Below are 115,343 nucleotides of genomic sequence, written 5' to 3'. Positions count from 1 at the left end.
AGGATTGGCTGTCACTTGGCGATTCCACGACAGTGTACCTAAAAAAGTCTGGGGGAAAAAATAGCGCAGTGAAGGTGCATTTTAATCATTTACCGCCGGCTTTATTTGGTGCAGAGTGGTTAGGGCATAAAACGACTGGCAAACAGCCTTCAGTTAAGAAGGCGCATCTCTTAGACAGTCCTAGTGATAATCATACGCCTATTTATTGGGAAGCCAAAGAGCCGCTACAGCTCTATATAGCAACGCCCTGGCAGGATACGGTGCTTCTTAGACAATTAAAGGCAGCGGGATATATAGACACCGACTCTAAAATCTTCCTTATTAAGAAGGTGGGGATTGCTGAAAAGCTGGATAGCCTGCTTGTTTTAAAAAAGGAGCTAAAAGCAATGCAAAAGATACAACAAACTGCTTGGTGGAATAGCTGTCTGATGGCTTTTAAGCCAGTCAGTCTGATGCAACCGCCCTATGACCAGAAGCCGGATCTGACCTTTGGCATAAATGCAACTCGTTATAATACCGGCACTCAAAAAACAAAAAGGGCGGATAAGGATTGTCTGGTTTACAAAGTGCAGCAAACAAAGCCCGCTGAGATGAAAAGAGCCTTTTGTAGCTGGGATATCCTAACTGGAGTCGCTGATTTTCATTCCTTTCAGTTGAAATATGCCTATGAAGGACTGGATAGTCTGCCTGCTAAATTAACGCTTTTAGCCGCTGACGGAAAGGTCATGGCCTCCGCAAATATATGGCTCACCCATACCAGGGAAAATAAATGGAATAGCAGTTATCTGCTAACCCCGACAATGATTAATGCGGGCCGTTACACACTTAGAATCAGTTGGCAACGGCCAATTAAACAAGCGCTTTTTATTTATTCCTTGAAGATGCGCTAATGCACTGCATATGCTGCTAGTTGAATTTTGCCTGTTTTTCAAAATCTTGATTGGCTTATTGTGTCTTTGAGGCTTTTTTAGTTAATTGGCTGATTGCTAAGAGACTAAAATGAGGTCTCCAAGGTTTGTATTTAGTTGTTTCATGACCAATAAAAGCAAATAGACACATTTTTCCTGTTTTATGATAATTTAATACAATTAAATGAAAATATTGTGGAAAGATGTATTTATATATAAAATTAACTTTGACATATAAATATAAGGCATTCGTTTAAAAGCTTTATAAATAACAGGCATTCTACAAAAAAAATCGCTACGATACTGAACATTCAAAAACTTGAATGTGTGGGATTTAAAAATAACAAATGTGCGTTAAGTCGTTAAGAGGGGGCTCCGGGCAACTTGTCCACATTTGTTATCCCATCATTAAACATAAAAAAATGGAAATGAGAAAAGGCTTTTCGAGATTAATATTGCTGGTTGTAGCACTCGGCGCTACCTTACAGTTCGCAAGTGCGCAATTTAAAAGCACAAAGGCTGAGCAGGATCCTGCCTATGTAAAAGTAATTGAGCAGCGAGTAGCTAAAATTGTGGCGCCGCTCCATTTGACAAATGCGGCAAAACAACAAAAAGTGCAAAATGTTATTGAACAGCAATATTTTGATCTAAACAAAATTGATGCAGATGAGCAAAAGGCCATTGATGCCATTAACCAGGGACAATTATCAAAAGGTGCGCAAAAGGATGCTATAGCAGCTACCAAGAGCCGCACGGACGCTAAGGTGGCCGCTTTACATCCAGTGTTTGTAGCAAGGTTAAATCAATTGCTTAATAAGGATCAGGTAGCTGAAGTAAAAGATGGTATGACTTATCATACCCTTGAAGTTACTTATAAGGCGTATACGGATATGCTACCAGATCTCACTGGTAAGCAGAAAAAGCAAATTATGGCCTGGTTGGTTGAGGCACGTGAACATGCGATTGACGGCGGAAGCTCCAAAGAGAAACACGCCTGGTTTGGGAAATACAAAGGTCGTATCAATAATTACCTGTCCAAGGCCGGTATTGATATGAAGGAGGCGGAGATTGCCTGGAAAAAAGAAGGGAGTCCGCCAAATTATAAAATAGGTTAATCAATTCAAACATAGATTGCGAGCCATATGATTCCTTGTTGAACTACTTTAGTATATAAAAACTAAAGTCACAGGTCAACAGGCAGTATTAGAAAATAAACGCTTATTCTAGTAAGCACTGCCTAAAAATGTGCAATAGTTAAGATGTGACATGTTTAGTGACTATTGCTATAATACTGGATCGAATAAGAGAACTTTATCCTGCTGCAATTGGAAAAGTTCCGGGTAAGAGATACCCTGGTATTCGATTGGAACCAGTTGAGAATCGTAATAAATTTAAAAACAAAATTAGTTAAAATTAATTAATGAAAAAGTATTCTTTGCCTTTAATCTTTTGCACGCTTTTGATTGGCGGTACAAAAATGCTACAGGCACAGTATCCGACAATCACTTCCGCAATGCGGGATTCTATTAAAGTGTTTACAGATGGATTTAAGGCACATTCGGATTCTATGTGGAAAATAGCTTATCCGATCGTTGAAAAAGAAGCCAGAGAAGGCAAGCCTTATATTCCCTGGGCGGCCAGGCCAACAGACCTTCCACAGTCCCAGCTTTTAGCCTTTCCGGGGGCTGAAGGCGGTGGGGCACATACAGAAGGAGGTAGAGGTGGAAAAGTTTATGTGGTTACCAGCCTGGCCGATCATGGTCCGGGAACTTTCAGAGAAGCCTGTGAAAAGGGCGGCCATAGAACCATTGTTTTTAATGTCGCCGGTATTATCCATCTTCAGACGCCAATTATTTTAAGAGCACCCTATGTAACGATTGAAGGGCAGACAGCGCCAGGAGACGGTGTTTGTATTGCCGGAGAATCTTTTTGGATCAATACCCATGATGTGATTATGCGTTATATGCGCTTTAGAAGGGGTAAAACCTGGGTGGGACGCAGAGATGATGCGTTGGGTGGTAACCCAGTAGGTAATATTATCATAGATCACGTTTCTGCAAGCTGGGGACTCGATGAGAATATGTCCATTTACAGGCATATGTTTGATCCCGGGGATGGTTCCAAAGAAGAAAAACATGGAACCGTTAATATGACCGTTCAAAACAGTATTTCTGCCGAATCCCTGGATTATTGGAACCATGCCTTTGGGTCCACCATGGGTGGAGAAAATTGTATGCTTGCCAGAAATCTCTGGGCAGATAATACCGGTCGCAATCCGTCCATTGGGTGGAACGGTATTTTTAATTTTGTCAATAATGTGGTCTTTAACTGGCATCACCGTTCAGTGGATGGTGGCGATTATACCACTTTGTATAATATTATTAATAATTACTATAAACCTGGGCCGGTTACAGAAAAAAGTGACCCAGTCGGCCACCGCATATTAAAGCCAGAATCAGGCCGAAGCAAGCTGCCTTATAAGGTTTTTGGAAGGGCCTACGTACATGGGAATATAATGGACGGTTATGATAAAATAACCAAAGATAACTGGGATGGTGGTGTCCAGATGGAAGGCACAGACGGTAATCTCATGTCGCTGGACAGTGCCAAAAGATATTTCCCTTATATGAAATGGGACAAGCCTTTTCCACACCCGGCAGTTACTATTTTGCCGGCAGCCGAAGCCTTCCAGTATGTGCTGAAAAATGTCGGGGCAACGCTGCCCGTCAGAGACGCAGTGGATAAAAGAGTGGTTGAACAGGTAAGGACAGGTAAGATTACTTATAAAGAGATCAATGTAGATAATGATTATCAGTTTAAAGTACGTAAACTACCTAAAGATTCTTATAAACTTGGGATTATTACGGAAATTAAACAAGTAGGTGGTTATCCTGATTATAAGGGTACGCCTTACCAGGATAGTGATAAAGATGGTATGCCTGACAGCTATGAAAGCAAAAATGGGCTGAATCCCCATGACTCGTCTGATGCATCTAAAGAAGCAAAAAATGGCCATGGCTATACCAATATTGAAGTATTTTTGAATAGTGTGGTGCCTGTTAATACCGTGCGTCCCACCTATCAGAAATCATAAGAAGGTTTTGTTTTGTTTGATTAGTTGAAAGATCCTCGAAAAGGGATCAATTGGTTTGGTGAAGTGGGTGTCCGTGCTGTTTTCAGGAACTGAAAGCAGCACACACTCTAAAACCGCTTCAGGTATTTGAAAGCAGTACACACAGCCTAAATTCAATTTCAGGTAATTAAGATCAGCACATATTGCAATAAAACAATATTTAGATATAAGATTATCAGCAGCCACAAATTTGATTTTTTAAATAGTAAATTAGTAAAAAAATAGCGACGTTAAGGAGCCGATTTGAGTCGCAATCCATATTATGAATCATTCATTGAATACATCCCTTAGGGTTAGAAATAGTATAGTAAACATGCGCAAAGGAGCCGGTATACTCTCCTGCTTCTTATTACTGGGTACCACTGTCTGGGCACAGTATCCCAAAATACCGCCGGCAGTACAGGCCAAAGCGGATAGCGCACTAGCTGTTGAACAAAACATTCAGATGCGGCTTGGGCAAAGGCGCTGCCTATTGTAGAGCAACAGGCTAAAGAGGGGCGCCCATATGTGCCCTGGGCATCTAAGCCCGAAGATTTAAAACAGGCTACCATTCCGGCATTTCCGGGCGCTCAGGGTGGCGGGGCCTTTACGCCAGGCGGCAGAGGTGGTAAAGTGTTTGTTGTTACCAGCCTTGCGGACCGCGGTCCGGGAACTTTCAGAGAAGCTTGTGAACAAGGAGGCGCCAGAACCATTGTGTTTAATGTAGCTGGTATTATCCATTTAAAAAGCCCGGTCATCATAAGAGCTCCTTATTTAACTATTGAAGGACAGTCTGCGCCGGGTGATGGAATCTGTATAGCGGGTGAGTCTGTCTGGATTAATACGCATGACGTGCTGATACGCTTTATGCGCTTTAGAAGAGGTGCTACGGATGTTGGAAGAAGGGATGATGCGTTAGGCGGTAATCCTGTAGGTAATATTATGATAGATCATGTCTCAGCCAGCTGGGGATTAGATGAAAATATGTCTATTTATCGCCATGTCTATGATAGAGGTGGCAATAAACAGGAAAAAATGCCTACAGTAAATGTCACCATTCAAAATTCAATTTTCTCTGAGGGCTTAGATACTTATAACCATGCATTTGGCAGTACATTGGGTGGACTCAACAGTACATTTATGCGCAACCTCTGGGCCAATAATGTCGCCCGTAATCCTTCCGTAGGTATGTATGGCAGTTTTGGATTCGTCAATAATGTCGTGTTTAACTGGTGGAACCGAAGTGTGGACGGTGGAGATGATCGCTCTTTTTACAACTTCATCAATAATTATTACAAACCAGGTCCGGTTACACCCAAGGATAAACCTATTACACATAGAATCTTAAAGCCTGAGGCTGGTCGTGACAAACAAAGGGTCAAGCATTATGGCAAGGCTTATGTTCATGGCAATTATGTAGAAGGAGACAAGGCAGTCACCAAAGACAATTGGAATGGAGGCGTACAAATTGAAGATATGCCAGACGCAGGCAAATTTACACAGGGTATTAAGGTGGATAAACCTTTTCCGCTCAAAGGAAATGTTAGTATAATGAGCGCCAAAAAAGCGTATGGTTATGTTTTGAAAAATGTTGGAGCCTTCTTACCTGTGCGTGATCCTGTGGATACCCGCGTGCTTAAAGAAGTCAAAACCGGTAAAATTGTCTATACGGAAGGTGGTAAATCAGGCGTGACTCCTTATATCAAACGCCGTATGCCAGCAGATTCCTATAAGAAAGGTATTATCAGTGATATCAGCCAGGTGGGTGGATATCCTGAATACAAAGGCACCCCCTATATGGATCAGGATCAGGATGGTATGCCTGATAATTATGAACAAAAACATGGTTTAAATCCCCAAGACAGCGCTGATGCCAGCCAGCTGGCAAAAGACGGTCATGGATATACCAATATTGAGGTTTATCTCAATAGCCTGGTGCCTATTGGTCGTGTTCGCCCCTGATAAAGTTTCAATATTTTGCTGCAAACTTTTGTAGGAATAGGATACATTCCAGGATAAATTGACTTCACTATACGTAATTTAATAGCATGCATCATGATGGCACAAGTCAGGTAAAGATGGAATATAGGCTAAAGCAGCAAACCCGGTTTGCTGCTTTAGCTGTTTTCCACCCTTTCCGGCTTACAAAAAATAGTCTGTCACTGTCTCTTTTATTTTTGCTCAGTACAGCGCTCGGGTATGGACAGAATAAAAAAAGGCAAAAATAACAAAGCCGATACCGCCTATTGAGTGGCAAAAACGGGGATTTGTATATCACCCGGACTCGCTGGGCAATAAAATTGTGGATTTCTCCTATTGCGGGTATGAATCCTCTGAAAAGCAAATTCCCGATGATCTGCCGGTAAAAGTAACTGTGCCAGTTAAACCAGGAGACGCGACAAATGCCATACAGTCTGCCATAGACTATGTCGGCCGGTTGCCAATGCAGCCTTCAGGGTTTAGGGGCGTTGTTTTATTGGCACCGGGTACTTTCCATGTTGGCGGAACCATACGGATGACCATGTCAGGCGTGGTGCTGAGGGGTAGTGGTGCAGGTAAGGGTGGCACGACGCTATTGGGTGAAGGCACGCAAAGGGCACCTTTGATCAAAGTGACTGGTCTTAAAGACAGTGTTAACAGTACGCCTGTTGATATATTAGATCCATACGTGCCAGTTGGCGCTTTTAATTTAAAAGTCAGTCATCCTGAAGCCTTCAAAGTGGGCGATCAGGTTGTTATTCACCGGCCCTGTACGGCGGCTTGGATTGAAAAGTTGGGCACCGAAACCTTTGGAGGTGGCGTTTCCGCCCTTGGATGGAAGCCGGGCGTGGAAGATATTTTTTGGAGCAGAACTGTAAAACAGGTTACGGCCAGTGGAATCCAGTTGGATGCGCCGCTGACTACTGCGCTGGATAAACAATATGGCGGTGGCACCTTGGCTAAGTTTTCCTGGCCCGGCAGAATTGACCATGTTGGTGTGGAAAATTTGCATCTCGCTTCTACTTATGACCATAGTCGGCAAAAAGATGAGGATCATCGCTGGATGGGCGTTGTTGTAAATAATGCGATAGATGGTTGGGTTAGAAGAATTAATTTTCAATATTTTGCCGGCTCCGCGGTCAGTCTTTTAGAAGGTGTACAACGTTTTACTGTGCAGGACTGTCAGGCTATAGATCCGGTTTCAGAAATCGGTGGTCAGCGCCGCTATGTCTTTAGTACTACCGGACAACAGAATTTGTTTCAACGCCTGTATAGCCAGCAGGGGTATCATGATTTTTCGGTAGGATTTTGTGCTGCCGGACCAAATGCTTTTGTACAGTGTCAGGGAGAAGGCGCGCTAAGTTATAGCGGTTCTGTCAATAGCTGGGCCTCCGGGGTGTTATTTGATTTGGTTCGCCTGGATGGGCAGACCATAAAATTTGCTAATCTGGGTCAGGATGAGCAAGGAGCGGGTTGGAACGGCGCTAACTGCGTACTTTGGAACTGCTATGCATCCATGGTAAATGTTGCCAGACCGCCCACAGCCCAAAACTATGCTTTTGGAACCTGGTCCCAGTTTGGTGGAGATGGTTACTGGGCAGAGTCCAATAATTGGATCACCCCCAGAAGTTTTTATTATGCACAGCTGTCCCAGCGCCTGGGTAAAAATGTAGATGATCAGGCCCTATTAAAACCTTTTGTGGGCGAGGCCAGCAGCAGCCCGACACCTGAAGCGGCAGCGGCACTTACAAAAGAGGCTTATGCACCCGATAAAACCATGAAAGACTGGATTGACAGCTTAGAAGCAAACCATCCATTACCTACAAAAAGTGATGGTGCTAAAAGTATTTATGCCATTGGGCTAAGGCCTCTTCCTGTAGTGCCTAAGATAATCCCTATGGTGCTAAAAAATGGGTGGCTTCAAAGAGGGGGTAAGGTGTTGACAGGTGGAAGGCAACAAACGCCCTGGTGGTTTGGCAGCGTTGAACGTGATTTTATTGCTAAGGCTAAACCCGCTATAACACGGTTTGTGCCAGGTAGAACCGGTACAGGGCTTACCGATAATCTGGATACGGTCACCCAGCAGATGAAAAGAGCACATACGCTGGTTATGGAACAAAATTATGGACTTTGGTATGACCGGCGTCGCGATGATCATGAACGCGTTCGTCGCCAAAACGGGGATGTCTGGCCTCCTTTTTATGAACTACCATTTGCCAGAAGCGGCCAGGGGATCGCCTGGGATGGACTTAGTAAATATGACCTGACCAAATACAATAACTTTTACTGGTCCAGACTGAAACGTTTTGCGGATCTGGCTGATCAAAATGGATTGGTCTTGATTCATCACAACTATTTTCAGCATAATATTATTGAGGCAGGGGCACACTATGCAGATTTTCCCTGGAGACCAGTGAATAATATTAACCATACAGGATTCCCTGAACCGATTAACTACGCAGCAGATAAGCGCCTTTTTATGGCCGATCAGTTTTACGATGAAAATAACCCGGTTAGAAGAGGATTGCATCAGGCATTTATTGATCAGTGTCTTAGTAACTTTAAGGACGATCACAATGTAATACAGTTTATCTGTGAAGAATTTACAGGCCCTACTCATTTTGTCAGGTTTTGGTTAGAAACCATTAGAGATTGGGAAAAGAAAAACAACCGGACTGGCAAGGATGCACCTTTTATTGGACTGAGTACGACAAAGGATGTGCAGGACAGTATTTTGGCTGATCCGCTGCTAAGTAAACTGATCAAAATTATTGATATCCGGTATTGGTATTATCAACAAGATGGATCGCTCTATGCACCAAAAGGTGGTAAAAGTCTGGCGCCCAGACAATGGGCTCGTTTGTTAAAGCCTAAAAATTCCAATTTTGCGCAGGTTTATAAGGCTGTTAGAACCTACAAGGATAAATACCCAGATAAGGCCGTGATGTATTCTGCCAAAAATGCACCTGAACTGGCCTGGGCAAGTTTTATGGCAGGCGGTTCGCTTCCAGATTTACCAGCCGCTTTGCCGGGTGACTTTTTGGCCGCTGCCGCAACGATGCATCCCATAGACCTAGGCGACAATGCCTACGTACTTGGCAGTGCCAGTGGTAAATCCAGTGACGACAATTATATAATTTACTTAACCAAAGGGCAGCATTTTACATTGCCCCCAAAGGTGACCAGTAAGCATTATCAGGTAAAAGTGATTGATCCTAAAACCGGGCAGGTAGTAGCTACCAATACACAAGATGAGGGTGCTTTATCTGCAAATGCAGACAGCGTTTATTGGCTTCAGGTTAAATAAATTAATTATGAAGTTAGATTAAATAAATGGCTGGAACGCCAGCAACAACTAAAATTGCTGATAAACGGTTTAGATGTTTACAATTTTAATTTTATCATATTCATTAAAATTATATGCTATTAAATAGGTTGAATCGTAAAAAGAACGCAGCTACTGATTTTGATTTTAAGGCTAAAAAGCAACATCATTTATCGATGGCGCTATGCAGCGGGTTATTTACGTTAATGATATTGACAATCCTTGCAACGAGCTGCCACTCGGGGCAGACAAACAAAAATCAGGCGCAGCAAGTCTGGAAGAGAACAAGTCAGCGCATCTCGCCTTTCCAATTCGTATTTCGGATAATCACCGCTATTTTGTAGATCAAAATGGGCATCCATTTTTCTGGTTGGGGATACGGGGTGGTTGCTACTCAGCAAACTAAAGCAGGACCAAGTAACGACTTATCTGCATGACCGACACCGCAAAGGATTTAATGTTGTGCAGGTAATGGTTATTCATGATTTGGATGAAAAAAATGCATATGGTATAAATGCACTAAGAAATAAGGATTTAAGCCAACCCGATACGGCTGTCCTATTTAATCAGGGAACAGATACGCTTAATTATTGGCAAGGGCTCGACTCACTGATTGTAAAGGCTGATAGGGACAATATGCTGGTGGCACTTGTGCCCGTTTGGGGCTCCGTGGTTAAATCCGGGAAAGTCAGTATAGCTCAGGCTACGCAGTTTGCACAGTTTCTGGCAAAAAGATACCATGGCGCAAAAAACGTTGTCTGGTTAAATGGCGGGGATATTCCTGGTAGTGACTCCACCGCTATCTGGCAGGCCATCGGTAAAACGATTAAGGCAGAAAATCCTACTCAGCTAATGAGCTTTCATCCAAGAGGCAGAACACAGTCTTCTACCTGGTTCCAAACAGCCAGCTGGCTGGATTTTAATTGTTTCCAGTCGGGCCATCGCAGGTATGATCAGGACAGGGGGCCAGGCAGCCTGCAATACGGCGAGGATAATTATAAATACGTCCTGGCCGATTATAACAAACAACCTATAAAACCTACACTGGACGCTGAGCCTTCTTATGAGGGGATTCCTGAGGGGCTTCATGATTCCTTGCAGCCCAGATGGGATGCGGCTGCTATCAGAAGATATGCCTATTGGTCCGTATTTTCTGGTGCTGCTGGGTTTACTTATGGGCCAATGCGGTGATGCAGTTTTTTGATCCCTCTAAAGGAGTTGGAGGCGCATATGGTGTTACCAAAAGCTGGCAGGAAGGACTTAAGGATACTGCTGCCGGCCAATTGGTCTATCTTAAAAAGCTGTTACTTGGGAAAGATTACCTAAACAGAGTACCTGATACTGTTTGTGTTACGGATCAGGGGAAGAAATATGATTATGTAGCAGTGACAAAAGCGCCTGGATATGCCCTTTTTTATACGCCCAATGGGCGTGATTTTAAAATAGATCTGCATCCATTAAATTTAGACAAAACGCCGGTTGTTACTAGCTGGTTTAATCCTAGAACAGGAATCGTTTCAGATAAAAAGCAAATAGCGGCCGCATCATTTTATGCAGCGCAGCCGCCATTAGAAAAGGGCCATGGGAATGATTGGGTGCTGGTTATTGAAAAAGCCGATTAGCAACCTGATTCTAAACATCTCAGTAACGAAAAATAAAAAGGGCTATCCAATGTATTGATTACGACCGGATAGCCCTTTTTATGTCAATTTTTGACTATTTAATGATAATAATTAGGAAGAAAATATTTATATATAAATGTACTTTTGATATATAAAGTCACGAACGTTGATTTGTTTTTTAATCCTGCTGTAAATTAAATAAATCATCATGATCTCTTTTGCATTTTATCATGATTTACTTTCAATCAGAGCGCTTAAGAAGCGGTAAATACATGGACAGAGAAGCGTAATTTATAAAAGAGCGTAAATCTGCCACCACAATAAAAAACGGGTCTAATAAATTTTATAGTAGAATATTAAATCAAAATGCAGCAAATTCACAGTTTTTATCGCTTTTTGACCACGGCTAAAACTGGGAGTAAGGCCGGGAGCTTTTCCCATCTTACCCGGCCGCAAAGCCGGGTTATCCTGTTTTCGTTATGTCTGGTCTTACTTTGTGGTACGGGTTGTCAGCGCAGCGCATTTTTGTATACCTCATTTCATGAACCGGCCAGTCAGGGATTGAGACTACTATATAGCATGGATGGCTACCACTGGGACAGTCTTCCGGGCATCTTTTTACGCCCTGAAGCAGGTAGTGACAAGATTATGCGAGATCCTTCCATGGTTCAGGGGCCGGACGGTGTGTTTCATTTGGTCTGGACCCTGGCCTGGAAGGGTAATAAAGGTTTTGGTTATGCCAGTTCCAAAGATTTGATACATTGGTCAAAACAAAAAGTGGTGGATGTGATGCGGGATCAAAAGGGGACGGTGAATGTCTGGGCACCGGAGCTATTCTACAGAAAGGATAAAAATGATTTTTTGATTGTCTGGGCCTCTACCATTCCTTTTAAGTTTCCTAAAGGTATTGAAGATGAGGATAATAACCACAGGCTATATTATACCATTACCAAAGATTTTGAACATTTTAGTTCCCCGAAACTATATTATGATCCAGGGTTTAGTAGCATAGATGCAACTTTGGTTCAACTGGGTAAATCTGATTTTGTCTTAGTTTTCAAAGATAATACCAGACATGAAAGAGATATCAAAGTATCTTTTGGTAGCAGTGCACTTGGTCCTTTTACTACAAGCTCTGCAGCTGTTACCCCCGCATTTAGTGAAGGGCCTTCTACCTTGAAAATTCATGGAAAGTGCCTTATTTATTACGATTGGTATAGAAAAGGAAGGTTTGGTGCTGTCAGTACCAAAGATTTTAAACACTTTGAAAATATTACTAACAAGATTTATATACCTCAAGGGCATAAGCACGGTACGATCGTACCAGTCTCCCGGAAATTTTTAAAATCATTGCAGGTCGCAACAAAAAGTAAACGAGATTAAATAGATCAGAAAAGTATAGATCAGAAAAGTAAAGGAAAGAAAAATATAGAAAAGTAAATAAAGAATTAGTGATTTTTAAGCAAGCAGATGCATCATGAAGCAAACAAGAATATATATAACCAGCCTGGTATTATCCATAGGACTTATGACGCAGTCCAGCGTTCAGGCACAAGATACCGTGCATTACACTGGCACAAGGCAGGTAAATGTAGATTATCATGATGGTCGGTTGCCTATGGCCGTCGGTGTACATAATCAGCAGATATTTCGGGCCAACCGCCAGCATCCTGAGCTAGCGGAAGGCTATGGCTGGACTTATAATCACCAGCCGATGCTGGCCTATTGGAATAATCTGTTCTATGTTGAATATCTCAGTGATAAGGTGGGAGAGAGTGTCCCGCCAGGGCAGACATTGCTGTTACACTCTAAAGATGGTAAAGACTGGAGCCAACCCAAGGTGGTTTTCCCCATCTATAAAATCCCTGACGGGACGACAAAGCCTGGTGTAGAAGGTGTTGCAAATCATTTGGACGCCGTAATGCATCAGCGGATGGGTTTTTATGTAACCAAATCAGGGCGACTATTTGTACTGGGCTTTTATGGTATTGTCCTGCATGCGCATGATGATCCTAATGATGGCAAAGGTATCGGCAGGGTTGTCAGAGAAATCTATAAGGATGGTTCCTGGGGACCCATTTATTTTATTCATTATAATCCGGGCTGGACACCTGAAAATACCGCCTATCCATTTTATAAACAAAGCAAGGATAAAGGATTTGTAAAAGGCTGTGATGAGTTGATGGCAGATCCGTTAATGATGATGCAATGGGAGGAGGAATCGTATCGGAAGGATCCACTCATCCCATTGCAGAAAAACTATAAGGCGTTTAATTTTTACCACCTGCCTGATGGCCGGGTGGTCGGTCTTTGGAAATATGCACTCACCGCTATTAGTAGCGATGGTGGACGCAGCTGGCCTGAAAATGCGGTCAGGGCCCCTGGTTTTGTCAATGCTAACGCTAAAATTTGGGGACAACGCACCAGTGATGGAAAATATGCAACTGTGTACAATCCTTCGGAATTTAGGTGGCCACTGGCCATCTCTACCAGTAAGGATGGACTCAATTATACGAATTTATTATTGGTAAACGGGGAAATCACTTCCATGCGTTATGGTGGTGCTTATAAATCCTATGGTCCTCAGTATACCAGAGGAATTGTAGAAGGCAATGGCAAGGTGCCGGATAATAATCTATGGGTAACTTATAGTATGAATAAAGAGGATATCTGGGTGGCAGATATTCCCGTGCCGGTCACAGATCAGGTGACCACCCCGGCAAATGATGTCTTTAATGATATGCCAGATGGCAAAGAATTAAAAGACTGGAATTACTTCAGTCCACTGATGGCTCCTGTTCGTATTACAAAAATGAAATCAGGTGTGAAGGCACTTACTTTAAAAGATAAAGACCCTTTTGATTATGCAAAAGCAACCAGACTAATTCCTTCTGGTTCTGTGCTTACGGCTGCTTTTACTTTGACGCCCGCACAAAATGACCACGGGCATCTGGATATTGAATTTCAAAATAAAGTCGGGGCTGCAGCCATAAGGTTAAGCTTTGATAGTTTGGGGATGTTTTATGCCAAGGCTGGATATCGTAATAAGGATATTTTTCACTATGAGGCTGGCAAAACCTATCATATTAAAGTATCGCTAAATACAACTACCCGTTTTTATACGGTAAGCATTAATGGGGAAGAAAAAATGCGAAATTTATTTTTTCAGCCTGTGCACGAGATCAGCCGGATTGTTTTTAGGACAGGTGGGGTCAGACGTTTTCCCAACGCCGATACCCCCACGGACCCCATGGATGATTTACCTGATGCAGAGAAAATAGATTCAGAGGCTACCTATTATATCACCTCACTTAAAACCAGCCAGAAACAGTAAGCAGCATGGAAAATAATTGTAAAAATATAGAGGTACATGTGATGCACGACTTAACCAAACGGTATTTTAAATTGGGCATGCCCTGCTTTAAGCCAACTGGGCTGCTTTTTGTACTTTTTCTTTCTGTCCTCACTGGTCTTGCAAAAAATGCCCGGGCAACCGTGACTTTGCCGCAGGTTATAGGCCATAATATGGTATTGCAAAGAGATAAACCGGTGCATATTTGGGGTAGCGCTGCGCCCATGGAAGAGGTGACAGTTCGTTTCAGAGGTCACTCGGTAAAAACGATAACAGACGCGGACGGGCATTGGTTAGTTAGTCTTCCACCCATGCATGCCAGCAGCAAGGACGCCGATATGGTGATCGCTGGATCGAATACGATTGTGCTGCATCATATTCTTACAGGAGAGGTTTGGTTATGCTCCGGTCAATCCAATATGGAATATACCATGCGTAAAAACAGTAAGGTAGCATCCGTCGCGATACCTAAGGGATTTAATCACTCACCGGTGGATGAACTGCAATATGCCAATAACGATCAGATCAGAATCTTTTTGGGTTTACGAAAGCCGATGGCTAAAGTGCATCCCGACCACGAAGGTTGGTCCGTTGCAAAGGATAGTGCTTTGCGCCAGTTTTCAGCGGCCGCTTATTTTTTTGCAAGAAAACTCTATAAAACACTTCATGTGCCGATTGGCATGATTGCCAATGCCATTCCCGGAAGTGCCATTGAGCCTTGGCTGGCTGGAAAGATAACAGCCATTGACCCGGCAAGTGATGCCTTGTATTTTGATTATAGTAAACCAGGCAAGTTCTATCCGACCCTGGTCAGGCCGCTGGCACCTTTTACCATCAGAGGGTTTTTGTGGTATCAGGGAGAAACCAATTGTTTTATGAATGATTCCCTGCAATATGCCTATAAAATGCAGGCCCTGATTGACCAGTGGCGCACGCAGTGGGGAGATAGCACGCTACCTTTTTACTATGTCCAGATTGCCCCATTCTATTACGCAAAAAACAAAGGAGATTATCCGCTAGATATTTATACCTTACCTAAATTCTGGGAAGCGCAGGCGCTCTGTCTGCAAATCCCTCATACAGGTATGACGGTATCCACCGATCTGCCAGATAACTTAAACAATATTCATCCTCCCGGTAAATGGGTCGTGGGCGAAAGGCTGGCTGCAATTGCGCTGGCCAAAACATATGGCAGGTCCATTGCTTATAGCGGACCAACCTATGTCAGAAGTGTGACTGCGGCGGGTAAAATGGAACTGTATTTTACAAATAGAGATGGCGGACTCGTTTCCAAGGATGGCAAGCCGCTGACTTATTTTGAATTATCGGGACCGGATGGAAAATATTATCCAGCCAAAGCGATCATACAAGGAGATCATATTGAACTTACGAGCAAAGACGTTGCTCGACCCGTAGCGGCGAGGTTTGCGTGGACAGAATCGGCCCAACCTAATTTTTATAATAAGGCCGGGTTTCCGGCCATGGCTTTTAGAACGGATAATCCCTATAAGCATCGGCATATTCTATTACAATAAACCGGATTGTATTTAAGGAAATAAACAAATAATGTACAAAAGATTAATTGATAGGTTCATTATCGCCATAGCACTACTCGTACAGATATTGTGCGTTGCAAATGCGCAGCCCGAGACGTCAAAAAGGCCAAAGGCTTTAAATGAGGCTGAAACAGCCATACAACTGCTTTCTGGTACGGGCAGTGATCATACGGTGCCCTGGGATTTTTACTGTACGGCAGGCAAAAACAGCGGTAAGTGGACAACGATTGCCGTTCCATCCAATTGGGAACTTCAAGGCTTTGGAGGCTATAACTATGGCCTGGATAAGGACAGCCTGCGGATCAATGAAAAAGGTATTTACCGCCATAATTTTCAAGTGCCTGCTGATTGGAAAGGTAAGGTGGTGCATATTGTGTTTGACGGTGTAATGACAGATGCTGCCGTGAAAGTTAATGGCAAGGTGGCTGGTCCGGTTCATCAGGGTGCTTTCTATACTTTTCGCTATGATATTTCAAAATTATTACGGTATGGCAAACAAAATCAATTGGAAGTAACCGTGTCGAAAAATTCAGCCAACGCTTCCGTGAACAGTGCGGAGCGGAAAGGCGATTTTTGGATATTTGGCGGTATTTTCAGACCTGTTTATCTGGAGGCAATGCCCCCGGCATTTATAAACCGCGTCAGTGTGGACGCAAAAGGAGATGGCCATTTAAATGCGCTTTTACATATTAATCTACCTGCGAAAATAGAAGGTGCGGATAATAGCCGCTACCAGGTGCGGGCGCAGCTAACGGATAGTAAAGGTACTAAGATAGGGCCGCTCATTACGGGTAAATTAAGTCAAATGGATAACCGTCCACAGGCAGTTATCCAGGCCGACGCAGCAAGCCAGGGTCAACTGACTTTTGAACTGCAAGGACAATATAATAAAGAACAGGTCAAACCCTGGACGCCTGAAACACCTCACATGTATAAAATGCGTTTTCAGTTGTGGGAAAATGGAAAACTGATACATGCGCTGGAAAAGAAAATTGGTTTTAGGACGGTGGAAGTCAGACCCAGAGATGGTATTTATGTCAATGGGGTAAAAATAAAATTCAAGGGTGTGAATCACCACAGCTTTTGGCCAAGTACAGGTAGAACCACTAGTAAAAGGCTAAGCATTCAGGATGTACTTATGTTAAAGGATATGAATATGAACGCCGTACGTATGTCTCATTACCCGCCAGATGAGCATTTTCTGGACGCCTGTGATTCACTGGGCCTTTTTGTGTTGGATGAATTAACCGGTTGGCACCATCATTATGATACGCAGGTGGGGTCTAAATTGGTAGCAGAGATGATTATCCGTGATGAAAACCATCCCAGTATCGTGATGTGGGATAACGGCAATGAAGGCGGCTTTAATTTTGATCTGGATTCGCTTTTTGATATTTATGATCTGCAAAAACGACCACTCATTCATCCATGGGCCATATTTGGCCATATGGATACGCAGCATTATATTAATTATGATTATGGAATGGTACGCATCTCCACGGCCATGAAATTACCTTCCCTACAGAGTTTTTACATGGACTCTATGATGGCGGACTTGGTGCAGGTCTGGGCGATTATTGGCGCGAAATGTGGCAAAATCCACTTTCTGCCGGTGGCTTTCTGTGGGTCTTTGCCGATGAGGCTGTTGTTCGCACGGACAAAGACGGTAAGTTGGACGCTGACGGTGATCACGGGCCAGACGGCATCGTCGGCCCCTATCATGAAAAAGAAGGTAGTTATTATGCGATTAAAGACATCTGGTCACCGGTATTTATTGAACATAGAGAGATTACACCGGCTTTTGATGGTAAATTTAGGGTTGAAAACCGTTATAACTTCACCAATTTAAATTCGTTGCGTTACCAGTGGGCATTAATGGAAGGAGGAGCTCCCTCCATTAGTCCTTCAGGCGCAGCCTATAATCATTTGTCAACCGCCTATAATGCACTCAGCTCCACGGCCACCGTGCTGGACAGCGGTCTTGTGACTGGTTCGGGTGTGCCAGATGTTGCGCCCCATAAATGGGGAACGTTACAACTCACGTTGCCTGCAAATTTTGAAAAGGCGGATTATCTTAGATTGACCATCCAGGATCAAACAGGCCATGTTGTTGACATAAAAACCTATCCCATCAAAGATCCTGCAGTAAAGACAAAAAGTCTGTTGAAAGCGCTGCAACTCCCGCAAAAAGTAGTGAATACTGATCGTAAGTGGCATATTGCGCAAACGCCGGATCATTATGAAGTAACGGGTGGCTTACATTCATTTAGCTACCGGTTTAATGCAAAGACAGGGGTGCTGGAGCAAGTTCAAAAAAATGGCCGGGAAATACCTTTTAATAACGGCCCGGTTCTTTGCGATGGTCAGGCGATGGTAAAAAGTTTCACCTTACAAAATAAGCAGGATTCTATTGTTCTGGAGGCCGTTTTTGAAAAGAAAAGCGATCTGCAAAAACTAATATGGACCATTTATCCGGATGGTGTACTAAAAATGGAGGCTGGTTATTTTCCACATCAATACGACTATGATTTTATGGGGCTTAGTTTTAATTTTCCAGAGAATTTGGTAACAGGTGTCAGACGTATGGGAGCCGGTCCTTACCGCGTCTGGAAAAACAGAATGGAAGGCGTAAAACTAGGTAATTGGGAAAATGCATATAACAATACCATCACAGGAGAGAATGTGCCCAGCATGGTCTATCCTGAATTTAAAGGATATTTTGCAAATCTGTATTGGATGCAATTGCAAACTAAAGTAATGCCTATAACCGTGCTGTGTGGTTCTGAAGATGTGTTTTTAAGGTTATATACCCCGAGTCTCCTAAAAAGCCCTACAATACGGCCCCCAAATTTCCAACAGGAGAGATCTCTTTTATGCATGCGATAGACCCGATAGGCACTAAATCGCAGGTGGCAGAAAATATGGGCCCATCTGGCAGAAAAAATATGTATTATGATTATGGCAAGTCCATGGATTATGCCAAACCTTTAACCCTGTATTTTATTTTTGGCTCCGCGCGAGGTACTAAAACTGGAGCTGAAGCTGGCGCTGGTGTTCAATAAAATAGTTGTAAAAATATTTATGAAAAGAATGTTAGTGATCCTTTGAAAAAATGTCGAACATATTACCGGGCTATTAAGCATATAGATGTGGCATCTTTTACGCAGCTTTGCCGTGGCTCTTTTTGCTGTGGTATTAACAAGGCGCTATTGAATTGTTTGGGGCAATTTATTGCCCTGATGAGTCTTACCACCTTATTTGCTCAGGGAGTAAAAGCTTCTACTCATGTTTGGGTTGACTTTTCGAAATCTGTATTTGAGATGCAAAAGCCTATTCAAAACAACTTTCAAAATAAGTCCGATCGCTATCAAAAGAGTGGAACTATCTGGGTGGATGGGCTAAGTTGTGCGCAAAAGAAAGCGCCTATAAATCTGGATATGACTAAGCCAGAACTGGGGTGGCAGATTAAAGCTGGTGAACAGCTGAAAAATGTATGGCAGACCGCCTATCAGATTCAGGTGGCTAGTAACAAAAACAATCTATTGGCAGGCAATGCAGATCTATGGGATAGTAAAAGGGTGTTATCAGATCAGCAATTGCATATCAATTATGAGGGCAAAGCATTACGTAGTTTTCAAAAAGTTTATTGGCGGGTACGCGTTTGGACAACTGAGGGGCGCTCGGACTGGAGCTCCGTGGCCAGTTGGCGCATGGGAATGCTACAGCTTTCAGACAGGAAAGGGAGGTGGATTGGATGGGATCAGCCTTTTTTGTGGGATAGTGTGCGCAAATTTCCGGTGCTCTCTGCCAGGTACCTGAGAAAAGAATTTACTGAGACCAAAGGGGTCAAATCAGCAGTTGCCTATATCAGCGGTCTGGGGCTTTATGAACTACATATTAATGGCAAAAAGGCCGGAGACGCAGTGCTTGCACCCGCACCCACGGATTATACCAAAACGGTGCTGTATAACGCGATAGATGTGACATCACTTTTAAAGCAGGGGCAAAATGCGATTGGTGTGGTTTTGGGCAGTGGCCGTTTTTTTGCTATGCGACAGGACTACAAGCCCTGGAAATGGCGCAACTTTGGATTTCCAAAATTATATTTTCAGCTGCGTATTGAATATACAGATGGTACGGTAAGCTCCGTTGTCTCTGATGACAGCTGGCATCTATCGGCCATGGGGCCTATTAGAAATAATAATGAGTATGATGGAGAGCGCTATGACGCGCGGATGGAATTAACGGGTTGGGACGAGCCAGGTTATATAATGCAAAAAGATGTTTGGCGACCAGTCCAATTGGTAACAGCGCCTACTGGCAAGTGGACCGCTCAGTTAAATCCACTTATGAAAGTCATGCAGCAGATTAAACCTGTAGCTGTCCTGGCGGCTGCAGATGGTGGTTTCATTTTGGATATGGGTCAAAATATGGCTGGTTGGATTCATATGGATCTAAATGGACTGGGACATAGAGGAGATACAGTAACGCTGCGTTTTGCAGAAAGCCTGACTAAAACAGCTGGCGGAATAGCTCAGTTGTATACTGCCAACCTGCGAGATGCCCGGGCAACTGATAGGTATATTATTAAAGGGGCTGAAAAGGAAGACTGGAGGCCTCATTTTACTTATCATGGGTTTAGATATGTGGAAGTACAAGGTTTTCCGAATACAAAAGGAGCCAGCCCCGAAAATAACATACAAAAGCTATTAGGAAGTTTTACCGGAGAAGTGGTATATGATAACTTGGATAATACCGGCTGGTTTAGCTGCTCTGACGCCACAATTAATCAGATCTATAAAAATGCTGTCTGGGGAATTAAATCCAATTATAAAGGTATGCCAGTTGATTGCCCGCAACGCAATGAACGCCAGCCTTGGTTGGGTGACCGAACAACGGGGGCATATGGAGAAAGTTTTGCCTTCAATAACCAGTTGCTTTATGATAAATGGATGAGCGATATCCAGGATGCCCAATTAGTGACTGGCAGCATACCAGACGTGGCACCTAATTTCTGGCTCTATTATAAGGATGACGTTACCTGGCCCTCCACTTTTCTAAGCGTAACCGATATGCTCTACAGGCAATATGGAGATCTGGCTGCCATTAGAAAGCATTATAGCTCCATGAAGTTCTGGATAGAATATATGCACCATAAATATGTAAAGGGGGGATTAATTGATAAAGATAGTTATGGTGACTGGTGTGTCCCACCCGACAGCTTGCATGTTATTCATAGTAGCAATCCGGCAAAAATTACGGCTGGAGGCTTGATTGCAACAGCTACTTTTTACCATGATCTTGAGCTTATGAGCAAGTTTGCCCTACTTATAGGTGCTGATAAAGACACTGGATTTTTTCGGCCTATCACCAGGGAAATGAAGACCGCATTTCAACAGCGTTATTTTAAGGCAGATAGTGGATATTATGGCAATAATACGGTAACGGCTAATTTACTGCCATTAGCTTTTGGGTTGACCAGTAAAGCCGATATACCCAGGGTTTTTAGCCGTATTGTTAATAAGACGCACCTGGTCTATGATGATCATATCAGTACGGGCGTTATCGGTATTCAATGGTTGCTTAGAATCCTTAGCCGCTATGGACGAAATGACTTGGCTGTGAAAATTGCCAGTCAAAGAACCTATCCGAGCTGGGGTTATATGGCTGCTAATGGCGCCACGACTATTTGGGAACTCTGGAACGGCAATACAGCTGATCCTGCTATGAATTCTCAAAATCACGTGATGCTGTTGGGCGATTTACTGATATGGTTGTTTGAAAATCAGGCAGGCATCAAAAGCGATCCGTTGCAGACTGGCTTTAAAAAAATAGTATTGGCACCCCAAATTAAAGGCGGTTTACAGTACGTGAAGGCGTCTTACCTGTCTGACTATGGTGCTATTAAAAGTGAATGGCATAAGAACAAGAACAGGGATCAGTGGACATGGCAGGTGTCCATACCCGCAGGCACCAAGGCGGTATTAAAATTTCCAAAAGGCGTCGAAAAGGTAAGCCAGGATGGCCGCCCTCTTGAAGGAACTGGACAAAATGGGGAAGATCTTCAACTAAAAATCGGATCGGGTACGTATTATTTTCAGGGGAGATTAATGGCTGGAATGGCAAATTCGGCAGATACAAAATAAACATGGGCGCATTAAAAATTATAAACGGGACGTATAATAATAACGAGCTAATAATAACGAGATAAAAATCAAAGTGATGAAAAAAATGAAGATGATAAATAAATACTTAAATCCGAAAATTCACGGCAATCATTTTTCTGTAGTATTAATGGCGTCGGGGTTGCTTATTATGGGGCTTTGCGGCTTGCTATCCGGCGGTCTGAGGGCGCAGTCTGTACTTACGACGCAAGAAGTTCAGAAAATACAGCAAAAAGCGAATAAATGGGTAAGTGCGCTTAATCTGACTGATGTGTCAAAAGCTGCAAAAGTAAAGGGGTTTGTCCGGCAGCATTTAACGGCAGTATATAATTGGAATAAAACCCATCCCGCTACAGATGTGCCTGCAGGCATAAATCCAAGAACCGGAGAGAAGCTAACAGCGCTGGATAGAAGAATGATTGCGCAGTCTGCTATGCCTGGCAGTGTACATCAAACATTAATGGATAGCTTAAATGCCTACCTGACCCCAGATCAGGTAGGAGAGGTCTTAGACGGCTATACGGTTGGCAAAGTGGCTTTTACCCTAAAAGGCTATCAGGCGATTGTTCCTGATCTGACAGACCAGGAGACTGCTGAGATTCTCAAAAATTTAAGACAGGCCAGAGAAGAGGCCATCGATTATAAAAATATGAAATCCATTTCTGGGATTTTTGAGATTTATAAGACCAAGAATGAAAAATATTTGAATGAGCATGGACGAAACTGGCACCAGCTTTTTAAAAACTATGTCAATATAGTAAAGGCACAGAAAGCAGCTAAAGCTGCAGAGAAGAAAAAATAAAATAGGAACAGAACGTTTATTTTGTAACGATTACATATAAAACACTTTAAAAATATAATATATGTTCAGCAAATGGGTAAAAAAAACAGGTATGATAAAAGCCATTACACAGCTATCGTTTGTGTTGATAGTGGTTATGATGGTTACTGCCTGCGGATTGGGGAACAGCTCAGGCAAAGAAGATGCGAATCAAGCAGATTTGGCAAAGGCGTATTGGAAAGATGGCATCGTAACCGATGAATTTATCTATGACAGCGCACCTTTTCCTTCCTGTCATGCTGCCACTATAGCAGAGACCCCGGCCGGTATGGTGGTTTCTTTTTTGGTGGAACCAAAGAAAGAAACCCGGATGTAGAAATTTATGTTTCCAGGCAAGTGGACGGTAAATGGACAGCGCCCGTGTCGGTGGCTAATGGCATTCAAAATGATACCCTGCGTTATCCTACCTGGAATCCGGTACTATATCAGGTCCCAGGCGGTGATTTATTGCTTTTTTATAAAATTGGCCCTAAACCATCTGCCTGGAAAGGTTGGATGATTCGCTCTAAAGACAACGGGCTGACCTGGTCTGCACCTAAAGCGCTTCCAGAAGGATTTTTAGGACCCATTAAAAATCAGCCTGTTTTACTCCCAGATGGAAAAACTTTGCTCTGTCCATCCAGTACGGAGGATCACGGCTGGCATGTGCATATAGAGAAAACAACTGATTTTGGCAAAACCTGGACCATGACAGGCCCCATTGATAACGGCAAGTTTCAAGGAGCGATACAACCGACCATTTTAGTGCATCCTGATCATCGTATTCAACTACTTTGCAGAAGCAAGGATCGGGCAATTTTGGAGTCCTGGTCAAGCGATAATGGGCAGACCTGGACACCACTGGCCAGAACCAAACTTCCCAATAATAATTCGGGAATAGATGCAGTTACGCTAAAAGATGGCAGTTTTGCCTTGGCTTATAATCACGTGATTCCACCTGCCGGGAAGGCTAAAGGTGCCAGAACACCGCTCAATCTAGCCGTATCCAAAGACGGGGTAAACTGGGATGCGGCGGCTATTTTGGAGGATTCTCCCATCAGTCAGTATTCTTATCCGACTATTATTCAGTCCAGCGATGGCAAGCTTCACGTGGTATATACCTGGCGCAGGAAGAAAATTAAACATGCTGTAATTGACCCCGGCCAGCTAAAAACCTTGCCCATTAAGGATAGTATCTGGCCGCCTGTAAAAGGGTATATTCCCCCGTGCCAGAAAAATAAACGGCTAATAATCATCTGGATAATACACGGTAGTCTTAAAGCCCGTAATTACCGTACTTATAATATTAAAATGTCAATTATGGCAGGTTCTGATAAACATACATTGAAAAGTGGTTGGCTGGTAACAGTCGTGATGTTGCTGTTTTTTATAAGCAGTCGGGCGCATAGGCTGCAGGCGCAGTCGGCCAAATCTTTGTATGAGCATGTGAACCAGAACACGGATAGTTTGTATAAACTTCCTTTAACAACAGTTTTATCCCAAATCGAATCCAGGTTTAAGGTAAAAATTCGCTATGCGCCTGAGTTGGTTGAAAATAAATGGGTGACTTATGCATTTTGGCGTTTCAGGCCGACCCTGCAGGCGACTTTTGAAAAGGTACTGGGGCCGCTGGATTTAAAGGTAAATCCGGATGGGGATCATAAATATGAACTCAAGGCTTTTGAGTATTACAGGTGGCCTGTTAAGGAAGGCTGGGCAGCACTTGATGCCATTGCCAGTCAGTATCACGACAAGGAAAGCTGGGAGAAAAGAAAGGATTCGATTAGGCCGGAGCTTTATCAGGCGGTGGGGTTATTTCCCATGCCAGCCCGGCCGAAGCGGCGGGTTTTGCTAACACCACTTAGAAAATATCCGGATTATACTGTGCAGAATTTTGCCCTGGAAATCCTGCCAGGATTATATCTGAATGGATCCATTTATGCGCCGCTGCACTTTAAAGGCAAAATACCGGTCATGTTAAGCCCTGATGGTCACTGGACGGATCAAAGGTATAGAAAGGATTGCCAGATCAGATGTGCTACTTTGGCCAAGTTGGGCGCCATGGCCATCAGTTATGATCTTTTTGCCTGGGGGAATCTCTGTTACAGTTTCACTCGCAGGATCACCGAAAAAGTCTCTCCATCACCGTACAGACGCTCGGCGCAATCCGGTTACTGGATTATGTATGCGCTTTAAAACAGGTGGATACTAGTCGCATTGGCATCAGTGGCGGCTCAGGCGGCGGTAGTCATACAGTACTGATGGCGGCCATGGATCCACGCATTAAATTAAGCGCGCCCGTCGTAGCAGTCTCTTCTTTTTTCTATGGTGGTTGCCCTTGCGAGAGCGGCCGGGGTATTCACGAGTGTGGCGGCGGAACGGATAACGTTGAACTGGCGGCCATGGCCGCCCCTCATCCACAACTACTCATCTCCGATGGGCACGACTGGACCAGGTATATGCCTGAACACGACTTTCCTTATCTGCAAAAGGTGTATGGCTATTTTGGCGCAAAGCAACTTGTTTCCAATGTGCACCTGCCAAAAGAGTCTCATGATTATGGCCCATCAAAAAGGCAGGCTCTTTACCGTTTTGTCAGTAAATATTTTCACCTGCCGTTGACGCGCATTGAATCTAAGCGTGGTCTAATAGATGAATCCTTTGTGCATATTGAGCCCAAAGAAGCGATGTATGCATTTGGGCCACATGGCGAGGATTTGCCCTCAGATGCCATAAAAGGGTATGATAACCTGGTTCGGGTCTATAACCAGGAGATGGCTATTGCGAAAAAGAAGGCGCAAATGACTAATAAGTAAATTGTTGAATAAAAATGAACAGACAGGCATAACCATGAATAATCATGAATAGACGTACTTTCCATATTATTTTTAAATATACCGGCCTTATTAAACGTAAAAAAAATAAGCCACAATTACGGACAGTTACTGCGATCTGCCTTATGGGCTGTCTGTGTAGTTTTGCCGGTACATCAGTAAGTTATGCAAAGCCGTTGCAGCAAGCAAATATAGCTTCACTAAAAAATGCTGTCAAGGGTAACTGGTATACTTTGTACGTATCTCCTAAGGGAGATGATGCAAACTCAGGAACAGCTGTGTCGCCTTTGAGAACCGTCGCCTTTGCGATCAGAAAGGCAAGAAATGCGCGTAGGTTAAAACTAAACAGGTTGCCTGATGGCCAGTTGCAAGGGATTCAGATATTACTGGAAGATGGGGTGTATCAACCTGAAACCACCCTTCGGATTCGTCCGGAGGATGGCGGGAGTGATAATGCGCCGACCAGAATCGCTGCTGTTCATAAGGGTAAAGCGGTGATCAGTGGCGGTAGATCCGTTACTGGCTGGCAAAAAATAAACCCTCATGACCCTATGTATGCAGCTTTCCCTAAAGGAGCAGCGCCTAATATCTATGTGGCAGAGGTGCCGGGTCAGTTAGGGACAGCAATTGATTTCAGGCAACTTTGGGTAAACGGTCACAAAGCCATCCGTGCGGAATCTATTAATGGGGGCAGTTATGGACGGCCCATGCAGCGCATCTTTTCATGGGACCATAAGCAGCAGTCTTGTTGGATACCCAAACCTGCAGGCTTTAATCCCGCACAGGCCGTCGGCATGGAAATGCTGATTCACCAGTGGTGGGCAATCGCTAATCTGCGCATTCGCCTGACTAAAGTTAGGGGAGACAGTGTGCAGTTATATTTTATGCAACCGGAGTCAAAGATTGAGTCGGAGCACCCCTGGCCTGCGCCCTGGCTTTCTACCAAAACCGGAAACTCTGCTTTTTATCTATCTAATGCGCCTTGTTTTTTAGATGCGCCCGGTGAATGGTACTTTGACCGGGGCAGACAAAGACTGTATTATTTGCCCAGAAAAGGGGAAGACTTATCACTGGCTAAGGTCATATTTCCATTTTTGACCGCTGTATTAAATGTGGAAGGCACCCCGGAGGCAACGGTTAATAATATCCAGTTATCAGGGATTGATTTTCGCTACTGCACCTGGCTCAGACCTTCAAATAAAGGCCATGTAGCGCTGCAGGCCGGCATGTTTCTTAAGGAGGCTTATAAGCTACAGCGACCAGGGACGCCTGAGAAGCGTTCTTTGGAAAATCAGGCCTGGATCGGCCGGCCACCTGGCGGAGTTCAGTTGTATTATACCCAAAATGCAATAATTGAAGATTGCAGTTTTCAGCATATGGCCTCCACAGGACTGGATCTGGTCATCGGTACTAAAGGAAGTGTGGTCCTGGGAAATTTATTTAAAGATATTGGCGGAACAGGGGTTCAGGTGGGGACTTATTCTCCAGAAAATCAGGAAACGCATCTGCCGTATAACCCAGTCAATCCGGCTGATATTTGCCAATTTGATACCATTGAAAATAATTTGGTAACGGACGCTGCTAATGAAGATTGGGGATGTGTGGGCATCAGTGCAGGCTATGTACATAATCTCTATATTGCACACAATGAAGTGTCTGATGTATCGTATTCAGGCATTTGTGTTGGCTGGGGGTGGACCAGGAAAATCAGTGCACTTTCAGAAAATCAGATTCTGGACAATAAAGTCACGCATTATGGCAAAAGAATGTACGATGTAGGTGGTTTATATACCTTATCGGCCCAGCCAGGAACCGTGATTGAAGGTAATTATATTGATTCAATTTATAAGGCGCCCTACCCGCATGATCCAGACCACTGGTTCTATTTTTATTTGGACGAGGGCTCTTCCTATATTACCATTAAAAACAACTGGTGTCCTGCCTTAAAAGTGATGAAAAATGCCAATGGACCAGGTAATAGCCTGGAAAATAACGGGCCTCAGGTGGCGGATTCCATTAAACAAAATGCGGGGCTTACGGCAAACTATCAATATTTACTAAATGAAAAGATAGCGGATGGCAATTGGCCGGTGCAACCAGTGCCTGTCATCAGTATAAAGGATAAAAATTAATTTAAATATCATGCAACATAAAAAACTAGGCATTGGCATATTAGGTCTTGGTGAGGGGAGAAGTGCAATGTCTGCAGCGTTAAATAGTCCACTACTAAACCTGGTTATGGTTTGCGATCTAAATGAACAGGTGTGCCGGCATCGGGCGGAAGAATTTGGATTTCATAGCTATACGACCAGCTATGCCGATTTGTTAGCGAATTCTGCGGTAGATATCGTCGCTATCTATACGCCGGATCATTTACATGCAGCCCATGTAACCCAAGCGCTACAGGCAGGCAAACATGTTATCTGTACCAAACCTTTTATTGATAATCTAACAGATGCGAAGCCGTTATTAGCGCTGGGGCGTAAAACCGGTTTGCGTTGTTTCGTTGGACAGAGCTCGCGGTTTTTTGAACCCATGCGTCAGCAAAGAAAAGATTTTGAGGCGGGAGAGATTGGTGAATTAATAACAATTGAGGCTTATTATCATGCGGATCACCGGTGGTTTTTGGAAAAGCCATGGGCATTGCAGGATGCATTTAAATGGCTCTATGGTGGGCTTAGTCATCCGGTGGATTTTATTCGTTGGTATTTACCTCATCTGGACTCCGTTATGGGCTATGGCATGCTGAGTCAAAATGGCAAAGCCGGTGGATTGCATCATGAAGATACCATGCATTTTATTTTTAAGGCCAAAGATGGCCGTGTCGCCAGGGTCAGTGGCTGTTATACAGGGCCTGTACAACCAGTTACCAGAGACAGCGAAATGAGTTGTATTCTTAGAGGGACCCATGGATGTAGTCAGGGGGATTATATGGATTTGCGCTATGCAATTACCAATAAGGAGGGCAAGGAGCTGATCCAGACCTGGGAGCACCGCTTAAAGCATTATTTTAGGTTTGAAGGTAAGAGTCATCATGCAGGAGAGTACCAAAATTATATGGAATATGTAGCCCAGGCTATTTTGGAAGATAAGCCTGCTTATCCTGATATGGAAGAGGCTATCGGTACGGTGGCCGTTTTGCAGGCGATGGATGCGTCCCTTAGAACAGGAAGGCCTGTTGTGATTGATCATCTTTTGCAACAACATGGGCTATCACCGCTATAAACCTTTTATTTTAATCTTGCATTTAGCTAATTATGAATTCTATTTATAATGCACTTCAGCCAGTCGATTTTGTGATCGTCATTTTGTATCTCCTGATACTATTTGGCCTGGGCTATTATGTGAGTTTTGTAAAAAAAAGAAAAAAGGGCGAGAATCTTTTTTTGGCGCAGCATACGCTGGGTTGGTCCAGTATTGGTCTAAATATGTGGGGCACCAATGTAGGCCCCTCGATGTTGATTGCATCGGCCAGTATTGGTTATTCCACAGGTATTGTGGCCGGGAATTTTGCCTGGTACGCTTTTGTTTTTATTGGCCTGCTGGCACTTTATTTTGCACCTCGGTACCTGGGCGCTAAAATTTCCACTTTGCCAGAGTATATGGGATTACATTTTGGACTGCGCACAAGAACCATACTGGCTTGGTATACCTTGATTACGATACTGATTTCCTGGCTTTCACTGGGGCTCTTTGCAGGAGGTATCCTGGTGCAGCAATTGCTGAATATCCCGATGTGGCAGTCCGTACTCGCAATGATTGTGCTGGCAACTTTTTTTGCAGCCAGTGGCGGACTAAGGGCCATTGCACTGACCAATATGTTTCAAATGATTCTTTTAATTGCTGTATCGCTTTTGCTGGTGATATTAGGGATAGAGAAAATTGGTGGATTAAGTCAGCTTTTTCAAAAAACGCCCGACCATTACTGGAATTTATTTTTACCGGCAAATGACAAGGCGTATCCCTGGACAGCCATTATTTTGGGTTACCCTATTATGGGGATCTGGTTTTGGTGTACAGAGCAATCCATGGTGCAGTCCGTGCTGGGGGCCAAAAGCCTGGAACAAGGGCAGCTGGGTGCTAATTTTATCGGATGGCTGAAGATTTTGGATGTGCCGCTTTTTATTCTGCCCGGTATCATCTGTTTTATTTTGTATCCACATATGAAAAATCCGGATGAAGCTTATCTGGTCATGGTTACGCAGTTATTCCCGGCAGGCATGAAAGGATTAATTATTGTGGTACTGATTGCGGCACTGGTGTCCAATATTGGCTCTTCACTTAATTCGGTCAGTACGGTGTTTACGATGGATATTTTTGTAAAAAAATACCAGCCTGATGCGACAAATAAAGAGATTATTCGAATCGGACGCTATGTTACCGTAGGCAGCGCTGTTATTTCTGTAATTATCGCCCTGGCTATTAATTCAATCAAAGGCCTGAATCTTTTTGATGTATTTCAATCTGTATTAGGCTTTTTGGCACCGCCCATGTCTGTGGTATTTCTGTTTGGTATACTATGGAAGAAAACCAGTGCAAAGGCGGTAAATATGGTTTTGACCTATGGAACCGGGTTTAGTGTTTTGGTCGGGGTTTTATATCTCTGGGTCTGGCCATCCAGCAAGTATCCTGCCTGGCCCCATTTTTTGCTATTGTCTTTTTATATTTTTCTGATACTCTCCCTGTTTTTATTTGCCGTGTCCAGCCTGGCAGGCCGGCGTACGGAAATACAAAATAAGGGTAAGCTGGTTGTGGACTTTGTGCCTAAAAAACCGTCCCGGCTGGTTATATTTAGTTGGGTGCTGCTAACTATTGTAATGGTAGCCTTGTATATTTATTTTAATGGACATTAATCTCAGCATATGAAACCGAAATTTTTAAATAGAATATTTACTTGTATAAATTGGAGAAGCCCTGTTAAAGGGGTAAAGACGCTGTTGCTGTTTTTGATGTGCGCTGTGACCATACAAGTGGGGGACTTGTATGCGCAGCCAAGGGGTAGTAACTTAACAGCAGATGCGCCAGCTGGCCAGGCTACCTGGATCTGGTATCCTGGTGATTACGCCGTATGGCTGGCTAATAAAATGCAAAACAGAAGAACAGAACGAGGTGCTTTTTTGCCGGTATTCTGGAAAATGGACAGTCATTATGTACTCGTTGAATTTCATAAGGATATAAATCTATCCCATCCTGACACCATTCAGATTGCCGTAGAAGGTCGCTATAATGTCAAAATTGACGGCAAAGCCATTACGGGTAATTTAAAAACGATCCAACTGCCCAAAGGCCAACATAGGCTTAGCCTGAAAGTTTATAACCAGGCGGCTGTACCGGCGATTTATGTAAAAGGAAATCAGGTTATTTCTGATGGAAGCTGGCAGGTGACTTTTGAAGATAAGGAGTGGATAGACGCCTCCGGCAAGGCTTCAGATAAGTCCGGAACTACTTATGAACATGCAGGTTATTGGAATTTTAATACAGCGGCTAATAAACCCTCGGCGTTTCAACTGCAAACGGTGCCTGCAAGCCCTGTAAAGAGAACTGTGTTGCCAAGTGGCAGCGTTTTGCTGGATTTTGGTAAAGAAACCTTTGGTTTTATCAGGCTTAAAGAAGTTAGCGGAAAAGGCGTTGTAAATATTTATTACGGGGAATCTAAGGCAGAGGCGTTATCCAGGGATAGTTGTGAGACCTTAGATCGAATTGAATTTACTACCCCTGTTAATAATTTTGATACCACCACAGCTTCCACTAAAGCGTTTCGGTATGTCCAGATCGATGCGCCCAAAGCCGTGAAAATTGGTCAGGTGGATATGCTCTATGAATATGCACCAGTTACTTCCAGGGGGGCTTTTAGCTGTTCAGACTCATTGATTAATAAAATCTGGCAGGTAGCTGCTTATACATTGCACCTTAATACCCGTGAATTTTTTATAGACGGTATCAAAAGAGACCGGTGGATCTGGTCAGGGGATGCCAATCAGAGTTTTCTAATGAACTATTATTTGTATTTTGATCAGCCGACAGTCAAAAGAACGCTGTATGCTTTAAGAGGGAAAGATCCGGTGACCAGCCATATTAATACCATCATGGATTATAGTTTTTACTGGTTTATGGCAGTAAAAGACTATTATGAATATAGCGGTGATGCTGAACTGGTGAAAACTATTTATCCCAAAATGCAAACGCTCATGCGTTATTGTCTCTCAAGAACGGATAAAGATGGATTTATGGAAGGATTATCAGGTGACTGGGTGTTTATCGACTGGGCGGACCATCTGACAAAAAAAGGCGCATTGAGTTTTGAACAGCTGCTTTTTTGTCAAAGTCTGGAGACGATGGCCATCTGTGCCAATGTATGTGGAGATAAAGCGGGTGCTAAAAAGTACCAAAATCTGGCCTCACAACTAAAGGCAAAGCTGTTTTCTGTTTTTTGGGACTCAGAAAGGCATGCTTTTATTCACCGGATTTTTAAGGGAAAAAAGGACGAGGCCGTCTTTAGATACACCAATATGTTTGCTCTTTTGCTGGGGTATCTGAGTCCGGTTCAAAGAAAGGAAGTTATTACTCATGTATTGCTAAACAACCAGGTTCAGGCCATACATACACCCTATATGCGGTTTTACGAATTGGCTGCACTCTGCGTCGCTGATAGTCAAAAGGTCGTTACCCGGGAAATAAAATCCTATTGGGGCGGCATGTTGCAAAAGGGTGCAACCAGTTTTTGGGAAGAGTATGATCCGGCGGCAAAAGGAGATGCGCAGTATGCCATGTATGGCAGGCCATTTGGAAAGAGTCTATGTCACGCTTGGGGAGCGAGCCCGATTTATTTACTCGGAAAATATTATTTAGGGGTCCAGCCTACCAGTCCGGGCTATAAAACCTATGAAGTTAAGCCCGCTCTGGGTGGCCTTAAGTGGATCAAAGGTTCTGTGCCTTTTGCTAAAGGCGATATTCAAATTTATTGTGATCAAAAGCAAATAAAGGTAAAAACAACAGGGCAGACAGAAAAAGGAACATTAATCTTCCATAGTCGTACGCAGCCACGGACCAATTTGGGCACCATAAAACAAACCAGCGAGCAGGCGTATACGCTGGAATTGCACACTGGTCAGCAATATGTTGTAAATTACGAAGCGATATAGGCGGTCTTTTGATTCCGGTCGTGAGTAATGAAAAAAATATTATAAAAAAGCGTGATAACAGCATTCAGAGCATATCAGGATAAAAATAGCATTTATAAACAAAAGGCAGGCCATGCGCAGTGGTTGCTATCTGGTATTTTACAACTGATCCTAGCCTTAGTACCTGTGATAATATGGGCGCAATCAAGCGGTAAAAGTGAACCCGCTGCGCTTATGACGGTCAATTTAAAGGTAAATGAGCGCTCCAGTTTAGCAGGTATGGCGGTAGGAGCGAGGCTACCTAGGTTTAGCTGGGAGGTTAAAACAAATCAGCCTGCAGGCACTGTAAACCATGGAAGTGCGCGGGTTAGCGCTTACCAGATTTTAGTTGGTCAACTGAGCGACCTAAAATCAGTTATGGGCCAGACGAATAAGAAAAAGGTTGGTAAGTGGCTCAATTCCAATGAAGACTTATATTGGAACAGCTTTAAGCAAACAAAAGGAGATTTATTCCATACGATCTATAATGGCAAAAAGCAATTGCAGTCAGATCGAATATATTACTGGATGGTCAGGGTATGGGATGAAAAGGGGAGGCCTGGCAAGTGGAGCCAGGTGGATTCATTTCAGACGGCACTTTTTGAGAGAAAGGATTTTGCCGGAGCCCGTTGGATTGGCAGAAATCAAATGCTGCCTGAAGAGCGGATATTACCCGGTGATACCGCCGTTATAGTGACTAGCTCAGATGGAAAGAAAAAGAAATTGCCTTTTGGGAGCGTTGGTGATACCTTGCCCTTATTTAGAAAATCCTTTGATCTTTTTGGCAAGGCAAGTCAGATCCAGAGAGCAACGCTGTATGTTTCAGGTTTGGGTCAGTTGGAAGCGAGACTTAACGGGCAGAAAATAGGGGATCATTTTTTAGATCCGGGCTGGACCAATTATCAGAAAGTCGCTTTATATGTTGCCCTTGATGTGACAAAGCTAATTAAGGATAGTGAAAATGTACTCGGTGTAGAACTTGGCAATGGGTTTTATTATATCCCAGGATCCAAGGATTGGTATAAGAAACTATTGGTTCAATACGGCTTTCCTAAAATGATCTGTCGGCTCTCGATTCATTACAAGGATGGCCGTAGTCAAAATGTCGTCTCGAACACGAGCTGGCAATCAGGGGTTTCTGCTACCTGGTTTTCCAGCATTTATGGCGGGGAACTGGAAAATGGGACCAAACAGGCTACTGGCTGGGATAAACCAGGATTTGATCCTGCAAAAAAGGGCTGGAAGGCCGCAATTACGGTAATTGATACACCGACTGGTTTGACATTACAGAAAACAGATCCCATCAAAGTGATGGAAAAGTTTAGCGCCAAGGCCATTTATCCAGTTAATCCAGCAAATGGACAAGGTGAAGCTACGGATAACTGGCTCTATGATATGGGGCAAAACTGTTCAGGGATTCCTTATATGGAGCTTTCTGGAAAAAGGGGGATACGGTTACACTATTGCCTGCAGAGCTTATGACGGCCAGGTATACAGCCAATCAAAAGGCGACCGGTAAATACCGACTGATATATGTACTTGAAAAAGACGGGCTGCAAAGCTGGCATCCTAAGTTTACCTATTATGGGTTTCGTTATATCCAGTTAAAAGGCGCCGTCCCTAAGGGTAAGCCAAATCCAAATGGAAAACCCGTTGTAAAGTTAATGGAGACTTGGCATATCCGTAACAGTGCACCTGAGGCGGGTCATTTTAGTTGTTCCAGTGATCTGTTTAATAAAACCAGTGAGCTGATCAGGTGGGCCATTAAAAGTAATATGATGAGCCTTTTTACGGATTGTCCGCACCGCGAGAAACTTGGTTGGCTGGAGCAACTGCATTTGATGGGGAGTTCTGTTCGCTATAATTACCAAATCCATCATCTGTTGACTAAGTCGCTGTCTGATATGCGGGCTGCGCAAACCAAAGATGGCCTCATCCCGGAAATAGCACCGGAGTATACTGTCTTTACCTGGGGCGGGGATATGTTTAGGGATTCTCCGGAGTGGGGAAGTAGTGCCATTATTGTTCCCTGGTATTTATACAGCTGGTATGGAGACAGCTCGGCATTAAAAGATAATTATGCCATGATGGCCCGCTATCACAATTATCTAAAGGGCAAAGCAAAAAATCATATACTTTATCAGGGGTTGGGAGATTGGTACGACCTTGGCCCCAAACCTCCGGGTACTTCTCAGTTAACCCCTAAAGGTCTAACCGCTACGGCTATTTATTATTATGATCTGGGGATCTTATCAAATACGGCCCAGCTGCTTGATAAACAAACTGACCGACAAGAATTTATTCAGGAAGCAGCGCAGGTTAAAAGCGCCTTTAATCAGCAATTTTTGCATGAAGGTACAGACAGTGCAGGTGGCAAGACGGCCTATTATGGTGCAGGCAGTCAGACGGCGGATGCCATGGCACTTTATATGGATTTAGTACCGGATCATCTTCATGACCTGGTTGTGCATCATCTTGTAACAGGAATTATTCAAAATAATTACCGGCTGACAGCAGGAGATATCGGATATCGTTATTTGCTTAGGGTACTGGAGGCGGAAGGCTATAATGATCTGATCTTTAAAATGAACAACCGCAGTGATGTGCCGGGCTATGGTTATCAGATTGCTCATGGAGCGACAGCCCTCACAGAGTCCTGGCAGGCACTCCCCAGTGTTTCTAATAATCACTTTATGCTGGGGCACTTAATGGAATGGTTTTATTCCGGTCTGCTGGGCATACGCCTAGATTTTGCCTCAAAAGAGCATCCCGGTCATCCCTATTTAGTAATTGCACCAGAGATGGTGGGTGGTTTAAGCTGGGCCAAAGGAGATTATATGACCCCTTATGGCCAGGTTAAAGTGTATTGGCAGAAACACAAAGAAGCTATTGAGCTCAGGCTGCAGGTGCCGGTTGGATTGACAGCCGAGGTAAGATTACCTTATCAGAAACAAACAGCTTTAACAACTAAAAAGCAAAAAAAAGATTCAGAAAACGCGCCTGTACAAATAAAAACGGTGCACGGTAAAAAGTATTTTGTAACAATGGCTAGCAGTGGCGATCATATTTATAAACTACAACCAAAGCATTCATCAATCAATTGGCTAAATAAATAATTAATTATTTTAATGAAAGTGTTTAATAAAAGGATATCCGGGAAAATCGTTCAGTGTTGGCTGATATTATGTCGACCAGGACTGCTATAAAAGGTTATGCGAAGGTGTTGAAATACGTTGCAGCACTCTTGATTGGTTTAACCTTGTCTAACCTGAGTGGTGAAATTCATGCGCAGTCAAAAGGCAGCGCAAATGATAGCGCCAAGCCGGTATCTGCAGAAGTGATGGAATCTGTCTATCAACAGGTCAAAACACCGTATAAGTATGGACTCGTTATGGTGCCAGCCTCTAATGATAAGAAGCTGGATTGTCCCAGTATTTTTAGAAAAGCGGGTAAATGGTATATGGTATATATTGTTTTTGATGGCAGAGGTTATGAGACCTGGCTGGCAGTTTCTAAAGATCTGCTACATTGGGAAAGTAAAGGTAAATTGATGGCCTTTTCTGATAGCACTGACTGGGATGCTAATCAGAAAGCCGGTTATGTCGCCCTGGAAACCATTAAATGGGGCGGTAAATATAAATGGCAACCTTACCAGGGGAAATACTGGATGTCTTATTTTGGTGGCAATAGCACTGGTTACGAAAAAGGGTTACTGTCTATTAGTATGGCCTGGACAAAAAAAGATCCAACAGTGGTACATCCCTGGCAGCGCATTGGTCATCCGGTTTTAATGTCTACTGATAAAGATGTTCGTTGGTGGGAAAACCATACGCAATATAAGAGCACGGTAATCTGGGACAAAGCCCGCCGTACAGGACATCCTTTTGTAATGTATTATAACGCCAATGGGGATAGCCTGTCCAAAACCCGTGGTGCAGAAAGAATTGGTATGGCCGTCTCTGATGATATGACCCATTGGCAGCGTTACAGAAGAAATCCGGTTCTGGATCACCATCAAGGAATTACAGGAGATCCTGTCATTCAGAAAATAGGCCATCTATATGTGATGTTTTATTTTGGGGCTTTCTGGAAAAACAAAGGCGGCGCCTTTAACCGGTTTGCCTGTTCTTATGATTTGATTCACTGGACAGACTGGACAGGGGCGGATTTGATTCAGCCCTCTGAAGCGTATGATAATATGTTTGCCCATAAATCCTTTGTTTTAAAGTATAAAGGAGTGGTGTATCATTTTTATTGCGCAGTAAATAAGGCTGGGCAGCGGGGCATTGCTGTGGCAACATCAAAAAAATAGGGACCAGCAGTCTTCATTTTGTGGCGCCTCCCATCAAGAAGGCGAAAAAATAGAGAAGTTGAAACGACCGTTTATAGCGTGGTTCGCAATAAAAATTAGCCGTAAAGCATTGTGGTTGAAAAAGACCCGGCATAATCATATAACTTAATTGGAAATCCCGGAACAAAAAAATGGTCATAACTATGATCCGGCATGATAAAAAAAGAAATATTTTGAGAAAAAGAGTGCCCCCGTATTTTAAGATGCTTTTAATGCTGGCTGTTTTCAGCCAGTTGTCTGCCTGTCATTTAATAGGGGTACATGCAGGCTCAGACACTGATTATTTATCGGAAAAGGTACTTTTTAATACCGACTGGCAATTTCATTTGGGCAGTATAGACTCTATAAAATCGATGACAGATACGACTACTGTCCTAAATAAGAAGCCTTCTGAGAGTCTTTTTTGGCGTACGCTGACCCTGCCCCATGACTGGAGTGTTGAAGGTGCTTTTAGTCAGGCAAATCCTGCAGGTAATCAGGGAGGCGCCCTGCCGGGCGGCGTTGGCTGGTATAGGAAAGTATTTAGACTAGACAGTAAAGACAGCACCCGAAAAATAGGGATTCATTTCGATGGTATCTACAGAAATAGTGAAGTCTGGATTAACGGACATTTGCTTGGTCAGCGTCCCAATGGATTTATTGGTTTTGATTATAATATGACCAACTACCTGAATTTTGATGGCCGCAGTAATGTTCTATTAGTACGCGCAGATAATAGCCGCCAACCAAATGCCAGGTGGTATACTGGATCAGGCATCAATAGAGACGTATATCTGATCAAAAATGGTCCGCTTTCTATTAATGACAAAAAGAGTTATTTTTTGCGACTGTAGTTAAGGACACCGCAGTTGCGACTCTTGAAAAGGTTAACCTCGAGAGAAATAGTCAAGTCGCAGCAGCAGCTAGCTTGCACGGGCAAATTGTAATGCAGGCGGATCTGCGCTCATTAAAGCCGGTTGAAGTTACGACTGAAATTTTTGATGATGCCCATCGCCTGGTAGTCCATGAAAAAAAGAGCCTTCAACCTGTACAAACTGAAGGAGTGCTGACCCTTAGCAGCATCGTCCCTTTGGAAAATGTCCGGTTATGGTCACCTGATTATCCTAATTTATATACACTGGAAGTAAGTGTTACGCAAGACGGGCTGCTACTGGATCAATACCAACAAAAACTAGGAATCCGTTACTTTCACTTTGATGCAAGAAACGGATTTTATTTAAATGGTCAGCGAACAGAAATAAAAGGCGTTTGTCTGCATAGTGATTTTGGCGTCCTGGGAACAGCCTATCAGTATAGTGCCATGGTCAGGCAGCTAAAACTACTCAAACAAATGGGTTGTAACGCCATAAGAACAGCGCATAATCCGCCCGCCCCTGGTATGCTTGATTTATGCGATTCTATGGGCTTTTTGGTGATGGATGAAGCTTTTGATATGTGGCAGAAAAAGAAAACCAAATATGATTATTCAAAAGATTTTGCGCTGTGGCATAAGCGCGATCTGGAAGATCAGATTAAAAGAGATCGCCGTCATCCAAGTGTGTTTTTATGGTCTATAGGCAATGAGATCAGAGAACAGTTTGATACCAGTGGTATCAGGCTAACCAATGAACTCGTAGCTATTGTTAAGGCACTGGATAGCACCCGGCCGGTGACAGCCGCCATGACAGAAACACACGCAGCAAAAAATAATATTGCTAAAGCCGGTGCATTAGATATACTGGGCTTTAATTATAAAATCGATCAGTATGATAGTTTGGCGTTGAATTTTCCAGGTAAAGCGCTCATTGCCAGTGAGACGGTATCGGCGCTGCAAACCAGAGGTATGTATAAAGATGGGGTCATTAATGAAACGGTGGCCAAGATGAAAGATTCTATTATCTATATGCCCTATGGGCCGAAGCAGAAATTTGCACCAAATATAAATGGAGATTGGACCCTCAGTGCTTATGATAAAATAGCCGCTTACTGGGGGACTAACCATGAAAACGCCTGGCGGGCAGTTAAATCCAGACCGTTTATCGCCGGTACATTTGTCTGGACAGGTATAGATTATTTAGGGGAGCCCGTTCCATTCCCTTATCCGGCCAGAAGTTCTTATTATGGTATTATTGACCAGGCGGGGCTACCCAAGGATATTTATTATTTCTATCAAAGCGAGTGGACAGATAAACCTGTATTGCACTTATTGCCACACTGGAACTGGCAGCAAGGACAATTGATTGATGTCTGGTGCTATTATAATCAGGCGGACCAGGTTGAGCTCTTTTTAAATGGCCGCTCATTAGGTACAAGGAAAAAAGGAGACGGGAATAAGCACCCGGGAGATAATGAATTTCATGTTAACTGGCAGGTCCCTTTTGAAAAGGGCACACTTAAAGTGGTTGCTTATAAAAATGGAAAGGAAGTTCGTCGTGAGCTGGTTAAAACAGCAGGTATTCCCAGTAATATTCAGGTAATAGTGGACAGTTCCACCTTCAGGGGGTATTAGGCGATCTTTGCTATTTGACGATTCAGCTGCAGGATAAGGCAGGTAATCCGGTGCCAAACCAGGATAAGTTGCTTCATTTTGACGTTCAAGGTGACGCCCATCTTGTGGGGGTGAATAACGGATATCAGGCGGAACTTAGAAGTTTTAAAGACAAGGATTATCCTACTTGGAAGGGGAAATGTGTGGCTGTGATCCGCCCAGATAAAACGAAAGGTAGTTTTAGCTTGCATATCACAGGCAAAAATTTGTTAGATAAAACGGTACAGGTACATTTTGGAAAATAAAACAAGGCGGCGTTTAAGTCCGCAAAAATAAGAGGGAGTGTAAAAGTGGGAGATTATAAGAATAGCGTAATAGAGAAGCTAATAGGACAAACAGATAGTCGTTTGAATAACGGCAGTTTCGGTAAAAGTAGCAGAGGCGTTGGTTTGTTTTTGCTGATTTTTTATTGTTTCATCACCTCATTTGCAAATGCGCAATTAGTGGATGGAACGCCTACGGCAATTTCTCCACCACCCCGTGCAGGGCAGCTACCGCCCTATGAAGTGCCAGAGATTACCTCCGTTGGCAGGGACCGCTCCCGGGCTACGGCCTACTCCTACCCAACAAATGAAAAGGCACTTGAAGGGGACCGGACAAAATCAAGATATATCGACTTGGATGGTAAATGGGCTTTTAAATACTGTCCCACCCCAAAGGATACGAGTAATATTAGCGGATTTTACAGGCATAAAGTGCATAACTGGGACTTTATTACTGTGCCTTCCAGTATGGAGATGCAAGGCTATGGTAAACCGATTTACAAAAGTGCCGTCTATCCATTCCGGCCCGTGGATCCGCCATATATTCCCATTCAAAATAACACAGTGGGTTGCTTTCAAAGAAGTTTTAAGGTACCTGCATTATGGAAGGATTTGAATATTACCTTACATTTTGGTGGTGTCAGTTCTTGCTTTAAGGTTTGGGTCAATGGCAAATATGTCGGATATGGAGAAGATAGTTTTCTGCCATCTGAGTTCAATATTACACCCTATTTGTCGCCGGGAGAAAATACGCTTTCTGTACAGGTGCTTCGTTGGGGCGATGGAGCTTATTTGGAGGATCAGGATCAATGGCGACTAAGTGGTATACAAAGAGAGGTATATCTTATGGCGGAGCCCAGATTAAGAATTGCTGACTTTTTTTACCAGACAAGACTGGATAACGGTTATGATCAGGCCTTATTAGCACTCAGGCCCAGATTAGAAAATCTGACGGGCGATAGTGTAGATCCAAAAGCCATATTCAAAGTGCAACTTTATGATGCAGATAATAAGCCTTGTTTGTCTACAGCCTGGCAGATGGAGGCAGATAGTATTGTCAATGAGGCCTATCCGAGGCTGGATAATGTAAAGTTTGCCTTGATGGAAACAAAGATTACAAATCCGCATCTATGGAGCCCGGAAGATCCCTATCTCTATACCTTGGTCTTTAGCCTTTATGACGGTAAGGGGCATTTAACGGAAGCCAAAAGCACAAAGGTCGGCTTTAGAGACATTGCTTTTTCTAAAAAGACGGGCAAACTCTTGATCAATGGCCATGAAACCTATTTATATGGGGTAAACCGGCCTGTTCATGATCCCATTAAAGGCAAGGCTTTATCCAGAGCCGATATTTTACGTGATGTCCAGACCATCAAACGTTTTAATTTTAATTGTATCCGTACCAGTCATTATCCGGATGACCCTTATTTTTATGATCTTTGTGATCAGTATGGGATCTTGGTAATAGACGAGGCCAACCTGGAGACGCACGGCCTTGGCTCTAAATTAAGCAATGACCCCAGGTGGACGGCGGCTTATCTGGAAAGAGTTACCCGAATGGTCAATCGCGATAAGAACCATCCGAGCATTATTTTCTGGTCCCTGGGCAATGAATCCGGCCGCGGGCCTAATCATGCGGCCATGGCAGGCTGGGTGCATGATTTTGATATTACCCGACCGGTCCATTATGAACCTGCACAGGGAACGCCGCAGGCAGAAGGCTATATTCCGCCTGGAGATCCAAGGTATCCAAAACCTGTAGATCATCCTCACCGCTTACAAAACCCCATTGATCAACCTTATGTAGATATTGTATCCAGAATGTATCCGGGTATTTTTACACCTGCCTTGTTAGCGAACCAGAAAAACGGAGATAATCGCCCCATTTTCTTTGTTGAATACAGTCATGCAATGGGTAATTCTAATGGGAATCTTAAAGACTTCTGGGATGTTTTTCGGTCCACCAAACGTATCATCGGCGGATGTATCTGGGAATTTAAAGATCAGGGGCTCATTAAACACACGAAAGCAGGCGTGCCCTATTATGCCTATGGGGGTGATTTTGGTGCTAAATACTATGATGATTTTACCATAAAAGGCATTGTTGCACCAGACGGACGACCTAAACCAGCTATCTATGAATGTAAACATGTTTTTCAACCAATCGTTACCAGTTGGACAAATGCAGCGCAATATCGAATTCAAATATTGAATAGAAGTGCCAGTCAGGATCTCTCCAAATATAAAGGACAATTAATCTTACTGGCTGACGGGAAGCCAATTGCGCGTAAAGCGCTGCCCGCTTCACTTGGAACCTTAAAAGCAGGTGATAGCATAAGTTTGGATTTGAAAGGGTGGCTGGCGCCCATTTTAACGGCAAAACCAGGACATGAATATTTACTGGATATCCAGTGGTTGCTTAAAGATTCGACGCTGTGGGCGCCTGCGGGTTTTGAAGTCGCGCATGATCAGTTAGCCCTGACTGGACCTGCTGGCAGCGAGCAGGCAGTGCAGATAATTGCTAAAAGCAGTCCGAAGGGGAAGCTTTTTATTCAAAATACCCAGACGCATTACATTATCAAAGGGGTAGATTTTGAAGTTCGTTTCTCCAAGGAAAATGGGGCATTGGATGGGTTTGAAAAAGGCGGAGTCGACTATGTTAAGGGGCCATTACTGCCGCATTTTAGTCGACCGCTGACAGATAATGACCGTAGAGGATGGAAATCGGATAAGCTGTTGGCACCATGGTATCATTCCGAATTGACGCTTGAGAAAATGGACATGGGTGCCGTACAGCCATCTTCCAAAAGTGGTCAGTCTGTTAAAATAAAATCCGTCTATCAATTACTGGAGGGCAAAGTGAAGGTTACAATAGATTATGAGCTTTTTGCCTCGGGGCAACTGCACGTCGCCCAGCATTTTTTGCCGCTGAAAAAAGGATTGCCGGATCTGCCCAAAATAGGGATGCAGCTGACGGTTAATCGTCGGCTTTCGGATATAAGCTGGTATGGCAGAGGCCCCTATGGGAATTATATTGACCGCAATACAGGAGCTATGGCAGGAATTTATCAGATGCCCTTACTTTCTCCAACTTTTATGGAACCTTATGTTGTCCCCCAGGAAGCGGGCAATAAAACGGATGTCAGATGGATGGCGCTTTCGGCTAATGGAGGCGTCAAGCAAGGCAATGTAAAAGGCAGCGCCAATACCAATGATCATGGCAGAAATTCTGGTGGATTGCTGGTGATAGCGGATAGTTTACTAAGTATGAGTGCATGGCCTTATACAGAGAAAAATATCAATCAGGCGCGCCACACAATTGATTTAAAAGATATGGCAGGTATCACCCTTAATATAGATCTAAAACAGATGGGCGTTGGCGGTAATGACAGCTGGAGTATTATAGCCCGGCCGCTGGATAAATATATGATCCCCGCTATGCCTTATCGCTATGGATTTTATCTGATTATTGGCGACCCGCATTTATTGAAAAAGCCTGTAGAGTAAAAAGGTTTGTAGGGTATATAGGAGGGTATTATTTGGGCACTGAATTTTATAATGGGTTCTATTTAGTATTCATTTAGCGAAAAGCGCTGAGGTAAGCACACTCATTATGCTTGCCGCAGCGCTTTTCTCCTTTTGATTTTGAAAAAGTTTCCTCCTAAAAATATTTACTTATTAGCAACTCAAATATTTTTTCTTGTATTCAAAGGGGGTGACACCAGTGACCTTTTTAAAGTGGCGGTAAAAATTAGAGATATTATTAAATCCACTTTCAAAACAAATGATATTTGTGGGGATTTTATCCTCTATCAGTAGTTTACAGGCCTGGCTGACACGTATTTCATTTAAGAAATTATAATAGGTCTTTTTGGTCATGGATTTAAAATACCGGCAAAATGAGGTTGTACTCAAATGGCTGATGGCAGAGATTTCCTCCAGTGTAATGTCGTTTTTATAATTGGATAAGGTGTAGGCACAGATCTCATTGAGCCGGGCCTGATCGTATTCACTGGATTTGGGTGGGACATTATGAGAAATACAGATGGGGGTGAGGTCAGAGGATTCTGCGAGTGTTTTTAAGATTCTGAGTAAGATGATGATTCGGTCCAGATTGGTGGCTTCCATGGCATCCAGCATCAGTCGCGCTACTTTTTCCCTGGCATCACCTTCAATCAACAGACCGCTTTTTGCTTTTTCAAATAAACGGGGCAGTAAATAGGCCTCCTGCAACTGAAAAATATCTTTTCCCAGACATTCTGGGTGAAAATGAATCGATAACGCTTCGGCATCCATCTGATGGCCTTTGGCGCTCGTGTCTTTATTAAAACGCCAGATATGTGGAATATTTTCACCCAGCAGGATTACCTCTCCCGCTGCAAATGGTGAAATGTTGTTGCCAATATAACGCGAGCCACTGCCGTGTTTGATATAAACCAGTTCCATTTCCGGATGGTAATGCCAGTTGGTTTCCGTTTGCTGACGCTTGAACTCATGTCGGGCAACATAGGAACTGTTTGCCAGCAGGGGACTTTATGGAATTGAGGTTTCATGGTCTGCTTATTTTTAATAAAAGTGGAATTTCAGGAATGCCTGGATGCAGGTGTTATTCATACACCTTTAAATATTTTGCTGATTTTTCTATTAATGATTGTCTCAGAAATGCTGATTTAAGCTTCTGTTGAATGTTCATAACAAATTTAAGAAACATCCTCCTAATAATGCTCGGAATCTATGCAAACGATGCCGGGCGGATAAAGCTTTGAATATTAATTGATTTGATAGAAATCGGATAAAAGATTATAGTAAAAATGACAAGAATCCATACCAGAAATATGGCCATGTTACAGTAAATTTACACGGGGAGCAGTCCTGGGAATAAATTTATCATTATCAATTAAATTAAGTTGGTTCAGCCGGGCAAGCGTGCAGTTACGCAGCGGTTGAAAATATGTACTGCTCATGTTAGATCAGTGCAGCATTTTATTTTCTTATTAGCCCTTGAAATTCATACTTTTTAAATATGCATTTAAAATCTTTATTTTTTAAACAAAAAATCTTGCAGCTATTTGCATTTTTACCTTAAGTTTATTTTTTGGGGTACGCATTAACGGTCAAAATAGCCCAAAAAATTTGGGTACATCTCACATAGCGCATCACACAGATTATGATAGTGCCAAGCCTTGGGTTTTATGGTATTGGATGGATGCCAGCGTGTCTGAAGCGGGTATTCGGGCGGATTTGACTGCCATGAAGGAGCAAGGCATTGCGGGTGCCTATTTAGTTTGCGTCAGAGGTAAACCGGATTCGCTACTAATAAATCCGCCGGTCGTTCAATTGACGCCACTTTGGTGGCAAATGCTCAAAAAAGCCTTTAGCATTGCAGATAGCCTGGGACTTAAACTGGGCATGCATGTGGGAGATGGTTTTGCTACTTCAGGAGGCCCTTGGATTACACCTGCTTTATCCATGCAAAGAGTTGTCTGGTCAGATACCACCGTTAAGGGGAATGGCAACGAAAAAATAATTAAACTCCCCCAGGCTAAAAATATTCAAGAGGGGTATTATAGAGATATTGCTGTGTATGCTTTTACTGCCCTACCTGGCTCGGATAGTTCTACTGATAACATTATACCAGTTGTTACTACCAATGCACCTGGCCAAGACGGCACTAAATTGATAACGCCTGGTAATAAAGAAAACTTTAGCAGCAAAAAGTCCTGTTGGATCGATTATACGTTTAAGAAGCCATTTACATGTAGATCTATTGAGATTATCACAAAGGGGATAACCTTTCAGGCAAAAAGACTGAGAATTTACATTAGTGATAATGGAAAGGATTATCGTTATTATACTGAGCTAGTGCCAGCCAGAAGCGGTTGGCAGGATTATTTGTATCCTGTTCATTACACAATCCCAGCGGTAACCTCGAAATATTTTCGATTTGTGTATGATCCTGAGGGGACAGAACCTGGAAGTGAGGATCTGGATGATGCCAAATGGAGTCCCAGTTTAAAACTTACGGGACTTAAGTTGTCCTCAGAGGCCAGAATAGATCATTTTGAAGGAAAGTCAGGTGCCATTTGGCGGATTTCTAAAAGAACGGATACGAGCCTCATTCCAGACAGTAGTTGTATTAAACCCAGTCAGCTGATCAATATCACAAAGTATGTACAGGCGGATGGTACGCTCCATTGGAAGGTTCCCCGGGGTAGATGGACTATTGTTCGGATGGGACATTCATCAACTGGGATGACCAATGCGACAGCAGGCGGCGGCAAAGGCCTGGAATGTGATAAATTTAATCCTGTAGCCATCAAACTTCAATTTGACAGCTGGTTCGGTAAAGCCATTAAAAAATTGGGTCCGCATTTATCTACTAGTGTATTGAAAGTATTCTACATGGATAGCTGGGAGTGTGGCGCTCAGAACTGGTCACCTGTCTTCAGAAATGCATTTATTAAACGGCGTGGCTATGATCCATTAAAGTATTTGCCAGTAATGGCCGGCTATCCAGTGGGTTCTTCCAGGCAGTCTGAGCAGTTTTTGCATGATGTTCGTCAGACGATAGCAGATTTACTAAAGGATAACTATTTTGGGACCCTTTGCGATTTGGCACACCAAAAGGGATACAAAGTGACTGCCGAATGTACGGCGCCGGTTATGGTGGGGGACGGTATCAGTCACTTTGATCAAGTAGATTTTCCGATGGGAGAGTTTTGGCTAAATAGCCCTACGCATGACAAGCCCAATGATATATTGGATGCGATTAGCGGTGGTCATATATATGGTAAAAATATCATTCAGGCGGAGGCTTTCACGGAGCTGCGCAATAAATGGAATGAATATCCTGGGATGCTTAAAACGTTGCAGGATCATCATTATGCACTGGGTATAAACCGGTTGGTCTTTCATGTTTTTGGAGAAAATCCATGGCTTAACCGCGCGCCCGGCATGACCCTTGGCGGAGTCGGACTTTATTTTCAAAGAGACCAGACCTGGTGGCCTATGGCTCATGGCTGGATGGATTATACCAGAAGAGCCCAATGGATTTTACAACAAGGCACACCTGTTACGGATATCGCTGTATTTAACGGGGAGGAAATTCCCTCCCGGGCAGTTTTGCCAGATAGACTGATGACTACATTGCCGGGACTTTTTGGTGTATCCGGGATTTTAGCTGAGAAAAAAAGACTGGAAAATAAAGGCAATCCCCTGCAACATATTCCGGAAAAGGTAACTTCTTCTGCAGGGATTACAACGGCTAAGGATTGGATCGATCCATTACATGGGTATAAATACGATGCCATCAATAGAGATGCGCTGCTCAGATTAGCCTGTGTGCAGGGTGATCAAGTGGTGTTGCCAGGTGGTGCCAGTTATCAGTTACTCATATTACCAAGACTGGATAAAATGGAACCGAATCCTGCGTATATGAGTCTGGCTGTCGCAAAAAAGTTGCTGGCGCTTACAAAAGCCGGAGCGACCCTGCTGGCAGATAGATATCCACAGTTTTTGGAAGGATTATCGGTAAATAAGGATGCGCAACTAGATTCGCTGCATTTAATTATTCAGGAATTACTTGGAAGTGAGGTTTTTTTTAATGCCCATAAAGACCAAGGTTTTGTGCGTAAGATAGGTAGTGGCCGGGTGGTTTATGGTGTATATTCAAACACCGATTTGAGTGCCTTGGGGATTCTAAGAGATTTTAAGGCGACCTGCACCAAGACCGGTAGCTATGCAAAAGCAATTGCCTGGAATCATCGCCGTATTGGCAAAGACGCTTCTTTAACGCCCAAGAGACAGCCAGCTAATAAAGATGAGAGCATTGAAGCTGCAAACATGGACGGCCCGGATCTTAAAGCCTTGGGTGCAACTGATTTGTACTTTGTCTCCAATCAACTAGATAGTGTTAGAGATATCCAGATAACATTAAGAGAAGGTAATAAAACCCCAATGCTTTACGATGCAGTGACAGGCCAATTTAAAGCAGTCCGGTGGTGGAAGACTGATGAAAATAAAACAAGACTTATGATCGAGTTGCCACAAAACGGATCTGTCTTTATTTTCTTAAGGGATCTGAAAAAAGGAGCATTTAAAGTAGCTAATAAAGTCAGGCAGACTTATTTAGAGGCCGGCCCAGATCAACAAGCGCTTGATCCAGCAGCGCAGCTAACAGGCCCTTGGCAGGTGCAGTTTGATCCAAAACGGGGCGGTCCGAAGGCTCCTGTAACCTTTAAAACATTACAGGATTGGACTAGCCTGGACGCAGATAGTATTAAAAATTATTCAGGCATAGCTACTTATCGGATTCATTTTAAATGGACTAGTAAGAAAAATACATATAAAGACGCTACGGACAACGAGATTTTACTTGCATTGGGTAAAGTCCATGATATTGCCAGCGTCCGATTGAATAATATTAATCTCGGTGTTGCCTGGACCTATCCTTATCAGGTAGATATCACCAAGGCGCTAAAAGCGGGGGATAATTTTCTGGAAATCCAGGTGGCCAACACCTGGGCTAACAGAATACTATCAGATGAAAGGCTGCCTGAATCACAAAGACAGACCTGGACCACTAGCCCCTTTAATCTACAAGGACATCACTTATTGCCAGCGGGTCTTATAGGTCCTGTGTGGTTGATGGTAAATAAGGGTAATGCCAATCCTTCGCTAAAAGGTAAATCGGACAGCATGGATGAAAAATAGAAATAAATATAAAAAATTGTACACGGCTTAAACGCTTTAATAAATGCAGATAAAATTGGAAATAAAAAATCACCAAATTCAGCGCATGCTACTGATCCGATTTTCGAGGATGGGTGCGTTACTGATACTTACGTTAACTTGCCTGGTTAGTCATCCACTAAGTAGTCAGGCACAAAGTAAAAAGAGGTCTTTCAACAGACCCCCAGGCCTGGATGGAAGTGCAGGCATAACAGATACAAAATACAGTCCCTTTGCCAGACTTCAAGGCGTGCCCATGCAGGATGTGGCGTGGACCGATGGCTTTTGGGCGGATTGGTTTAAAGTTTGTGATAGTTCCATGGTCCCTAATATGTGGGGCTTGTTTAATAATGATACGTTAAGTCACGGATTTAAAAACTTTAAGATTGCTGCTGGGCTGGATACGGGAATCCATATCGGTCCTCCTTTTATGGATGGCGATTTTCTTAAATGGCTGGAAGGTACAGCGGCTGTCTATGCGCATACAAAATCTGCTCAACGCTCCAAATTAATGGATGGTATTATAAAAGTGATTGCCAAGGCACAGCGCCCGGATGGGTATTTAGGCACACAGGTGCAGATTGCCGCCATGAGCCGTCCGGATTCTTTACAAGTATTTGGTGATACATTGAGTTTTGAGGCGTACAATATGGGTCATTTAATGACCACAGCCTGCGTTTATTACAGGGCTACCGGCAAAACAACACTGTTGAAAGTAGCCGAGAAAGCGGCTGATTTTTTGCAACGTTATTATGAACATAGTTCTCCGGCATTAGCGCGTAGTGCCATTTGCCCTGCCCATTATATGGGCGTTATTGAACTCTATAGGACTACAGGCAAGCAAAAATACCTGGAACTAGCTAAAAAATTAATGGATCTCAGAGACGCAGTCACAAATGGGACGGATCAAAATCAGGACCGGATTCCATTTAGACAACAGCGGACTGCTGTCGGTCATGCTGTGCGGGCAAATTATCTGTATAGTGGTGCGGCAGATCTCTTTTTAGAAACCGGAGACAGCTCTTTGCTGCGGCCTCTTGACAGTATCTGGCAGGATGTTACCCAGCGTAAAATGTATATAACTGGCGGCTGTGGTGCACTGTATGATGGGGTATCTCCAGATGGCACTTCTTATCACCCAGAGGAAATACAACAGGTGGCACAGGCATACGGCAGACCTTATCAGTTGCCAAATTTTACAGCGCATGATGAGACCTGCGCCAATATCGGTAATATGCTCTGGAACTGGCGTATGCTCCAGATAACTGGTGAAGAAAAATATGCGGACGTATTAGAACGGACCTTATACAATAGTGTGCTGTCTGGTATAAGCCTGGATGGCAAAACCTTTTTGTATGCCAATCCTTTAGCGTATAACCGCGATCAGCCATTTACCCTTCGCTGGTCGGAACTACCCAGAGATCCTTATATCGGTTATTCGTTTTGTTGTCCCCCTAATGTTGTCAGAACAATAGCTGAGGCCAGTGATTATGTATATGGAATGGATAAAAGCGGCTTGTATCTGCATTTGTATGGTGCCAATTGGCTGCATACAAAGACAGAGGCGGGAGATTCTATTGATATTCAAGAAATAACAGATTATCCCTGGAATGGTAAAATTACTTTAGCACTACATAAAATGCCAAGTCAGCCTTTTACCTTACATCTAAGGATTCCGCTCTGGGCTACCGGTGCAAGCCTTATGGTAAATGGCAAGGCCGTCGCTGGCCCCGTTCAGGCAGGCAGTTATTTTACCCTTACCAGACAATGGCAATCAACCGATAAAATTGAATTGAATTTGCCCATGGAGGTGAAGCTGATGGCTGCTAACCCTTTAGTGGAGGCTACCAGGGGGCAGGTGGCGGTTCAGCGTGGGCCGCTGGTATATTGTCTGGAATCAACCGATCTGCCCAAAAATGTAGATATTTCCAGTATTCGTATCGCTAAAGAAAATCCGTGGAAAGCCATTAAAATGAAAATCGGCCCACAACAAATTACCGCTTTAGAAACGACTGCCTTTGTGGCGCCACCTGCAAAAAATAAAGCAGCGCTTTATTATAATCTATCCGATCAGTCAGACCGGCCGGTTAAAATCCGACTGATCCCCTATTATAGTTGGGAAAACAAAGGACGGGCGGACATGGAAGTATGGATGCCGCTGGCAGCCAAGTGATACAACCTGTAATTATTTGGCAAGGAGCGGGTAAAATAGCAACGTTATAAGGGTGAAAGCAAAATTAAAAGTAAAACCGAAAGCCAACCGTGATTCGTCTATCAGGCAAGTCACGGCTGGCTTTTTAATAAATTTTATTCAATCACTACATACCGGCATAACTCATGATCACAAAGGAAATGGCCAATGTAACAAGTGCGGTAATTAAAATGCCATAGGTGCTTTTGGAAACGCTTTTCCATTCTTTCATGGCGATTCCCACAAGAAAGCTAAAAAATATCAGCATAGACATATGGATCACCCAACTGGCAAACTGGAGTTTACCCATTTTGACATGACCCAGCCCATAAAAGAAAAACTGCATGCACCAAAGGATGCCTCCCAGTGAAGACCATAACAGGTTTTTAAAAAGCGCCTTTGATGGACGTGGACTGTCCTTAGGTGTCTTATAATGCTTTTGAGAAAACTCTTTAAATCGTTTTTCTTTCAGTGCTAACAGCGAGAACCAGATAAAGTTTACCACAAAACAGCCGCTGGTTGCAATAATTAGTTTGGCATTCCCTTCAAATATACCGGCACCTTTTTGGGCGGCTATGTCTGAAATGGGTTGTCCTAATTCCAAGGCAATATTAAAAATGCCGGATAATATACCAGCAGTGATGGCTAGTAGTAGCCCCGTGCGCATATTGAATCTTATCGGAGCGCTTACGGGTGTATTTTGCTTGATTTCCTGTTCTTTTTTAAATCCCGCCCATCCACATAAGCTTACTCCTACAATGGCCACCAGCATACCAAAAGCGATAATATGTCCGCCAGGTTGCTGAAAATAATCGCCTATTGTTCCATGCATCATCAGTGGCAGGATCGTGCCTAGTACTGCGGAGATGCCAATGGAGATGGCATAAGTTAGAGAATAACCAATATAACGGGTCGCAAATCCAAAGGACATGCCACCAAAGCCATAAATGCCGCCAAATAAAAAGGTAAGCCAAAGGACCTTCGTTGGAGCGTGTTGAATAATGCCAAAGAAATCAGGGACGGTTAACAGCGCTAATACAAGTGGTGTCAGGATCCAGGCAAACAATGACTGGATCAGCCAATAGGAGACCCAGGACCAATTAGTTGTCTTATGATAGGGCAGATAACAGGTTGATGCGGCGGTTGCGCCGACCGCATGTAATCCGATGCCCTCAATAGGATTTGGAACCATCATGGGTTATAAATTTGGATCAGTATTTTTTAGTTTTGCTAGTAAGATATGGTCGCAAACCATAACCAAGTTGTCGTCTTGATTAAAAACCTCCACGTGTTCTACAATTTTACCATAGCCCGGTTTCTTATCCAGGGAGGCCTCTGTAATTGTGACCTTGGTGTGGATGGTGTCACCGATAAAAACAGGTTTAATAAACCGCAGTCTATCATAACCTTTGGAGAATGCCTCAGGATTAATCTGGGTGGCTGTCTGTCCGATTGCTACACTAAAAATTAACGTGCCGTGGGCAATTCTTTGTTTAAAAGGCTGCGATTTACACCACTCGGCATCCATATGATGGGGGAAAAAATCGCCAGTCTGGCCCGCATGCAGGACTATATCGCTTTCTGTAATGGTCCGGCCAAGACTTAATCTGCTAACCCCCAATTGGTAATCTTCATAAAATTGTTGGTGTATATGCATGGTTTGATAATGGTTAAAATATTAGGTTAAGCATTTAAATGATGGAACCAACAGCCGTGTGATGTCCATCGAGTTTATTGGACTGGTAAGCTGCCTCCACCAGTTCCATGGTGTGATAGACATCCTGTACAAGATTTGGCAGGTGTGTATCTGAACCTTCCCTGTACCTTTGTAATGCATACATGATATTTCTGAAAGCATCCGGGAACCAGGTTTCTTTAATATCCAGTTTATGCCACCTGGGAGTTCCTTGTTCACTGAGTAAGCAATAGTCAAATTGATCAGCTACTCCTGTGGGGTAATCCAGCAGTAAGCCCATTTTTGCTTTGATCACGCCCTTGGTACCTTCCCATTTGATAAAGCTCTCCTGCTCATCCGGCCCAAAATTGTGGTCATGATTGGTACTTATGACCGCCCGCTTATTTTGCCCATAGGAAAATATAGTGGTCGTCCTGGTAGAGGAGAAAGTTTTGGCCGGATGGCCAAAAGTCTTGCTGACAATACTTTCAGGTTCACCTAGAAAACTTCTGATCAGATCCATATAATGAATGGAATGATAGAGGATTTCCAGTCGTTTGTTGACGGCAACATGCGGGAAAATTTCCCAGGGGTATAAGTTGTCAGGCGGACTTCCATATCGTAGATCTCCCCTAAGAGTCTTTGATCTATCATTTGGCGGGCAACATGGACAAAAGGTGCATACCGTAGCTGGCAATTGATGGCTGCTGTCAGTTTTTTTTGCTGGCAAAGTTGCAATAATGCAGCCGCCTCATCAAGCGATTCCCCCATGGGCTTTTGTATCAGCACCGTCGCCCCATCTGGCAGAGCCTGTAACGTGGCTAAATACTGATCTGGCATCAGGGCAATATCATAGACGACCTCCTTGGGGGCTGCTTTTACAGCCGCTTCTACTGAATCGAATACATGGGGAACGCTAAACTGTTTTGCCAGCGCCGCTGCCTTGCTGCGTGTACGGTTAACAATGCCGAATACTTCCAGTCCAGCTGATGTATAGGCAGGCAGGTGCGCATCTCTTACGATGCCGCCTGCACCAATAATTATAATGGGCACTGGTTTTTTTGGCGCTGGTGTCCTTAATTTAACTTGCGCTTGTCCATTTATATCAATTAGGTTTTCCATTGTTTTATTGATGGGGTATTTTTATTGATCTATCTTTATCTGCCTTGATTTATTTATTTTTTTCGCTTCATTGAGCCCTTGAATAATTTTTGCAAATTTAATCAGTATTATTTGCGAGGTTGGGCACATTTTGTTGTAAGTCCAGCGCCTCCACCGCTTCTGCTTTAGATTGGCCTAAAGATATTATGTCTGCAATAGGTCGATCTGTTGATGCTGTCATAACCATCATTTCATCAATAATGGCTGCAATAGAGGGCCAGTATCCAAAATCAGGTAATTCTCTGGCATATTGATGAATGTCTTCCAATTGATGAAAAAATGGAAGTTGCCTATTAATGGCCGGATCGTGCCAGGTTGATTTGCGGCAGCCGATGCCGCCATTGAGGGTCAATTGTACATCCCTATCGGCAGTGGTGGCAAATTGGATAAAATCCATGGCGATGGCAGCATGCTGACTTCCGCTGCCGATACCATACACCCAGTATGAATTGGGTGCGATCGGAGAGATGCCTGCCTGGTGGGGGATAGGTGCCACCGAAATCTTACCGGAAACAGGGCTATTATTTAATTGCGCCGCATAGGTGGCAAATCCAAACCAATTGATCATCATGGCCAGTTCGCCTCTGGCAAAGGCTATGCCCAGTTGCACTGAATCCATCCTCATTGAATCCCTATGCACTGCGGTTGAATCCTGGGCTAACTTTCTGTAATAGCTGAGCGCCTGCTCAATGGGTGGCTGATGAAAGTTAATCTGACCATCTGGCTGGATGAATTCTCCGCCGCGAGACCAGCAATGGATGCAAAAATCATAAACGCCATTATGTCCATCGGGATAGCCCGCCAGCGCTGTGCCTGCTAAATTCTTTTGCTTTGCATGAAAATAGCGAGCTATATCATAAAAAGATGCCCAGTTTTTAGGTGCTTCCAACACATAACCGTATTGCAAAAGAAAACCTTCTTGATGCATTGGGTCTTCAAAAAGATCTTTACGATAAATCATACACTCCGGTCCGTCATGAAATGGCACACCGTAATGATAATTACCATGTTTTTGTGCGCGCAGTAAGGAAAGTGGCCAGGGCTCAAAATAATTCAGCTCATCGACCAAAGGTTCAATGGGATGGACTGCATCAGACATAATTGCCTCCCTTATCCAGTCAGCACTGATTAAGGCCAGGTCCCACTGACCTGTTTTTAAGCCGTTTTCTGTCAGCAGACTATTATGCAATTCAGGTAAATCCATTGGCGCCGCTACCAGTTCCAACGGGCAGCCCGTCTGTCTGGTATAATCCTGCCATAGCTGCTGTATAAACTTTTCAAAAGGTTCAAATTTCCTGATTGCAAAATGAAGCTGATTTGCCCGCATAATTATTTTCTTTTATACATCCTTTATAACATTGTTTACAACATCTTTATTGACCTCATTTAAAATATTCTTTGCCTTTTCAGGTGCATTGTCAGTCAATAATGCACTATTAATACGCAGGTTATCCTGGCCCAGAGCAGGAGTGCCCTTCTGGGAAGTTAACAGCTCGCCATTGAGGCGGATGGGGCAACAAGTCGTCTCAAACTGATAGCCATCCTGCATAGTGACCATCTGGGTCATTTTTGTATTATGCAAAGACTGTTCCGCTAAAAGTTCTCGCCAGCTCTGTACCGGAGCGCACCAGATGTCTGCCGGCTCTAGTAATTGAAGCCAATGGCTGGTATTTTGCGTCAATAAATGCGCACTCAATATAGCTTTTATTTGTTCACGAAACGTAAACCAGCCCGCTGGATCGGTGTATTTAGTTAACTTTTGACAATGAATCAATATCCCGAGTTTATCTACAGCCGTCATGGCAATAGATAAATAGCCGTCTGCTGTTTTATAAATACCATAAGGAGCACCTAAATATGGATTGGCATTATTTTTAATAGTACGCTGTGGTAACTGATGACCATCATTATAGTAACAGGTAAGGGATTCAAATTGAAGATCGCAGGCAGACTCTAGCATGCTGACCTGGACCAGGCCGCCTTGTCCGGTAACTGCGCGTCTGACCAGACAGGCCAATAGCCCTTGTACCAAGTGACCGCCTGTGGCAATATCTACTAAGGAGATACCCATGGGGACTGGTGCCATATCTGCGTTACCACTCAAAAAACACATGCCACTGAGTGCTTGTAAAAGCAAATCCTGACCTGGTTTATTTTCCCAGGGGCCCTGCGTACCGTAGCCGCTAATCTCGCCGTAAATGATATTGTTATTGATCTTTTTTAGCGTTTCATAATCAAGGCCCAGCCTTTCCATTACACCTGGCCTGAAATTATGCATAACGATGTCTGCTTTATGGACCAGTGCCAGAATTTTTGAGAGATCCTCCGGGTTTTTGAGATCCGCTGCATAACTCTCTTTGTTTCTATTAATTGCATGGAATACCGAAGAGGCGCCATTCATCTGAACATCAGAAATATACATATGTCTGGAGATATCACCTGTTTCAGGTCTTTCTATTTTAATGACTCTGGCGCCCAGATCGGCCAGTCTAAGGCTGGCCGAGGGGCCAGACAAGAACTGACTGAAGTCGACTGCCAGTATGTCATTTAATGGTTTATTCATGTGCTGCAGGTTAAAACTCATTTTTATAATAAGGTGGGGTCTAACTTTTGATTATGACCACCGACTTCAGGGGCCGGCTGGGGACTATTGAAAATTTGGCCATCAATACGGATCGGACAACGTGTGGTTGTCAACTTGCGGCCATCTGGTAATACGATCTCTTGCTCCATCTGCATTGCTTTATAGCCAGGGTGTGCCGTGAACTGATGATAGTTCTGCACCTGAGCGCACCAGATGTCTGCCGGTTCAAATATAGCAAGCCAATGCTGGGTGGTCTGTTTTTTTAAGGCACCCGCAATAGCTGCCATAATTGCGTCTCTATTGGCAAAACCGTCCTGGATGAGGGTGCTGATTTCAGGGATATCTAAAGTCTTTGTCAGATAGTTTAAATCTTCCATGGCCATGGCCAGATGGCCGTCACTAGTGGCATATACGCCATAAGGTGCACTAAGGTAGGCGTGTGCATTGCCCAGGCTGGCCCGAGCGGGCAAACGCCCTCCATCATTTAGATGGGTCGTAATGACTTCAAATTGAAAATCAATTAGGGAAGAAAGTAAGTTGACTTCTACCAGCATGCCCTGGCTCGTTTTTGCCCGCGCAATAAGGGCGGATAAGATCCCCTGAACCAGATGTGTGCCGCAAATATAATCGGCTATAGACAAGCCAAAAGGGACAGGTGGATCGTTTTTATTACCCGATAGCCAGCTAAGCCCCGATATGGATTGTAATAATAAATCCTGTCCCGGTTTAAATTTCCATTTACCTTCTTTGCCATAGCCGGTGATCTCTCCATAAATCAATCTGGGATTTAGGGCAAGTGTATCCTGAAAGCCCAGCCCCAGCTTTTCCATGACCCCCGGCCGGAAATTATGGATCAGCACATCTGCTTTTTGAATCAGCTTTTTTATTTTTTTCAGATCCTGTGGATCCTTCAGGTTCGCACTATAAGAAAGTTTATTGCGGTTGATGGTATGGAAAAGTATACTATTATCCCCTGCAAAGAGGTTTTTAATAGCTAGCTGTCTGCCACCTTCTCCGGTGCCAGGCCGTTCAATTTTAATAACGGTGGCACCTAGATCTGCCAGTCTGAGTCCGGCCGATGGCCCAGACATATATTGACAAAATTCAAGTACAATCAGATTTTCTAATGGTGCCATTAATGAACAGTATTTAACAGGTGATTTAACTCGGATAAAACATTTTTTGGCTGACCACCACTAATCAGGTAATTACGGATCAAATCGCCTGCATGGTCCTGAAAGTAGATATAGCCATTGTAGCGTGGTCTGAGATAGGCACGCTTAAGGGCCGGCAGGGTACGCGTGAAAAAATGCTGAGTTGCCTGGTTAGTGCCTTTGGACATCCAGGCTTGCAGGTGGGCAGGCTGCCCACCTGTCTCAAAATAAAGAGCTTCCTGCACCGCTGCACTGGTCGTATACTGCAAATAGGCAATGGCCTTTGATTTATACATACAATACGCAGAGACGCCCAGGCCCGTTCCGCCTATGGTTGTAATCAGTGGTTTGCCATTTAGGCGAACCAGATCTGTAAAATGAATCGGGTGCGCTGCATAGCCTTTTCTGGCATAATTACTATAGCCATAGGCAAAGGGACAATAACTATACTGATCTGTCGAGGACATGAGCTCGTAGACTTTGATCGGATTGAGTTCAAAACAAATGGGATCGATTTTGCTGATCAGACTTTTATATAATTCCAGCGCCTGTAATCCAGTTTGCTCGCTAATTACCTGGCCGACTTGTGTAAATGGGTTTTCTCCAAGTGTACAGCAAAACATATAAAAATTCATGAGTGTATCTACTGCAATGCCAGGTAAAATAACCTGTCCCCGGTCAGCCAGCGCTAATAAATCCTCAAAAGTGCCAGGCAGTTGCCAGTTGCCTTGCTGGAAGATATCCGGCCGGTAGCTGGCTACCGGCGTTGCTGCATCCATGGGGATTGCCCAGGTCTGCCCCTGATGTGTATAGCTTTCAAAGGAGGCGCCTACGCTTGCCTGCAATTGCTGCTGCAAAAACTGCTCCGGCAGGTATTTATTTAAAGGTAACAGCTTTGCAGTTTCTGCTGCGTAGCCGATCCAAGGATAATCAATAATTAATAAATCGAAGTCTTTGGCTAACTGGCCGATAGGCTTGTCAGCAAAATCCTGCAAACTGCGTTTGTGCCAAATAATCTCTACATCTTTATTTAGTTCCATAAACCGCTGCGCTGTAGCCACCAGCGGTGTGTATCCCCTACTATGATCCCAGGTAATACCTTTTAATCTAATCTGCCCCAATTTTTACAATTTTATCATTCAAATATAAATATAATATTCATAAATAAACAAAAATGCATGCAAAAATATTATTTTTGTACCGCTGAAAGGCGTAAATTCACCATTCATATATAAGAACGAACCACGATCATATGGCTAAAAAGAAAACTGTTGAGGAAACTGACGTAAAATACCATGCGCCGGCCCTGGAAAAAGGGCTTGATATTCTGGAGTTTATATCTGCTGAGGGACGCCCGCTCTCTCAGGCAGACATTGCACAAGGTATTGATAAGAATCCCAGTGAAATCTACCGGATGCTGGTCTGTCTGGAGCAACGAGGCTATTTACTGCGTGATGAAATCTCTGGCAAATACAAGCAATCCTTGAAGTTGTATAATCTCTCGCACCGACATTCACCCATTGATGAAATCAGAAGAGCTTCTCATTATCCAATGGATGACCTGGCAGATAGTATTAAACAATCCTGCCATCTAGGAGTGCTTTATCAAGATAAACTCATTGTGGTATCTCAATCCAGAAGCCCAGTGCCCATTGCCTTGTCGATTGAAGAGGGAAGTACTTTTCCAGTGATGCTGACAGCCTCTGGCAAAGTCTTACTGGCTTATATGGAGGAAAATGAAAGGCTGGAACTGCTTAAAAGAAATACACTCTTTAAGGAATACCCGCTACGCAAACAACAAAAATTTATTGCCTCATTGCAGGAGATTAAAGCAGACGGGCATTATATAACCGGAAGTGATCTGGCCAAAGGAATCATGGATGTGACTGTGCCAGTCATGAACGCAGATCGGGCCATAGCCTGTCTGACTATAGCCATTCTGTCCGTGCAGCTCAAAGAGGAGGTAAGCTTGGAGGAAATAGCTGTCAAGGCAAAAGAAACAGCCCGCCGTATTTCAGTGAATCTGGGGCTAGACGCCTAAAAAATGACTGGTGTTGTTCATTTAGTGTGACATGCTCCGGCTATGGATAGATCAAGAATGGGCTTTTCTGGGCTGACAGGTCGGGAACCTGCCCATCTTTTGGTGCATATCATGACCTGGATTTTTATGTTGCAAAATGAAATATTAGCCGAAGGCTTAAAAATAATGCCCGACTTCAGTATTCATCCAGCGGTAAAAAAAATAATATGTGGAGACGTTTTTATTGAAAGCGTATGTGAGGCCTGATCAACTACATGGGTGAGTGTAAATTGAAGATTAATCTTCAATTAGTTACTTTAAGGTTTGGTACGATTTTTTCAATATTTAAATAAGAAAAATATTGAGGATTAATTTTCAATAACCTGGCCTCTATTTTGTTTTCTTCCACTTTATCCCCATTCCCAATTGCCTTTTTTCTTTCTTCCAATAACTCGTCTATGGCAATACTTGCAAAAGGTGAAGTTTCGCCGAATACTTCTGTGCTTAAAATCTCATCTATCGGTTTGTTAGAATATAAATTTGTTTCGTCAGAAATTATTGAATGATCCGCTTGTGGTTTACAAACATAAACTTTGGCTCCTTCAACAGATCCTACAATAAAAGGCGAATGGGTAGCAACAACTATTTGTAAATTTGGAAACATTCCTAAGATAGAGTTTAAAAAGGTTTTTTGCCATTTTGGATGTAAATGGTTTTCTGCTTCATCAATAAATACCAAGCCTGGTGTATTGCAAAGGTCTTCGATAGGTAAATTGTTTAATTTATAAACTGAATACATTTGACCTAAAATAGATATTAAACGTTGAATCAGGTACAAATTACCGCTGCTTAATTTTTCTAAAGTTACATCGAAGCCATTTTGTCTAATCAAAGGTAATAAATTGGTTCTCTCGACGTGAACAAATTCACCATTATAAAGACTGATTTTAAAGATCTTTTTTAACTGATCAAAGATAAATTCTCCTTCTTTTCTTTCATTAGTTTTGTCCGAAGACTTATAGTAATCAAAATAAGTTACAATTTTAGTCGTTTCAGAATTTTTTTGAATACCGCTTAAGCTTCCTATCAAATATTGCTCAGGTTTAATGAAATCCAGACTTGAGATATGAAAAGGCTTATGGTCATTTTGTGAAGTCCAATAATTTGTAATCCATAAATTTCCTTTTGATTTGTTTACATCTATTAATGCTTCATAAATATCACGAAAAGGTTTGTCGTCCTTGGTTACGTCAAAAATTTCATCAACAGAATTAGTTCTTTTTGCTGCGTTTAACGTAATGTCTTGATTGTTAAAATTTAAATTCAATTTTAGATAAAAATCGTCATTTCTTCCGATCGCACGAATGTCTGCGCCATGATGATATAGCAATAATTTTCTTAGGGCATCCAGGATGATTGTTTTTCCCGTTCCATTTTCGCCAGTTAAAATGGTTACCTGGCTTTTTGAATTTTCAAAAGTTGCAAATTCAATTTCATCGTCTAGAAATGGCCCGATATTTTTAAGGTGTAATTTTTGTAATTTCATTTTAGAAGTTTTTACCTTAGGCTTAAAGCGAAAAGTAAATAGTATAAATATAACGCCATTATATTATCAATTATTGAAATAATAATTATATATAATTTTGCAAATCCAATTTAATATTTGAATCGGCATATTTTTCTTTCAATATCTTAACGATTTCTTTCATCTTATTTAGACCAACAACGCGAGAGGAAAATAGGTCAATATCTTCTGAAATTCTATAGTTGTATTAAATGGCGAGATTTGTGCCTCCGCCCAAATAAAAGTCTGAGAGAAGCGGCTCTCTCATTAATTCCTTAATAGTTTCAAGTAAAATTTTAGAGACGCTAATATTCAAGATAGGAAATTTAAAGATTCGGAATATAATTTTTAAAGGAATTTGGATCCATTCCGTATCTTTTGGCAATAAATCTGATGGCCTCATTCCCTCGAATTGATCTGCTTGACTTCGCAATTTTCTTAATATCCTTAATTTGATATAACTTTTCAAGCCGTTCCAAATATACTGGATTTTCCATATTTCTAGACAATACCCGGTCAATTATAAAAGCTTTATCTGCTTTTTTGGAAAGCTTATCCATATCTACATCCCAAAAGATTGCCTTCCTGAAATTTGCCCTAAGGACGTTTTTTCTGGGTACAATTGATTTATGATGTAAGACATTATTGCGCATAATTTTTCCAAGGTTAAGTAATACAAAGATAAGGAAAATTTGATTATCTGAAATTCCGCAAAATTGCTTAAATATTATGTATAATTTGGAGAGGAATTATAAATATTGATATTATTAATAGTTTAGTGGTTATAGCCGTTTCTTAATATATTATATTACTTCTTTCGCTCGTTCAGATAATTGATCACGTCTTTTTGCCTGATGGCGGGCAGAATGGTGAGTTTTTTAATTTGGCCACCTTTCAGCCAGGCTTCAACCGTGGTGTTATGGGGTGCATGTAACTTAAAATGCACATCCACGTTTTGGGGCCAGCCGGGAAATAGTAAAATGCTATCCCCTGCGTTTTGCAGGAGCATTTCCTGCAGCCCGATCATAGCTGAACCGCCCCAGTTATGATCCGGGACCCAATCAAAGCCCGGCCCCCAGAAGGCAGGGAAGCGTCTGGGGCCATTTTTTAATTTTTCGCTGGTCAGCTTAAAGGCCGCTGCATTAAGCCCCAGTCTGGCCGCAAATATATTATCCTGTTTCCAGCCAATATAACTTCTGTTTTTAATCACATTGGTATCCAAATTCCAGGTATTCAGCCCGGTTTTTAGATCCGGTTTGCCCATGCCATATATTCCCCAGGGAAAGACAGGATAAAGCTGTGGGGATTCCTGATTATTGATTCTAGCCCAGGTAACAGCGGGCGCAATAACTTTTTGCCCATTAATCTCCCCTAAAGGTATGGGTGGAATCCTTTTTGAAAATGCGATAAAATATTTTCTGTCAGTGCTGTCCAGCAATGCCTCTGGCAGTAATAATAGGTGCTTAGTAACGGTTTTTAAGGCAGCGATGGTCGAGCTTGCATTATAGGCCAACTTATAAGTTTCAGCTGCTGAGCCAGGATATAGGATCAAATGGCCACGGCTGTCAAGTATCCGGGCGCCTCTTTTTTGGGCCAGGTATTGATAATGCGCATCAAAGAATCTGAGACAGCTTTTGATGAGTGGTAAATAGGTAGAAATATCTGAACCATTGTAAAGCCTGCTTTTAAGGATCATATCACAAAACTCCAATACCGTATCCCATTCATATTCCAGCCAGGCATTATACTGCATGCCAGGGTCAAATCCAGCTGGTCTTTTCCAGCCGTATTCACTGGGATTTGGCAGTCCATAATTTTCTAGTTGTTCCGTAAAAGCGGCACCTTTGTGGTGCCAATAAGTAAGGGATCTTAATTCTGCTGTTTTTAAAAGTCGGTTGTAGAAGTCAAAACTTGCTTGCATCATATCGAAGTCACCACTAGCAAGCATAGGATAATAAACCAGCCGTTGGTTTTGTTGGGTAAAGGTGCCACCACCCCAATTACGAAAATCCGGTGTATACGGATAAGTACTATCCACCAATACCGGATCGTAGGTGAATAGGCCTCCATTGAACTTAGTTGGGAACTTTCCATAAGCATTACAGCCCAGCATATAGCGAAATAGCTGGTAGTTTCTGCCCATCTGGAAGTAAGTTGTTTGGAGGCTGTCGTTATCTAAATCACGGCTATAATTTGGTTGGATATCAATAAAACTGCGCTTCCAAAAATCCCGCCACCAGTTTTTGGTACGCAGCCAATCCTGGCTGGTTTGTGCTCCAGTTCTTCTTGCCTGCCATAAGCCGTCCATCCATGCATGTTGGTCAGCTGTCTGCGCACAGCTAAGGACAATGCTAAAAGAAAGCGCGCTGACGGGATGGATCGTTTTGAGCATAAAGCCCGTAAAATCTGTATTTAGGTATTTGCCTTTGAGGGTGCCTGCAGGCCTTAGAGAAGACCCACATAACAGCCCCCTGAAATTCTGTTTTTAAGTGGATTATACAGCTTATTTTTTACGCTGTCCAGACCTTGCTGATGGACAGCCACATCAAATATTGTTTCAGCTGGATTGGCATGAAAGAATTGCACATAACCACCGTCTTTTTTGTGACTCCCCGAACTAATATGATCCTTTTTTACCTGAATCACGCCCTGGGGACCAAATTTGTAGGAATTCTGATTATTCTCCTTGCCTTTGACGACGTGGTCTTTATCTCGCCAGCTTTCATAAGTGATCACAGCGCTTATTTTCTTTCCTTTGCCATCCGCATAGCTTAATTCCCCGTGGATAATCGGATGGTAAACATCTACCCAGAGGTGAAGGTTAACGGGGCGTTTGTTTATTTGCCCCTTGATATAGACGCTGCCATCCGCAAGTTGTAAGGTTTGAGAGAAGCTGGAACTGGTAAATGGGTTGGGTGTAAGATGAATACGCACCCTGCCCAATTTTAAAAGGGTATTATTTTGATCAAACGCATCGCTTTTGGCCATGTAAAACAAGACATCGCCATTTTCCGTCCAGACATTAAGGCCGATATCTCCTCCGCCCATAGGCATTGAACCTGAGGCATCTTTACTGAACGTATGCCAGGTGATATTGTCTTTCTGGACAGTAAAACCGGTAAGCTGCCCGTGAAGTGCCGTACAGCTAATGCATAGTACGAACGCGTATCCAATGAAGGATACGGCCTTCATCCGGCTGATAATTTTGCTACAGAATATATATAATGTGGACTTCATGGGTACTACGAAAATACAATTAGACGAGCATTTAACCGCAAGGGGAGTCGAACGGGGCATAATCGAAGCCTAAAATGGGACAAAATGTATAAGGCCCATGCAAAGAAATGCCTAAATTAACAGTCAATCAAAGTGACTTGCTTCACCTTGGACATGGGGCAGTGAACATTCAAAGAATTAGTCAATGAATAGGTTAATGGGTACTTCGTCAGATAGTCAGACAGTCAGTCAGTAAAGTTAACCAATCTGGTTATTTGATTGCTATTTTGGGTTATGAGATCTGGCAACTTCCTGCATTGACGGAACTGGCCAGGATTTATTTGACTTTTTTTAATTGAGTTATAAAAATAATACCGAACTTCATATCAACCTTTAAAACAACACCCAAGTACAACATGAAAAACAAAACTAGTTGGTGGAGGCAGCCCCGTATACTGCTATGCAGTTTACTTTGGATCGCCCTCTCACAAGTACATGCACAGCCGCCGCAAACGCAACAGTTTGAACAAGCGCAAGGGCAGGAGCAAAGTCGTTTCTGGCGCTTACTGGGCCGCTCTCATGATCAGCGTGATGCTAGTTATATCAAAACCTACGACCGGGATATTACCGGCAGGATTTATTACACCCGGGAAAATACAGGACTGAGTCTTCGGGCTCCCGATCAACCATCCTTTGATTACAAACCCAATAACTCAAAAGGGCTAGGTTTAGGTTTAAGTTACCGGTATCTCACGCTCAACGCCTCATTTAAACTCCTGGGGACAGATAAGGATAAGGGCAAAACGCATTCTCTTTCACTGCAGACCTCACTTTATAAGGAGCAGTGGGTGTATGATTTTGTTTATCAGCATTTTAAAGGGATGTATTTGTCTCCCAAAGACGTTTTGTCCTCAGTTGGTAATAATTATTATTTGCGCCCCGATGTCAAATCTACGTTAGTGGGCGGGGATTTCTGGCGGATATTAAATTCTGACAGATTTTCCTACAGGTCTGTAATGACCCAAAATGAGTGGCAGGTAAAATCCGCCGGAACCTTACTATTAGGCGGGGAGCTCTATTATGGCAATTCAAAAGCAGACAGCGCCCTCGTACCAGCCGCTATCTCCCAAAACTATCCGCAAGCCGGGGTAGATAATATCCGGTTTTTCCGCATTGGTGCTGGCATTGGTTATGCCTATACTTATGTATTCAAAAAGAACTTTTTTGTGTCGGGAGGCCTTACAACAATTTTGGATTACGCAACCACCAGGGAGTACCAGGGGGCGATTTTGACGGGAAAAACGCCGTTTCTCCTAATTTGAGTTACCGGATCAGCATTGGGTATAATAGCAGGCGCACCAATATCAATGCCTCCTTATTCAATAATAGCGTGCCTGCCCATAGTGCGCTGTCGGCAAAAAACTATAACCTGTTTAGTCAGCAGTTTAGAATCACCCTTGCCAGAAGATTGAGTGTGGGGCATAAAGTGAGAACCAGGATATTAAATCCCGTAGATAAGCAAATGGACAGAGTAGAAGATAAAGTAAAACAGCTCCAGGGTAAGTAATTTTCGGGGATCAGGAAAAAATACCATGCCCCAATCAAATCGATCTTGGTATGAACTGATTATAACTTAGTTATGTTGCAATTAGATATAATGTCTTAACATTTGGCCGTTATCACTTTAGCTTTCAGGCTGCGCTGCCTCATTTGGATGAGTCCCAGGGTAAGCGCTATGCCTATCAGTACCATCAGTATCCCAATCAGGATGGGGGAACTGTAGCCAAAGCCAGCCGCAATAGGCAAGCCGCCGGCAAAGGCGCCTATGGCATTGCCAATATTAAAGGCTGCCTGAGTGGCAGAGGCCCCAAGGATTTCTGCATCCGAGGCAATCCGGATCATTAATATCTGAATGGGAGCGATCAAGGCAAAAGAGGCAGCACCCGTTAGGAAAGTGCCTACTATGGTCATGAGTTGATTATCTGCAAAAAAGTAATCCAGTAATAAACTGGTAGCTACTGCTACAAGACTGATAAGTAGTGCATTTTCCGGTGCTAACTTGTCTGCTAGTTTACCGCCCAGGATATTGCCGACAAACATACCGATGCCGGCCACGATCATTACATAGGGTACAGCTGAGGCGTTAAAATGGGTAATACCTGTCAGCATGGGGCGATATAACTGATCCAGGCAAATAATCCGCCAGTACCTATGGCCGTAATTAAGATCATTAACCAGACCATCGGACGTTTAAAAATGCCGAGTTCTTTTTGGATAGATCCAGATGGGTTGGCCGGTAACGCGGGCAATACTTTGGCAATAAAAATAACCGTGAGCAAGCCCAGTACAGCAATAATAGCAAAAACATAGCGCCAGCTATAATGCAGTCCGATATAGGTTCCCAAAGGGACCATCGCAATGTTGGCAATAGTCAATCCTGCGAACATAATGGACATGGCGGCTGCCTCTTTGCCCTTGGTTGCCAGTCTGGCTGCTACCACAGAGCCCACTCCAAAGAATGCGCCATGTGGCAAGCCACTCATCAGCCGGGTAAAAACCATCATGGTATGTCCGGTTGACAGGGCGGTGAGGCCGTTAAACAAGGTAAATATTGACATCAGGATCAAAAGCAACTTTTTAGGAGGTAGCTTTGAACAGGTGATCGCAAATAACGGTGCACCAATAACGACGCCCAGCGCGTAGGAGGCAATAAAATGCCCTGCCTCGGGAATCGTAATGGCAAAATCTTTGGCTACCTGGGGCAAAATCCCCATCATAACAAATTCAGTGGTTCCAATGCTGAGCCCACCAAGTGTCAGGGTTAATAGTTTTTTATTTTCCATATGAAAATATTCAAAATTGCAGAATGTGCCAGGTAATAAATAAAGCTTGTCCTACTGACACCTCCTGAGTTTGCAAAGGTACAACAGCTGTATTGTTGTAACAGTTGTAAGTATCACACAGAATTGTAAAACGTGCAGTAAAGCAAATTGATTTTAGTTGTTTTAGCCCATGGAAATCTAAAAATATAACTGTAATTGTCTGATTTTTATTAAATTGCAACAAATGTAAAAAAGGTTTTCACAAGGGGCTAATTAGCTGTTAAAGTGCATGTTAGATCCCGGTTTTGAACAGAATAAATATATTTAAAACAACAATTTATGGCAGCAATTACTTCAGCCCTGTTAGCTTATGGCATGTCAGGGAAAATATTCCACGCCCCGTTTTTGGCGGCTCATGAAGGTTTTAGCTTATCAGCCGTGTTAGAACGCCATGAGCAAAAGGCAGAAAAGGACTATCCAGGTATTAAAAGCTATAATAATATAGAAGCATTATTGGCGGATCCTTCCATTGAGTTAGTGGTGGTGAATACCCCCAATAATTTGCATTATGAGCACACAAAGGCCGTTCTTGAAGCGGGAAAGCATGCGTTGGTTGAAAAACCTATTTGTGCAAAACCAGAAGAGCTGGAAGTCTTATTTTCCCTGGCAGATAAAATGGGTGTGCAAATTCTGTTTTATCAGAACAGGCGTTGGGACAGTGATTTTTGTAATTTAAAAATGGCACTTAAAAAAAATGATTTTGGACATATCCATGAAGCGCATTTCAGGTTTGACCGCTATAACCTAAGCCTTAGCCCCAAAAAGTTTAAAGAAACGCCTATTGATGCCAGCGGTATCCAATATGATTTGATTCCCCATGTGTTAGATCAGGCAATTGCCTTATTTGGTGCGCCCGAGAAATTTTATAAAAGGCTTTGCAAGTTAAGACCAGAAAGCCAGGTGGATGATTTTTGCAGTCTACAACTCAGCTATCCGAATAATCAGGAAGTTTATGTGGTGGCAAGCCTGGTTACCGCTGCAATCATGCCTGCATTTAGGATCCATGGTCAAAACGGAAGTTATGAAAAGATGCGCAGCGATGTGCAGGAAGATCAGCTTAAAGCAGGATGGAAGCCCACGAATCCTGAATTTGGTAAACCACCTGAAGGGACAGTGGGGACCTTCGTTACCCGAAAAGAACAGCATATTTTTAGTATACATATGATAGAAAACCCATCCAACTACCTGAAACTCTTTGATGCAGTATATCAAACAATTCGGGAAGGTCAAGACTATCCGGTTACCCGGGAACAAATAATGACGCAAATTAAAATATTGGCTGCACCAGCAAATTAAGCCTGTTTCTACGATTATAATGCCCGTAATTTTAAAGCGGGGAGTGCCAGTAATATTTATTATTTTTGAAGGGATGCCTTTTTTGCAATTAAAGAATTGATTGAACTGTGAACATTTTTGATATTATAGAAATTGATCCGTATTCGGCAACGCCCAAATATACCCAACTGGCCAGTAGTATTTTATCGGCTGTAGAGTCGGGGCAGTTGCAAAAAGAAGATGTATTGCCTTCCATCAATGAACTTAGCGCCTCTCTGGAAATCTCACGTGATACGGCAGAAAAAGGCTACCGACATTTGAAAAAATTAGGGGTTTTGGATTCTGTGCCGGGTAAGGGCTATTTTATTACCTCAAAGGTTCAAAAAAAGCGGCATAAAATACTACTGTTATTCAATAAGTTGAGTGCGCATAAAAAAATCATCTATGACGCCTTTGTGGCTGCGTTGGACCCAGAATCTCAGATCGATTTTTATATTTACAACAATGACTTTAACCTTTTCAAAAAAATCCTGATTGAAAGATTGGACCAATATTCCCATTATGTGCTGATTACACACTTTCTGGAAGGGGCTCCTCCGGTCAGAGATTTGATTGATCAGATTCCTAAAGACAAACTGATCTTGTTAGATAAAAAAATGTCTTTTATGGAACCTGATATGGGCTATAGCGCCGTTTATGAAAGCTTTGAGGAAGATATTTACGGTGCCTTGCAAGCGGCCAACGATCGTTTACGACATTATCAGCGGTTGGTGTTGATCTTTCCGGATAAAAGCTACTATCCCAGAGAGATTATCGGTGGGTTCAGAAAATTCTGTGAAGAAATGCTTTTTGATCATGCCATTGTTCCGGATATTCAGTCTGTTCAGATTACAGCCGGGATGTCTTTATTACGGTGATGGAAGATGATCTGGTAAGGCTCATTGAAATTATTCAGGATCGTCAGTTGATAACAGGTAAAGATATTGGTGTGATCTCTTACAATGAAACGCCCATAAAACGCATTATCTTGAGTGGGATAACAACTATTTCTACTGATTTTATTGCAATGGGCCGGGAAGCAGCAGCATTGATATCAAAGGGAGAAAAAGCGCTGATGCCTATCCCCTTTAAGATCCATTTAAGGGATTCATTGTAAGGTAATTGAATAGCAGGGATAAGCTTTCCCTTTATTACAAAAAAATGTATCTTTTTGGCGCTGAATGTTTCATTTGCAAGGTGCCTGGCACATTTCTTTTTTAAAAGTGTAAGAGATTAAAAACCCATCGGGGCAGCTAACATATGCATAAATATATAGATAAATATAGGGACAATTATTTTTTACGCAAACGCTTAAGAATATTCTTAGTGCCAGATGTCGTATTAGTCCTATTTTATTTGTTGTTAAGTTTATCCGGTTGTAATTCGCACGATTTTGGCCATAGCATCGGAACAGAAAAAATCAGTTTTAATCAACGGTGGACTTTTCACAAAGGGCCACTTGACAGTACCCAGGTGTTTGTCGGGGGAGAATTGCCATTGAACGGACTTATTGATACAGCCAGGTGGTATAATATAATGCTGCCCCATGACTGGAGTATCTTTGGCGCCTTTTCTAAAACCAATGCCCGAAAAAACAACGGCCATGCATTACCTACTGGGATTGGCTGGTATCGTAAGACATTTAGTTTACCCAGCGCTGACAGATACAAGCATATTTTTATTGCATTTGATGGCGTATACAGAAATTGCACCGTCTGGATCAATGGCCATAAACTGGGTGACCAGCTGACAGGAGACGTGGCCTTTAGCTATAATCTTTCCAAATACCTGCATTTTGATGACCGCTCCAACATCTTGGTTGTCCGGGTGGATAATAGTCAAAAGCCAGATGCCGCCTGGTATACTGGCTCTGGTATTAACCGCAATGTTTGGTTGATTAAAAAAATGCCTATAACCATAGATGAACAGCAGAGTAACTATGATGCCCGGATCAAAATGCCCCACCTGAATGATGCTATACCTTCCAGACGAATGGAAAATGCAGTGGCAGAAATTACCCAGGATCTGGTAATTGATAATATGGGTATGCCCGCTATTAAAAAGGTGAAGGATGAATACGAGCAAAAAGAATTGAAGGCGCAGCAGCACCTTCTGGATATGCGTATCCAGATAAAAACCACGATTTATGATGAGAATAACTTTCAGGTAGCGCAAAAAACAGGATCCGTAAAACCTACACCCGGAAGACAGCATATTCGGTGGAATCTTTCGGTAAAAAATATAAAGCCCTGGTCGCCAGAAGACCCCTATGTCTATACCTGGGAAGTAGAACTCAGGCAAGGCAGTCATATTATCGACAGGATCAGAAAGCCGCTTGGCTTTCGCGATATACGCTTTGATTCTGCAAAAGGCTTTTTTTTAAACGGGGTACCTGCCAAAATAAAAGGTGTTTGTATGAGCAGCGATTGGGGGGCGATGGGAACTGCTTATAATTACAGTGCAATGACCCGGCAATTAAAGATCTTAAAGGATATGGGCTGTAATGCGATCAGGACCATTCATCAGCCTCCTGCGCCAGAAATGCTGTCCTTATGTGATTCCATGGGTTTTTTAGTAATGGATGAGGTGTTTGATAATTGGCACACCTTATCTGAGGCGGTTAAAAAGGATTCTAATGCCACCAGGCTTTATCAGCAGCAACTCGCTGATTTTATCAAAAGGGATCGTTATCACCCAAGCGTTATCCTCTGGTCGTTAGGTAATACCGGAGCGCTGGGGGCAACGCCACTGGGGGTAAAGATGGCCACCGAAATGACCCAGATTATCAGAGGGCTGGATAGTACCCGGGCCATAACAGCCGCTATGAATGAGTTGGATCCAAAGCTAAATAAAATTGCCAGCTCTGGATTACTGGATGTATTGGGCTTTAATTTCCATGACGAACTTTATGACTCTTTGCCGCATTATTATCCGGGAAAGGCTTTTATAGCCACAGGGACAGCTGCCGCGTTGGAAAGCAGAGGCGTTTATCCAAAGCATTTACCAGATTCCATCGCCTATCTGCCTAGTGCAGGTAAAGATGGTTTGGCGGATACTGTAGGGACTAATTGGGCGGTTAGTGCTTATGATAAATATGCCGCCCCCGGCGGCAATACCCATGAAAGGGCATTATTAGCTATTAAAAATAAAGATTTTATTTCGGGATGTTTTGTCTGGACGGGTTTTGATTTTCTGGGCGGTAATTTACCGTATCCCTTTCCTGCCAGAAGTTCCTATACAGGTATTGTGGATTTATCTGGTTTGCATAAGGACGTCTATTTTATGTATCAAAGCGAATGGGCCAGTAAACCAATGCTCCACGTATTTCCCGGGTGGAACTGGAATGCAGCAGATACTGTCAGCGTCTGGGCTTATTATAGCCAGGCAGATAGCGTCGAATTATTGTTAAACGGCCACTCACTTGGTAAAAGAAGTAAAGGGGATGGCAAATCAGGAGATACGCCGCTTCATGTTAGCTGGCGGGTACCTTATAAAGCCGGTAAACTTGAAGTTATTGCCAAAAAAGATGGTGTCACCGTGCTCACCCAAGAAGTTAAGACAGCGGGACCGGCCGTCAGGCTGGCCGCTAGTGTTGACCAGGCCTTTTTTAGGGGCATTATTGGTGATCTCATATTTGTTACGGTTCGCCTGACAGATGAAAAGGGTGTTTTGGTTACAAATGATGACAGAGAGATAACGTTCTCCATCAAAGGACCGGCAACGCTTGTCGGACTCAGTAACGGATATCAGGCAGGTAGTCGTTCCCTGAAAGGAAAAACCTTAAGCACCTGGAAAGGAAAAGTAGTCGCTATAATTGAACCTAAGGTCAGTAAAGGCCATATTGAACTCGATATGCAGGGGGAAGGCATGGAAATCGTTAGAGAGAATATCCTGGTCGGTGAGTAATAGTCTTAGGGGAAGATTCCAGGCCTCAGGGACCTTCCGATCCAGCAAATGGCCTGTCTTTTGATAAGCCTTAGCTAAATGGAAGGAACGTAATAATAAGACATGTATACAAAATAATGATCTATGGACAATACAGCAGCGCAACTGAGCAAGTTTATGTTAAATGCCTATCTGGGTAAAAACTGGGTAGAAATAGACTTTAAAAGTGTATTGGCAGATATTACACTGGCAGAAGCTAATACTAAAATACCGCCACTAAATACCATTGCAGCCATTGTGTATCACCTGGATTATTATGTAACGATTGTGCTAAAACGTTTAAAGGGGACATGCTGCGCTCCAATGCAGATAATGGATTTGATATCCAAACGCTGTCCTCTGTGCAGGCATGGCGCGATCTCCAGGAAGGATTTTATATGCGTGCGGAGCGGTTTGCCGCATTTGTTGGCCTGCTGGATGAAAAGCGGCTTACTGAAGATTTTTTGGATCAGACCTATGGTCAGAATATATACAATATTCAAGGGATCATTGAACATGCCTATTATCATTTAGGTCAGATTGTATTGCTAAAAAAAATGATTAGAAGCGGACTTTACCACTAATAAAGATTGAGTGTTTACCAGAAACAGCATTCTAGAGAAGAATGTGGAAGACGCTGCATGCAAAATTTGCAGAACACGTTAAATAATATATATATTTTTGTTTAATTTATTTGTTAATAGTTATATGAAATAAGCATTTTACAGCAAAAAGGATTTTTCTCCTGATAGATTTGGTGGGGATTTTGGGCGGACCATGTATTTTCTTTTCTAAAAATAATTAATTCATATGAAGGATTTTACTAATGCAAAAAATAATTATTAAAAATACTTTTCTTAAATAGTGTTAAAATTTAACCTATATATCCTATCTTTATTGTTCTCTTAACACTTAAGAGTGGTTTGTTGTTGCATTTGGAATTCTATTTCTTCACAATTATTATTTGACCCTATGAATCGTAAATGTTGTTTGACAAAAATGAGATCGCTTCTGCCGTTGGTATGCTTGTTTATGCTGATTGGAACAGTTAAAGCGCAAAATCGAAAGGAAATTAAGGGGGTTGTTCAGGACGGGAGCACCCAGGCTCCTATTGCCAGTGCATCCGTCAGGGTAAACGGGACTAAAGTAGGCACCCTGACTGACCAGACTGGTCATTTCTCACTGGAAATCCCGGATACGACTACTCAGCTTACTGTTAGTTATGTTGGTTTTGAGGTGCAGGACTTCCCTTTGGCTGGCCAGTCGCTGACAAACCTGGTTATTCAGCTGAAAGCGGCGGATAAATCCTTACAGGATATCGTCGTGGTAGGTTACGGTACACAGAAAAAGACGACCATATCCGGAGCGGTGGCTGCCGTACAGGGGGAGGAGCTGGAAAAAGCACCTGTGACCAATCTGTCGAATTCGCTGGCTGGCAGGCTGCCGGGTGTAACGGCTATCCAGTCCAGTGGAGAACCTGGCTATGACGGTTCCTCTATTCGTATCAGGGGTACCAACTCGCTGGGTAATAGCGATGCTTTAATTGTCATTGATGGCGTACCCAACAGGGCCGGCGGACTGGAAAGATTGAACCCGGCTGACATTGAAAGTGTTTCAGTATTGAAAGACGCCTCTGCAGCCATCTATGGCTCAAGAGCGGGTAATGGTGTAATACTTATTACCACCAAACAGGGTAAATCCGGCAAACCCAGATTGTCCTATGATTTTAGTTACGGACTTCAACGGCCCACCAGAACGCCTTAAATGTCTGATGCCGTTGAGTATGCTAAAATCAGAAATGAACTTAAAATCTACGACAATGTACCAACAGCAGAGTGGGATGCAGCTACCCAGGCATTTGCCACAGATGGCGTTTATTCCACGAAGGCTGGTACAACGGTAGGCGCTGATTTTTCAGCGGATGATATTAAAAAATATGCAGATGGTTCTGACCCGTTGCATTATCCCAATACGGATTGGTTTGGGACCACACTTAAAAACTGGTCTCCTCAACAAAGGCATAATGTCCAGTTAAGCGGAGGAACCGATAAGATTCACTTCCTGGCCTCTTTGGGCTATCTGGATCAGGATGCTTATTATAAGAATTCTGCTACCGGATATCAACAGTATGATATGCGGATCAATCTGGAAGCCAATATTAATAAATATGTGAAAGCCACTTTAGGCGTAACGGCCAGAGAAGAATACCGGCATTTTCCAACCCTTGGAGCCGGAGATATCTTCAGGATGCTTATGCGTGGAAAACCCACTGAAATTGAAGTATGGCCCAATGGACAACCCGGTCCTGATATTGAATACGGCCAGAATCCCTATGTAATTACGACCAATCTGACAGGTTACGATAGAGATAAACGAGATTATTTTCAGACCAATGGTAAAATAGAAATTAAAATTCCTGGCGTAGAAGGTCTTAAATTATCTGGTATCGCTTCTATCGACAAAATGTCGGGAAGAAGAAAACTCTGGCAGATACCCTGGACATTATATTTCTGGGAAAGCGGCGAATATTTAGAAGACGGCGTTACCCCGGATCTGACCGGGCATGTAAGGTCGCCCTATACGGATCCCAGGCTTAAACAATGGGCAGCCAGCCAATTGGCCGTAAATCTAACGGGCCTGTTGGATTATCAGCACACTTTTGGCGGTGCGCATGAAGTAACTTTTCTAGCTGGTGTTAGTCGGGAAAAAGTAGATAATGATGACTTTTATGCCTATCGCAGGTATTTTATCTCTTCTTATCTTGATCAGTTTAATGCAGGCGGTACCCAGGAAGAAGACCTGGGTAATGACGGACCTACCGGCAATCCTTATGGGCTATACCAAAGAGCAAGACTGAGCTATTTTGGCAGAGTAGGTTATAATTACAAAGAGCGTTATATGGCAGAATTTTTATGGCGTTCAGATGGGTCTTATATCTTTCCGCCCAATAAGCGTTTTGGCTTCTTCCCTGGTGTAAGTTTAGCCTGGCGTATATCTGAGGAAAACTTCTGGAAAAACAACCTGTCCTTTATTAATGACTTTAAAATCCGTGGTTCCTGGGGAAAATGGGGGCTGAGGCCTATGTACCCGGAACCAGCGATCTGGCTGAATACCAGTACCTGGCCAATATGGGATTTGGAAGTTATATCTTAGGTGGGGCAGAGATAAAGTCACTATATGAAAAGAATGTAAATAACCCAGACTTTACCTGGGAAACGGCCAATAACACTGATATCGGTTTTGATGCAAGTTTGCTCAATAATCATATCAGTGTAACCTTTGATTATTTCTATAACAAAAGGACCAATATTTTGATTACGCGTGGTAATTCCATTCCCGAAAGTTCTGGCATTACCGATAAACTGCCACCGGTAAATTTAGGTAAGGTGGATAATAAAGGTTGGGAGTTTAAAGTAGGCTATAATGGAAATGCAGGTGATGTACATTACACAATGTTAGCGTAAATGGTGGCTATGCTAAAAACAAGATTGTTTTTTGGGATGAAACCCCCGGTGCGCCCGATTATCAAAAATCTACAGGTGCGCCCGTCAATAGCTTTTTAGTGTATGAATATGACGGGGTCTTTGCCAGTCAAGCTGAGGTGGATGCCAATAAAATCGACTATAGTGATATAACCGGCCAGATCCGGCCAGGTGATATGAAATTTAAAGATATCAATGGCGATGGGAAGATTACCGGAGATGATCAGGTAAGAATGGATAAGACCAATTCGCCTTCTTTTACAACAGGATTTAATCTGAACCTGGATTATAAAGGATTTGATTTTTCTGTCTTATTCCAAGGTGCATTTGGTGGTCTTCAATATATCGGTCTGACAGAATCCGGGGATATCGGCAACTTCACCAAATGGTCTTACGATCATCAATGGACGGTGGATAATCAAAGTTCAACCGATCCAAGACTAGCCAATCGTAACAATACTTATTATGCAGATATGGCTGTTGCCGGCAATAACACCTATTGGCTGCGTAGCAATAATTATGTAAGACTCAAAAATATGGAACTTGGTTATACCCTGCCAGCAGACCTTTTAACCAAGGCAGGTATTTCCAGACTTAGGTTCTTTGTCAATGCTTTGAACCTGATTACCTGGGATAAAATCAAGATTTGGGATCCGGAATCCACTTCGACCAATGGGCAGTATTACCCACAGGCAAAGATTATCAATTTTGGGCTGAGTGTTCAGTTCTAATGGTTTGAGATTCATAAATGCAATGCAGTACTTTAAAAATCAATATTATGAAAAAGTTATTTAAATATATTCTCCCTTTTGTGATGGCTGGTGGGCTGTTGAGTATAGCCAGCTGTAACAAGGATTTTCTAAACCAGCAACCATTGGATGCTGTTCCTGCAGATCAGGTCTGGAAAGACCCTGCCCTGGCCTCTGCCTTTGTTACAGAAATCTATAATGGACTGGGTAACGGCGGTTTTGATGAGCAGATGCTGGCCTCTTTGTCGGATGAGGCGGTCTTTACGCATACTGGCCGTAATATTAATACCATCAATGAAGGTAGTCTTAGCCCGACGAGTCTTGGATGGGTTTCCGGGACTTATGCCTATGCCAGTATGTATCAGCGTATCCGTGCCTGTAATCTGGCTATAGAGAACCTGGGGAGTCCCACCACTGCTATTACAGATGCAGCTACCAATGCCACGCTTCGTGGACAGGCTTATTTTCTAAGGGCTTATTACTATCATCAATTAGTGCGTTATTATGGTGGCGTGCCGCTTATTACCAAAGATTATGCGCTCAACGATAGTTTTGCCATTGCCCGTAGTAGTTTTGAGGACTGTGTTGATTTTATCGTGAAAGATTGCGACAGTGCAGCTTTATTATTAGAGGATAAGACAATGTCTCCTGGACAAGCTTCTTACATTGCGGCGCTGGCCTTAAAATCAAGAATTCTTTTATATGCGGCCAGTGATTTGCATGTAGCCGCTAATCTTGAGGCGCTGTCTGATTTTGATGATAATGACCCTAATTTTAAAATAGATCAACTAGCTTATACCAGCGGCTCACAAAAGGAGCGTTGGGAAAAAGCAAAAGCGGCTGCCCTGGAAGTTGTAAACAAAGGTGGCGGGGGCTATAAGCTGAATTTGACTAAACCTGTGAGCGCTGCTGAAGGGACTGCGAACTATATCTCTATTGCGATGGGCGGTGGCAGCAAGGCTGCCGGTGTAGATGCTGCTGCGGCTTCAGAATTATTGTTTGCCCGTTATTTTGTGGCTGCCAAGGATGAAGGCGGCGAATATATAGGTAAATATAATGGACCTAATGGTTACCATAACTGGTCTGGGAATACGCCTATTGGATTGCTGGTAGATGATTATGAGATGGCAGACGGCAGTAAATTTGATTGGTCAATAGCCAAAGAAAAAGAGCACCCTTATGACAACCGGGATCCGCGCCTTTATGCAACCATTTTATATGATGGGGCATCTTGGAAACCACGCAGTAAGATCTCAGGGGATGTTGATCCGGCAAATGAAATCCAAACAGGTAGTTACGATTTATTAAACAACAAAGGGGAGAAAATTACGCAAAGCGGACTGGATACCAGAAGTAGTTCAATTGAGGATTGGAATGGTTCCAGAACAGGTTATTATATGCGTAAGTTCATTGATCCGGATCCCAATGTTATTGATGCAAATGACAAGCAGTTTATCCCTTGGCCCTTTTTCAGATATTCGGAAGCGGTGCTGAATTACATTGAATGCTGTCTGGAAACAGGCGATGAAGCTACAGCTACGCTTTGGCTGGACCGTATCCGCTATCGGGCAGGTATGCCTAAGGTTACGGCAACAGGTGTTGATTTAATGAACGAGTATCGTAATGAAAGACGCATCGAATTGGCTTATGAAGAGCATCGCTATCATGATTGCAGAAGGTGGATGATCGCCCCATCTACTCTGGGTAGAAAACTTACTTTTATTAAAATAACAGGAAAGTTTAAATCCGGTAAGACTATGAGTGCGCCTTATCATCACGATGAGAACATTTATGATTATACCTATACACCTTATACTGACAATGGGCATGAAAACAGAACCTGGGTAAATAAAATGTATTTCAGGCCATTTAGCAGAGATGAGGTCAATAAAAATCAGCTCTTGGGTCAAAACCCCGGATATTCTGATTAGCTGAAGGAAACCTGGCAGATTTACAAGTGCGTAACTAAAGTCACTTAACAAAAAGCGGCAGTCAAATTGCAATTGAATAAAAGGCAGTTTGACTGCCTTTTTATTGATTGTAGTCTAAGAGGTCGTCTGGGTAGGGCTTTAGAAGGTTGTCTGAAAGGCGTAAAAAACCTTTTTCAATTGCGGTGAAAAGCTTAATTTTATCAAGAGTGACTGACAAGTAATAACGAATTCAATTCAATGACCACCATGAACCTGAAACTAAGCAGGGTACTACGCAACCCACAAAATTGCCAAAAGACAAAAAGAAATTATCAACTGAGGCGCTGTAACGAGCGCTTAACCTTATTTGTTTTTGTATTGACAACTGCCTTTTGGCTGGGGATAAATCCAATTTCCGGGCTGGCACAGGAAACGCATAATAACTATGTATGGCCAACGGATACGTTGGTGTTACAAAAGCTGCATCACTGGCAGGGGGAGAAATTTGGACTTCTCATGCATTGGGGTACCTATAGTGAATGGGGTATTGTAGAAAGTTGGTCACTCTGTCCTGAGGATGAGGGCTGGACAAAGCGCACCGGTAAATATGCGGATGATTATTTTACCTATAAAAAAGCGTATGAGCATCTGCAAACCACTTTTAATCCGGTTGATTTTAACCCGGATAAATGGGCCAGTGCTGCTAAAGCTGCCGGCATGAAATACGTTGTCTTTACCACCAAGCATCACGACGGATTTTGCATGTTTGATACCAAACAAACGGATTATAAGGTTACTTCTTCAAAGACGCCTTTTTCAAGCAATCCAAAGGCAAATATTGCTAAAGAAGTTTTTAGCAGTTTTAGAAAACAAGGATTTATGATCGGAGCGTACTTTTCAAAACCAGACTGGCACGTACCTTATTATTGGTGGCCTTATTTTCCACCCAAAGACCGCAATGTTAATTATGACCCGGCTAAGTATCCGGATGTATGGAACAAGTTTAAACAGTTCACTTATAACCAGATTCAGGAATTAATGACTGGTTATGGCCAGATGGATATCCTCTGGCTGGATGGAGGCTGGGTTCGGCCTTATAGTGAAAAAGAGCAAAAGGAACAGCATATTTTCAATCAGGATATCGATATGCCCAAAATAGCTGCCATGGCCAGAAAAAATCAGCCAGGCCTGATTGTAGTAGACAGAGCCGTTGGGGGACCCTATGAAAACTACCAGACACCTGAACAGCAGGTGCCTGATAAACCCTTGGACCATCCCTGGGAGAGCTGTATTACCATGGGTAACTCCTGGAGCTATGTACCTGGAGATCATTATAAACCCACCAATACGCTGATTCATCTATTGATCCGTATTGTTTCCAGAGGTGGCAATTTTCTATTAAACATCGGCCCTTCTCCAAAAGGCGACTGGAGTGACACCGCGTACGCCCGTTTAAAAGAAATTGGCAGTTGGATGAAAATTAATAGCAGTGCCATTTATAATTCCAAGCCGATTGCCCCTTATGCTAAGGATAATCTGGTATTTACCCAATCAGAAGATGGAAAGGCAACCTATATCTTTATCCTGACAGATGATAAAAATACGGCTGGCGATCTGACAGTGCCAACTAGTATCCAGCTTCCTGCAGGGCTTTTGTCAGCGAAAAGTAAAATTACAGTTCTGGGCCAGCCTGGCTGGAAAACAAAATTGGATGAAAAAACAGCAAGCCTCCAGATCAAACAAAAAGGAGCCGCTACCATTAAATATGCCCTTGTGTTGAAAGTCTCAAAGCCTTAATTTTAGCCTATAAGAGGGAAGTTGTTTTTTGGGTGATTAATTTATCCATCCGTTGATCTGTCCAGGTGTTCGTTTTTGAGCGAAGTGTTCCAAAAACGAACACCTGGCTTGGTTTGAGAACTGGTGTAATTCATTGATAATTAGGTTGAATCTTGGCTGGCATGTTCTTAGAGGTTGCGCTAAAAAAGTAAAAATGATCCTTTATAATATAAAATCAGCGTGGAGAAGTATTAGAGCTGCCAGATATTACAGTTTACTACATATCATCGGGTTGGGCGTTGCCATCGCTACTGCCGTTTTTATTTTTATTTGGGTAAAATATGAAAGGAGTTTTGATCAGTTTAATCCACATGTCAGTCAGATTTACAGAGTGAATAACGCTTATACTACTTCTGACGGTAATAATACCATCTGGATATCTTCCCCTGCCCCGCTTAGAAAAATTGCTTTGCAAAATAAGCAGGTAGCAGCTTGTGTCAGGATCGGACCAGATTATGGGGCCAGTAAAGTAGTCTATCAGGGTAAGACCATTTATGATATCGGATCAACGACCCGCTTTGTTGACACAGATTTTTTTAGTTTATTCGCGCTGCCTTTATTAAAAGGCGATCCGACTACGGTCCTAGCAAGCAGTAATCAAGTGGTGCTCTCCGCCAGTATGGCGCGAAAGCTATTTGGCAGAGTAGATCCAATAGGCAAAGTCATTACCTTGCATGATAAGGATCATTTTGTTGTTTCCGGGATTGCTAAGGATATGCCTTCCAACAGCTCTTTGCCACATATGGATATCTTTTTGCCTTTGACCTTTATTGCAGGACCTTATCAGCGATCTACAGATAAATCTACCAATAATGCCCAGGCCGTTCATACCATTGATGACGAATACGGCAGTTTTGATTATGGGGTTTATGTACGCATCTTGCCTGGAAGTAATATTAAACAAATTGAGAATCAGATTACCAAGAAGTATTTAGCCCTGGGTGGTCCAGATGTGAGTGGCAATCTGTTTGTTTTACAATCCTTAAAAACCATGCACCTGGTAGATGAATACGGTGGTAAGTCCATGTTGCATTTGGTGGACGCTTTTGGTTGGATTGGCCTACTTATTATACTGATTGCCTGTATCAATTATGTGAACCTCTCTACTGCCAGAGCACTGGTGAGATTAAAGGAAGTGGGCATCAAAAAAATACTGGGTGCAGACAGGAAAGTATTAATGGGACAGTTCTTGATGGAGACTGCTTTGATATTATTTATTGCCATTCTAGCGGCAGCAGTGCTGGTGACTTTATTTATGCCCCTTTATTGCAGGCTCACAGGACATGTGTTTTCCTGGAATCTGTTAGGTGCTTCTTTTATGACAAAGGTTGTTTTGGTGTTGTTGGGCGCTTATTTGGCCTCTGGCGTTTATCCGGCGCTTTTACTTTCTAATTTTCGACCGCTAGCATTTATGAGTGGACAGCAAAGCAAGGGCAGGCCTGCTAAGTTTATCTCCAGACGTGTGCTGGTTGTTATTCAATTTGCCATTTCTGTGGTCATCGTTTTGGTGCTGCCATTATGATCAGGCAAATGCACTATATTAAAACAAAGGATGTCGGTTATAACCGCTCGCTGGTCTTTACCGTGCAAATGCCTGCCGCCATGGAAAACCACAGTGATGCGGTCATTGCAGCTTTACAACAAAATAGTGCTATTGCAGCGGTCAGTACTGCAAATCAAAATATCAATGAAGTAACCAGAAGCAGTGGCGGGTTTGGGATACCGGGCAGATCAGATATTGACTTGCTCTTTAATGATTTGGAGATTGCCCCTGGGTTTTTATCCGCTATGCAGATGAAGCTCACTCAAGGGGCTGGTTTTAGCGGAACGCCGGCAGATTCAAGTGGTTTTCTGTTAAATCAGACGGCAGTTCGGGTTTTAAATCTTCAGCACCCGATTGGACAGCAGGTTATTTATCAGGGCAGGAAAGGAACTGTTATCGGCGTAGTTCGTGATTTTAATTTTCAAAACCTGAAAGAAAAAATTGCCCCAATTGTTATTTATAGCAGGCCGGGTGCCAATGGGAAGCACGGCAGTGTGCTGTATGTGCGGGCGAAAAAGGCCGCTTTGCAACCTGCGATTTCCAGTACGGAGGCGATATTTAAGCAGTACGCTGGTGAACTACCTTTTAAATATGATTTTCTGGATAAAAACTTCAACAGTGCTTACGATAGCTTTAGCAGGTCATTGTCCCTGTTGAATATTTTTTCACTTGTAGCCGTGCTTATTTCTGGCATGGGGCTTTTTGGACTGGCAACTTATACAGCTGAAGTGAAAACAAAAGAGATAGGCATCAGAAAGGTGATGGGTGCCTCCAAAAAAGATATTATAGAGCTTATCAGCCGGGATTTTGTACTATTGGTATTATTGGCAACACTTATTGCCTTGCCGGTAGGATCCTGGATGATGCACAGATGGTTGACCTATTTTGCTTATAAAATAACCATAGGCCCTTGGGTATTTGTCATCGTTATTTTGTTTATGATGCTTATTACCTGGCTGATTATAGGCTTTAAAGCTTTGCAGGCTGCCTCAAAAAATCCGGTCAAGAGCCTTAAAACGGAGTAGAAAATGCGCGAGTAACTAATTAACTAATTAGGCATGACGGCATAAGTTGGGTCACTGAGGATGTCAACTTCAATAAAACCTGCAGCGTCCGCCAGGATTTTGCGGCAATCCTGGCTGAGATGTCGAAGGACAACCTGTTTGCCTGCCCCTTTGTATTTTTCTGTAATATTTTTCAGGGCATCTATGGCGGACATATCTGCCACGCGGGAGGCTTTAAAATCGATAATAATCCGCTCAGGATCCTGTGACACATTGAATTTTTCCAAAAAGGCGGTGGTACTGCCAAAAAATAAAGGGCCATATATCTCATAAACTTTATTACCCTCACTATCTATGGACTTTCTGGCCCGGATCCTTTTGGCATTGTCCCAGGCAAAGGCCAAAGCTGCTATGACAACACCAATTACGACGGCCAGCGCCAGATTTTGCAGGACGACGGTTATGGCTGCTACCAGCATCCCCACAAAAATGTCCGATTTTGGCATTTTACGTATGATCCTGAGACTGCCCCATTTAAATGTATTTATAGCCACCATCATCATGACCCCAACCAGTGCGGCCATGGGAATCTGCTCTATAATAGACCCGCCTATTAGAATGATCAAAAGGATAGTAATCGCACCGATGATACCTGATAGTCTGGTCCTGGCACCCGCCTCAATGTTGACCAGGGTCTGTGCCACCATGGCACATCCGCCCATACCGCCAAAAAATCCATTGACCAGATTGGCTGCTCCCTGAGCTAATGCCTCTTTATTGGCATTGCCTTTTGTACAAGTGATTTCATCCACCATATTTAAGGTAAGTAAAGTTTCTATCAGGCCAACACCAGCCATTAGTAGTGAATAGGGGAGTATGGTTTTGAGCGTAGTCCAGTTTATAGGGACGCCTGGAATGTGAAAAGGCGGAAACTTACCGCTGACGGCGGCAATATCCAGTACTTTTTTGGTGTGGATATTAAATATGAAGACCAGTAAGGCTGTAATGATAATTGCTGCAAGTGATGAGGGAATTGCTTTTGTCAGTTTAGGGAAAAATACAACAATCAGTATGGTAAGTAAAGTAAGCGCTGCCATAACCATAAGCGCCGTACCGGTAAGCCAGGACGAGACGCCATCTAGGGAAACTTTGAACTGCTCTACCTGTGCCATAAAAATAATGATGGCCAGTCCGTTTAAAAAGCCATACATCACCGGTTGAGGAATCAATCTTACAAATTTACCTAACTTGAAAATACCGACTAAAGCCTGGAATATGCCACCCAGGATAATGGCGGCAAACAGATATTGCGGTCCATGAGTGGCTACAAGTGCGATAAGCACAACCACTGTAGATCCGGCTCCTCCGGAAACCATTCCAGGCCTTCCGCCGAATATGGCGGTAATTAGTCCCATCATAAAAGCAGCATATAGTCCAATCAGGGGAGCCAGGCCTGCCAAAATTGCAAAAGAGAGAGATTCTGGAATCATAGTCATGGCGACTGTCATCCCTGCCAGAATTTCTGTTTTTAAATCAATGTCACGAATTGCCTTAAATGTGGAGGAGATCATATAAATACGCAGTGGTCAGTCAATAAACTGTTCCAGGATTAAAAAATGTGTGCAAAGGTAAGTTTTTGCCCCTATTTGCCTATCGTTAAAATATTAAATACGTAATTTTTGCCAGACTGCTTCATTATCAGTATTTTTATGAAAGGTTTTGATCATTTGCCAGAGAACTTTGGTAGGTATAAACAAATTTAAAAAATAAAACCATGCAAAAGAGGACGCTTATTCTAATAGGAAAAATTGTTATCGCGCTGTTTTTGTTGGTATTGGCTTTTTGGGGAGAAAAGATTGGCCAGCCTTGGAAAAGCATACTATGGGTCATTACGGTTGTTGTATTACTTGGTATTGTCTTTGGCAATAGGTATAAAAAAGCCAAACAGTCTGAACGATATTAAGATGACGGTAGTTCCAGAACGTTTATGCACTGCCGCTGCCGCGATCCATGGATCGCAGGGTCCCTTAAAAAGAGCATGCAATTAAAAAATGGTGGTTAAATAGTCAGCTTTTAAACATTGCTCACTTTTATATGATTGTTTTGGTTTATATGGTAAGTGCTTTTTGCTTATAATGTCACATTTTTTAAAAAAAACTGTAATAAATATAAATTTAGTAATCGAATTGGCCTTTTGGCACAGGCTTTGTACTTAATATAATCTCATAAGCAGTTAGTTTTGGTTGCGGCCCCTATATCCATAGGGGCCAATTTTTTATAGGACTAAGGATGATGGCTAAGGATCCTTCAAAGTTAATTATATTTTCATGAAAATTTCATGAAAATGTAACAAGTTTTCATCTAAAGGCCAGACCCGGAAAACATAGGGGCAGTATAACTATATGCCTATTTTAATTAAATGCTGAATATTTTGGATGTTATCCTTTGGCTCTTTGTTTAAAAAATTCAATGGATGCCTGTAATTCCTGTTCATTTTCAGGTAATTGAACCTTTAGGCCTTGGGCAAGTCGCGCCTGGATACTTTCAGTAAAAGGTCTAAATGTTTGATTGTAACTAGCAAAGGCTGCATGGTAATCTCCTTTTGAAGCGACAAGCGCATCTGCCACATTTTTCGCCCCCAATATTGCCAGGGTGGTGCCCATTCCCGTAAAAAAGCTTGGTGCATATGCAGCGTCTCCAATTAATGCGACCCTTTCTTTTGTCCAGGTCGGCATATGAATTTGACACACTTCATCAAAAAATAAGCTGTCTGAATGCAGTAAGGCCTCCAGTATTTCAGGGATTTTCCAGTTCGTATCCTTACCAAAAGCTGCTTTCAGTATTTGCTTGTGTTGCGCTTGATTTCGGTAATCCCAATTCAGTTTTGGAGAAAGGAACATCAACAGGGCATTCACGCTATGGTGAAACTGGTAAAGCACCGCTTGTTTGCCGACTTCCCGATAGACAATTCCGGTGTCTTTGGCTCTGTCAGTAGGTATGTTATTGGCCTCGGCAAATGCAAAATACACTCCGAAAAATTTGCTGAAATGTTTTTCATCTCCAAAAGCCAATTTTCTAACAATAGAATGCGTGCCATCTGCTCCAAACACTAAATCAAAATCTCCTTGCGCGCCATTTTCAAAAGTTACAGCAACATGCTGCGTATGCTGTGTAAGCGTTTTAATACTATTGCCAAACAGAAACTCAACCTGATTATCTGAGGTGGCTTGGTAAAGTATCTCCACCAAATCAAAGCGATTAATCTCAATGTCGCCACGATACTGCTCAAAGTTGTTGATGGAGAAATTAACCAAGGTTTCGTTTTTTGCATTGACGATTTCTGTATCATGGATAAATTCTTTGGCCTTTATTTTTTCATAGATGCCCATATCTTTGACCACGTTTAAGGCCTGACCGCGTACATCAATTGGCGAACCTCCTTTTCGCAATTCCTTTCCAATTTCAACAATGGTTATTTTCAATTGGTCACCCCCGAATTTGTTTAGCCAATAGGCTAGTGTTAATCCCGCAAAACTTGCTCCTGAAATTAATATATGTTTTTTCATCACTATAAGATTGTTATTGTTGTAATTATTGTTATTGACAATGCAAAATTATTTGTAACTTTTCAAATAAAATAGCTATATAACTACTAAAAATAGTCGTAAAAATTATGAAAAAGGGAACTACTCCGGATACTGAATATGGAACAAGGTTTGAAAAGATCATCGGAAGTGATATTCAAAACTTTGAAATCAAGTTTTTGAAGTCCTATGATTTTTTACCCGAACTGATGTTGCATTTCGGGTCTTTTATAGTGAAAAAAACATTTATAAGACAAACAGCGACTGTCAACGGAATCGAGGATGGTATTAGCTTTCACTTTTATAACTTTTTTGAGGATGCTACAAAAAGCACTGGGAAAAATAGCAGTACACAATCAAAGGAAGCGCCCTTTGTGCGTATATTCCCCATTGCTATCACACAAAAAATAAAAATGACCAAAGATACACAGGCAACTCATCTTTCGGTAGCGATTAGTATGGGTTATTTAAAGCAATTTTTAAATGAGGAGGTTAAGTATTTTCAGTTTTTGTTTGACCAAAGTCATAATTTTTTAATTGAAGAAATTATGACGGATGATATCCTGCGAACGGTAAATGAAATCGTTAGACAGGATGAACCAAGCACTTTAAAAAGTTATCACTACAGGCTTAAATCAATGGAACTGCTTTATCATTTGTTTAAGAGTTTGCGCAAACGAACGCAATCAGTACATGAAAAGCTTAGCGAAAATGACATAAATGCCATTTATAAAGTACGGGACCAGATTATTTTTTCATTGAGCAAACCCAGTACTATTGCTGAGCTAATCAAAATTGCCGGAATGAATGAATTAAAAATGCGTAGGATTTTTAAACAGGTTTTTGGAAAGGGTATTTACGATTATTATCAGCACATAAGAATGAAAGAAGCCGCCAGGCTTTTGCGGGAAGAAAAATTATCGGTATCCCAGGTAGGCTATCAAATGGGCTTTGAAAACCTAAGCCATTTCACCAGAGTATTTGAAAAGCATATTGGCAATAAACCAAAAAGATACAGTAGCGAATTTAATTAATCATTTGTGTTGATCATGCTTCTTGCCTTGACCTACCCTAAAATGTCCGGCAAAATAAAGCATAAAGATTAGGTAAAAAACAAAAGGGATCCAAAATCGGATCCCTTTTGTTTTTTTGTTTTTTGTGGGAGTTGAGGGGCTCGAACCCCCGACCCTCTGCTTGTAAGGCAGATGCTCTAAACCAACTGAGCTAAACTCCCTTCCGTTATCGGAGTGCAAATATAGGTCGACAATTTTTATCACCAAACTTTTTTTCAAAGATTTTTTAATTTTTTTTCCTGGTCCAAAACTCTCTTGAAACAGTCGGCAATTTCTTTTTACCTTTACCGTCTTTTGATAGCAGACAAATTATGATACAATATACTAAGTTCGTTTTAGAAAATGGCCTGCGCGTACTGGTTCATCCAGATGATACCACGCCCATGGCCGTCGTTAATATTATGTATGATGCCGGGGCCAGGGATGAAGATCCGGGGAAAACTGGATTTGCCCATCTTTTTGAGCATCTGATGTTTGGAGGTAGTATTAATATTGCTGATTACGATGAACCGCTGCAGCTGGCAGGAGGGGAGAATAATGCCTATACAACCAATGACCTCACTAATTATTATTTGCAGCTTCCGGCGCAGAATCTGGAAACAGCCTTCTGGTTGGAGAGTGACCGAATGCTTAGTTTGGCTTTTTCCGAGAAATCCCTGGAAGTGCAACGTAAGGTTGTGTCAGAGGAATTCAAAGAGCACTATATCAATAAACCCTATGGTGACGTTTGGCATAAACTCAGAGAATTAGCCTACAGTACCCATCCTTACCGTTGGATGACCATTGGAAAGGAGCTCAAACACGTTGAAGATGCTACCTTGGCCGATGTAAAACAGTTTTTCTTTAAACATTATCGGCCTCAAAATGCCATATTGGTCGTGGCAGGTAATGTCCAGTTAGAAGAAGTAAAACGCCTGGCAGAAAAATGGTTTGGTCCAATAGAAAGCGGCGAGCCATATACAAGAGATTTACCCAAAGAACCCAGACAAACGAAGGATCGCTATCTTGAAGTGAGCGCTGATGTGCCTATTGACGCGCTATATATGGCCTGGCATATGTGTGACCGGTTGGATCCCAAGTATTTTCCGACAGATTTAATGACAGATATTTTGGGTGGGAGTGCGTCCAGCAGACTCCACCAGAAATTAGTCAAGGAAAGACAGCTCTTTTCGGGGATTGCCTGTTATCATTTAGGTACACTGGATCCAGGACTTGTGGTGATTGATGGCAAACTGGTCAGTGGTGTAACGATGCAGCAAGCTGAGCAAGCCGTCCGGGAAGAAATAAAAAAGATAATGGATGAGCCCGTTAGTGAGCGCGAACTCCAGGCAGTGATCAATAAAACAGAAAGCATGATTGCTTTTGAAGATATGAGCGTGCTTAATAGAGCCAATAGTCTGGCCTTTTATGAACTACTTGGAGATGCGAGCCTGATTAATACGGAACTGGCTCGTTATCAAAGCGTAACAGCAGCTGATATCCAACAAGTTGCTAATGAGATATTTAGGGAAGGCAACTGTAATATTTTGCAGTACAAGGGCAAAATAAGTCAAAGCTAGTCACACGCGACAAAAGTGAACCATTTAAAAACGACAATTATCCATGTTAAATAGAAAAGAAATACCCATATAACAGATCCGGTTGATTTTGATCTCCATTTAAAACCGATTGCTGTACAAGAACTTAAAAACCATACACCCGTTTATAGTATAGATGCCGGTCAGGAAGAAGTCATGTCTTTAGAACTACTTTTCGAGGCCGGCGCTGCCTTTGAAGCAAAAGCACAGGTTGCCGCCGCTGTAAATACGCTTATTAAAAACGGCACGCAAGATAAATCGGCTTTTGAGATCGCAGAAACAGTAGACTTTTATGGTGCTTATTTAAATACCCAGTGTAGTACAGAATACAGCAGCCTGACTTTAAGCTGCCTTAGTCGCCAGTTACCTAATTTGTTACCCTTACTCGTTGAATTACTGACTGAAAGTCAGTTCCCGCAGCAGGAATTAGATATTTATAAGCAAAACAGTTTGCAGCGCTTACAAATGAACCTCAAAAAAGGCGAGTTTGTAGCGGGAAGACTCATAGATGCCTATGCTTATGGTCCCAGGCACCCTTATGGTAAATACACACACAAAGAGGATTTGATAGCCTTAAACAGGCAGGATTTACTAGACTTTTATAAAGGTTTTTACACCCATGGCAGGTTAAAAATATTTGTAGCAGGCAAATTACCTAAAGATATATTTACACTATTAAATGACAGCCTTGGAAACCTGCCTTTTAATCAGGCGGATTCTACTTTAAGTAGTATTGATTACAGCCATGATCCGGATCAGGAAAAACTTCACACCGTCATCAATGATGATAGTAGTGTACAAGGCGCTATTCGCCTGGAAAGACTCATGCCAGGTCGTAAAAGTCCGGACTGGTCAGGACTAATGGTACTCAATACTGTTTTTGGCGGTTATTTTGGTTCTAGGTTAATGAGTAATATCAGAGAAGACAAAGGATATACCTATGGTATTCATTCCTATTTGCAAAATCATATCCATGAGAGTGCATGGGTAGTTTCTACAGAGGCTGGCAGGGATGTCTGCGGCGAGACCATTAAAGAAGTCTGGAAAGAGTCCACTTTGTTAAAAACGGAGCTGGTTGACAAAGAAGAACTGCAATTAGTGAAGAACTATGTGATAGGCAGCGTTTTAGGAACACTCGACGGGCCGTTTCAGATTATTAATCGTTGGAAAAGCTATATTTTGCATGATTTGTCTGCCGATCATTTTGACAAGCACATGGAAGTGGTAAAAACTATTCAGCCTGCAGCGCTGAAAGCGCTCGCAGAAAAATACATGGATGAATCTAAGTTTTACCAATTGACGGTTTTTTAGTACATTCATGGTATAAACCAAAAGCACTTTTATGCGCATAATCGGTAAACTACTGGTAACGGCACTGGCAGCTATTATTGCCGCTAATCTGTTGCCGGGTGTCACATTATATGGTGGATTTTCTGCAATACTCTTGGTAGCAGTGCTGGCACTGCTGAACACCTTTATCAAGCCTTTACTGGTGATCCTTACCATTCCCATTACAATTCTGACTTTGGGTATATTTCTATTGATTATCAATACCCTCATTATTAAATGGGCGGCCATGATATTGGGTCCGTCTCATTTTGTAGTGACCACCTGGTGGGCAGCCTTTTGGTTTAGCATCGTATTATCGCTGGTTACCTGGCTGATTGAAAGTTTGATCGGTAAGGTAGGAAAAGATAAATAATAGCAAATTATGCGCAATTAAGCAAGCAGGTGCAATTAAGCAAGCAGGTGCAAGTAAGGAAGCAAGCAAGCAAATAAAACAACGGAGCTGTAATTGATACTGGCAGCGCTGCCAGACTCAATTTCAGTAATGCAAAAAAGAGCAGCAGAACTTAATTTATAACGGTATATAAAAATACATTGCATTAAAAAGCACGGTCCATAAAGGAAATCTATCCTTTTTGGACCGTGCTTTTAAGCTTAAAATCTATTTGAATTTTAATTTATCACTTCGACACCCGGATGCGCCGCCGGATTAAAGACAAATTTACTGTCCGGCAGGCTGGCATTTGTATTAATATTGGTCATATTAAAGGAAACCGTATTGCCGCCTTTTTCAAGTACCGTGGCTTTGGTAATCATGTTTTTAGCCTTATTGACATAAACCGTGACCTTTTTGAAGTTCTTCCTGGCATCAACCGGCGTCAGGTCAATCACATAGAAACTACCCTTGGAAGATACCATTTTAGAGGTAAGATCTTTCTCAACAAAATTACCGGAAAGCAATTTTTGAGGATTTAAGGTACCACTATTATTATCTACCGGGCTTACGGTTACTTCATCACTACCGTTAAAATTCCAGGTTTTTTGCCCATTGGAAAAGATCTCATTATCCCCTTGTTTGATATAATATTTATTTCCCTTCAAGGCAATGGAACCGTTAATTGTACCTAATTTGTGCTGATTTTTATCCATCGTGGAATAGGTAAAGTTAGCGGTGGCACCCTTAGAGGCTTTTAAGGTATTGCTTACTTTCTGCAATACAGCACTGGCAGAACTCTGCGCGAAGCTACTGCCAATCAAGGCAATAGAAACAAATGCTGCGGTCATCATCTTCTTAATCATATAATTGAATTTAATTTAATCTAATTTATTTAAACCTGCCTGTTTTATTACAGGCTGCAAAATTACAAGTAATTATTTCATTTTGGACAACAAAGCAGCTCCTATGTTTAATGAACCCTTTGGTATCGAAATATTAAAGGAAAAATCAATACCAAACTACTTTGATAGCCTGGTTTTTAATCTTTAATTAACTAATGATTCTGAGGGTAGAAAATATTCCTTTATATATTGCCGAATAAATGTAATTTTGCACTCTTTATGAAGAGAATCTTCCAATTTTCCCTGGTGGGTCTGATTTTGCTGGTTTCCTCCTGCGCTTCAAAATATTCCAAAATTTTGAATAGCAAGGACAATGAACTTCGCATAAAAAAGGCCAACGAATATTACGAGAATAAGAAATATGCCCATGCCGAGGAGTTGTTTCAGGATCTTTTTCCTTACCTGAGAGGTACCCCCGTTATGAAGATGCTTTTTATAAATTCGCCTATAGTGCCTATTATCTGAAAGATTACGAGAATGCCTCCATGGCCTTTCAGACCTTTATAGAAACATTTCCCAATAGTTCTTTGGTGCCTAATGCTGATTATATGCAGGCATATTGTCTGTACCTCAGTTCTCCTAAAGCAGAACTGGATCAAACATCGACCAATAAGGCATTGGGTTTACTTAAAGCCTTTGTGAACAACTATCCAAAGTCTGAAAAAACAGCGGAAGCAGAGGCTTTAATCAAAAAATGCAATGAGAAACTGGAATTAAAAGAGTATCTTTCTGCTCAGTTATATTATGATTTAGGGTATTTTAAGGCTTCTCATTTGTATTTTGATTTACTTTTAAGTGATTATCCCGCATCAGGGAAGGCGGATCAGTATATGTTTATGATCGCAAAATCCAGTTATGAGTATGCCAAGGTAAGTGTCCCGCAATCACAACAGGAAAGATATGCACAAACAGTCGAGGACTGCACTAATTTTTTAGGTCAGTTCCCGGATAGTCAATATAAAGAGAAGGCAACGCAAATGAAAGCGGAAGCCGAACAGCAATTAGCAAAATTTAAAAAACTTCAACATGAGCAAACTCAGAAGACAAGTTAGTCCTAGTATTCCTAACGTCATTGAAACCAGAAGTTTAGTCGCAATAAAGGGTAAAACAGGCAATCTGTACAGATCTATTGCCATTATCGCCCGCAGAGCAGGACAGATCAATATCGGTATCCGTGAAGAGCTGCATTCTAAATTAGATGAATTTGCCAGCCATACGGACAGCCTGGAAGAAATCCATGAAAACAAAGAACAAATTGAGATTTCCAAGGCCTACGAGCGTATGCCCAATCCTGCCATTTTAGCCACTGAAGAGTTTATGGCAGACAAGGTGTACTACCGGGACAGCGATGCCGATTTGTTTGAATAATCGTATTTAGCCCAATGGTGGGGAAAATAATTACAAAATGCCACTCGGACTTGTCCCTGTGGCATTTCGTGCGTAAAACAGTCAAGGCAAAAAAGGCGTCGAAAGTCGCTGAACTACAGTATCTTTAGTTATTTTAAAAAATCTAAAAGGACGTGGCAACTGCAATGCAATTAAAAGGAAAAAAAGTTTTACTGGGCATTACCGGCAGCATTGCTGCTTATAAAATGATCATCCTGACCCGACTTCTGGTGAAAGCTGGTGCGGAGGTGAAAATTGTAATGACCGAAAATGCAACGAATTTCGTTTCTCCCTTGGTACTTAGTACGCTTTCTAAAAATGCGGTATTTAGAGATCTGGCCACGGGGGATAGCTGGAGTAATCATGTTGCCCTGGGCCGCTGGGCAGACCTTATGGTTATGGCACCACTTAGTTGCAATAGCCTGGCCAAGATGGCGGCAGGCTTATGCGATAATCTACTCATGGCCGTCTACCTCTCTGCCACCTGTCCAGTACTCGCAGCACCTGCAATGGATGCAGATATGTGGCACCATCCAGCCACAAGAGCCAATATTGAAAAAATTAAAAGTTACGGGCACCAGGTTTTAAATGTAAATTCCGGAGAACTGGCCAGTGGTCTTATTGGAGAGGGAAGAATGGCAGAACCCGAAGCGTTACTTGTAGCCATTGAGTCAACACTTCGTGAAGATATATTAAAGGGAAAAAGGGTATTGATTACCGCTGGCCCCACCCATGAACCTTTGGATCCGGTACGTTTTATTGCCAACCACTCAACCGGTAAGATGGGGGCTGCCCTGGCGGATGCATTTTACAATAAAGGCGCAGAAGTTTGTTTTATCTATGGCCCTGGCAGTAAAATGCCTGTATTTCCCGGCATTGAAAAAATACCCGTTACGACCGCTGCTGATATGTATGAGGCGACCCTAAAAGCTTTTGACCGGGTAGATATTGCCGTGCTGGCAGCTGCTGTGGCAGACTATACACCAAGCGTCGTTGAAGATAAAAAGATCAAAAAGAAGGAGGCGGATTTTAACCTTGCCCTTGTTAAAACTAAAGATATATTAAAGACCCTGGGTGAAAGTAAGCAAGGCAAATTATTAATTGGGTTTGCCCTTGAAACCGATCAGGCGATCGACAATGCCCGTAAAAACTCCTTGAAAAGCATGCAGATTTTATCGTGTTGAATTCCATGCAGGAACCCGGTGCAGGCTTTGGATATGACACCAATAAAGTAAGTATTCTATCCAGTAATGGACAGATCAGCGAGAGTACCCTGGCCAGCAAACAGCAAATCGCCGAATTTATAATCCATACCACCGTGTTGCGGGAAGGGTAGCAGGGGTAAGACCTGTCAAAAAATAAATGTGGCGCAAAGGCGTTTAATTATTACGACCTGCTGAGGATGGCACAATAATTTGCAGAACGATTGAAATTTATACAGATTCAACAAATGAAAGCAATGAACCTAGCATATGTACATAAAAAGCCTGGTTGCATAAAAGTGCAGGGCGGATGTATTCGCCGGGTTAGAGGCCTGGGTTGCTTTATTTTGCGCACAATGTTTTGCCTGGTGATATTATTAATTAATGTAGCTAAAGGAGCCTGTCAGGAACTCAATGCGAAGGTGACCGTGGTCGCGCCTCAGCTTGGGACCACCATTGACGCCTCGCTGGTCAGTAATCTGGAAAAACAATTGACCGATTTTATCAATCAACGCAAGTGGACAACCGATCAGTTTCAGCCAGAAGAAAAAATTAACTGTAATTTTTCCATTGCCCTTACCAGTATTGCTGCACAGGATGTGTATGAGGCAAGGTTGACCGTTCAGGCTGCAAGACCCGTTTATAACACAGTCTACCAATCTGTACTGGTTAATTATCAGGATGCACAGTTTACCTTTAAATACAGACCCTATCAAAGATTGGAGTTCAATGCATCACAGGTGGCTGGCACAGAGCCGTTGGCGGCTAATCTGACGGCTACCATTGCCTATTATATTAATATTATCCTGGGACTTGATTATGATTCTTTTGAACTGGGCAAAGGGCAGCCTTTTTTCAAAAATGCACAAAACATCGTTCTGGCCGCTCCAAAGGCCAGTAATATCAGGGGTTGGCAATCTTTTGACGGGCAACGTAACCGGTATTATTTAGCCAATAACCTTACGGCAGCCAATATGCAGGACATCCATCAGGTCTTCTATACTTATTTTCGCAGTGGGCTGGATAGTATGTACAGTGACCCGAAAACAGCCCGAAGTAATATCTTAAACGCCCTGAAAGCGCTACAAAAATTCAATACCCAGCATCCAAATTCCATGATTGAACAATTCTTTATGGAAAGCAGAACTGATGAACTAGTGGGTATCTTCAAAGAAGCGCCACCAGATATTAAAAACGAGGCACTCCCATTACTTACAGAGTTGAATGCCAATGGGGGAACTAAATTCAATGAAGCATTAAAAAATTGACAAAAGATATTAGGCCAGATTCAAATAGTTTAAGCGTACTACCTTGGTATGGTAGGTGTAGACTATTTGATAGGCGAGAACAGCAGCCGTTAATAACCTGCCACACAAATTATGATAACATCTACTAAAGATCAATATCCTTACATGAAACGATTTTTCCGACAGACCCGGATTACGCCTGCTTATAAGCAAGCGCATCAGCTTAAGCAAATTATTTATTTGCTGAGCATTATTTTACTGGTAGGTGCCATGGGATGTAAAAGCAAGTACCCTAAGGATATTATGACACCAGAACAAATCAAACCTGTATTATTTGATGTCATGGTCGCTACAGCCGTCAAACAGATGGACACCTCCTCCATAACTAAACTCCATATAAGAGACAGCATTACCTTGGAAATTCACCGAGTATTAAAAGCGCATAACGTTGATGACTCTTTGTATTTCAGGAGTATGGCTTTTTATGAAGCCCACCCAGATGATTTAAAAACATTACTGGATTCAACGCGCAGTTATGGTAACCGTTTGGAGGATTCCCTTCAAAAAAAACGTTTTATGCCGCATGATTCTGTAACAAAACCAGCCATTCGGCCAAAATCATTAAAATTGCAGGTTGATAGTACAAAAAAAATGCTCAAAAAGCCTGTAAATCCGACTGTTAAAGAGCCAAGTGCGATTCCAGTTGAAAAAGTTAAAAAATTGCCGAAAAAACTATAATTATTAGGTGTATTAAATTTTAATACGCAATAATTTGCTTGAAATTACTAAAGAAATCTCCGAGTGTGAATTAATTTTTATAAATGAAGATTTAATTTGTTCATTTTCTTTGGTTTGTATATAGGATTTGTTTAACTTTATCTCCGAATCTTCATCTTAAAATGCTAAAAAATGAGAAAGTCAGATCTGGTTAACAACATTTCCGAAAAAACCGGCATCCCAAAGGTTGATGTACTGGTTACCATCGAAGGTTTCCTTAAAGAAGTTAAGGAAAATCTGGCCGAAGGCAACAACATTTTCATTAGGGGTTTTGGTAGTTTTATTGCCAAGAAAAGGGCAGCAAAATCGGACGCAACATCAAAAAGAATGTTGCGGTAGAAATTCCGGAACATTATATTCCGGCGTTTAAGCCTTCAAAAGAATTCGTTAATGATGTCAAGGAGAAGCTTAAAACGAACTAACTTCGCACAAATTTTTAAAGTGTGAAAAAACAGCAGTTAATACTTATAGGAAGTGGTTTGATCATTATTATTTTGATTTATTTCTTCGGAAATACAATCCCTCCAAAAAGTAGTACGGCTGGCATGGGTGGTCCGGGTGTAGGCGCAGAAGTGCCCACACTGACCACCCATGATGTTTTATCAGCGGCCAAGTCTAAGTTGCCGCCTGCCGAACAAACCCGTATTACCACCTTGGAAAATAATGTGGATAGAGGAGACGTAAAAGATCTGAAAATCAAACAATTTAGCCAACTCTCTCATTTCTGGGGAGATACAGTGGGTAATATGCCTTTAAGCTCCTTTTATTTAGGGGAAGCAGCAAAATTGGAAAATTCAGAACAAAATCTTACCTTTGCAGCCCGAAAGTTGTTGTCTTACGTATTTGTAGAGCAAAGTCAGCCCATGCAAACCTGGATGGCAACCAACGCGAAAGAGTTATTTGAAAAGGCATTGGAGATAAATCCTAAAAATGATTCTGCTATTGTTGGTCTGGGCGGATGCTACATGTTTGGTAATCTTTCTGGTAACCCAATGGAACAGATCTTAAAAGTCCGAAAGGTGGCTGAGGAACATCCGGACAATTTATATGCACAGATGATGCTGGCTTTGGGCGCTGTCAAAACAGGACAGTATGATAAAGCAATTGAACGGTTTCTAATCGTCATACAGCACCAACCGGGTAATCTTGAAGCGATCTTTAACCTGGCAGATGTATATGACAGGGAAGGAGATAAGGCCAACGCCGTTAAATGGTATCAAAAAGCTAAGGACATGATTGAGGTGCCCGAGGCCAAAAAGAGATTCAACAAAGAATTGAAGCATTGCAACAGCAATCATAAATATTTTTTTATAACTATAAAATTCATTTACAACTATGCCTTGTGGTAAAAAAAGAAAACGTCATAAAATAGCGACGCACAAACGCAAAAAGAGATTAAGAAAGAACCGTCATAAGAAGAAATAGTTCAAAGCAAGCGCTTTGGAATTTATTTCCTTTTTTGATGTAGACTTTATATACTATTAATGCCAGGATAACCACCTGGCATTGATAGCCTATAAAAGGTTTACTTGACTTACCAGAAAAGTACAACACCTTTACCTTCCTGCAGCTTTTATTCCTTTCCCAAATATAATAAATTGCGGCTTAGTGGTAGGTGCATTTTTATGCCCGGACGTTGAGGTATCGCCACCGCTCCTTTACCCAAAGGAAAACCATGTCAGCCCATGCATTTGTTGACCTGGCTTTGTCAGTATTATAGCCCTTCCATAATACTTACTGACGCTGACGGTTTCTGCAATGCATATCCGTTGTAAATACGCTTATAAATCAAACGAGCGGCTTTACTTTCCATAACGGTTGATTCCGTGTGTTTTGGCATAAACAAATGATCGTTGGTGGCAATCTGCCTGCTGCCCACCTTAAGTTTTATCATATAGAAACAATAGCCAAAATCACTTAGTAGAATTTGCAATCGTTGTGGTATTTTATCTTCCTTAGGGTTAACATAGGCACAGGCAACAGGGGGATTTTTCCCCATGGTCCAGCCAAAATCCCTTCAGGAAGAATCACCTAAAAAAAGATATTTGTGGATAAAGAATTGATTGTCAGGAGCACACAGAAAGGTGTTGAGCTGGCATTACTTGAAAATAAAAAACTCGTCGAACTGCACAGTGAGCAGGCTGAAGCGGGTTTTTCGGTCGGTGATCTGTTTTTTGCTAAGGTTAAAAAACTGATGCCTAGCTTAAATGCAGCCTTTGTAGACGTAGGGCATGAGAAAGATGCCTTTTTGCATTATACGGATCTGAGCCCCTATATTAAAAGCCTGATTAAGTTTACCCAAAAGGCACAACATGATAAAAGCCCCGGAGGGTTTGATTTCTATAAGTTTAACGTAGAACCGGAGATTATCAAAACCGGTAAGGTGACTGAAGTATTGAATGGACGCCCCAACCTATTGGTGCAGATCCTAAAAGAGCCGATTGCCTCCAAAGGGCCCAGGCTTAGTTGTGAAATATCCCTTCCTGGTCGGTTTATCGTCGTAACCCCCTTTAATAATGTGGTGGCGGTTTCTAAAAAGATACATTCTGCTGATGAGCGTAAAAGATTGCACAAAATTGTAGAATCCATCAAACCCAATAATATTGGCGTAATCGTACGCACGGCAGCAGAAGGAAAGAATACTGCTGAATTACATGAAGATCTGCGCAGCCTACTGGAAAGCTGGAAAGAAATACAGCTTAGTTTGCGTACTGCTAAAACCCCGACAAAGGTATTGTCAGAAGAGAACAAAACGACCAGTATTTTAAGGGATTTATTGACCAAGGACTTCAATAAGATTGTCGTAAACGATAAGGAACTATATGAGGATACCCTTAAATACATCAAAAAAATTGCGCCGGCTAAGGCGGATATTGTCAAATTCTATCAGGAACCACAAAATGTGTTTGATTCTTATGGAATTACAAAACAAATCAAGGCTTCCTTTGGCAAAACCATCAATTTGCCCAGCGGGGCTTACCTGATCATTGAGCATACAGAAGCCATGCATGTCATTGACGTGAATAGTGGTTACAAGAGCATTAGTAACAGTCAGGAAGAGAATGCGTTAGCGACCAATCTGGAAGCGGCAGAGGAAATCGCCCGTCAATTAAGGCTGCGCGATATAGGCGGTATCATAGTCGTTGACTTTATCGATATGAAAAGTCCTGAAAATCGCAAAAAGGTGCAGGAGGCCATGAATGACCAGATGAAAAATGATCGTGCCCGCCACGCACTGGTGCCCATTTCCAAATTTGGGGTTATGCAACTGACCCGCCAAAGGATGCGCCCGGAAATCAATATTAATACTGCAGAGGTCTGCCCCACCTGCCATGGGACAGGCAAAGTTACTTCCACTTTCTTATTGATTGATGAGATTGAGAATAAGCTGGGTTATCTGATCACGCATTTGCATAAAAATATAACCCTTGAGGTGCATCCAATTGTCTATTCTCACCTGACAAAAGGCTGGTTTAATTCCATTAAAAAGCAATGGAAAAAGAAATTCAAAGTACCGATTAATATTACAGAAAATAATAATCTGAACTTTATTGACGTTAAATTTTATAACCAGGAAATGGAAGAAATAAAAATTTAAAACGGTAGACAGCCTGCGGGGTAATTTATTGGCAATCAGTCCTTGAAAGGCATCGCAAAACTTCCATTATATATACATAAAAAATATAATTGAAATATTATAAAATACTGATTAATAATTATTTATAACTGTTGTTTAAACAAAAAGAGCCACCTTCTAAGGGTGGCTCTTTTTATGCGTCTACCGAGAAATTTATTTTTAGAATTTGAGGCAAACCCCTAACTTAGCAGCAGATTTTAATGAGTTAGTAAGTAGGAGGTTGGCGAGTAATTGCCAGCCTCTTGTTTTTTCTATCCCGCAAAGGATACCAGAAGGTGGCCAGTAATAATGCGATATATCCCACGCAACCAGCGATGGCAATGATCTTCCAAAAGAGATCACCATTTCTTTGAAAAAGGTCACTGATTTCCCCGTAAACCATTTGTAAATTAAGATAAATTAATAACAATGAGATGAGCCAGCCAAGAATCTGTGTGCGCAGTTTAATGGCAAATTTGCCCATCTGGTAACGGTCACTGACAAATGAATCAAAGGAATAATAGCGAATGCTAATTGCAGACTTAAAATCACCTGGCTAAATATAAGGAGCTTATCGAGCTCGGCGTCTCCGTAAATGAGAATAACACTTACCGCAGGTATAATCGCAATAAGTCTTGTAATCAACCTTCTGAGTAAAGGATTTAAATGGAGGTTCAGATAACCTTCCATCACAATCTGTCCGGCGAGTGTTCCGGTAATGGTAGAACTTTGACCGGCAGCGATAAGGGCGATCGCAAACAGGGTCGGTGCTAATTTAGAGCCGAGTAAGGGTTCCAGCATCCGGTGAGCATCCTCCAGATTGGCAACAGTTGTATTACCTGTGGTAAAAAACACGCTGGCCGCCATAATTAAAATGGCTGCATTGACAAGAAAGGCCAGGTTCAAAGCAATGGTACTATCCATGGCGTTGAATTTTAGCGCCTGTTTAATACCTTTTTCTGTTCTTTTTATTTTTCGCGTCTGCACTAGTGCAGAATGCAGGTATAAATTGTGCGGCATAACAGTCGCCCCAATGATGCCAATGGCTATATATAATTCCGCCTGATTTAAAGATGTGGGAATAAAGCCTGTTACCACATCGCTCATATCAGGTTTGGCCATTAATAGTACCGCCAGAAATGAAAAGCCGGTAATGGCAATCAGACCAATAATAAATTGTTCCATTCTACGCATGCCCAGGCGTTGGAGATAAAACAACAAAAAAGTATCCATAACAGTAATCAGTACACCCCATAAAATCGGCAGACCGGTTAATAAATTGATCCCAATGGCCATACCCAGTACTTCAGCCAAATCACAGGCTGCAATGGCAAGCTCAGCTAGTATATACAGGCAAAAATTAACTGCCTTTGGGTAGGTCTCTCTGTTGGCCTGAGCCAGATCCTGTTGACGTACGACCCCCAGACGCGCGCACATATTCTGGAGCAACAGCGCAATCAGATTAGAAAGTAGCAAAATCCAGATCAGCTTATAACCAAATTGCGCACCGCCTTGAAGATCAGTTGCCCAGTTACCTGGATCCATATAACCGACACTTACCAGATAGGCTGGCCCCAGAAAGGCCAGAATCTTTTTAAAGCCCCTGGAACGGCCTCTTGTCGTATCAATAGATTGGTGAACATCACTTAAGGATTTGTGACTGGGTTTTACGGGTGATGTATTTTGGATAACTCGATGTTTCATAATGCATGCCTATGAAAGGTGTGCCTGGATTTTTTATTTAACGATATACAAAATAAGTAAATAAATTTGGGGAGCCTAATTTATTTATTCGTATTGGTTAATTAATGCTTGTTCGTTTGTGAAATTTCAGGTAAGCTGTCCATAAATTAGATTTTTTATGCAGGCAACACCGATGATTTTTCATTACCTTCGACCCGTATTGATAACCAAGCAAAGCTTTTTTGATTAACCTACATGAGTAATTTCAAATTAGGATCATTTTATCCCATTAGTGAAAAATATAGTAAACGGGTGGCCTATTTCTCCATGGAGTTTGCCATCCACCAACCCTTAAAAATATATAGTGGCGGACTGGGGTTTTTAGCAGGCTCCCATCTGCGCAGTGCCTATGAACTTAGCCAGCACCTGGTGGGCATTGGTATTTTGTGGAAGTTTGGCTATTATGATCAATTGCGCCATCAGGATCAAACCATGCATGCGCATTGGTCGGAAAAGCATTACAGCTTTTTAGAGGATACCGGCATTCGTTATACGATTAAAATTCATGATGCAGATGTCTGGGTCAAGGTGCTCTATCTCGCACCAGAAGTCTTTAAAACAGCGCCGCTTTTTCTGTTAAGCACAGATTTGCCGGAAAATGACTATGTCAGTCAAACCATTACCCACCGGCTTTATGATGCCAATGAGGCCACCAAAGTGGCGCAGTATATCTTACTTGGTATCGGTGGTGCCAAATTGCTGGATATTTTGGATTATGATGCAGAGGTCTACCATTTAAATGAAGCGCACGGCTTACCTGCCGCATTTTACCTGCAAAACAAATTGGGCAGTAAGGAAGCGGTAAAGGAAAAACTGGTCTTTACCACCCATACACCTGAGGAGGCGGGCAATGAAAAACATAGCATTTACCTTTGTGAGAAGATGTCGTATTTCTGCGGGTTATCCTTGGAGGAGGTTCGCAGCCTGACTGGTATTGAGGGGGATCAGTTTGATCACTCCTTAGTGGCACTCAGGTATGCCCGGTTGGCCAATGGCGTTTCTCAGCTCCATGGACGTGTGGCTAGCGAAATGTGGGGACATTATCCAGGCACTTGCAAGATTATTTCCATTACCAATGCCCAGAACTGGACATATTGGGCGGATAAACAACTCTATCGATTTTTCAATCAGGGAGAGGACTATCTACTGGATGATAGAAAAAATACCTGAAGAAAAGAGCTTTTGAGCTGGTTGCTGATCAGACAGGAAAGATCTTTGATCCCAAAATACTGACCATTGTATGGGCCAGAAGATTTGCAGGATACAAAAGAGCAGATTTTCTATTGCAGGATCAGCAGCGTTTCTTAAAACTCATTGAAAATACCCGCTATCCGGTCCAAATTATTTTTGCCGGCAAGCCCTATCCGATGGATTATGCAGCCATCGGAACTTTTGACAGATTAGTCAATGAGAGCAAAAAATATAAAAATGTGGCCGTGCTGGTGGGTTATGAACTGACACTTAGCAAACGCTTAAAGCAAGCTGCCGATATCTGGCTTAATAATCCAAGAGTCCCCAGAGAGGCTTCCGGTACGAGTGGTATGACTGCTGCGATGAATGGTGGGGTAAATTTCTCTACCCATGACGGCTGGATCCCGGAATTTATCAATCACGGACACAATGGTTTTGTGGTACCTGCTGCTGATTATCACCACATGCAGCCACATCAGCAGGATGAGTATGATCTAAATCAGTTGTATGCCATCCTGGAAAATCAGATTCTACCCACCTATTATGATGAGTATGATACCTGGCGGCAAATCATGAAAAATGCCATGCGCGATGTCAGGTACCAGTTTGATAGTAACCGAATGACGCATGAATACTATGAGCAGCTATATTAGTCACTTATGAACATTTAAATGCACAATTGACCATGGCCATCCAAAAGAGCAACTTTCCCGGAAGAAATAAGCGGAAAGTTGCTCTTTTGGGTGAAATTTTAAACCCCAACCTGGCATTTTCCCTACGATTTTTGCTTTTCGTTACGGGATATCATAAATGCTTCATATGGAAATCCATTAGATATTCATGCACTAAAATGTTTAACGCTTTGAATATTATTTATTAAAGAATAATAGATAAGTGTTATGTGTTATGCCGCTTAACAATTGGTATGATTTTTAAGGTAGCTTAACAACAAAATCTTATAATTATGGGTATAATTTCATGGCTTTTATTTGGTTTGATTGCGGGAGTGATCGCCAAGGCCCTCCATCCCGGTAAGGATCCTGGAGGTTGGATCGTGACCATCATTATTGGTATTTTAGGTAGTGTCGTTGGCGGCTGGATTGGCTCTTCTTTGCTGGGCTGGGGAGATGTCAATGGCTGGAACTTTAAGAGTTTTGCACTAGCAGTTATTGGAGCTATTATTCTGCTGTGGATTTATGGCATGATCAAGCGTAAATCTCCCAATACCTAAAAAAAGGTATGTACAATTTAGGCCCTTTTCTAGCGCTGCTCGGTTCTTACCGACAGTACTGGAAAAGGGATTTTTTTTAGGCGGACAGCAATAAACGCTCCATAGGATTCAACTGCTGGAATTAATTGCCGTTTGTTAAATAAAGCAGGGGGTTTTTGCGTTATTGATTCGTTGATGCGCAGTTCACAGCATAAATATGTTTTCTTACGAGTCTTTATAATGCTCGTACTAATCCTGCCTGTCTTGTTGCATGCGCAGCAGACTAGTAATTTACGGCAAAAAAAAATCCCTACAGGACATTTGGTCGGAAGCAGCGCTATCGTACTGGATAGTCTAAGTATAATACCAGGTAGCCTGATCATTAATGCGCCCCCAACCAGTTATCATTTGGATGCAGCGGCTGCCACCTTTAATTGGATAGCGGGCGCTGTATTTGCTGAGGATAGTATGCTTATCCAATACCGGGTCTTTCCCTTTTTACTGGAAAAGCAAACAGCGAGATATCAGTTGGATACTACACAGGCGACCGTTATCAGGCCACAGGTAATTGCCAGTAATAATCCAGGTGAGAACGCGCTATTTAAATTTGGGAAAATTGATTATAACGGAAGCTTTGGCAGATCCATGAGTATTGGCAATAACCAGAATGCAGTATTTAATTCCGAATTTAATCTCCAGATGAATGGTTATATCGGGGACAGCATTCATTTAAGTGCGGCGCTCACGGATGACAATATTCCCATACAACCAGATGGCACAACCCAACAGCTCAATGAATTTGATAAGATCCTGCTACAGTTCAGTAAAAAAAACTGGGAAATCAATCTGGGGGATATTGATCTTAGAACCAGTGGATCCTATTATGTCAACTTTTACAAAAGATTGCAGGGGGCCAGCTACCGTCAGGATTTACAACTGGGACAAAATATCAAAACCAGCACAACCATTAGTGGTGCCATTGCCAAGGGCAAGTTCGCACGCAATGTACTAGCCGTTACGGAAGGCAATCAAGGGCCATACCGGCTACAGGGAAATAATAATGAGCTTTATTTTGTGGTACTGGCCGGTACAGAAAAAGTATATTTGGATGGCGCCTTACTTACCAGGGGGGAAGATCAGGATTATACCATTGATTATAATCAGGCCGAGATCACTTTTACCCCAAAACATATGATTACCCAGGATAGCAGGATTCAGGTAAGTTTTGAATATGCCGACAGAAATTATCTGAATACCATGTTGTATGCACAAAATAAAACGGATTTTTCAGACAAATTTACCGTTACCGTCTCTGCCTATAATAATCAGGATGCTAAAGCACAGCCCATCAATCAAACCTTGGATCAGGATAAAAGAGCATTTTTAGCAACCATAGGGGATAGTATCCAAAATGCCTTTTATCCCTTCGCCCAGAGAGATACTTTTTCTACGGATAAAATCATGTATAAAAAGATCGATACCACTTATGGCAATCAGCATGATTCTATTTTTGTCTATTCCACTAACCCAGACAGCGCTCGCTATCAACTTTATTTTGCGGAAGTTGGTCCGTCAAAGGGAAACTATGTGCCGCTGATGAATGCCGCCAATGGTAAGGTATTTATCTGGGTAGCTCCGGTAGGAGGGGTGCCTCAGGGCAACTATGAACCGGCAGAATTCTTAGCGACGCCTAAAAAACAACAATTACTGTCCGTCAAAGTGGATTACCACCCAGACAGCAGCCTGCTACTTTCTACGGAGCTTGCTACCAGTAATACGGATGATAATACTTTTTCTGATCTTGGCAATAAGGATAATACTGGTTATGCCGGCAAGTTTACGGTTGAGAAAAATATCCAATTTGATAAAAGCAAAAACAAATCAGCACCTTACCGGTTAAAAACAACCGGTTCGTTTGAGTTTCAGTCTGCAGGCTTTCGGACAGTAGAAATTTTAAGGCCTGTAGAGTTTGCACGTAGCTGGGGGCTGGATTTAATACCCGAGACAACAAGCGATCAGCTGGGGACACTACATTTTCTCTTAAGCCAGCAAAAAATGGGAGATCTGGCTTATGGTTTTCAGACCTACCTGCGCGGCGACGGGTATAAGGGATACAAACATGATCTGAATTACCAACATCATAGCCAAAGTGGCTGGAATTTTAATGAACAACTCTCCTATACACAGATCCACATGGCCAGTGCAGGGGGATATTATTGGAAACCAACCCTTGAGGTGAGTAAAAGCCTAAAGGCACTCCATAACCTGACCCTTGGTGGCCGTTATGAAGCGGAGCATAATCAGATTCAGGACAATCTAACGGATTCTATGCAACTCACCAGTTATGCTTATCAGACCTTAACTGCCTATCTGAACAGTGATCCCAGCCAGATGAATAACTGGTCCTTGTCCTATACTGAAAGGAAAAATAAGTTGCCGGTAGGCAGTCGGCTGCTAGGCTCGGATCACAGTCGCAATCTGAGTTTTGATCTGAGTTTGCTTAAAAACCGCTACCAACAGGTCAAAGTAAAGGCCACTTACAGGGAATTGGTAGTAGATGATCCAGCTTTGACTACTGGGGACGCTCCAGATAAGAGTTTTCTAGGCCGTATTGGTTATAATGTCCGTAGTAAATCCGGCTTTTTGGTAGGTAATGCACTCTATGAAACAGGAGCCGGCCAGGAACAAAAAAGGGATTTTAGCTTTTATGAAGTCTCGCCAGGCCAGGGACAGTATACCTGGAATGATTATAATAAAGATGGCATAAAACAACTCACAGAGTTTGAACTAGCTGCCTTCTCAGATGAAGCCACTTTTATTAAGATATATACCCCTACCAATGAATATATTCAGGCCGATTATACACAGTTTAATTACAGCGTGCAATTAAACCCAAGAAGGATCTTTTCGGATTCTGTAACTGGGCTAAGCAAAGCGCTTCGTAAGGTTCAACTGCGTTCTTCTTTACAGTCTGCCAAAAAAGAGTACGCGAAAGGAGGTCCTGTATTTAATCCCTTTGCAACAGGTGTGGCGGATTCTGCGCTTTTGAACTTTAATTATATCTTCACCAACACCTTAAGTTATGGGCAAATGGACAGTAAATGGGGACTGGACCTAACAAGGCTGATTAATTATAATAAATCACTACTTACCTATGGATCAGAGGCAACAAAAGTGACGACCTGGGATTTGAAAGGGCGCTGGCAGGTTGCCCCTGCTTATAACCTGTCCTTGGAGCAACAGTTCGGAACCCATAATCTTTCAACACCTGCCTTTGCCACCAGGAACTTCCAGCTGACTTCCATGAGTTGCAACCCGACGCTGACCTATACCAACCGGACCAAATGGCGACTGATGGGTGGTTATGAATATGAAAAAATAAAAAATAAAGCGATATATGGCGCAGAGTCAGCCACTAACAGCACTTTGCAAATGGAAGGTAAATATAACGCCGTACAACAAACCAGCATAACGGCCAGGTTTCAATATACCAATATTGATTTTACAGGGGATCCTTCCAGTACGGTTGGTTATAATATGCTGGAAGGATTATTGCCTGGCAAAAACTACCGGTTTGTCATTGAACTCAATAAAAGGCTGATGAATAGTCTGGAACTTAGCTTTCAATATGAGGGACGTAAATCCGGGGATGCTAAGCTGATTCAAATTGGTAGAGCCAGTATCCGTGCGATCTTATAATACAAAAAAATAGAACCGACACCGGCAATAATTTTCGCAATAGTTAATTACTTTACTGGCATGGCAATGATTGATTACCGTAGTACGCAAAGTTTTCAGGGATTAGGGATCATCAGTTTATTGTCATTTATCTTATCAGGATGTCCAGGTTCAATTGTTCGCTACGCTAATCCTGGAAATAACCACGCCATAACTATCCTGTTCATAGTAGCCAAAGGAACTGGGATTATTTTGATTAGCTTGGTAGGTAATATGGGAAACTTTTTGGCTGTATAAACCAACCCCTTTTTCAAAGACCATTTGGGCAAAGAGCTTTTCCTGGTATAGACTGGGGTCAAAATCCCCCGGATTTCCATTGGTCTGGTCGATCTGATGCACAGTTAACAGATTGCCTTCCATGCTCAGATCATAAGTATATTGCCAGCCATAGTAAAAATCGCCGGGATTCAGATCAGAGCTAAAATAGCGATTGCCCTCCCAGCTATAATCCTGCTTTACCGGATCCGTCAAAATGATAAAACGCCGGTTATGTTCATCAATTAAAGCGGCCGTATGGGCTGAAAATACCAGTCGGTAAGTTAATAAATAAGACCAGGACGCGTTAATACCGGCATTTGTTCCTTCGGCCAAATACCGGTATACCGGATAAGTAGTATCTGCTCCCTCAATAGTAGCCACCCCGATACTGTCTTTTGCTGTGTAGTGGACGGTATCCATGGCCGTGCCAAAAGGAGCCGCAACGATGGAGTCAAAATGATAGTAGGAAACACTGCCAGTTTCAGTGGGTAAGTAAGTACTATATGGTGTAAGGGTTTTGCCATAATCCTCCAGATCCGCTTTTGAACAGGAACTAAGCCCCCATATAGAGGTTAACAGTAGTAGGCTTATACAGATGTTGAATAACCGGAAGCGGCTCTTGTTAGTGGTATGCGTTTTCAAGATAAATGGATTAGTTGCTTAATTAATAAAAAGGGGCTGTTCACCTGTTTTTAATTAACGGTAAACAGCCCTTTTTATTTTTAAAAGCACGCTTTTTGTTGCCCAAAGCTGGCCAGCAGCAAACAATTAACTCCGTTCAATGGCTCTAAGCCATCTTTCGGGGATTTCATTTTGGGTAGCCAGTATATAATCAGTATAGCTGCAGGGTAGCAGCTGACCGTCAGGCAGGGTCATCCACCAGCGGCCGGTCTTTTTACTCTGCAAAAAAGTGGTCTCCATTTCAGCAAAAGCCAGGTGAAATTCATTGAAATTTTGCTTGGTGGTCGGATCTGCCTCCTGCTTGCCTTGCTGCAGCCCATCCACCAGATACCAGGCAAGATGACTTAACTGCTTGGCTGTCTGTGAATTCCTGTCTAAATGTTGTTGGTAATTATACAATCCAATACTACTAACCTTGCTACTCATCCCGGCAAATTGCATTAAGCGGCAGGCCTCTTCGCCACTAAGACCATTGGGTGTCATTAAATTAGCGGGGGCGTGACCACTCTCAATACAAGAGATGTCCAGGCTGATAATGTCCGAGTTGCGGATAGGCGGCTCGACTTCTTCTATTTTTTCTTTTACCCTGCCCACCCGGACACAGTCAAAACGCAATCGATCGATGACTTCCAGCATTTCAGGATGTACAAAATAGCTCTGGAAGGCCAGATGGTTATAATGATTCAGGTAATTGGGTGTTTTGGTAAACATATCCAATAAAAACCTGTCAGCGGGTGCGGGGGCCTCTGCATCCATATCCATTTTTGCATCAATGCAACAAAGGTCAAAGGTGCGGTCCAGTTGGGCATAAGCATCGCATTGGGCAGTGGTCAGGTCGTGAGAACCGCCGATGATCAGTATTTTTGCCTTTTCCAGTAGCAGCAGTTCCGATAAGACGATTTTCAGCGCAGCATAAGAATCCGCGATGTTTTTGCCAATGATGATATTGCCGATATCTGCAATTTTGACGCCTTTATGCCATTGATAAAGCTGGTAGAATTCTGTTCTGAAATTATCGGCTGATGGGGTGCCTCTGTTGGGAAATCCTTTGCCTCTATACTCACCGATGCCCAGAATAATTAAATCTGCTTCTGAAAGATCGGGGAAATTATCCTCATAGCTATCAATGTAATAGCCAATCTGGGATTTTTTAAATCCTTCGTCCTGGGAAAGCTCAAAAAGATGTACTGGTTCAAGAAAATCAATAATGGTTTGTTCGTTAAATGATGACATGTGTTAAGCGTAAAAATTTGAGACAAAAATAGGGTAAATGATGCATTTTGACCAAGGCAGCCATGAATTTACTGAATATTATAAAATTAATATGTATTGATCTTTTAAATCAATTAGTTGTAAATTGAAAAAAGACAGTACTTTTATGTCATTTTTTACCGATCCACTTGCCTGAATAAGGTGTTTTAAAAGGGGGAAAATCCCTTAAAATTCCGTAACTTCGCTACACTTTTTTAAAAGCCTAAAACGTAATTTTAAACAATCATATGAGTCAGGAAAATACGCCGGATCAGCTAAGTGTAAATGAACCGCAAAGTGACAATGTAAAACAACCTAAAACCTATGGAGCAGACAGTATTCAGGTCTTAGAAGGCCTGGAGGCAGTGAGAAAAAGACCCGCCATGTATATTGGCGATGTGGGGGTTAAAGGATTGCATCACCTGGTATATGAAGTAGTAGATAACTCTATTGACGAAGCTTTAGCTGGTTATTGTGATACCATTGGCGTGACCATCCATGAAGATAATTCTATATCTGTTCAAGATAACGGCCGGGGTATTCCTACAGGCATTAATACCAAAGAAAAGAAAAGCGCCCTGGAGATCGTTATGACCGTGTTGCATGCAGGGGGTAAATTCGATAAAGATACCTATAAGGTTTCCGGCGGTCTGCACGGGGTAGGGGTTAGTTGCGTCAATGCACTCAGTAACCACTTAAAAGCTGTGGTGGAAAGAGAAGGCAAAATATTTGAACAGGATTACCATAAAGGGATCCCGGATGCGCCCGTCAGGGAGACCGGTGTTTCTGATAAAACAGGTACCTATGTTCACTTCTGGCCGGATAATACCATCTTCCAGACCACTGTTTACCAAAAAGATATACTTGAATCCAGACTCAGGGAGCTGGCTTATCTAAACAGAAAAGTCCGCATTACAATTACGGATAAAAGGGAAGTAGATGAAAACGGCGCTTATTATACCAAAGAGTTTTACAGTGAAGGTGGTATCGTGGAGTTTTTGGAAATCCTGGACAAACACGCCAAGCGTGCGCCCATTATTACCAATAGTCTTTATGTAGAAGGATATGATGAAAGCTCCAATGTTACCGTGGAGGTAGCTATGAGCTATAATGATGATTTTAAGGAGCATATCTTCTCTTATGTTAATAATATCAATACCATTGAAGGAGGACACACGTTACTGGTTTCAGACAAGCCCTGACACGTGTATTTAAGAGTTACGGGGATAAGGAAGGACTCTTTGAAAAAGCTAAGGTGACGGTTGAAGGGGATGATTTTAGGGAAGGCCTTTCTTCCATTATCTCTGTAAAGGTACCTGAACCGCAGTTTGAAGGACAAACCAAGACCAAACTGGGGAACAGTGAGGTCAGCGGGATTGTTCAAACAACAGTGGCGCGTTCCCTGCAGGCTTATTTGGAGGAAAACCCTAAAGAGGCCAAAAATATTATTCAGAAGGTGATTCTGGCGGCACAGGCCAGGGTTGCTGCAAAAAAGCCCGTGATATGGTGCAGCGTAAATCTGTACTCAGCGGTAGCGGTCTTCCTGGTAAACTGGCTGACTGTTCTGAACGCAATGCAGAAAAATGTGAGTTGTATCTGGTGGAAGGGGATTCGGCTGGTGGTACGGCCAAACAAGGACGTGACCGTTCTTATCAGGCCATTTTGCCATTAAGAGGTAAGATCCTAAACGTAGAAAAAGCCATGGAGCATAAGATCTACGAGAATGAGGAAATCCGCAATATTTTCACGGCTATGGGGGTGACAATTGGAACACCCGAAGATCCCAAGGCGCTTAACCTGACCAAGCTCCGCTATCATAAGCTGATTATTATGACGGATGCTGACGTGGACGGTAGCCATATCGCCACGCTTATTTTGACCTTTGTGTTCCGTTATATGAAAGAACTGGTAACCCAAGGATATGTATATATTGCACAACCGCCTTTATATCTGGTGAAAAAAGGCAAAGAGCAAGAATATGCCTATAATGAAGACCAACGTAAAGCGCTGGTGACTAAACTGGGTGGCGGAAAGGATGATAGCGTAAATATTCAGCGCTATAAAGGTCTGGGTGAAATGAATGCAGATCAACTTTGGGAAACCACAATGGATCCTGCCAGAAGAACCTTAAAACAGGTGACGATTGATAATCTGACTGCCGTAGATGAGACCTTTTCCATGCTAATGGGTGATGACGTACCACCAAGAAGAGCATTTATTGAGGAAAACGCCACTTACGCCAGAATTGATATTTAAGCATATCTAACTGGATGGTATAATAAATAAAAAGCCTGTTGTCCTGACAATGGGCTTTTTATTTGTCAAAACTAGAAATGAGATTACCCTTTTTTCTTGTCATATTTTAGGCTTTCCTAACCTATTTTACTGCTGCGTTTTGGCTTTGAGCCCTTTCATAAATTCGATAAAAGCAGGTTGTAATGGTTCAAATAAAGGATTGCCTTTGTGCCGTAGCATTACATCGCCAAATAGTTTGATGCCCAATATAAGTTGCATTTCCAGCTCCTTATTGCCCAGCATATTGCTTTGCTGTATTTTGCTGATAATTTCAAAAATGTTATCGTGGTTTTCAAATTCAAATGCGAATGCGTTTTCAGGTGTTGAACTGTCTTTTAACTGAACTTCCTGGAATTGGACCTTATATATATTGGTTTTTTTTATTGCCATGGCTGTTTTGTTTTTTATAAAAATCCTGTCCGGAGCTGAATTAAACTTTGAGTAACGGGTAAATGATGCGATAACTGCGCCTGATGAAATGGGTCCATCACGTAAAAAGGGGCAAAATCTTTTATCATGATTTCACCCCTTTTTTATTTTAGGATTGTTGACCACATAGGGCAACCCTAATAAAACTCAAATAAATACGCAGGTTATTACAGAATCAGGATCAGCAGTAAGATAATGATGATGATCGCACCTACAGAAAGATAGACCCCGCCACCCATCGCACGGGCTTCGGTTTTCATGGTTTTAAGTTCAGAACGCAGCTCTTTTTTCTCAGAACGTGTCAGATTGGACTTGTCCATATCTTTAATTTCATTGACTCTGGTGATGATTTCATCGAGCCTGGCTTGCTGCGCCGTTGTCAATTCTTTTTTGGCCTCATGAATGGCTTTTTTGCCAGGCCCCCAGAAGCCATTGCGCTTTGAAATCCAAAAGAAAGTGCAAGTGCCATTACGAAAATGCTGATTGATTTTTTCATTTGTAAATTTTTGTTTTATGATTAAAGGTTAAAAATTACATGGTTAGGTGAGGGGTGTTTTTACTTTTGGTACTGGTACCATTGACTTCCCTTTTCTAAAATTACGTATATTCTCTGAATTTTAGCTTAAAATAAATTTTGTGCTGAAAAGCGCACCAAATTCCAGGCCGAAGTTGGAAGTATGACCCGCCAAATAAGTATTTTTGCTCTATGCAGTTCCTAATACCCATCAAAATACCCGAAGTACGCCCAGGTATTGATTACCGACAGCAGATCCTATTGACCGGCTCTTGTTTTACAGAACATATTGGTCAAAGACTATCTGAGGTTAAATTTAATATCCTACAAAATCCAAGCGGCATTTTATTTGATCCGATCAGTGTTTGTATTAGTCTGATCAGCTATATGGAGGGCAGACAATATAAAGCGGAAGAACTTTATTTACATCAGGAGCTCTATCACAGTTGGGCGCACCATAGCCGGTTTTCCGGTCCAGATGCCAGTGAGGTGATTGATCGCATTAACCTGGCCCAAAACGAGGCAACCTCCTTTTTAAAAAAAGCGGATTGGTTGATTATTACCCTGGGCTCAGCCAATAGTTATCAACTCGTCTCTACTGCCCAGACGGTCGCGAATTGTCATAAGGCACCGGCACAGCTATTTAATAAACATATGCATTCCATAGCGGAGATTGTTACCGCGCTTGATGGTATGCTGTACCGGCTTTTTAGATTTAATCCAAAATTACGTGTCATTTTTACCATCTCTCCGGTTCGTCATATAAGAGACGGCGTCATAGAAAATAATCGCAGTAAAGCCCGGCTCATCGAGGCGGTGCATCATATGATAGATAAGTTTGACCGCCTGTATTATTTTCCTGCCTATGAACTGGTGGTGGATGTGCTTAGAGATTACCGGTTCTATGACATTGACCTGGTACATCCTAATTACGCAGCTACTCAATTTGTGTTGGAGAAGTTTCAGCAGACTTATATGGAGGAAAAGACAGTGGATTTACTTGAACAGCTTGATAAAATCCGCATAGCCAGGGCGCATAAACCATTTCACCCTGGATCTATGCGCCACCGGCAGTTCAGAGAAAAAATGTACGAACAGATCCAGGCCTTACAAAAACTCCATCCCTATTTAGCCTTGGGTGAAGAATTGGCATTTTTCCAGGATGATTTATAGCGATTATCCAGCCGGAGCAATTAACTCGGTCATAATTTAAAGGAGGTTTGTTAATATTAAAACGATTGTTTGTTAGTACGATTTTGTTGTACTATATTTGAAAAGTGAACCTCCTAATTAACATACAATTATCCAGGCTCTCCTTTCTGAGAAGCACCTGTTCACATATCCCATAGCCCCAGGGTTTTATATTTTTTTGACCAGCTCCTTGCCTTAAGCATTAGGAGCTATCCATTATTTAATATACTATAAATCCATATTAAAAATATGACCAAAGTAATTATTATAGGTGGAGGGAAAATCGGGGCTACTGCAGCCTTTATGCTCCATCAGCATGACCGGTTCGATGTTACCTTATCGGATGTAAACCCTGCTTTATTAGAGATGGCAGCTATGGATGGGATAAAAACTGTCCAGGCCAATGTAGAAGATGAAAATGCACTCTCGAAGCTTATGGAGCCCTTTGATATGGTGCTCAGTGCCTGTCCTTATTTTCTAAATGTAAAAATAGCCAGTGCAGCAGCAAAGACCCATACCCATTATTTTGATCTTACGGAAGATGTAGCCACGACAAAAGCCATTCGGCAAATGGCCCAGGGGCGGCAGTGAGTTTTATGCCCCAGTGCGGATTGGCACCAGGATTTATCAGTATTGCCGCCTATGATCTGTGTCAGCAATTTGACAGTCTGCAATCCGTGCGGCTCAGAGTAGGGGCTTTGCCGCAGTATCCGGTAAACCGACTTAAATACAACCTAACCTGGAGCACCAATGGCCTGGTAAATGAATATTGCAATCCCTGTGATGCAATTGTGGATGGTAAGCGTACCCAGGTACTCCCCATGGAAGGATTGGAACATTTT

At 42.5% G+C, this 115,343-nt stretch carries 92 protein-coding genes, 1 tRNA gene and 4 pseudogenes (2 of these 97 only partly in view); 73 read left to right on the top strand and 24 right to left on the bottom strand.

What is annotated here, in order from left to right:
- From FSB73_RS03135 to FSB73_RS03005, 30 genes and pseudogenes are all read left to right on the top strand, one after another.
- Window positions 1–890, top strand: partial view of a malectin domain-containing carbohydrate-binding protein gene (locus FSB73_RS03135; protein ID WP_158639391.1) — the final stretch only. It extends 3,001 nt beyond the left edge of the window; the window shows 890 of its 3,891 coding nt (coding positions 3,002–3,891); its start codon lies off the left edge, out of view; the stop codon is at window positions 888–890.
- Window positions 891–1,330: 440 nt separating this feature from the next.
- Window positions 1,331–2,023, top strand: a complete 693-nt coding sequence (locus tag FSB73_RS03130) for a DUF3826 domain-containing protein (protein WP_225974437.1) — start codon at window positions 1,331–1,333, stop codon at window positions 2,021–2,023.
- A 305-nt stretch (window positions 2,024–2,328) separates the two neighbouring features.
- Window positions 2,329–4,002, top strand: coding sequence for a pectate lyase family protein (locus FSB73_RS03125; RefSeq protein ID WP_146780079.1), 1,674 nt, complete (start codon window positions 2,329–2,331; stop codon window positions 4,000–4,002).
- Window positions 4,003–4,303: 301 nt separating this feature from the next.
- Entirely contained in the window at window positions 4,304–4,519 is a 216-nt protein-coding gene (locus FSB73_RS27200) for a hypothetical protein (protein ID WP_317132832.1), read from the top strand.
- A 29-nt stretch (window positions 4,520–4,548) separates the two neighbouring features.
- Window positions 4,549–5,982, top strand: coding sequence for a pectate lyase family protein (locus FSB73_RS03120; protein ID WP_317132831.1), 1,434 nt, complete (start codon window positions 4,549–4,551; stop codon window positions 5,980–5,982).
- A 340-nt stretch (window positions 5,983–6,322) separates the two neighbouring features.
- Complete coding sequence (locus tag FSB73_RS03115) at window positions 6,323–9,307, top strand: DUF6298 domain-containing protein (RefSeq protein ID WP_146780078.1); 2,985 nt, start codon at window positions 6,323–6,325, stop codon at window positions 9,305–9,307.
- 202 nt (window positions 9,308–9,509) lie between these two features.
- Window positions 9,510–9,731, top strand: coding sequence for a hypothetical protein (locus FSB73_RS03110; protein WP_146780077.1), 222 nt, complete (start codon window positions 9,510–9,512; stop codon window positions 9,729–9,731).
- Window positions 9,713–10,516 carry an apiosidase-like domain-containing protein gene (locus tag FSB73_RS03105; protein WP_158639390.1) on the top strand — a complete coding sequence of 268 codons (804 nt, stop codon included), beginning with the start codon at window positions 9,713–9,715 and terminating at the stop codon, window positions 10,514–10,516. Before FSB73_RS03110 ends, FSB73_RS03105 begins: the two co-directional genes overlap by 19 nt.
- Window positions 10,516–10,947, top strand: coding sequence for a glycoside hydrolase family 140 protein (locus FSB73_RS03100; RefSeq protein ID WP_225974758.1), 432 nt, complete (start codon window positions 10,516–10,518; stop codon window positions 10,945–10,947). The genes FSB73_RS03105 and FSB73_RS03100 overlap by 1 nt, the downstream gene beginning before the upstream one ends.
- A gap of 366 nt (window positions 10,948–11,313) precedes the next feature.
- Window positions 11,314–12,330 carry a glycoside hydrolase family 43 protein gene (locus FSB73_RS03095; RefSeq protein WP_146780074.1) on the top strand — a complete coding sequence of 339 codons (1,017 nt, stop codon included), beginning with the start codon at window positions 11,314–11,316 and terminating at the stop codon, window positions 12,328–12,330.
- 94 nt (window positions 12,331–12,424) lie between these two features.
- Complete coding sequence (locus tag FSB73_RS03090; RefSeq protein ID WP_192904090.1) at window positions 12,425–14,281, top strand: sialidase/neuraminidase family protein; 1,857 nt, start codon at window positions 12,425–12,427, stop codon at window positions 14,279–14,281.
- 5 nt (window positions 14,282–14,286) lie between these two features.
- Complete coding sequence (locus FSB73_RS03085; protein WP_225974436.1) at window positions 14,287–15,834, top strand: sialate O-acetylesterase; 1,548 nt, start codon at window positions 14,287–14,289, stop codon at window positions 15,832–15,834.
- Window positions 15,835–15,865: 31 nt separating this feature from the next.
- Window positions 15,866–17,704, top strand: a complete 1,839-nt coding sequence (locus FSB73_RS23950) for a glycoside hydrolase family 2 protein (protein ID WP_225974435.1) — start codon at window positions 15,866–15,868, stop codon at window positions 17,702–17,704.
- Window positions 17,705–18,728: 1,024 nt separating this feature from the next.
- Window positions 18,729–18,917, top strand: a complete 189-nt coding sequence (locus tag FSB73_RS23940; protein ID WP_225974434.1) for a hypothetical protein — start codon at window positions 18,729–18,731, stop codon at window positions 18,915–18,917.
- Window positions 18,918–19,004: 87 nt separating this feature from the next.
- Entirely contained in the window at window positions 19,005–22,001 is a 2,997-nt protein-coding gene (locus tag FSB73_RS03075; protein ID WP_146780073.1) for an alpha-L-rhamnosidase, read from the top strand.
- Window positions 22,002–22,077: 76 nt separating this feature from the next.
- Window positions 22,078–22,821 carry a DUF3826 domain-containing protein gene (locus FSB73_RS03070; protein WP_146780072.1) on the top strand — a complete coding sequence of 248 codons (744 nt, stop codon included), beginning with the start codon at window positions 22,078–22,080 and terminating at the stop codon, window positions 22,819–22,821.
- A gap of 91 nt (window positions 22,822–22,912) precedes the next feature.
- Entirely contained in the window at window positions 22,913–23,176 is a 264-nt protein-coding gene (locus FSB73_RS23935; RefSeq protein ID WP_225974433.1) for a hypothetical protein, read from the top strand.
- Between the two features lie 20 nt (window positions 23,177–23,196).
- Window positions 23,197–25,035 carry a sialidase family protein gene (locus tag FSB73_RS23930; RefSeq protein WP_262712473.1) on the top strand — a complete coding sequence of 613 codons (1,839 nt, stop codon included), beginning with the start codon at window positions 23,197–23,199 and terminating at the stop codon, window positions 25,033–25,035.
- A 5-nt stretch (window positions 25,036–25,040) separates the two neighbouring features.
- Window positions 25,041–25,655, top strand: a complete 615-nt coding sequence (locus tag FSB73_RS23925) for a hypothetical protein (protein ID WP_262712472.1) — start codon at window positions 25,041–25,043, stop codon at window positions 25,653–25,655.
- A gap of 44 nt (window positions 25,656–25,699) precedes the next feature.
- Window positions 25,700–27,805, top strand: coding sequence for a right-handed parallel beta-helix repeat-containing protein (locus FSB73_RS03055; RefSeq protein ID WP_146780071.1), 2,106 nt, complete (start codon window positions 25,700–25,702; stop codon window positions 27,803–27,805).
- A gap of 10 nt (window positions 27,806–27,815) precedes the next feature.
- Window positions 27,816–28,898 carry a Gfo/Idh/MocA family protein gene (locus tag FSB73_RS03050; RefSeq protein ID WP_146780070.1) on the top strand — a complete coding sequence of 361 codons (1,083 nt, stop codon included), beginning with the start codon at window positions 27,816–27,818 and terminating at the stop codon, window positions 28,896–28,898.
- Window positions 28,899–28,930: 32 nt separating this feature from the next.
- Window positions 28,931–30,526, top strand: a complete 1,596-nt coding sequence (locus FSB73_RS03045) for a sodium:solute symporter family transporter (RefSeq protein ID WP_146780069.1) — start codon at window positions 28,931–28,933, stop codon at window positions 30,524–30,526.
- Between the two features lie 9 nt (window positions 30,527–30,535).
- Entirely contained in the window at window positions 30,536–32,815 is a 2,280-nt protein-coding gene (locus FSB73_RS03040) for an alpha-L-rhamnosidase-related protein (protein ID WP_225974432.1), read from the top strand.
- A 51-nt stretch (window positions 32,816–32,866) separates the two neighbouring features.
- Window positions 32,867–34,315: an alpha-L-rhamnosidase N-terminal domain-containing protein gene (locus FSB73_RS03035; RefSeq protein WP_146780068.1), complete on the top strand. Its 1,449-nt coding sequence runs from the start codon at window positions 32,867–32,869 to the stop codon at window positions 34,313–34,315.
- Window positions 34,297–35,949, top strand: a complete 1,653-nt coding sequence (locus tag FSB73_RS03030; RefSeq protein WP_146780067.1) for a family 78 glycoside hydrolase catalytic domain — start codon at window positions 34,297–34,299, stop codon at window positions 35,947–35,949. Before FSB73_RS03035 ends, FSB73_RS03030 begins: the two co-directional genes overlap by 19 nt.
- A 56-nt stretch (window positions 35,950–36,005) precedes the next feature.
- Window positions 36,006–37,145 carry a glycoside hydrolase family protein gene (locus FSB73_RS03025; protein WP_225974431.1) on the top strand — a complete coding sequence of 380 codons (1,140 nt, stop codon included), beginning with the start codon at window positions 36,006–36,008 and terminating at the stop codon, window positions 37,143–37,145.
- 212 nt (window positions 37,146–37,357) lie between these two features.
- Window positions 37,358–38,017, top strand: a complete 660-nt coding sequence (locus tag FSB73_RS03020; RefSeq protein WP_225974430.1) for a sugar-binding domain-containing protein — start codon at window positions 37,358–37,360, stop codon at window positions 38,015–38,017.
- 74 nt (window positions 38,018–38,091) lie between these two features.
- Window positions 38,092–39,672 (top strand): glycoside hydrolase family 2 protein, encoded by a 1,581-nt coding sequence (locus FSB73_RS03015; RefSeq protein WP_225974429.1) that lies wholly within the window; start codon window positions 38,092–38,094, stop codon window positions 39,670–39,672.
- A gap of 11 nt (window positions 39,673–39,683) precedes the next feature.
- Window positions 39,684–39,956 (top strand): annotated as a pseudogene (locus FSB73_RS03010) (hypothetical protein); the annotation flags it as partial.
- A gap of 102 nt (window positions 39,957–40,058) precedes the next feature.
- Window positions 40,059–43,481 carry a glycoside hydrolase family 2 TIM barrel-domain containing protein gene (locus FSB73_RS03005; protein ID WP_225974428.1) on the top strand — a complete coding sequence of 1,141 codons (3,423 nt, stop codon included), beginning with the start codon at window positions 40,059–40,061 and terminating at the stop codon, window positions 43,479–43,481.
- Between the two features lie 171 nt (window positions 43,482–43,652).
- Here the strand turns inward: FSB73_RS03005 and FSB73_RS03000 are convergent, their stop codons facing one another.
- Window positions 43,653–44,420, bottom strand: coding sequence for an AraC family transcriptional regulator (locus tag FSB73_RS03000; RefSeq protein ID WP_394344821.1), 768 nt, complete (start codon window positions 44,418–44,420; stop codon window positions 43,653–43,655).
- Between the two features lie 687 nt (window positions 44,421–45,107).
- Here FSB73_RS03000 and FSB73_RS02995 point away from each other — a divergent pair.
- Window positions 45,108–48,686, top strand: a complete 3,579-nt coding sequence (locus FSB73_RS02995) for a glycosyl hydrolase (RefSeq protein WP_146780064.1) — start codon at window positions 45,108–45,110, stop codon at window positions 48,684–48,686.
- Window positions 48,687–48,741: 55 nt separating this feature from the next.
- Window positions 48,742–50,877, top strand: a complete 2,136-nt coding sequence (locus FSB73_RS02990) for an aceric acid hydrolase (protein WP_158639388.1) — start codon at window positions 48,742–48,744, stop codon at window positions 50,875–50,877.
- A 145-nt stretch (window positions 50,878–51,022) separates the two neighbouring features.
- Here FSB73_RS02990 and FSB73_RS02985 read toward each other — a convergent pair whose 3' ends face one another.
- The 8 genes from FSB73_RS02985 to FSB73_RS02955 form a co-directional block, all read right to left on the bottom strand.
- Entirely contained in the window at window positions 51,023–52,090 is a 1,068-nt protein-coding gene (locus FSB73_RS02985) for an L-rhamnose/proton symporter RhaT (RefSeq protein WP_146780062.1), read from the bottom strand.
- A 3-nt stretch (window positions 52,091–52,093) separates the two neighbouring features.
- The gene (locus FSB73_RS02980; protein ID WP_146780061.1) at window positions 52,094–52,552 is read right to left on the bottom strand and encodes a MaoC family dehydratase; all 459 of its coding nucleotides are present in this window, start codon (window positions 52,550–52,552) and stop codon (window positions 52,094–52,096) included.
- A gap of 34 nt (window positions 52,553–52,586) precedes the next feature.
- On the bottom strand, window positions 52,587–53,093 hold the full coding sequence (locus tag FSB73_RS23920) for a hypothetical protein (RefSeq protein WP_225974427.1): 507 nt from the start codon (window positions 53,091–53,093) through the stop codon (window positions 52,587–52,589).
- Window positions 53,084–53,692: a Gfo/Idh/MocA family protein gene (locus FSB73_RS23915; RefSeq protein ID WP_225974426.1), complete on the bottom strand. Its 609-nt coding sequence runs from the start codon at window positions 53,690–53,692 to the stop codon at window positions 53,084–53,086. The genes FSB73_RS23920 and FSB73_RS23915 overlap by 10 nt, the downstream gene beginning before the upstream one ends.
- Before the next feature lie 97 nt (window positions 53,693–53,789).
- Window positions 53,790–55,058 carry an extracellular solute-binding protein gene (locus FSB73_RS02970; RefSeq protein ID WP_146780060.1) on the bottom strand — a complete coding sequence of 423 codons (1,269 nt, stop codon included), beginning with the start codon at window positions 55,056–55,058 and terminating at the stop codon, window positions 53,790–53,792.
- A gap of 12 nt (window positions 55,059–55,070) precedes the next feature.
- Window positions 55,071–56,294, bottom strand: a complete 1,224-nt coding sequence (locus tag FSB73_RS02965) for a CaiB/BaiF CoA transferase family protein (protein WP_146780059.1) — start codon at window positions 56,292–56,294, stop codon at window positions 55,071–55,073.
- A gap of 23 nt (window positions 56,295–56,317) precedes the next feature.
- Complete coding sequence (locus FSB73_RS02960; RefSeq protein ID WP_146780058.1) at window positions 56,318–57,451, bottom strand: CaiB/BaiF CoA transferase family protein; 1,134 nt, start codon at window positions 57,449–57,451, stop codon at window positions 56,318–56,320.
- Window positions 57,451–58,590: an ABC transporter substrate-binding protein gene (locus FSB73_RS02955; protein ID WP_146780057.1), complete on the bottom strand. Its 1,140-nt coding sequence runs from the start codon at window positions 58,588–58,590 to the stop codon at window positions 57,451–57,453. The genes FSB73_RS02960 and FSB73_RS02955 overlap by 1 nt, the downstream gene beginning before the upstream one ends.
- A 131-nt stretch (window positions 58,591–58,721) precedes the next feature.
- Here FSB73_RS02955 and FSB73_RS02950 point away from each other — a divergent pair, with 131 nt between their 5' ends.
- Together FSB73_RS02950 and FSB73_RS02945 are read left to right on the top strand one after the other, a co-directional pair.
- Window positions 58,722–59,510: an IclR family transcriptional regulator gene (locus tag FSB73_RS02950; RefSeq protein WP_146780056.1), complete on the top strand. Its 789-nt coding sequence runs from the start codon at window positions 58,722–58,724 to the stop codon at window positions 59,508–59,510.
- 42 nt (window positions 59,511–59,552) lie between these two features.
- Window positions 59,553–59,756 (top strand): hypothetical protein, encoded by a 204-nt coding sequence (locus FSB73_RS02945; RefSeq protein ID WP_146780055.1) that lies wholly within the window; start codon window positions 59,553–59,555, stop codon window positions 59,754–59,756.
- Window positions 59,757–59,793: 37 nt separating this feature from the next.
- Here FSB73_RS02945 and FSB73_RS02940 read toward each other — a convergent pair whose 3' ends face one another.
- The 3 genes and pseudogenes from FSB73_RS02940 to FSB73_RS02930 form a co-directional block, all read right to left on the bottom strand.
- A complete protein-coding gene (locus FSB73_RS02940; protein WP_146780054.1) occupies window positions 59,794–61,035 on the bottom strand; it encodes an AAA family ATPase in 1,242 nt (413 codons plus the stop codon).
- A 344-nt stretch (window positions 61,036–61,379) separates the two neighbouring features.
- Complete coding sequence (locus tag FSB73_RS02935; RefSeq protein WP_394344820.1) at window positions 61,380–61,706, bottom strand: DUF6922 domain-containing protein; 327 nt, start codon at window positions 61,704–61,706, stop codon at window positions 61,380–61,382.
- A 155-nt stretch (window positions 61,707–61,861) separates the two neighbouring features.
- Window positions 61,862–64,101, bottom strand: a pseudogene (locus FSB73_RS02930) (DUF5703 domain-containing protein).
- 584 nt (window positions 64,102–64,685) lie between these two features.
- Here FSB73_RS02930 and FSB73_RS02925 point away from each other — a divergent pair.
- A complete protein-coding gene (locus tag FSB73_RS02925) occupies window positions 64,686–65,591 on the top strand; it encodes a DUF4421 family protein (RefSeq protein WP_146780052.1) in 906 nt (301 codons plus the stop codon).
- Window positions 65,588–65,836, top strand: a complete 249-nt coding sequence (locus tag FSB73_RS02920; protein ID WP_146780051.1) for a hypothetical protein — start codon at window positions 65,588–65,590, stop codon at window positions 65,834–65,836. Before FSB73_RS02925 ends, FSB73_RS02920 begins: the two co-directional genes overlap by 4 nt.
- A gap of 95 nt (window positions 65,837–65,931) precedes the next feature.
- Here FSB73_RS02920 and FSB73_RS23910 read toward each other — a convergent pair whose 3' ends face one another.
- Window positions 65,932–66,438: an MFS transporter gene (locus tag FSB73_RS23910; RefSeq protein WP_225974425.1), complete on the bottom strand. Its 507-nt coding sequence runs from the start codon at window positions 66,436–66,438 to the stop codon at window positions 65,932–65,934.
- Window positions 66,432–67,112 carry an MFS transporter gene (locus FSB73_RS23905; protein WP_225974424.1) on the bottom strand — a complete coding sequence of 227 codons (681 nt, stop codon included), beginning with the start codon at window positions 67,110–67,112 and terminating at the stop codon, window positions 66,432–66,434. Before FSB73_RS23905 ends, FSB73_RS23910 begins: the two co-directional genes overlap by 7 nt.
- A gap of 318 nt (window positions 67,113–67,430) precedes the next feature.
- Here FSB73_RS23905 and FSB73_RS02910 point away from each other — a divergent pair, with 318 nt between their 5' ends.
- The 13 genes from FSB73_RS02910 to FSB73_RS02870 all read left to right on the top strand — a co-directional run bounded on the left by FSB73_RS02910 (window position 67,431) and on the right by FSB73_RS02870 (window position 82,934).
- Window positions 67,431–68,447, top strand: a complete 1,017-nt coding sequence (locus FSB73_RS02910) for a Gfo/Idh/MocA family oxidoreductase (protein ID WP_146780050.1) — start codon at window positions 67,431–67,433, stop codon at window positions 68,445–68,447.
- 107 nt (window positions 68,448–68,554) lie between these two features.
- Window positions 68,555–69,343 carry a GntR family transcriptional regulator gene (locus FSB73_RS02905; protein WP_225974423.1) on the top strand — a complete coding sequence of 263 codons (789 nt, stop codon included), beginning with the start codon at window positions 68,555–68,557 and terminating at the stop codon, window positions 69,341–69,343.
- Window positions 69,343–69,582: a type 1 periplasmic-binding domain-containing protein gene (locus FSB73_RS23900; protein ID WP_225974422.1), complete on the top strand. Its 240-nt coding sequence runs from the start codon at window positions 69,343–69,345 to the stop codon at window positions 69,580–69,582. Before FSB73_RS02905 ends, FSB73_RS23900 begins: the two co-directional genes overlap by 1 nt.
- Window positions 69,583–69,725: 143 nt before the next feature.
- A complete protein-coding gene (locus FSB73_RS02900) occupies window positions 69,726–72,371 on the top strand; it encodes a glycoside hydrolase family 2 protein (RefSeq protein WP_146780049.1) in 2,646 nt (881 codons plus the stop codon).
- Window positions 72,372–72,700: 329 nt separating this feature from the next.
- A complete protein-coding gene (locus FSB73_RS02895) occupies window positions 72,701–72,973 on the top strand; it encodes a DinB family protein (RefSeq protein WP_146780048.1) in 273 nt (90 codons plus the stop codon).
- 415 nt (window positions 72,974–73,388) lie between these two features.
- Window positions 73,389–74,153, top strand: a complete 765-nt coding sequence (locus FSB73_RS23895) for a TonB-dependent receptor plug domain-containing protein (RefSeq protein WP_225974421.1) — start codon at window positions 73,389–73,391, stop codon at window positions 74,151–74,153.
- Complete coding sequence (locus FSB73_RS23890; RefSeq protein ID WP_225974420.1) at window positions 74,154–75,542, top strand: SusC/RagA family TonB-linked outer membrane protein; 1,389 nt, start codon at window positions 74,154–74,156, stop codon at window positions 75,540–75,542.
- Window positions 75,518–75,853 carry a TonB-dependent receptor domain-containing protein gene (locus FSB73_RS23885; protein WP_262712471.1) on the top strand — a complete coding sequence of 112 codons (336 nt, stop codon included), beginning with the start codon at window positions 75,518–75,520 and terminating at the stop codon, window positions 75,851–75,853. Before FSB73_RS23890 ends, FSB73_RS23885 begins: the two co-directional genes overlap by 25 nt.
- A 98-nt stretch (window positions 75,854–75,951) precedes the next feature.
- The gene (locus FSB73_RS23880) at window positions 75,952–76,602 is read left to right on the top strand and encodes a SusC/RagA family TonB-linked outer membrane protein (protein WP_225974418.1); all 651 of its coding nucleotides are present in this window, start codon (window positions 75,952–75,954) and stop codon (window positions 76,600–76,602) included.
- 47 nt (window positions 76,603–76,649) lie between these two features.
- Window positions 76,650–78,551 carry a RagB/SusD family nutrient uptake outer membrane protein gene (locus FSB73_RS02885; protein WP_146780047.1) on the top strand — a complete coding sequence of 634 codons (1,902 nt, stop codon included), beginning with the start codon at window positions 76,650–76,652 and terminating at the stop codon, window positions 78,549–78,551.
- A 246-nt stretch (window positions 78,552–78,797) separates the two neighbouring features.
- Window positions 78,798–80,327 carry an alpha-L-fucosidase gene (locus FSB73_RS02880; protein WP_146780046.1) on the top strand — a complete coding sequence of 510 codons (1,530 nt, stop codon included), beginning with the start codon at window positions 78,798–78,800 and terminating at the stop codon, window positions 80,325–80,327.
- Window positions 80,328–80,520: 193 nt separating this feature from the next.
- Window positions 80,521–81,888 (top strand): ABC transporter permease, encoded by a 1,368-nt coding sequence (locus tag FSB73_RS02875; protein ID WP_146780045.1) that lies wholly within the window; start codon window positions 80,521–80,523, stop codon window positions 81,886–81,888.
- Between the two features lie 8 nt (window positions 81,889–81,896).
- A complete protein-coding gene (locus tag FSB73_RS02870) occupies window positions 81,897–82,934 on the top strand; it encodes an ABC transporter permease (protein WP_158639387.1) in 1,038 nt (345 codons plus the stop codon).
- 23 nt (window positions 82,935–82,957) lie between these two features.
- On the opposite strand, the gene FSB73_RS02865 is transcribed toward FSB73_RS02870, so the two are convergent.
- Entirely contained in the window at window positions 82,958–84,484 is a 1,527-nt protein-coding gene (locus FSB73_RS02865) for a SulP family inorganic anion transporter (RefSeq protein WP_146780043.1), read from the bottom strand.
- A 203-nt stretch (window positions 84,485–84,687) separates the two neighbouring features.
- Between FSB73_RS02865 and FSB73_RS02860 the strand changes: the two genes are divergently transcribed.
- Window positions 84,688–84,876 (top strand): hypothetical protein, encoded by a 189-nt coding sequence (locus FSB73_RS02860; RefSeq protein WP_146780042.1) that lies wholly within the window; start codon window positions 84,688–84,690, stop codon window positions 84,874–84,876.
- 475 nt (window positions 84,877–85,351) lie between these two features.
- Here FSB73_RS02860 and FSB73_RS02855 read toward each other — a convergent pair whose 3' ends face one another.
- Window positions 85,352–86,479 carry an FAD-dependent monooxygenase gene (locus FSB73_RS02855; RefSeq protein ID WP_146780041.1) on the bottom strand — a complete coding sequence of 376 codons (1,128 nt, stop codon included), beginning with the start codon at window positions 86,477–86,479 and terminating at the stop codon, window positions 85,352–85,354.
- 107 nt (window positions 86,480–86,586) lie between these two features.
- Here FSB73_RS02855 and FSB73_RS02850 point away from each other — a divergent pair, with 107 nt between their 5' ends.
- Window positions 86,587–87,531: a helix-turn-helix domain-containing protein gene (locus FSB73_RS02850; protein ID WP_146780040.1), complete on the top strand. Its 945-nt coding sequence runs from the start codon at window positions 86,587–86,589 to the stop codon at window positions 87,529–87,531.
- A gap of 125 nt (window positions 87,532–87,656) precedes the next feature.
- On the opposite strand, the gene FSB73_RS02845 is transcribed toward FSB73_RS02850, so the two are convergent.
- Window positions 87,657–87,731 (bottom strand) — tRNA-Val (locus tag FSB73_RS02845).
- A gap of 150 nt (window positions 87,732–87,881) precedes the next feature.
- Between FSB73_RS02845 and FSB73_RS02840 the strand changes: the two genes are divergently transcribed.
- The 3 genes from FSB73_RS02840 to FSB73_RS02830 all read left to right on the top strand — a co-directional run bounded on the left by FSB73_RS02840 (window position 87,882) and on the right by FSB73_RS02830 (window position 90,849).
- Window positions 87,882–89,129: a M16 family metallopeptidase gene (locus FSB73_RS02840; RefSeq protein WP_146780039.1), complete on the top strand. Its 1,248-nt coding sequence runs from the start codon at window positions 87,882–87,884 to the stop codon at window positions 89,127–89,129.
- 69 nt (window positions 89,130–89,198) lie between these two features.
- Window positions 89,199–90,458 (top strand): M16 family metallopeptidase, encoded by a 1,260-nt coding sequence (locus FSB73_RS02835; RefSeq protein WP_146780038.1) that lies wholly within the window; start codon window positions 89,199–89,201, stop codon window positions 90,456–90,458.
- A gap of 31 nt (window positions 90,459–90,489) precedes the next feature.
- Window positions 90,490–90,849 (top strand): phage holin family protein, encoded by a 360-nt coding sequence (locus FSB73_RS02830; protein ID WP_146780037.1) that lies wholly within the window; start codon window positions 90,490–90,492, stop codon window positions 90,847–90,849.
- Window positions 90,850–91,106: 257 nt separating this feature from the next.
- Here the strand turns inward: FSB73_RS02830 and FSB73_RS02825 are convergent, their stop codons facing one another.
- Window positions 91,107–91,733 (bottom strand): LolA family protein, encoded by a 627-nt coding sequence (locus FSB73_RS02825; protein WP_146780036.1) that lies wholly within the window; start codon window positions 91,731–91,733, stop codon window positions 91,107–91,109.
- A 258-nt stretch (window positions 91,734–91,991) separates the two neighbouring features.
- Here FSB73_RS02825 and FSB73_RS02820 point away from each other — a divergent pair, with 258 nt between their 5' ends.
- The 9 genes and pseudogenes from FSB73_RS02820 to FSB73_RS02785 all read left to right on the top strand — a co-directional run bounded on the left by FSB73_RS02820 (window position 91,992) and on the right by FSB73_RS02785 (window position 97,733).
- A complete protein-coding gene (locus tag FSB73_RS02820) occupies window positions 91,992–92,237 on the top strand; it encodes an outer membrane protein assembly factor BamD (protein WP_146780035.1) in 246 nt (81 codons plus the stop codon).
- Window positions 92,132–92,824: an outer membrane protein assembly factor BamD gene (locus tag FSB73_RS02815; protein ID WP_146780034.1), complete on the top strand. Its 693-nt coding sequence runs from the start codon at window positions 92,132–92,134 to the stop codon at window positions 92,822–92,824. The genes FSB73_RS02820 and FSB73_RS02815 overlap by 106 nt, the downstream gene beginning before the upstream one ends.
- Window positions 92,799–93,140, top strand: a complete 342-nt coding sequence (locus tag FSB73_RS02810; RefSeq protein WP_146780033.1) for a DNA-directed RNA polymerase subunit omega — start codon at window positions 92,799–92,801, stop codon at window positions 93,138–93,140. The genes FSB73_RS02815 and FSB73_RS02810 overlap by 26 nt, the downstream gene beginning before the upstream one ends.
- A gap of 152 nt (window positions 93,141–93,292) precedes the next feature.
- Window positions 93,293–94,342, top strand: a complete 1,050-nt coding sequence (gene coaBC, locus FSB73_RS02805; protein ID WP_225974417.1) for a bifunctional phosphopantothenoylcysteine decarboxylase/phosphopantothenate--cysteine ligase CoaBC — start codon at window positions 93,293–93,295, stop codon at window positions 94,340–94,342.
- Window positions 94,336–94,494 (top strand): hypothetical protein, encoded by a 159-nt coding sequence (locus tag FSB73_RS23875; RefSeq protein ID WP_225974416.1) that lies wholly within the window; start codon window positions 94,336–94,338, stop codon window positions 94,492–94,494. Before coaBC ends, FSB73_RS23875 begins: the two co-directional genes overlap by 7 nt.
- A gap of 123 nt (window positions 94,495–94,617) precedes the next feature.
- Window positions 94,618–95,628: a type IX secretion system protein PorD gene (gene porD / locus FSB73_RS02800; protein ID WP_158639386.1), complete on the top strand. Its 1,011-nt coding sequence runs from the start codon at window positions 94,618–94,620 to the stop codon at window positions 95,626–95,628.
- A 144-nt stretch (window positions 95,629–95,772) separates the two neighbouring features.
- Entirely contained in the window at window positions 95,773–96,345 is a 573-nt protein-coding gene (locus FSB73_RS02795) for a DUF4296 domain-containing protein (protein WP_158639385.1), read from the top strand.
- A gap of 171 nt (window positions 96,346–96,516) precedes the next feature.
- A pseudogene (locus tag FSB73_RS02790) lies at window positions 96,517–96,806 on the top strand (HU family DNA-binding protein).
- A 21-nt stretch (window positions 96,807–96,827) separates the two neighbouring features.
- Window positions 96,828–97,733 carry a tetratricopeptide repeat protein gene (locus FSB73_RS02785; protein ID WP_225974415.1) on the top strand — a complete coding sequence of 302 codons (906 nt, stop codon included), beginning with the start codon at window positions 96,828–96,830 and terminating at the stop codon, window positions 97,731–97,733.
- A 365-nt stretch (window positions 97,734–98,098) separates the two neighbouring features.
- Here the strand turns inward: FSB73_RS02785 and FSB73_RS02780 are convergent, their stop codons facing one another.
- Entirely contained in the window at window positions 98,099–98,383 is a 285-nt protein-coding gene (locus FSB73_RS02780; protein ID WP_146780030.1) for a hypothetical protein, read from the bottom strand.
- A gap of 48 nt (window positions 98,384–98,431) precedes the next feature.
- On the opposite strand from FSB73_RS02780, the gene FSB73_RS02775 reads away from it, so the two are divergent.
- Complete coding sequence (locus tag FSB73_RS02775) at window positions 98,432–99,982, top strand: Rne/Rng family ribonuclease (RefSeq protein WP_146780029.1); 1,551 nt, start codon at window positions 98,432–98,434, stop codon at window positions 99,980–99,982.
- A 438-nt stretch (window positions 99,983–100,420) separates the two neighbouring features.
- Here the strand turns inward: FSB73_RS02775 and FSB73_RS02770 are convergent, their stop codons facing one another.
- Entirely contained in the window at window positions 100,421–101,704 is a 1,284-nt protein-coding gene (locus FSB73_RS02770) for an Nramp family divalent metal transporter (RefSeq protein WP_225974414.1), read from the bottom strand.
- Between the two features lie 234 nt (window positions 101,705–101,938).
- Between FSB73_RS02770 and glgP (FSB73_RS23865) the strand changes: the two genes are divergently transcribed.
- The 4 genes from glgP (FSB73_RS23865) to FSB73_RS02755 all read left to right on the top strand — a co-directional run bounded on the left by glgP (FSB73_RS23865) (window position 101,939) and on the right by FSB73_RS02755 (window position 107,843).
- Window positions 101,939–102,913 carry an alpha-glucan family phosphorylase gene (glgP, locus tag FSB73_RS23865; protein WP_225974413.1) on the top strand — a complete coding sequence of 325 codons (975 nt, stop codon included), beginning with the start codon at window positions 101,939–101,941 and terminating at the stop codon, window positions 102,911–102,913.
- On the top strand, window positions 102,910–103,587 hold the full coding sequence (glgP, locus tag FSB73_RS23860) for an alpha-glucan family phosphorylase (protein ID WP_225974752.1): 678 nt from the start codon (window positions 102,910–102,912) through the stop codon (window positions 103,585–103,587). The genes glgP (FSB73_RS23865) and glgP (FSB73_RS23860) overlap by 4 nt, the downstream gene beginning before the upstream one ends.
- Before the next feature lie 311 nt (window positions 103,588–103,898).
- Window positions 103,899–104,165, top strand: coding sequence for a GlsB/YeaQ/YmgE family stress response membrane protein (locus FSB73_RS02760; RefSeq protein ID WP_146780028.1), 267 nt, complete (start codon window positions 103,899–103,901; stop codon window positions 104,163–104,165).
- A 219-nt stretch (window positions 104,166–104,384) separates the two neighbouring features.
- Window positions 104,385–107,843, top strand: coding sequence for a hypothetical protein (locus tag FSB73_RS02755; protein ID WP_146780027.1), 3,459 nt, complete (start codon window positions 104,385–104,387; stop codon window positions 107,841–107,843).
- Window positions 107,844–107,993: 150 nt separating this feature from the next.
- On the opposite strand, the gene FSB73_RS02750 is transcribed toward FSB73_RS02755, so the two are convergent.
- Window positions 107,994–108,782, bottom strand: coding sequence for a hypothetical protein (locus tag FSB73_RS02750; RefSeq protein ID WP_146780026.1), 789 nt, complete (start codon window positions 108,780–108,782; stop codon window positions 107,994–107,996).
- 126 nt (window positions 108,783–108,908) lie between these two features.
- On the bottom strand, window positions 108,909–110,054 hold the full coding sequence (locus tag FSB73_RS02745; protein WP_146780025.1) for an arginase family protein: 1,146 nt from the start codon (window positions 110,052–110,054) through the stop codon (window positions 108,909–108,911).
- 266 nt (window positions 110,055–110,320) lie between these two features.
- Here FSB73_RS02745 and FSB73_RS02740 point away from each other — a divergent pair.
- Both FSB73_RS02740 and FSB73_RS27905 read left to right on the top strand, forming a co-directional pair.
- A pseudogene (locus FSB73_RS02740) lies at window positions 110,321–111,744 on the top strand (ATP-binding protein).
- The gene (locus FSB73_RS27905) at window positions 111,672–112,328 is read left to right on the top strand and encodes a toprim domain-containing protein (protein ID WP_449371690.1); all 657 of its coding nucleotides are present in this window, start codon (window positions 111,672–111,674) and stop codon (window positions 112,326–112,328) included. The pseudogene FSB73_RS02740 and the gene FSB73_RS27905 overlap by 73 nt, the downstream one beginning before the upstream one ends.
- Window positions 112,329–112,454: 126 nt before the next feature.
- On the opposite strand, the gene FSB73_RS02735 is transcribed toward FSB73_RS27905, so the two are convergent.
- Window positions 112,455–112,757 (bottom strand): DUF3861 domain-containing protein, encoded by a 303-nt coding sequence (locus tag FSB73_RS02735; RefSeq protein ID WP_146780024.1) that lies wholly within the window; start codon window positions 112,755–112,757, stop codon window positions 112,455–112,457.
- A 206-nt stretch (window positions 112,758–112,963) separates the two neighbouring features.
- Window positions 112,964–113,179, bottom strand: a complete 216-nt coding sequence (locus tag FSB73_RS02730) for a hypothetical protein (RefSeq protein WP_225974412.1) — start codon at window positions 113,177–113,179, stop codon at window positions 112,964–112,966.
- A 323-nt stretch (window positions 113,180–113,502) separates the two neighbouring features.
- Here FSB73_RS02730 and FSB73_RS02725 point away from each other — a divergent pair, with 323 nt between their 5' ends.
- The 3 genes from FSB73_RS02725 to FSB73_RS23850 all read left to right on the top strand — a co-directional run.
- The gene (locus FSB73_RS02725) at window positions 113,503–114,483 is read left to right on the top strand and encodes a GSCFA domain-containing protein (RefSeq protein WP_146780022.1); all 981 of its coding nucleotides are present in this window, start codon (window positions 113,503–113,505) and stop codon (window positions 114,481–114,483) included.
- A 267-nt stretch (window positions 114,484–114,750) separates the two neighbouring features.
- Window positions 114,751–115,092: a saccharopine dehydrogenase NADP-binding domain-containing protein gene (locus tag FSB73_RS23855; RefSeq protein WP_225974411.1), complete on the top strand. Its 342-nt coding sequence runs from the start codon at window positions 114,751–114,753 to the stop codon at window positions 115,090–115,092.
- A gap of 5 nt (window positions 115,093–115,097) precedes the next feature.
- On the top strand, window positions 115,098–115,343 hold the 5' portion of the coding sequence (locus FSB73_RS23850; RefSeq protein WP_225974751.1) for a saccharopine dehydrogenase family protein. 129 nt of this gene lie beyond the right edge of the window; the window shows 246 of its 375 coding nt (coding positions 1–246); the start codon lies at window positions 115,098–115,100; its stop codon lies off the right edge, out of view.

Origin of the sequence: Arachidicoccus ginsenosidivorans, from assembly GCF_007971385.1 — a bacterium.
Taxonomy (GTDB): Bacteria; Bacteroidota; Bacteroidia; order Chitinophagales; family Chitinophagaceae; genus Arachidicoccus; species Arachidicoccus ginsenosidivorans.
The sequence above is the reverse complement of the archived record's forward strand: the minus strand, read 5'-3'. Positions and strand labels throughout refer to the sequence as shown.

Coding starts and splice junctions, on each gene's coding strand:
- FSB73_RS02780 (WP_146780030.1), bottom strand. CDS start 98,383: ATGGGGAAAAATCCCCCTGTTGCCTGTGCCTATGTTAACCCTAAGGAA.
- FSB73_RS02875 (WP_146780045.1), top strand. CDS start 80,521: ATGATCCTTTATAATATAAAATCAGCGTGGAGAAGTATTAGAGCTGCC.
- FSB73_RS03000 (WP_394344821.1), bottom strand. CDS start 44,420: ATGGAACTGGTTTATATCAAACACGGCAGTGGCTCGCGTTATATTGGC.
- FSB73_RS02850 (WP_146780040.1), top strand. CDS start 86,587: ATGAAAAAGGGAACTACTCCGGATACTGAATATGGAACAAGGTTTGAA.
- FSB73_RS03055 (WP_146780071.1), top strand. CDS start 25,700: ATGAATAGACGTACTTTCCATATTATTTTTAAATATACCGGCCTTATT.
- FSB73_RS23905 (WP_225974424.1), bottom strand. CDS start 67,112: ATGGAAAATAAAAAACTATTAACCCTGACACTTGGTGGGCTCAGCATT.
- FSB73_RS02795 (WP_158639385.1), top strand. CDS start 95,773: ATGAAACGATTTTTCCGACAGACCCGGATTACGCCTGCTTATAAGCAA.
- FSB73_RS02860 (WP_146780042.1), top strand. CDS start 84,688: ATGCAAAAGAGGACGCTTATTCTAATAGGAAAAATTGTTATCGCGCTG.
- FSB73_RS02825 (WP_146780036.1), bottom strand. CDS start 91,733: ATGATTAAGAAGATGATGACCGCAGCATTTGTTTCTATTGCCTTGATT.
- FSB73_RS03050 (WP_146780070.1), top strand. CDS start 27,816: ATGCAACATAAAAAACTAGGCATTGGCATATTAGGTCTTGGTGAGGGG.
- FSB73_RS02895 (WP_146780048.1), top strand. CDS start 72,701: ATGCTGCGCTCCAATGCAGATAATGGATTTGATATCCAAACGCTGTCC.
- FSB73_RS02925 (WP_146780052.1), top strand. CDS start 64,686: ATGAAAAACAAAACTAGTTGGTGGAGGCAGCCCCGTATACTGCTATGC.
- FSB73_RS02810 (WP_146780033.1), top strand. CDS start 92,799: ATGAGCAAACTCAGAAGACAAGTTAGTCCTAGTATTCCTAACGTCATT.
- FSB73_RS02870 (WP_158639387.1), top strand. CDS start 81,897: ATGCACTATATTAAAACAAAGGATGTCGGTTATAACCGCTCGCTGGTC.
- FSB73_RS02940 (WP_146780054.1), bottom strand. CDS start 61,035: ATGAAATTACAAAAATTACACCTTAAAAATATCGGGCCATTTCTAGAC.
- FSB73_RS02770 (WP_225974414.1), bottom strand. CDS start 101,704: ATGAAACATCGAGTTATCCAAAATACATCACCCGTAAAACCCAGTCAC.
- FSB73_RS23915 (WP_225974426.1), bottom strand. CDS start 53,692: ATGGAAAACCTAATTGATATAAATGGACAAGCGCAAGTTAAATTAAGG.
- FSB73_RS02830 (WP_146780037.1), top strand. CDS start 90,490: ATGCGCATAATCGGTAAACTACTGGTAACGGCACTGGCAGCTATTATT.
- FSB73_RS02970 (WP_146780060.1), bottom strand. CDS start 55,058: ATGCGGGCAAATCAGCTTCATTTTGCAATCAGGAAATTTGAACCTTTT.
- FSB73_RS23950 (WP_225974435.1), top strand. CDS start 15,866: ATGTACAAAAGATTAATTGATAGGTTCATTATCGCCATAGCACTACTC.
- FSB73_RS02865 (WP_146780043.1), bottom strand. CDS start 84,484: ATGATCTCCTCCACATTTAAGGCAATTCGTGACATTGATTTAAAAACA.
- FSB73_RS02980 (WP_146780061.1), bottom strand. CDS start 52,552: ATGCATATACACCAACAATTTTATGAAGATTACCAATTGGGGGTTAGC.
- FSB73_RS02935 (WP_394344820.1), bottom strand. CDS start 61,706: ATGCGCAATAATGTCTTACATCATAAATCAATTGTACCCAGAAAAAAC.
- FSB73_RS02840 (WP_146780039.1), top strand. CDS start 87,882: ATGATACAATATACTAAGTTCGTTTTAGAAAATGGCCTGCGCGTACTG.
- FSB73_RS23895 (WP_225974421.1), top strand. CDS start 73,389: ATGAGATCGCTTCTGCCGTTGGTATGCTTGTTTATGCTGATTGGAACA.
- FSB73_RS03040 (WP_225974432.1), top strand. CDS start 30,536: ATGAAACCGAAATTTTTAAATAGAATATTTACTTGTATAAATTGGAGA.
- FSB73_RS23890 (WP_225974420.1), top strand. CDS start 74,154: ATGTCTGATGCCGTTGAGTATGCTAAAATCAGAAATGAACTTAAAATC.
- FSB73_RS03045 (WP_146780069.1), top strand. CDS start 28,931: ATGAATTCTATTTATAATGCACTTCAGCCAGTCGATTTTGTGATCGTC.
- FSB73_RS23900 (WP_225974422.1), top strand. CDS start 69,343: ATGGAAGATGATCTGGTAAGGCTCATTGAAATTATTCAGGATCGTCAG.
- FSB73_RS03130 (WP_225974437.1), top strand. CDS start 1,331: ATGGAAATGAGAAAAGGCTTTTCGAGATTAATATTGCTGGTTGTAGCA.
- FSB73_RS02985 (WP_146780062.1), bottom strand. CDS start 52,090: ATGATGGTTCCAAATCCTATTGAGGGCATCGGATTACATGCGGTCGGC.
- FSB73_RS02950 (WP_146780056.1), top strand. CDS start 58,722: ATGGCTAAAAAGAAAACTGTTGAGGAAACTGACGTAAAATACCATGCG.
- FSB73_RS02755 (WP_146780027.1), top strand. CDS start 104,385: ATGCTCGTACTAATCCTGCCTGTCTTGTTGCATGCGCAGCAGACTAGT.
- FSB73_RS02960 (WP_146780058.1), bottom strand. CDS start 57,451: ATGGCACCATTAGAAAATCTGATTGTACTTGAATTTTGTCAATATATG.
- FSB73_RS23935 (WP_225974433.1), top strand. CDS start 22,913: ATGATAAAAGCCATTACACAGCTATCGTTTGTGTTGATAGTGGTTATG.
- FSB73_RS03125 (WP_146780079.1), top strand. CDS start 2,329: ATGAAAAAGTATTCTTTGCCTTTAATCTTTTGCACGCTTTTGATTGGC.
- FSB73_RS03090 (WP_192904090.1), top strand. CDS start 12,425: ATGAAGCAAACAAGAATATATATAACCAGCCTGGTATTATCCATAGGA.
- FSB73_RS02880 (WP_146780046.1), top strand. CDS start 78,798: ATGAACCTGAAACTAAGCAGGGTACTACGCAACCCACAAAATTGCCAA.
- FSB73_RS23920 (WP_225974427.1), bottom strand. CDS start 53,093: ATGGATCTGATCAGAAGTTTTCTAGGTGAACCTGAAAGTATTGTCAGC.
- FSB73_RS02885 (WP_146780047.1), top strand. CDS start 76,650: ATGAAAAAGTTATTTAAATATATTCTCCCTTTTGTGATGGCTGGTGGG.
- FSB73_RS02820 (WP_146780035.1), top strand. CDS start 91,992: ATGAAGAGAATCTTCCAATTTTCCCTGGTGGGTCTGATTTTGCTGGTT.
- FSB73_RS02725 (WP_146780022.1), top strand. CDS start 113,503: ATGCAGTTCCTAATACCCATCAAAATACCCGAAGTACGCCCAGGTATT.
- FSB73_RS23885 (WP_262712471.1), top strand. CDS start 75,518: ATGGGATTTGGAAGTTATATCTTAGGTGGGGCAGAGATAAAGTCACTA.
- FSB73_RS02965 (WP_146780059.1), bottom strand. CDS start 56,294: ATGAATAAACCATTAAATGACATACTGGCAGTCGACTTCAGTCAGTTC.
- glgP (WP_225974413.1), top strand. CDS start 101,939: ATGAGTAATTTCAAATTAGGATCATTTTATCCCATTAGTGAAAAATAT.
- FSB73_RS02760 (WP_146780028.1), top strand. CDS start 103,899: ATGGGTATAATTTCATGGCTTTTATTTGGTTTGATTGCGGGAGTGATC.
- porD (WP_158639386.1), top strand. CDS start 94,618: ATGAACCTAGCATATGTACATAAAAAGCCTGGTTGCATAAAAGTGCAG.
- FSB73_RS23910 (WP_225974425.1), bottom strand. CDS start 66,438: ATGCTGACAGGTATTACCCATTTTAACGCCTCAGCTGTACCCTATGTA.
- FSB73_RS27200 (WP_317132832.1), top strand. CDS start 4,304: ATGAATCATTCATTGAATACATCCCTTAGGGTTAGAAATAGTATAGTA.
- FSB73_RS02855 (WP_146780041.1), bottom strand. CDS start 86,479: ATGAAAAAACATATATTAATTTCAGGAGCAAGTTTTGCGGGATTAACA.
- FSB73_RS02900 (WP_146780049.1), top strand. CDS start 69,726: ATGCATAAATATATAGATAAATATAGGGACAATTATTTTTTACGCAAA.
- FSB73_RS03070 (WP_146780072.1), top strand. CDS start 22,078: ATGAAAAAAATGAAGATGATAAATAAATACTTAAATCCGAAAATTCAC.
- FSB73_RS02945 (WP_146780055.1), top strand. CDS start 59,553: ATGGATAGATCAAGAATGGGCTTTTCTGGGCTGACAGGTCGGGAACCT.
- FSB73_RS03100 (WP_225974758.1), top strand. CDS start 10,516: ATGCAGTTTTTTGATCCCTCTAAAGGAGTTGGAGGCGCATATGGTGTT.
- FSB73_RS02735 (WP_146780024.1), bottom strand. CDS start 112,757: ATGGCAATAAAAAAAACCAATATATATAAGGTCCAATTCCAGGAAGTT.
- FSB73_RS03085 (WP_225974436.1), top strand. CDS start 14,287: ATGGAAAATAATTGTAAAAATATAGAGGTACATGTGATGCACGACTTA.
- FSB73_RS23940 (WP_225974434.1), top strand. CDS start 18,729: ATGCATGCGATAGACCCGATAGGCACTAAATCGCAGGTGGCAGAAAAT.
- FSB73_RS02745 (WP_146780025.1), bottom strand. CDS start 110,054: ATGTCATCATTTAACGAACAAACCATTATTGATTTTCTTGAACCAGTA.
- FSB73_RS23855 (WP_225974411.1), top strand. CDS start 114,751: ATGACCAAAGTAATTATTATAGGTGGAGGGAAAATCGGGGCTACTGCA.
- FSB73_RS03095 (WP_146780074.1), top strand. CDS start 11,314: ATGCAGCAAATTCACAGTTTTTATCGCTTTTTGACCACGGCTAAAACT.
- FSB73_RS03110 (WP_146780077.1), top strand. CDS start 9,510: ATGCAGCGGGTTATTTACGTTAATGATATTGACAATCCTTGCAACGAG.
- FSB73_RS02910 (WP_146780050.1), top strand. CDS start 67,431: ATGGCAGCAATTACTTCAGCCCTGTTAGCTTATGGCATGTCAGGGAAA.